This is a genomic window from Campylobacter concisus (assembly GCF_002913715.1).
GTDB lineage: Bacteria > Campylobacterota > Campylobacteria > Campylobacterales > Campylobacteraceae > Campylobacter_A > Campylobacter_A concisus_AG.
In genome coordinates this window covers 228,758-315,326 of sequence record NZ_PPCE01000004.1, presented here as the reverse complement: position 1 = coordinate 315,326, position 86,569 = coordinate 228,758, and the positions used below count along the sequence as shown (strand labels likewise).

At 37.8% G+C, this 86,569-nt stretch carries 89 protein-coding genes, 4 tRNA genes, 1 other RNA gene and 1 pseudogene (1 of these 95 only partly in view); 63 read left to right on the top strand and 32 right to left on the bottom strand.

Annotated features, from left to right (window positions below; genetic code table 11):
• Positions 1–421: 421 nt before the first annotated feature.
• The 9 genes from CYO92_RS02665 to CYO92_RS02625 all read left to right on the top strand — a co-directional run bounded on the left by CYO92_RS02665 (position 422) and on the right by CYO92_RS02625 (position 11,480).
• Positions 422–1,822, top strand: a complete 1,401-nt coding sequence (locus tag CYO92_RS02665; protein WP_021091738.1) for an aspartate ammonia-lyase — start codon at positions 422–424, stop codon at positions 1,820–1,822.
• A gap of 91 nt (positions 1,823–1,913) precedes the next feature.
• Positions 1,914–3,401 carry an anaerobic C4-dicarboxylate transporter gene (locus CYO92_RS02660; protein ID WP_103589359.1) on the top strand — a complete coding sequence of 496 codons (1,488 nt, stop codon included), beginning with the start codon at positions 1,914–1,916 and terminating at the stop codon, positions 3,399–3,401.
• A gap of 292 nt (positions 3,402–3,693) precedes the next feature.
• Entirely contained in the window at positions 3,694–5,967 is a 2,274-nt protein-coding gene (gene phsA / locus CYO92_RS02655; protein ID WP_103589358.1) for a thiosulfate reductase PhsA, read from the top strand.
• 9 nt (positions 5,968–5,976) lie between these two features.
• The gene (locus CYO92_RS02650) at positions 5,977–6,540 is read left to right on the top strand and encodes a 4Fe-4S dicluster domain-containing protein (protein WP_072595164.1); all 564 of its coding nucleotides are present in this window, start codon (positions 5,977–5,979) and stop codon (positions 6,538–6,540) included.
• Positions 6,533–7,468: an NrfD/PsrC family molybdoenzyme membrane anchor subunit gene (gene nrfD, locus CYO92_RS02645; RefSeq protein ID WP_103589357.1), complete on the top strand. Its 936-nt coding sequence runs from the start codon at positions 6,533–6,535 to the stop codon at positions 7,466–7,468. The genes CYO92_RS02650 and nrfD overlap by 8 nt, the downstream gene beginning before the upstream one ends.
• 90 nt (positions 7,469–7,558) lie before the next feature.
• Positions 7,559–8,227 (top strand): response regulator transcription factor, encoded by a 669-nt coding sequence (locus CYO92_RS02640; RefSeq protein WP_009294240.1) that lies wholly within the window; start codon positions 7,559–7,561, stop codon positions 8,225–8,227.
• Entirely contained in the window at positions 8,211–9,317 is a 1,107-nt protein-coding gene (locus CYO92_RS02635; RefSeq protein WP_103589356.1) for a sensor histidine kinase, read from the top strand. Before CYO92_RS02640 ends, CYO92_RS02635 begins: the two co-directional genes overlap by 17 nt.
• A 49-nt stretch (positions 9,318–9,366) precedes the next feature.
• Positions 9,367–10,377: a Holliday junction branch migration DNA helicase RuvB gene (gene ruvB / locus CYO92_RS02630; protein ID WP_103589355.1), complete on the top strand. Its 1,011-nt coding sequence runs from the start codon at positions 9,367–9,369 to the stop codon at positions 10,375–10,377.
• A gap of 23 nt (positions 10,378–10,400) precedes the next feature.
• Positions 10,401–11,480, top strand: coding sequence for a cytochrome C (locus tag CYO92_RS02625; protein WP_103589354.1), 1,080 nt, complete (start codon positions 10,401–10,403; stop codon positions 11,478–11,480).
• Here CYO92_RS02625 and CYO92_RS09310 read toward each other — a convergent pair.
• Entirely contained in the window at positions 11,468–11,632 is a 165-nt protein-coding gene (locus CYO92_RS09310) for a hypothetical protein (protein ID WP_180997984.1), read from the bottom strand. The two genes, CYO92_RS02625 and CYO92_RS09310, sit on opposite strands and share 13 nt — an antisense overlap.
• A 64-nt stretch (positions 11,633–11,696) precedes the next feature.
• Here CYO92_RS09310 and CYO92_RS02620 point away from each other — a divergent pair, with 64 nt between their 5' ends.
• Genes CYO92_RS02620 through CYO92_RS02610 form a run of 3 tightly spaced genes read left to right on the top strand, consistent with a single transcriptional unit; the run spans position 11,697 to position 14,003 of the window.
• Entirely contained in the window at positions 11,697–12,737 is a 1,041-nt protein-coding gene (locus CYO92_RS02620; RefSeq protein WP_103589353.1) for an AI-2E family transporter, read from the top strand.
• Positions 12,738–12,751: 14 nt separating this feature from the next.
• Positions 12,752–13,123, top strand: coding sequence for an HIT family protein (locus tag CYO92_RS02615; RefSeq protein ID WP_103589352.1), 372 nt, complete (start codon positions 12,752–12,754; stop codon positions 13,121–13,123).
• Positions 13,116–14,003, top strand: a complete 888-nt coding sequence (locus tag CYO92_RS02610; RefSeq protein WP_103589351.1) for a cache domain-containing protein — start codon at positions 13,116–13,118, stop codon at positions 14,001–14,003. Before CYO92_RS02615 ends, CYO92_RS02610 begins: the two co-directional genes overlap by 8 nt.
• Before the next feature lie 43 nt (positions 14,004–14,046).
• On the opposite strand, the gene ssrA is transcribed toward CYO92_RS02610, so the two are convergent.
• Positions 14,047–14,405: a transfer-messenger RNA gene (ssrA, locus tag CYO92_RS02605) on the bottom strand.
• 27 nt (positions 14,406–14,432) lie between these two features.
• Positions 14,433–14,837 (bottom strand): histidine phosphotransferase, encoded by a 405-nt coding sequence (locus CYO92_RS02600; protein WP_035167557.1) that lies wholly within the window; start codon positions 14,835–14,837, stop codon positions 14,433–14,435.
• Between the two features lie 86 nt (positions 14,838–14,923).
• Here CYO92_RS02600 and panB point away from each other — a divergent pair, with 86 nt between their 5' ends.
• Entirely contained in the window at positions 14,924–15,733 is an 810-nt protein-coding gene (gene panB / locus CYO92_RS02595; protein ID WP_103589350.1) for a 3-methyl-2-oxobutanoate hydroxymethyltransferase, read from the top strand.
• 47 nt (positions 15,734–15,780) lie between these two features.
• Here the strand turns inward: panB and CYO92_RS02590 are convergent, their stop codons facing one another.
• From CYO92_RS02590 to CYO92_RS02540, 11 genes are all read right to left on the bottom strand, one after another.
• The gene (locus CYO92_RS02590) at positions 15,781–16,800 is read right to left on the bottom strand and encodes a bifunctional 3,4-dihydroxy-2-butanone 4-phosphate synthase/GTP cyclohydrolase II (RefSeq protein WP_103589349.1); all 1,020 of its coding nucleotides are present in this window, start codon (positions 16,798–16,800) and stop codon (positions 15,781–15,783) included.
• A gap of 265 nt (positions 16,801–17,065) precedes the next feature.
• Positions 17,066–17,142 (bottom strand) — tRNA-Asp (locus CYO92_RS02585).
• Positions 17,143–17,150: 8 nt separating this feature from the next.
• Positions 17,151–17,226 (bottom strand) — tRNA-Val (locus tag CYO92_RS02580).
• Between the two features lie 18 nt (positions 17,227–17,244).
• A tRNA-Glu gene (locus tag CYO92_RS02575) sits at positions 17,245–17,320 on the bottom strand.
• A gap of 13 nt (positions 17,321–17,333) precedes the next feature.
• Positions 17,334–17,409: transfer RNA gene (locus CYO92_RS02570), tRNA-Lys, on the bottom strand.
• A gap of 494 nt (positions 17,410–17,903) precedes the next feature.
• Positions 17,904–18,164, bottom strand: coding sequence for a 30S ribosomal protein S18 (rpsR, locus tag CYO92_RS02565; RefSeq protein WP_021091467.1), 261 nt, complete (start codon positions 18,162–18,164; stop codon positions 17,904–17,906).
• Between the two features lie 15 nt (positions 18,165–18,179).
• A complete protein-coding gene (locus tag CYO92_RS02560; protein ID WP_103589590.1) occupies positions 18,180–18,737 on the bottom strand; it encodes a single-stranded DNA-binding protein in 558 nt (185 codons plus the stop codon).
• Between the two features lie 13 nt (positions 18,738–18,750).
• Positions 18,751–19,170, bottom strand: a complete 420-nt coding sequence (rpsF, locus tag CYO92_RS02555; protein ID WP_103589589.1) for a 30S ribosomal protein S6 — start codon at positions 19,168–19,170, stop codon at positions 18,751–18,753.
• Positions 19,171–19,247: 77 nt separating this feature from the next.
• The gene (holA, locus tag CYO92_RS02550; protein ID WP_103589588.1) at positions 19,248–20,246 is read right to left on the bottom strand and encodes a DNA polymerase III subunit delta; all 999 of its coding nucleotides are present in this window, start codon (positions 20,244–20,246) and stop codon (positions 19,248–19,250) included.
• The gene (locus CYO92_RS02545; RefSeq protein WP_103589634.1) at positions 20,239–22,158 is read right to left on the bottom strand and encodes an RNB domain-containing ribonuclease; all 1,920 of its coding nucleotides are present in this window, start codon (positions 22,156–22,158) and stop codon (positions 20,239–20,241) included. Before CYO92_RS02545 ends, holA begins: the two co-directional genes overlap by 8 nt.
• On the bottom strand, positions 22,155–22,973 hold the full coding sequence (locus CYO92_RS02540) for an HDOD domain-containing protein (protein WP_021091523.1): 819 nt from the start codon (positions 22,971–22,973) through the stop codon (positions 22,155–22,157). The genes CYO92_RS02545 and CYO92_RS02540 overlap by 4 nt, the downstream gene beginning before the upstream one ends.
• 142 nt (positions 22,974–23,115) lie before the next feature.
• On the opposite strand from CYO92_RS02540, the gene ilvC reads away from it, so the two are divergent.
• The 4 genes from ilvC to ruvX are packed head-to-tail and all read left to right on the top strand — an operon-like array spanning position 23,116 to position 26,680.
• Positions 23,116–24,138 carry a ketol-acid reductoisomerase gene (gene ilvC, locus CYO92_RS02535; protein WP_103589586.1) on the top strand — a complete coding sequence of 341 codons (1,023 nt, stop codon included), beginning with the start codon at positions 23,116–23,118 and terminating at the stop codon, positions 24,136–24,138.
• Between the two features lie 3 nt (positions 24,139–24,141).
• On the top strand, positions 24,142–25,533 hold the full coding sequence (locus tag CYO92_RS02530; RefSeq protein WP_103589585.1) for a divergent polysaccharide deacetylase family protein: 1,392 nt from the start codon (positions 24,142–24,144) through the stop codon (positions 25,531–25,533).
• Entirely contained in the window at positions 25,530–26,300 is a 771-nt protein-coding gene (locus CYO92_RS02525; protein ID WP_103589584.1) for a DNA-processing protein DprA, read from the top strand. The genes CYO92_RS02530 and CYO92_RS02525 overlap by 4 nt, the downstream gene beginning before the upstream one ends.
• On the top strand, positions 26,297–26,680 hold the full coding sequence (gene ruvX, locus CYO92_RS02520) for a Holliday junction resolvase RuvX (RefSeq protein ID WP_103579911.1): 384 nt from the start codon (positions 26,297–26,299) through the stop codon (positions 26,678–26,680). Before CYO92_RS02525 ends, ruvX begins: the two co-directional genes overlap by 4 nt.
• Positions 26,681–26,695: 15 nt before the next feature.
• On the opposite strand, the gene CYO92_RS02515 is transcribed toward ruvX, so the two are convergent.
• The 6 genes from CYO92_RS02515 to CYO92_RS02485 form a co-directional block, all read right to left on the bottom strand.
• Positions 26,696–27,496 (bottom strand): hypothetical protein, encoded by an 801-nt coding sequence (locus CYO92_RS02515; RefSeq protein WP_103589583.1) that lies wholly within the window; start codon positions 27,494–27,496, stop codon positions 26,696–26,698.
• Positions 27,493–28,515 (bottom strand): tRNA preQ1(34) S-adenosylmethionine ribosyltransferase-isomerase QueA, encoded by a 1,023-nt coding sequence (gene queA / locus CYO92_RS02510; protein ID WP_103589582.1) that lies wholly within the window; start codon positions 28,513–28,515, stop codon positions 27,493–27,495. Before queA ends, CYO92_RS02515 begins: the two co-directional genes overlap by 4 nt.
• Positions 28,508–29,266, bottom strand: a complete 759-nt coding sequence (gene tatC, locus CYO92_RS02505; RefSeq protein ID WP_103589581.1) for a twin-arginine translocase subunit TatC — start codon at positions 29,264–29,266, stop codon at positions 28,508–28,510. Before tatC ends, queA begins: the two co-directional genes overlap by 8 nt.
• Entirely contained in the window at positions 29,266–29,664 is a 399-nt protein-coding gene (gene tatB / locus CYO92_RS02500; RefSeq protein ID WP_087577664.1) for a Sec-independent protein translocase protein TatB, read from the bottom strand. Before tatB ends, tatC begins: the two co-directional genes overlap by 1 nt.
• Positions 29,665–29,731: 67 nt before the next feature.
• Positions 29,732–30,778, bottom strand: a complete 1,047-nt coding sequence (gene hemW, locus CYO92_RS02490) for a radical SAM family heme chaperone HemW (RefSeq protein ID WP_103589580.1) — start codon at positions 30,776–30,778, stop codon at positions 29,732–29,734.
• Between the two features lie 54 nt (positions 30,779–30,832).
• Complete coding sequence (locus CYO92_RS02485) at positions 30,833–31,717, bottom strand: AraC family transcriptional regulator (protein WP_103589579.1); 885 nt, start codon at positions 31,715–31,717, stop codon at positions 30,833–30,835.
• Positions 31,718–31,823: 106 nt separating this feature from the next.
• On the opposite strand from CYO92_RS02485, the gene CYO92_RS02480 reads away from it, so the two are divergent.
• The 12 genes from CYO92_RS02480 to cmoA all read left to right on the top strand — a co-directional run bounded on the left by CYO92_RS02480 (position 31,824) and on the right by cmoA (position 43,571).
• Positions 31,824–33,770: a TonB-dependent receptor domain-containing protein gene (locus tag CYO92_RS02480; RefSeq protein ID WP_103589578.1), complete on the top strand. Its 1,947-nt coding sequence runs from the start codon at positions 31,824–31,826 to the stop codon at positions 33,768–33,770.
• Between the two features lies 1 nt (position 33,771).
• Positions 33,772–34,869, top strand: a complete 1,098-nt coding sequence (locus tag CYO92_RS02475) for a PepSY-associated TM helix domain-containing protein (RefSeq protein WP_103589577.1) — start codon at positions 33,772–33,774, stop codon at positions 34,867–34,869.
• Between the two features lie 63 nt (positions 34,870–34,932).
• Entirely contained in the window at positions 34,933–35,397 is a 465-nt protein-coding gene (locus CYO92_RS02470; protein WP_021091471.1) for an RNA pyrophosphohydrolase, read from the top strand.
• Positions 35,397–36,599 (top strand): aspartate kinase, encoded by a 1,203-nt coding sequence (locus tag CYO92_RS02465; RefSeq protein WP_103589576.1) that lies wholly within the window; start codon positions 35,397–35,399, stop codon positions 36,597–36,599. Before CYO92_RS02470 ends, CYO92_RS02465 begins: the two co-directional genes overlap by 1 nt.
• Entirely contained in the window at positions 36,599–37,141 is a 543-nt protein-coding gene (locus CYO92_RS02460; protein WP_021091525.1) for a HobA family DNA replication regulator, read from the top strand. The genes CYO92_RS02465 and CYO92_RS02460 overlap by 1 nt, the downstream gene beginning before the upstream one ends.
• Positions 37,142–37,762 carry a DNA polymerase III subunit delta' gene (locus tag CYO92_RS02455; protein ID WP_103589575.1) on the top strand — a complete coding sequence of 207 codons (621 nt, stop codon included), beginning with the start codon at positions 37,142–37,144 and terminating at the stop codon, positions 37,760–37,762.
• Positions 37,759–38,898, top strand: a complete 1,140-nt coding sequence (folP, locus tag CYO92_RS02450; RefSeq protein ID WP_103589574.1) for a dihydropteroate synthase — start codon at positions 37,759–37,761, stop codon at positions 38,896–38,898. The genes CYO92_RS02455 and folP overlap by 4 nt, the downstream gene beginning before the upstream one ends.
• Entirely contained in the window at positions 38,892–39,323 is a 432-nt protein-coding gene (locus tag CYO92_RS02445; protein ID WP_223315364.1) for an NADAR family protein, read from the top strand. Before folP ends, CYO92_RS02445 begins: the two co-directional genes overlap by 7 nt.
• 41 nt (positions 39,324–39,364) lie before the next feature.
• On the top strand, positions 39,365–41,308 hold the full coding sequence (gene ligA / locus CYO92_RS02440) for an NAD-dependent DNA ligase LigA (protein ID WP_103589573.1): 1,944 nt from the start codon (positions 39,365–39,367) through the stop codon (positions 41,306–41,308).
• On the top strand, positions 41,298–42,011 hold the full coding sequence (tlyA, locus tag CYO92_RS02435) for a 23S rRNA (cytidine-2'-O)-methyltransferase TlyA (protein WP_103589572.1): 714 nt from the start codon (positions 41,298–41,300) through the stop codon (positions 42,009–42,011). Before ligA ends, tlyA begins: the two co-directional genes overlap by 11 nt.
• Complete coding sequence (locus CYO92_RS02430; protein ID WP_103589571.1) at positions 41,977–42,870, top strand: bifunctional riboflavin kinase/FAD synthetase; 894 nt, start codon at positions 41,977–41,979, stop codon at positions 42,868–42,870. Before tlyA ends, CYO92_RS02430 begins: the two co-directional genes overlap by 35 nt.
• Positions 42,867–43,571 carry a carboxy-S-adenosyl-L-methionine synthase CmoA gene (gene cmoA, locus CYO92_RS02425; RefSeq protein WP_103589570.1) on the top strand — a complete coding sequence of 235 codons (705 nt, stop codon included), beginning with the start codon at positions 42,867–42,869 and terminating at the stop codon, positions 43,569–43,571. Before CYO92_RS02430 ends, cmoA begins: the two co-directional genes overlap by 4 nt.
• A 104-nt stretch (positions 43,572–43,675) precedes the next feature.
• Here the strand turns inward: cmoA and CYO92_RS09600 are convergent, their stop codons facing one another.
• Entirely contained in the window at positions 43,676–45,955 is a 2,280-nt protein-coding gene (locus CYO92_RS09600) for a molybdopterin oxidoreductase family protein (RefSeq protein ID WP_343218559.1), read from the bottom strand.
• Between the two features lie 392 nt (positions 45,956–46,347).
• A complete protein-coding gene (rpsO, locus tag CYO92_RS02410; protein WP_004317763.1) occupies positions 46,348–46,620 on the bottom strand; it encodes a 30S ribosomal protein S15 in 273 nt (90 codons plus the stop codon).
• Positions 46,621–46,766: 146 nt separating this feature from the next.
• Between rpsO and CYO92_RS02405 the strand changes: the two genes are divergently transcribed.
• The 7 genes from CYO92_RS02405 to CYO92_RS02375 are packed head-to-tail and all read left to right on the top strand — an operon-like array spanning position 46,767 to position 53,271.
• Positions 46,767–47,171: an RrF2 family transcriptional regulator gene (locus CYO92_RS02405; protein ID WP_054196916.1), complete on the top strand. Its 405-nt coding sequence runs from the start codon at positions 46,767–46,769 to the stop codon at positions 47,169–47,171.
• A gap of 2 nt (positions 47,172–47,173) precedes the next feature.
• Positions 47,174–49,366 (top strand): flagellar biosynthesis protein FlhA, encoded by a 2,193-nt coding sequence (gene flhA, locus CYO92_RS02400; protein ID WP_103589568.1) that lies wholly within the window; start codon positions 47,174–47,176, stop codon positions 49,364–49,366.
• 9 nt (positions 49,367–49,375) lie between these two features.
• Entirely contained in the window at positions 49,376–50,401 is a 1,026-nt protein-coding gene (locus CYO92_RS02395) for a DHH family phosphoesterase (RefSeq protein ID WP_103589567.1), read from the top strand.
• Positions 50,398–50,625 carry a hypothetical protein gene (locus CYO92_RS02390; protein WP_021089755.1) on the top strand — a complete coding sequence of 76 codons (228 nt, stop codon included), beginning with the start codon at positions 50,398–50,400 and terminating at the stop codon, positions 50,623–50,625. Before CYO92_RS02395 ends, CYO92_RS02390 begins: the two co-directional genes overlap by 4 nt.
• 9 nt (positions 50,626–50,634) lie before the next feature.
• Positions 50,635–51,045, top strand: coding sequence for a tetratricopeptide repeat protein (locus CYO92_RS02385; protein ID WP_085658258.1), 411 nt, complete (start codon positions 50,635–50,637; stop codon positions 51,043–51,045).
• A 16-nt stretch (positions 51,046–51,061) separates the two neighbouring features.
• Positions 51,062–51,991 carry an aspartate carbamoyltransferase catalytic subunit gene (locus CYO92_RS02380; protein WP_002942659.1) on the top strand — a complete coding sequence of 310 codons (930 nt, stop codon included), beginning with the start codon at positions 51,062–51,064 and terminating at the stop codon, positions 51,989–51,991.
• Between the two features lie 2 nt (positions 51,992–51,993).
• The gene (locus tag CYO92_RS02375; RefSeq protein ID WP_103589566.1) at positions 51,994–53,271 is read left to right on the top strand and encodes a dihydroorotase; all 1,278 of its coding nucleotides are present in this window, start codon (positions 51,994–51,996) and stop codon (positions 53,269–53,271) included.
• An 89-nt stretch (positions 53,272–53,360) separates the two neighbouring features.
• Here CYO92_RS02375 and CYO92_RS02370 read toward each other — a convergent pair whose 3' ends face one another.
• From CYO92_RS02370 to CYO92_RS02355, 4 genes are read right to left on the bottom strand one after another with little or no spacing between them, the layout of a single operon-like run.
• Positions 53,361–54,650: a M28 family peptidase gene (locus CYO92_RS02370; RefSeq protein ID WP_103589565.1), complete on the bottom strand. Its 1,290-nt coding sequence runs from the start codon at positions 54,648–54,650 to the stop codon at positions 53,361–53,363.
• A 16-nt stretch (positions 54,651–54,666) separates the two neighbouring features.
• Complete coding sequence (locus CYO92_RS02365) at positions 54,667–54,924, bottom strand: heavy-metal-associated domain-containing protein (protein WP_103589564.1); 258 nt, start codon at positions 54,922–54,924, stop codon at positions 54,667–54,669.
• A complete protein-coding gene (locus tag CYO92_RS02360; RefSeq protein WP_103589563.1) occupies positions 54,917–55,240 on the bottom strand; it encodes an aryl sulfotransferase in 324 nt (107 codons plus the stop codon). The genes CYO92_RS02365 and CYO92_RS02360 overlap by 8 nt, the downstream gene beginning before the upstream one ends.
• Complete coding sequence (locus tag CYO92_RS02355; protein WP_103589562.1) at positions 55,237–56,316, bottom strand: transglutaminase-like domain-containing protein; 1,080 nt, start codon at positions 56,314–56,316, stop codon at positions 55,237–55,239. The genes CYO92_RS02360 and CYO92_RS02355 overlap by 4 nt, the downstream gene beginning before the upstream one ends.
• 93 nt (positions 56,317–56,409) lie before the next feature.
• On the opposite strand from CYO92_RS02355, the gene CYO92_RS09305 reads away from it, so the two are divergent.
• From CYO92_RS09305 to CYO92_RS02340, 4 genes and pseudogenes are all read left to right on the top strand, one after another.
• Positions 56,410–56,577 carry a hypothetical protein gene (locus tag CYO92_RS09305; protein ID WP_002942642.1) on the top strand — a complete coding sequence of 56 codons (168 nt, stop codon included), beginning with the start codon at positions 56,410–56,412 and terminating at the stop codon, positions 56,575–56,577.
• A gap of 1 nt (position 56,578) precedes the next feature.
• On the top strand, positions 56,579–57,448 hold the full coding sequence (gene cmoB / locus CYO92_RS02350; protein ID WP_258030554.1) for a tRNA 5-methoxyuridine(34)/uridine 5-oxyacetic acid(34) synthase CmoB: 870 nt from the start codon (positions 56,579–56,581) through the stop codon (positions 57,446–57,448).
• A gap of 8 nt (positions 57,449–57,456) precedes the next feature.
• The gene (locus CYO92_RS02345) at positions 57,457–57,990 is read left to right on the top strand and encodes a thioesterase (RefSeq protein ID WP_103589560.1); all 534 of its coding nucleotides are present in this window, start codon (positions 57,457–57,459) and stop codon (positions 57,988–57,990) included.
• 189 nt (positions 57,991–58,179) lie between these two features.
• A pseudogene (locus CYO92_RS02340) lies at positions 58,180–59,451 on the top strand (major outer membrane protein); the annotation flags it as partial.
• Between the two features lie 175 nt (positions 59,452–59,626).
• Here CYO92_RS02340 and CYO92_RS02335 read toward each other — a convergent pair.
• Positions 59,627–60,229: an MBL fold metallo-hydrolase gene (locus CYO92_RS02335; protein WP_103589558.1), complete on the bottom strand. Its 603-nt coding sequence runs from the start codon at positions 60,227–60,229 to the stop codon at positions 59,627–59,629.
• A gap of 120 nt (positions 60,230–60,349) precedes the next feature.
• Here CYO92_RS02335 and CYO92_RS02330 point away from each other — a divergent pair, with 120 nt between their 5' ends.
• From CYO92_RS02330 to kdsB, 6 genes are read left to right on the top strand one after another with little or no spacing between them, the layout of a single operon-like run.
• A complete protein-coding gene (locus CYO92_RS02330) occupies positions 60,350–61,087 on the top strand; it encodes an NAD+ synthase (protein ID WP_103589557.1) in 738 nt (245 codons plus the stop codon).
• 10 nt (positions 61,088–61,097) lie between these two features.
• Positions 61,098–62,228 carry a DegT/DnrJ/EryC1/StrS family aminotransferase gene (locus CYO92_RS02325; RefSeq protein WP_103589556.1) on the top strand — a complete coding sequence of 377 codons (1,131 nt, stop codon included), beginning with the start codon at positions 61,098–61,100 and terminating at the stop codon, positions 62,226–62,228.
• Positions 62,221–63,141: a tetraacyldisaccharide 4'-kinase gene (locus CYO92_RS02320; protein WP_103589555.1), complete on the top strand. Its 921-nt coding sequence runs from the start codon at positions 62,221–62,223 to the stop codon at positions 63,139–63,141. The genes CYO92_RS02325 and CYO92_RS02320 overlap by 8 nt, the downstream gene beginning before the upstream one ends.
• A gap of 50 nt (positions 63,142–63,191) precedes the next feature.
• Positions 63,192–63,506 carry a divalent cation tolerance protein CutA gene (cutA, locus tag CYO92_RS09635; protein ID WP_103589554.1) on the top strand — a complete coding sequence of 105 codons (315 nt, stop codon included), beginning with the start codon at positions 63,192–63,194 and terminating at the stop codon, positions 63,504–63,506.
• Complete coding sequence (gene thrC / locus CYO92_RS02310; RefSeq protein ID WP_103589553.1) at positions 63,503–64,966, top strand: threonine synthase; 1,464 nt, start codon at positions 63,503–63,505, stop codon at positions 64,964–64,966. Before cutA ends, thrC begins: the two co-directional genes overlap by 4 nt.
• Positions 64,963–65,676, top strand: coding sequence for a 3-deoxy-manno-octulosonate cytidylyltransferase (kdsB, locus tag CYO92_RS02305; RefSeq protein WP_103589552.1), 714 nt, complete (start codon positions 64,963–64,965; stop codon positions 65,674–65,676). The genes thrC and kdsB overlap by 4 nt, the downstream gene beginning before the upstream one ends.
• Before the next feature lie 103 nt (positions 65,677–65,779).
• On the opposite strand, the gene CYO92_RS09300 is transcribed toward kdsB, so the two are convergent.
• Complete coding sequence (locus CYO92_RS09300) at positions 65,780–65,953, bottom strand: hypothetical protein (RefSeq protein WP_021091517.1); 174 nt, start codon at positions 65,951–65,953, stop codon at positions 65,780–65,782.
• A complete protein-coding gene (locus tag CYO92_RS02300) occupies positions 65,954–66,199 on the bottom strand; it encodes a DNA-binding protein (protein ID WP_103589551.1) in 246 nt (81 codons plus the stop codon).
• A 346-nt stretch (positions 66,200–66,545) separates the two neighbouring features.
• Here CYO92_RS02300 and CYO92_RS02295 point away from each other — a divergent pair, with 346 nt between their 5' ends.
• From CYO92_RS02295 to CYO92_RS02280, 4 genes are all read left to right on the top strand, one after another.
• Entirely contained in the window at positions 66,546–67,340 is a 795-nt protein-coding gene (locus tag CYO92_RS02295) for an HrcA family transcriptional regulator (RefSeq protein ID WP_103589593.1), read from the top strand.
• On the top strand, positions 67,337–67,879 hold the full coding sequence (gene grpE / locus CYO92_RS02290; protein WP_084042087.1) for a nucleotide exchange factor GrpE: 543 nt from the start codon (positions 67,337–67,339) through the stop codon (positions 67,877–67,879). The genes CYO92_RS02295 and grpE overlap by 4 nt, the downstream gene beginning before the upstream one ends.
• Before the next feature lie 35 nt (positions 67,880–67,914).
• Positions 67,915–69,789 carry a molecular chaperone DnaK gene (gene dnaK / locus CYO92_RS02285; protein ID WP_072594611.1) on the top strand — a complete coding sequence of 625 codons (1,875 nt, stop codon included), beginning with the start codon at positions 67,915–67,917 and terminating at the stop codon, positions 69,787–69,789.
• A gap of 125 nt (positions 69,790–69,914) precedes the next feature.
• The gene (locus tag CYO92_RS02280; protein ID WP_103589550.1) at positions 69,915–70,346 is read left to right on the top strand and encodes a trehalose-6-phosphate synthase; all 432 of its coding nucleotides are present in this window, start codon (positions 69,915–69,917) and stop codon (positions 70,344–70,346) included.
• Between the two features lie 51 nt (positions 70,347–70,397).
• On the opposite strand, the gene ppk2 is transcribed toward CYO92_RS02280, so the two are convergent.
• Positions 70,398–71,207 (bottom strand): polyphosphate kinase 2, encoded by an 810-nt coding sequence (gene ppk2 / locus CYO92_RS02275; RefSeq protein WP_021091543.1) that lies wholly within the window; start codon positions 71,205–71,207, stop codon positions 70,398–70,400.
• Positions 71,208–71,312: 105 nt separating this feature from the next.
• On the opposite strand from ppk2, the gene dsbD reads away from it, so the two are divergent.
• Positions 71,313–73,043 carry a protein-disulfide reductase DsbD gene (gene dsbD / locus CYO92_RS02270; protein WP_103589549.1) on the top strand — a complete coding sequence of 577 codons (1,731 nt, stop codon included), beginning with the start codon at positions 71,313–71,315 and terminating at the stop codon, positions 73,041–73,043.
• Here dsbD and nth read toward each other — a convergent pair.
• Positions 73,036–73,668, bottom strand: a complete 633-nt coding sequence (nth, locus tag CYO92_RS02265) for an endonuclease III (RefSeq protein ID WP_103589548.1) — start codon at positions 73,666–73,668, stop codon at positions 73,036–73,038. The two genes, dsbD and nth, sit on opposite strands and share 8 nt — an antisense overlap.
• Positions 73,669–73,763: 95 nt before the next feature.
• Between nth and CYO92_RS02260 the strand changes: the two genes are divergently transcribed.
• The 7 genes from CYO92_RS02260 (at position 73,764) to CYO92_RS02230 (ending at position 81,041) form a co-directional block, all read left to right on the top strand.
• Positions 73,764–74,582 carry a peptidylprolyl isomerase gene (locus CYO92_RS02260; protein ID WP_103589547.1) on the top strand — a complete coding sequence of 273 codons (819 nt, stop codon included), beginning with the start codon at positions 73,764–73,766 and terminating at the stop codon, positions 74,580–74,582.
• A gap of 15 nt (positions 74,583–74,597) precedes the next feature.
• A complete protein-coding gene (gene fbaA, locus CYO92_RS02255; RefSeq protein ID WP_103589546.1) occupies positions 74,598–75,662 on the top strand; it encodes a class II fructose-bisphosphate aldolase in 1,065 nt (354 codons plus the stop codon).
• A gap of 4 nt (positions 75,663–75,666) precedes the next feature.
• Positions 75,667–76,980, top strand: coding sequence for a MotA/TolQ/ExbB proton channel family protein (locus CYO92_RS02250; protein ID WP_103589545.1), 1,314 nt, complete (start codon positions 75,667–75,669; stop codon positions 76,978–76,980).
• Complete coding sequence (locus CYO92_RS02245; protein WP_103589544.1) at positions 76,977–78,068, top strand: OmpA family protein; 1,092 nt, start codon at positions 76,977–76,979, stop codon at positions 78,066–78,068. The genes CYO92_RS02250 and CYO92_RS02245 overlap by 4 nt, the downstream gene beginning before the upstream one ends.
• Positions 78,061–78,912: a pyridoxal-phosphate dependent enzyme gene (locus CYO92_RS02240; protein WP_103589543.1), complete on the top strand. Its 852-nt coding sequence runs from the start codon at positions 78,061–78,063 to the stop codon at positions 78,910–78,912. The genes CYO92_RS02245 and CYO92_RS02240 overlap by 8 nt, the downstream gene beginning before the upstream one ends.
• On the top strand, positions 78,909–80,201 hold the full coding sequence (hisD, locus tag CYO92_RS02235; protein ID WP_103589542.1) for a histidinol dehydrogenase: 1,293 nt from the start codon (positions 78,909–78,911) through the stop codon (positions 80,199–80,201). Before CYO92_RS02240 ends, hisD begins: the two co-directional genes overlap by 4 nt.
• Positions 80,202–80,285: 84 nt before the next feature.
• The gene (locus CYO92_RS02230; protein ID WP_180997838.1) at positions 80,286–81,041 is read left to right on the top strand and encodes a flagellin; all 756 of its coding nucleotides are present in this window, start codon (positions 80,286–80,288) and stop codon (positions 81,039–81,041) included.
• Between the two features lie 282 nt (positions 81,042–81,323).
• On the opposite strand, the gene CYO92_RS02225 is transcribed toward CYO92_RS02230, so the two are convergent.
• Entirely contained in the window at positions 81,324–82,058 is a 735-nt protein-coding gene (locus tag CYO92_RS02225) for a HugZ family heme oxygenase (RefSeq protein ID WP_180997837.1), read from the bottom strand.
• 235 nt (positions 82,059–82,293) lie between these two features.
• Between CYO92_RS02225 and CYO92_RS02220 the strand changes: the two genes are divergently transcribed.
• The 5 genes in view from CYO92_RS02220 to CYO92_RS02200 are tightly spaced (at most 19 nt apart) and all read left to right on the top strand, a layout consistent with a single transcriptional unit that may run on beyond the window.
• A complete protein-coding gene (locus CYO92_RS02220) occupies positions 82,294–83,277 on the top strand; it encodes a FecCD family ABC transporter permease (RefSeq protein ID WP_103589540.1) in 984 nt (327 codons plus the stop codon).
• A complete protein-coding gene (locus tag CYO92_RS02215) occupies positions 83,274–84,041 on the top strand; it encodes an ABC transporter ATP-binding protein (RefSeq protein WP_103589539.1) in 768 nt (255 codons plus the stop codon). The genes CYO92_RS02220 and CYO92_RS02215 overlap by 4 nt, the downstream gene beginning before the upstream one ends.
• Positions 84,042–84,060: 19 nt before the next feature.
• Positions 84,061–84,870, top strand: a complete 810-nt coding sequence (locus CYO92_RS02210; protein WP_103589538.1) for an ABC transporter substrate-binding protein — start codon at positions 84,061–84,063, stop codon at positions 84,868–84,870.
• 2 nt (positions 84,871–84,872) lie between these two features.
• Positions 84,873–86,096 carry a radical SAM protein gene (locus CYO92_RS02205; RefSeq protein WP_258033817.1) on the top strand — a complete coding sequence of 408 codons (1,224 nt, stop codon included), beginning with the start codon at positions 84,873–84,875 and terminating at the stop codon, positions 86,094–86,096.
• Positions 86,093–86,569 carry the 5' portion of a flavodoxin family protein gene (locus CYO92_RS02200; protein ID WP_103589537.1) on the top strand. The gene runs 42 nt beyond the window's last position, so the window shows 477 of its 519 coding nt (coding positions 1–477); it begins with the start codon at positions 86,093–86,095; the stop codon falls past the right edge of the window. The genes CYO92_RS02205 and CYO92_RS02200 overlap by 4 nt, the downstream gene beginning before the upstream one ends.

Genomic DNA, 86,569 nt, shown 5'->3' with positions numbered 1-86,569 from the left:
ATTTAAAAATTTAATAAATTTACTTTGCAATATGGTGATATTTACTTAGTTTTTACTTTCCAAAGTAATATTAGAAATAAAATTTAACTTTATTTTTTATATTTTTGGATATAAAAAGTGTGATTTAATATTTATTTTATGTTATTTTTCTATATATTTACCTTTTAAGCTTAAAAATTTAAATAAATTTGAGCTAATTATGAGCTTTTTATATAATAAAAAAGTGATATTATTATTAATATAACAATTTATCTAAGCTATATTATTAAATATAGCTTAAAAGCTACTGTAAATTTTTCTCCAAAAGTCGTTTTATCTAGGCTAAAAGCCAAAGCTTAAAAAAATAAAGTAGTAATTAATATTTAAAATATTAAATATCTATATAATTTCATTAATACATTTTTTTATAAGGAGAATGGTTATGGCAACCAGAAAAGAACACGATTTTATAGGTGAGTTGGAAATCTCTAACGATTTTTATTATGGTATCCAAACATTTAGAGCTACCGAAAATTTTCACATGAGCGGTAGAACACTAAAAGAGTATCCATACTTTGTAAAAGCATTTGCACAAATCAAAAAAGCAGCTGCACTTGCAAATAAAGAGGTTGGCGTTTTAGATCCTAAGATCGCTGATACGCTAGCAAAAGCCGCTGATAGAGTAATAGCTGGTGAGTTTTTAGATCAATTTGTGGTTGATATGGTTCAAGGTGGTGCTGGAACAAGTACAAACATGAATGCAAACGAGGTTATTACAAATATCGCACTTGAGAGCATGGGTCATAAAAAAGGTGAGTATCAATACATCCATCCAAACGATCATACAAACCTTGGACAAAGCACAAATGACACTTACCCAAGCTCAATAAAAGTAGCAACTTACGCAAAACTTACTGATTTGCTTGCTGCGATGAATCTACTAAAAGATGAACTTGATAAAAAAGCAAAAGATTTTAAAGATATCATTAAAATGGGTAGAACTGAGCTTGAGGACGCAGTTCCTACAACACTTGGCAATACATTTAACGCATTTGCAAGCTACATTAAAAGCGATATTGAAAAGATCACAGCTGCACGCGAGTCAATGACATATCTAAATATGGGTGCAACTGCGATTGGTACAGGTATTAACTGCCACCCTGATTATAAAAATGTAGTTGTTAAAAAGTTAAAAGATATTACTGGTGTTGATTTCAAAAAAGCTGATGATTTCATCGCAGCTACACAAGACACTGCAGACTTTGTACACGTAAGTGGTGCGTTAAAAACTGCAGCTGTTAGACTTTCAAAAATCGCAAATGACCTTCGTTTGATGAACTCAGGTCCAAGATGTGGCCTTGGTGAGATAAATTTACCACAAATGCAACCAGGCAGCTCAATCATGCCAGGTAAAGTAAACCCAGTTATCGCTGAGGTTGTAGGCGAAGCGTGCTATGAAGTAATCGGTAACGACGTAACTATCATGCTTTGCTCAGAAAGAGGCGAATTTGAGCTAAATGCATTTGAGCCAGGCATTGCTTATGCGTTATTTAACTCAATCTTTATCCTTGAAAACGCGATGAAAACACTAGCTGAAAAAGCTGTAAGAAAACTAACAGCAAATCCTGAAGCTTGCTTAAAATCAGTTCTAGGCTCAGTTGGTATCGTAACAGCATTTAACCCATACATTGGCTATGAAAAATCTGCAAGCATCGCTAAAGAAGCTTTGCAAACTGGTAAAGCAGTTGGCGATATCTGCCTAGAGAGAGGTTATCTAAGCAAAGAAGAGATCGACAAAATTTTAGAGCCAAAAAATATGCTAAATCCAAGCATGGTTAGGTAGAAATTTAAGCAAAGTATTATTAAAAGCGTGTCAAAATTCTGACACGCTTAAGTAAAAATTTTAGTTATAAAATTTAATAGAGGAGTTTTCAATGGATATTTCATTGATATTACAGTTGATCGTGCTCTTTGGTGCGATATTCTTGGGTGTTAGACTAGGCGGTATGGCTATTGGTTATGCTGGTGGCATCGGCGTCGTAGTTTTAACTTTAGGACTTGGATTAAAAGCAGGTAGTATACCTTGGGATGTTATTTTAATCATTATGTCCGTTATAGCTGCTATTACAGCGATGCAAGTAGCTGGTGGCCTTGATTATTTGGTGCAAATAGCTGAGGGGATACTAAGAAAACATCCAAAATACATAAATTTCTTAGCCCCGGTCGTCACTTACTTGCTAACTGTATTTGCTGGTACTGGACACACAGCATTTTCTATGATTCCAGTTATTACCGAAGTTGCAAAGACTCAAAATATTAAGCCTAGCGCGCCTCTTAGTATAGCTGTTGTTGCTAGTCAGATAGCTATTACTGCAAGTCCAGTTTCAGCAGCGGTTGTATTTATGGCTGGTGAGCATGCCTTGGGCGGACTTGGCATTAGCTATCCATTACTATTAGCTATCTGGATACCTACAACTTTTATCGGTTGTATGCTAACGGCTCTTGTTATAAATATATTTTATAATCTTGATCTAAGTAGTGACAAAGAGTATCAAAGAAGACTTAAAGAAGGGTTAATCAAAGATGTTAAAATCGAAGAGAAAAAAGAGCTTCCAAAAGGAGCTAAACTTTCTGTTTTAATATTCTTAGTTGGCGTTATCTCTGTCGTTTTATATGCTACTGCTATTAGTAAAAACGTAGGCTGGATAAAACCAAGCTATGTAACAGGCTATGAAAAAATTTATGAGACCAAAAGTCCAGATAAATTTAATGAACTTGTCGCAAAAGATATAAAAGTCAAAACTGACTCAACTACTAATGTAAAATATGTAGAAGATCCAGATAAGCCTACAAAGGTGTTGGTATTAACTAGAGATAACGCTATCATGAGCTTTATGCTAGTTATCGCTACTTTAATCACACTAACTTGTGGCGTTAAAGTCGATAAGCTATTTAATACAGCTACATTTAAAAGCGGTATGACCGCGTGCGTCTGCGTGCTAGGTGTAGCGTGGCTTGGAGATACTTTCGTGGTAAATCACACCGATGCGATCAAAAATTTTGCCGGCGATTTTGTTAAAGATTATCCGTTTATGCTAGCTGTTGCGCTATTTTTTGCTAGTATGCTTCTTTATTCTCAAGCTGCTACCGCAAAGGCACTTATTCCTACAGTTATAACCGCGCTTGGTTTAACTGCTGCAAATAACGGTGACGCATATATTTTAGTTGCATCATTTGCTGCAGTTTCAGCATTGTTTGTATTGCCAACATATCCGACACTTCTTGGAGCCGTTCAAATGGATGATACTGGAACAACTAGGATAGGTAAATATATATTCAACCACTCCTTTTTTATTCCAGGTGTTTTAGCTATTGTTTTTTCTGTCGCACTTGGATTTTTGATAGCTCCGATACTTTTATAAGTATTTTAAATCAAACTTAAGCCGAGATCTCTCTCGGCTTTTTAAATCCCTTTAAAATTTTTAATTTCTATTCAAAATCCTTAATCAAAATTTTATATTTAAAATTTTTATAAGATCGCGTTAAAAATTATATTAATTAAAATTATAATTTTTATAATTTTACTCATTTTGATATTAGAATACTCATTTTTTAAAACTAAAAATCTAAATATAAATATTAAGTATAATTTAATTTTATTTTCAACTTTAAATACTAGAATAACTAAAGGCAAATATCTTTAAAGGGAGAAAGATGAGCTTAAATAGACGAGAATTTTTAAAATTCGGTGCTGGAGTCAGTATGGTTGCATCATCCTTACCGGGTGGTGCTTTGGAAAATGCTGCAAAGCAAGATGAGAAGTACGTCCGTAGCTTTTGCGAGATGTGCTCTTCAAGATGCCCCATCGAAGCAAAGGTCGTTGATAATAAAATTTGCTTCTTAAGCGGCAATCCAAAAGCTGGCGGTACGGCGACTTCGCTTTGTGCAAGAGGTGGCTCTGGTTTTAGCCAGCTTTATGACGAAAATAGAGTCAAAAAGCCTTTGATTAGGGTTGGAGAGAGAGGAGAAAATAAGTGGCGCGAGGCCAGCTGGGATGAGGCACTTGATCTAGTTGCTTCAAAAATGCTTGAGATCAAGCAAAAGTATGGCCCAGAAAGCTTTGTCTTTACCTGTAAAAGCTCACAAACGCATAAGCTAATGGTAAATTTTGCCTCATCTTACGGCTCGCCAAACTGCTTTTCACACTTTTCGTGCTGCCCGATCACATATCAAATGGTCTGCGAGCAGATGTATGGAATAGCTAAACTAAAAAGAGACTTTGCAAATGCAAAATACGTTGTAAATTTTGGCCACAATCTCTTTGAAGGCATAGTTATAGCCGATGCTAAAAAGCTTGCTAAATTTGCGGCTAAAAAAGATACAAAGCTACTTGTGCTTGAGCCAAGATTTAGCGTGGTGGCTTCAAAGGCTGATGAGTGGCTGCCAGTTAGACCTGGCACTGATCTAGCTTTTGTGCTAGCTATCATAAATACATGGATACAAAATGGCACTTACGATAAAGAATTTATTGAGAAATTTACAATTGGCTTTGATGAGATCGTTAAAAGCGTAGAGGGCAAAACGCCTGAATGGCAAGAGGCAATCACTGGCATAAAAGCAAGTGATGTTAGGCGAATCGCTGATGAAATTTATAAGGCTGCCCCAAGAGTTATTTTTGATTTTGGTCATAAGACAACCACTACAAGAGCTGAATATATGCGAACAAAAGCCATCATGGTGGCAAATGCGATGATGGGCAACTGGGAGGTTAAAGGCGGTCTTTTTGGTGGCAAAAATGCTAAAACCTTTAACAAGCTAGTTGGCGAGGATAAATTCCCAGTTCTTAAAAATCCAGATGAGAAATTTAAAGTGCCAAAAGTCACTAGACTAGACTTTGCTGGCGAGACTGGTAGGCATAAATTTGTAAGTAGAAAACATGGCGTTTTGATGGATATAAATGACGCTATCTTAAACGGAAAGCCTTACGCCATAAAAGGCTGGTTTAACATCCGCTTTAACCACCTAATAAACGTTGCTGAGACGATGAAGAGCATAGAGGCGATAAAGAAGCTTGATTTTATCGTGGTAAGCGATGTTTATCTAAACGATATGGCGACATTTGCTGATGTTATCTTGCCTGAGAGTAGCTACCTTGAGCGTGACGAGGGCATAGAGGATAAGTCAGGTCTAAAACCAGCTTATATGATAAGAAATAAAGTTATTGATCCAGTTGGCGACACTAAGGACGGGGCATTTATCTTTAGGGAGCTAGCACGTCGCATGAAGATAGATGAGCTTTATACTTGGAACGACATACGTGAGTTTAGGATGCAACAAGCTGGCGGAGATGTAAATTTACTTGCTACGCTGGAAAAAGATGGCTTTATCACGTGGGACGAGCCGGGAATTTTGTTTAGAGAAAAAGGCATGATCGATAAATTTATCGCTAAATATCCAGTCGCTGCTAAATTTGTAGGTGAAAATGGTCTAATGGATGATATGGCTAAGCTTAAAACAAAAAGTGGCAAGATAGAGCTATTTTTACCTGATGTCGAGGCACAGTTTGCAGGATATGGCGCGCTAAATGACAAAGATATGGACACATTTGACGGACATGATCTTTGCTTAACTTGCGGCAAAACACCTATTCATACCAATGGACATACTCAGGCGGTGCCGTCGCTTCATGATCTTATGAGTGATAGCCCTATCTGGATAAATCCAAAAACAGCTAAACGTAAAAATTTACGAGATGGCGATATGGTCGTGGTGAAAAATAAATTTGGCGAGCAAAAGGGCAAGCTCATGGTGACCGAGGGCATTAGAGAAGATACGCTCTTTATATATCACGGTTTTGGACACATCACGCCAGGTCTTAAGAGTATAGATCACGTGGGGCTAAATACAAGCGTGCTTCTTAATCCAGCCGAAGGGCCAGTGGCTGCAACCATGGTTACAAATGTTGGCGTTAGCATAAGTAAAGCGTAAGGATAGAAAATGAAAAAATATATGATGATACATGATGAAAATTTATGCATCGGCTGTCAAGGCTGCTCGGTAGCTTGCAGAAGTGCAAACAACGTACCAAGGGGACTTTACCGCTTGCAGGTGCATGCGAAGATGAGTGGGACATTTCCAAATTTAAAGACTGATTTTTTACGTCAAAGCTGTGTTATGTGCGAAGATGCACCTTGTGTTGAGGTTTGCCCAACTGGCGCTAGCTTTAAAACAGCTGATGGCGTGACGTTGCTTGATCATAGAATTTGCGTTAGTTGCAAGTACTGCATCCTGGCTTGTCCATACGACGCTCGTTATGTCTTGCCAAATGGCGAGATAGGCAAATGCACATTTTGCTATGAGAGTAGGCTAGAAGAGGGCAAAGAGCCAGCTTGCGTTAGTGTCTGCCCTACAAATGCACTAACTTTTGGCGATGTAAATGATGAAAACTCTAAAATTTCAAAGAAATTAAAAGAGAGTAAATACTACTTGCCAAAAGCGGAGCTAAATACAAAACCTTCACTTGCAATGATCGCAAATACAAAAGGAGCACACCATGAATAACATGTCAGGAAGCCTAGCTCAATACTCTGAAATTTACTGGGGTTGGCCGATAGCCGTTTATCTATTTTTAGCAGGACTTAGTGCGGGTGCTAGCATCGTTGCTGTGCTCATTTCAAAAAAATATGGCAAAGAGAACTACTACTTTAAAGCAGCCGCTCTTATCGCTCCATTAGCGATCATTCTTGGACTTGCTCTTTTGGTGCTTGATCTTGGCAAGCCGCTTAGCTTTTACTGGATACTCTTGCTTTACAACTTTGACTCAGTCATGTCAATAGGCGTTGCACTGCTTCTAGTTTATACGCCTCTTAGCGTTATATACGCAGTTGGCGCATTTAAAAACGAGATCGCATTGCTTAAAATTTCTCTTTTTGACGTAGTTGCAAATTTTGCTAGCAAGCTTTCAAGCCTACTTGAAATTTTACTTTTTATCCTAGGCATTGGCGTTGGTGCATATACAGGCTTTTTGCTAAGTGCAGCTCATAAGATCGCACTTTGGAATACATCAGTCTTGCCGGTATTATTTTTAGTATCAGGCTTGAGCTGTGCTGGTGCTTTTACGCTGCTTCTTGGCGTGCTAAAAGATGAAAAGAGAGCACAAAACCAAACTGCACACTTTTTATTAAAATTTGACTTTATAGCGATAATAGTCGAGTTTTTGCTGATAGTCGCTCTTTTTATGGTCGTAAAAGGTGCAAGTGCAAGTGGTGCGCAGAGCGTAGCAAACGCACTTAGCGCAAATTCTCTTGGGCTGATGTTTTATATCGGCGTCATAGGTCTTGGTATGGCTGTGCCTATCATTTTAGACTTAAGCGTTTTAAAGGTGCATGATTTCAAACGCGAATTTGCCGTGCTAAACGCTATTTTAGTCATTTGTGGTGTCTTTTTGCTAAGATATTACATAGTCTATGCAGGACAAATTTTTATTTAATACTTAAAAAAGAATTTTAATTTGAAATTTACCTACTAAGTATTACAATAGATGAAAATCTTATTAAAGTTTGTTTTTTAGGAGAGCATTTTGAAGATTTTGCTTTTAGAAGATGATCTAGGGTTTCAAGAGAGCGTCTGTGAGTTTTTGCAGACGCTTGGTTATGAAGTTACAGCGGTGAGCGACGGTCAAGAGGCTTGCGATCTGATAGAGAAAAATTTCTATCACCTTTTTATACTCGACATAAAAGTGCCTGGAGTAAATGGTCACGAAGTCATCAAATATATAAGAAGTCTAAACCCAAACGCTCCTATCATGATAACGACATCTTTAGTTGATATTGATGATATGGCGATTGGCTATGAGCTTGGCTGTAATGAGTATCTAAAAAAGCCATTTGAGCTAGCTGAGCTTAAATTTAGAGTTGCTGAGCTTATGAGAAAATACTATGGCACTGACGATAAAAACATAGTAAAGATAAATGACGAGTTTAGCTTTAACCTAAATAAACGTGTGCTACTTAAAGATGGCAAGATGGTTGATCTTAGCGCAAAAGAGGTCGCTTTGGTCGAGTGTTTGGTCTCACATCTAAATTCTTACGTCAGCATGGAGGAGCTTAGAGATCTTGTCTGGAACGACAAAGAGATCGAGGGCGCTGATATAAGGATGCACGTTTTAAAGATAAGAAACAAGACAAACAATAACTTTATCATCTCAAAGAGGCGCATAGGCTACAAGATAGATGCACAAGAGCTTTAAGATCCAGATCATAGCGACATTTGTCATAATGTCGCTCTTTTGCTTTCAAAGCTTTGTGATCTTAAATTTAAGTCAGAAAAATAGTAGTTCAAAGGCTCTCTTTGGCGCTATGAAGCATGAAACCATCATCAAAAATGCATTTCTCAAAAACGAAAATATAGCTAGCTCATTAAAGTATAAATTTGCTATCTACGACGTCAATTTTAAACCAGTCATCTCAACGCTTAGCAAAGAGCCAAGCAGCTTTAAATTTGTAACTCTAGAAGAGGGTGGCTATCTCTTTTACAAGAGCTTTTTTATAAAAGATAAGACCCCTTACTACATCGTCGTAGAAAAGGAGCTTGATAACAAAAAGAACATCTTTTTAACAGCCATCATGCTGCTTGTCATCCTTGTGGCGGTGCTTTTTATCGTCTATTTTTTATATCTAAGCAGTGTTAAGCCTTATAAAGAGTTTCAAAAATATATGAACAACTTCTTTAACGACGCTATGCACGAGCTAAAGACCCCACTTGGCGTAGCTGGCATGAACCTTGAGATGCTTGGACTTGAAAACAAGTATGTAACACGCATCAAAAACGCTCTAAAACAGATGCAAATAACCTACGAAGATGTCGAGTACTTCATAAAGCGAGGCTACATCAAATTTCCACTTGAGAGGCTAAATTTAGGCGAATACGTTAAAGAGAGAGTGAAATTTCTCTCAAGCGTGGCTGATGTCAAGCACATCGTGGTAAAGACAAATTTAGTAAGCGAGGCATTTACTATGCTAAGTAAGGTCGAAGCTCAGCGCATCATCGATAACACCATCACAAATGCCATAAAATACAGCCCAAAAGAGAGCGAGATAGTAGTAAATTTAGAGCTTGAAGCAGAGCGCATAAATCTTATCGTGCAGGACTTTGGTAAGGGGATAAAGGACGTAAAAAGAGTCTGGAAAAGATACGTCAGAGAGGATGAAATTCAAGGCGGCTTTGGCCTTGGGCTAAATATCGTCAGCGAAATTTGCCAAAAACATGACATTTTATACGGTGTTGATAGCGTTTATAATGAGGGCAGCACCTTTTACTATAAATTTAAACGAGCTTAGATTAAGCATAAAAGCGTAAAATGAAGCCTTAAATTTAGAAGGAAAAACTTTGGATAGAATCGTTGAAATCGAAAAAGTAAGCTTTGAAAATGACTTTGAAATCTCGCTTAGACCGACAAAATTTGAAGACTACATCGGCCAAGAAAAGATAAAACAAAATTTAGACGTCTTTATAAAAGCAGCCAAAAAGCGAAATGAGTGCCTAGATCACGTGCTATTTTACGGCCCTCCAGGACTTGGTAAGACGACCCTCGCTCACATCATCGCAAACGAAATGGGCGTAAGTATCAAAATGACCGCGGCGCCGATGATAGAAAAGAGTGGCGATCTTGCAGCGATCCTTACAAATTTACAAGAGGGCGACGTGCTTTTTATCGACGAGATACACCGCCTAAGCCCAGCTATCGAGGAGGTGCTCTACCCTGCGATGGAGGACTTTAGGCTAGACATCATCATAGGCTCAGGACCAGCTGCCCAGACTATCAAGATAGACCTGCCAAAATTTACGCTAATAGGTGCAACGACGCGTGCTGGCATGATCTCAGCGCCTTTAAGAGACCGCTTTGGGATGGACTTTAGGCTGCAGTTTTACACAAGCAGCGAGCTAAGCCGTATCGTGCAGATAGCCTCTGCCAAGCTTGGCAAAGAGTGCGATAAAAACGCCTCGCTTGAGATCGCCAAACGCTCACGTGCCACGCCAAGGATCGCTCTTAGACTACTAAAGCGAATTCGCGACTTTGCCGAGGTAAATGACGAGCTAATCATTAGCCATGAGCGTGCAAAAGAGGGGCTTAACGCGCTTGGAGTAAATTCGCTTGGATTTGACGAGATGGATATTAGGTATTTAGAAATTTTGATGCAAGCAAGGCGCCGTCCTATGGGGCTTAGCACGATCGCAGCGGCTCTTAGCGAGGATGAGGGCACGGTTGAGGACGTCATCGAGCCATATCTGCTTGCAAATGGCTTTATCGAGCGCACAGCAAAGGGCAGGATCGCAAGTGCGAAGTGTTTTGAGACCTTTAACGTCAAGATCGACATCGAAAAAGGGCTTTTTGAGTAGCGAAATTTAAATTTGGAGCAAAAATGGGCGAGCCACATCTTTGTCCTAAGTGCAAGCAAAGGACGATTTACTTTGACGGGATTTGTTATGAGTGTAGGCAAAAAGAGAAGCTGGAGTTTTATGAAAATTTAAGCAAAGACGAGATCAAACAAAAGCTAAAAAATGTCCTAGCTCACGTAGATGAGATAGGCAAATACGGTGAAATTTATAGCGATCTTGTCTACATTTTCTACCTACACGGCATTTGCGACGAGCAGATCATAAGAGAAGTAACCAAGCAGGGCGAGTACTACCCGTTTGAAATTTACAAAAACGCCACAAGTGACGTCAGGGATGAGCTCATAAATAGCCTAAATGGCGCTGAAAATATCGTAAAAATAAATCACATCCTTTGCGCGCTTGCGTGGCAGGGCGATGAGGTGGTAAGAGAGCTATTTTTTAAGCTCTATAAAGCGCCAAAGCCTTGGAAGGCAAAGCTTCACGTAGATACCGATGGATACGCGCAGGTTGCAGGCTGGAGCTTTGATAGCAGCGGCAAGAGAAGAAGCCTAGTTTTTGATAGGTGTTTTACCTGCCAGCCAAGCCAAAGCGTAGAGGCAAGCATTAAATTTAAAGCACTAAACGATGAAAAATGTAAATTTTGTAGCGGTGAGATGCTGGAATTTACAATCAAAAAAGAGAGCTTAAAACGACTTGGGCTAGAGCTTAAAAACGATGCTGTGCTTAAATTTTGCCCAACATGTGTGGGCCTTGTGCGGTACTTTTGCCAAAATGATGGCAATAGCGTGCAAACTGAGGTAGTAGGTGAGGGTGAGAGCGAAGACTATGTAAGAGACGCTGTAGCGACGCTTGATGGGCAAAAATTTGAGCTAGCCAGTGAGGTTTGCGCTCACTACTCATATATGATAGATAGTGAAATTTTGCTTGGCGGATATCCGCAGTGGCTGCAAGACACCGAGCATCTAGCATGCCCAAAATGCGCTAAAACGATGAAATATCTAGCGCAAATTCCTTTTGGTGCTTTGATAGACGGCGACGGCACGATCTATATGCAAATTTGTGATAAGTGCGAGGTCGTCGGGGTAAATTTTCAGTGCACATAAAAGGCTAAATTTATATGAGCTTTTGAGCTAGAAAATTTACGTAAAACTATAAATTCATCTAAATTTACTAAGCGCCAGTAGCATGCTAAAAATACCAAAAGCCTAGCCACACTTGCTAGCTTTGCAAGCTTGATGGCAAAGAGCTTGAGCAAATATTAGAAGCAAATGAGCAACTTTGATAAATTTGCTATAATTACCCCATTTTAAGGGAGCGAGATGAACAATAGACTATTTTTTGGAATTTTTGTATTTTGTGCTTTGGCTTTGGTGGTCTATCTTTTTAAACCATATCTGCTTGATATTTTTATCGCTGCACTGCTTGCTGTTGCGGTTTCAAATGTCCAAATCGCATTTTTATCGCTCACTAAAAACCGCAAGACGCTTTCATCGGCTCTTACCACATCTGTACTTCTTTGCTTATTTATCGCCCCACTTCTTTATGCGGTGGTTGAGATCGCAAAATACGCAGCTGGCTTTGATATAAACAATGTCACAAAGACTATCGAATTTATTAAAAATTATGATTTTAGGATGCCTGAGTCGATAAATTTTTTAGAGCCAAAGATAAAAGAATTTATTGGCGGACTTGATATTAAGATGCTTTTTTCTCAACTTGCGACAAACCTTGCAAGTCTAGGTAAGTTAAGCCTTAAATTTGGCGTTGATATGATTATTATTTTGGTCTTTTTCTTCTTTTGCAATCTTTATGGCAATGAACTAATCAGCTATCTAAAATATGCACTTCCGCTAAAGCAAGATGACACAGAGTCTATTTTAAGTGAGGTTGGCAACGTGATGAGCGTGGTTTTTTACTCAACCATTGCAAATATGATAATCCAAGGCTTTTTATTTGCTATTGTCACAAGCTTTTACGGCTATGACGGTGTGCTAACTGGCATCTTTTTTAGCTTTGCTTCACTCATCCCAGTTGTTGGCGGTATTTTGGCGTGGGCGCCTATTAGCATTTATGAGTTTGCAAATGGCAACATAGCAGCAGCGATAACTATCGCAATTTATACGATCGTAGTGATCTCATTTGCAGCTGATACGCTTTTAAAACCACTTGTTATTAAATTTATAAACTCGAAGCTGGTTAAAATACCAACAAAAATAAATGAACTTCTTATATTCTTTGCAATGCTTGCAGGAATTACGACATTTGGTTTTTGGGGCGTGATCCTTGGACCAGCGATCGTGACATTTTTTATCTCGACTATCAAGCTTTATACGCTTTTAAGAGAGAGAAATTTTGTATAAAAATAGGAACAAATATGATCTATGAAGATAAATTTATAAAAATCGAGCGTGAAGACAATGAACTTCCTTGGATAAAAATTTTTACCATTAAGCCATTTCGTGAGCTAAGCGATTGCGATGAAGCGAGTAGGGCAAGGCTATTTGAAGCGATGCTTGTAAGTGAAAAGGCGATGCTTGAGTTTTATAAACCAACCAAAATAAACATTGCAAGCTTTGGAAACTACGTGCCACACGTGCATATTCATGTTATTGCTAGATTTAGTGATGACGCATTTTTTCCAGATAGTGTTTGGACTAACCCAAAAAGAAAAAGCGAGCTTGCGTTACCAGAATTTAATAAATTTGCAAAATTTTTAGAAGAAAAGTTAAGGGCTAGTTTTGAATAAATATAAAAAATATTTTAATTTCTATATCGTTTTTATCTTTATTATAGTGCTTGGAGGGCTTTTTTACTTTCTTTACAGCTCTTATATGGCTGAAAAGATGCAAAATAATATGCGAGTCTTTTTTGATTACCAGGTAAAACAGCTTAATAAAAGTATAGATGATGAGAAATTTTCATCAATGGCGATCTCTATCTTGCTTGCTCAAAATGAGTCTATACAAATGTGCTTGCTAGGTCAAAGCCGCGATGAATGCATAAAAAATATCGAAAATTTAACCAAAACCCTTGGCGCAGCATCGATTTATAATAACATTAAGCTTCATATTTATGATAAAGATCTAAAAAGCTATGTAAGGAGCTGGGATCTAAACAGATATGGCGATATGATCGCTAGTAGTAGGTTTTTAGTGCAAGAGTCAAGGAAACAAAATAAGCCAATGGTTGGTATCGAGGCGTGGTATTCTGGAGCGCATATAAGGGCTGTCTCAAACGTAATACGTGATGGTAAAATTATTGGCAACATCGAGGTTTTATTAAATTTTGACTCACTTGGAAATTATTTTAAAAAGCAAGGAATTGATCTATTTGTTCTTTTAGCTAAAGACAAGATGCCATCACGTAAAAGCATTCCAAGTGATCAAATTTTAAATGATTATTACATCGAAAATTTAAGCAGTGCAAATTTAAATATTGTAGGTTTTTTGCGTGATATTAATTTTAAAGAATATGAATTTTACGTTTATAAAACACACTACTTTTGCGTGGTACCATTAATAGACGCTAGCAACACACAGATAGGCTATTATGTGCTTCATGTAAATACCAATGAAAAAGAGCGAAATATTTCACAAAATTATTTTGAGTCAGAAGAGCTTTTTTAATTTAAGCTATTTAATAAAAAATTATTTGTATTTTAGATAAAAATGGTGGAAGCGAGGGGGATCGAACCCCTGTCCAAAAACAAAATGCATACAGCCTCTACACGCTTAGCAAAAGTGAAAATTTCATCTAAAAAGGCTCACTTTCCAAAACCAAAATTTAGACTAAGACTAAAATTTCAGCTAGCAAGCAGTCACTTTGCGAGCCTACTCTAGCTAAATTACTTGCTTTTGTCTTAGCTAGAATTAGACTAAGCAAGGCTCAACTGAACTTACGCAGCTTTAGCGTAAGCAGGAGCGAAATTAACGTTGTTTGCGTTTAAATTTAATTTGAGCTTTTTACGCTTTGCTCAAAGCGACGTGCCACCGTACACACTCTGCTCCTGTCGAAGCCAAGTCGCTCCCAAAAAAATAAAATGGTTAGTGAATTATTTAGTTAAGTTTTGCAGGCACATCAATGATTTTTGGCTCAAGAACACTAAAATATTCAAAATCGTTCTCGACGTCATCTTTATACTTATTAAACTGATCGCTAATAAGTAGCAACCAATCTATAAATTTATCATTTGCTGGCCCTTTTAGACTTCTTGCCTCTTGAGTTATCTCTTCAGCTAAAGTTGTAAGCTTTAATATCGGATCAAGATGCATGAATCCTGCTGCCGATTTAATATTATGAAAAATCCTAGTAAGCTCTAAGATACTATCTTTATATTTATCAGCTCTTCCTAAATTTATTATCAAAGGCTCGAGTAAATCGCACATTAAAGCATAGTGAGATAAAAATTCTTCAACTATATCATAAGAGTAATCTATTTCAAGCCTTTTTAATATACCCATTTTTATGTCCTTAAGAAATTGGCGTAATTGTAGCAAAAATTTGATAAAATTGTTAGCCTTTTAGCTAAAAATCCTTGGAGCTTGCAATGAAAAATGAAAAAACTCAGAAGAAAAAACTAAGCATAAATGATATAAAAAACAAAAAAGGCATTGAGCCTATTGTAATGATAACTGCCTATGATGCGTTATTTGCTAAGCTTTTTGATGATTATGCTGATATTATTTTGGTTGGCGATAGCTTAAATATGAGTTTTAATATGCAAGAAAGCACAATAGGTGCGGACATGAATACCATGCTTTATCATACAAAGGCCGTTTGTAACGGAGCTAAAAATACTTTTATCATGGCTGATATGCCATTTGGCAGCTACACAAATGAAAAGCAAGCGATAAAAAATGCGATGAAATTTTTCAAACAGACAAATGCCGATGCGGTAAAGCTCGAAGTTGACATGCACCAAGTAAATTTAGTAAAACGTCTTTGCGAAGAGGGCATAAATGTTATGGCTCACATTGGCTTAAAGCCTCAGTTTTATAAATTTGAAGGCGGTTATAAGATAAAGGGTAGAAGCGAGATCGAGGCAAAAAAACTAATTGACGAGGCTTTGGCGTTTGAGCAAGCTGGAACATTTGGCATCTTGCTTGAGGGTACGATGAGTAGCGTGGCTAGCGAGATAACAAAGCAAGTTCATGTGCCAGTTATTGGTATCGGATCTGGGGTAAACGTCGATGGACAGGTGCTTGTATGGTCTGATATGCTTGGATTTTTTGAAGGCTTTAAACCAAAATTTGTAAAAAGATATCTTGATGGAGCGGATATTGTAAGAAAGAGTGTGCAATCCTACGCAAATGATGTAAAAGGTAAAATTTTTCCAAGTGAAGAATTTTGCTATTAGGATGATTAATATCCGCGTTAAATAAAAAGCGTCAAAAGGCTATCTATTTAAATTTCTTTATAGCCTTTTATATCAAGACCAAAGCCTGCTAAGCTTACAAATTCTTTATTTTTATTTGAGCTTAAAAGCTCAATTTCGCTTATACCAAAATACTTTAAAATTTGTGCCCCAATGCCATAATCTTTTTGTGAGCTTGCATCGCTTTTATTGCTGTCTAAAAATAGCAACACTCCGCCATTTTTACTTAAAAAATCCAACGACTTTAATAAATTATCAAATTTATCTCCGCTTAAAAGCTCATGATCTTTACTTATTTTTTGAAATTTTACATTAGTTTGCGCTTTTATCTCCCCGAAAATATAGGCAGCGTGGTTTTTATTTTCGTGATCTTTTATGTCATATCTTTTTGCTTCAAAATCACAGATTTTTACACTCTTTGCGGGCGAAACTTCTATTAAGCTTTCGTGGCTAAGTCTGTATTCTACTAATTCAGAAACGCTTATCATATTCAGGTTAAATTTTTTACAGAATTCCTCCAAATAATCACGTCTTGCCATTGTGCCATCTTCTTTTACGATCTCACAAATCGCTGCCATTGGACTAACGCCAGCAAGTTTGCAAAGATCAACTGATCCTTCAGTGTGACCTGTTCGAACGAGTACGCCGCCTTTCTTTGCAATAAGCGGAAATATATGCCCAGGCCTTACAAAATTTTCAGGCACCGAATCAGTACTAGCAGCAAGTCTAATCGTCATATCACGCTCATAAGCACTTACGCCTGTCGTCGCTTCCTTTGCGTCAATTGTGACAGTAAATGCGGTTTCGTGGCTAGATGTATTTTTAGAAACCATTAGCGGCAAATCAAGTCTTTTTGCATTTGCTTCATCCATTGCAAGGCAAAGCACACCTTTTGCATGAGTGATCGCAAAATTTACCTTTTGCATATCGCTGCTTGCCGCCGAAAAGACCAAGTCTCCTTCATTCTCACGGTCCTCATCATCGACCATAATTACCATTTTGCCATTTTTTATATCTTCAATCGCTTTTAATACATTTTCAAATGCCATAAATTTCCCTTATTAAATTTTTACAATTATATTGATTTTTTGATAACTTAGAGATAAAAATATTAATTTTGATTTGTCTTGTATCAATTATTTAGAAATTTTAGAAAAGATTTATTTTTAAATATATACGATTTAGTAGCGATAAATTAGATTTTATTTTTCAATTTATTTTATATGTAAAATTTTAAAACATAAATTTTTAATAAAATACACTATTTTTAAGAATTTCAGTAATTAGGAAAAATAAAAGTCAAAGAATAAATGATGGCGCAGCGGACGGGGCTCGAACCCGCGACCTCCGCCGTGACAGGGCGGCATTCTAACCAACTGAACTACCGCTGCACCTAAAATGGTGGTCGCTATAAGACTCGAACTTATGACATCCACCTTGTAAGGGTGGCGCTCTACCAACTGAGCTAAGCGACCTAAAATTTAAAAAACATCTGGCGACCCTTAGAGGATTTGAACCTCTGTTTCTACACAGAGAAAGTAGAGTCCTGAGCCACTAGACGAAAGGGTCATAAACCCAAAAATGGTGTCCTGCGTTGGATTCGAACCAACGGCCCCCTCATTAAAAGTGAGATGCTCTACCGACTGAGCTAGCAAGACATTTGCTTAAAAAAGAATTGAGATTATACAAAAAAACATTATCACATGTCAAGAAAAGGATGCTTAAAATTTGTTTTTGGCTAATATTAATTGTACGGTTAAGCTGATTTGACATCGGTAAATTTTTAAAATAAAAAATACATAATAAAGGCCATTTGTAAGATATGCGGACACCAAATGGATGAATATTGGATTTACTAAGATATGTTTTTATTGTAAAGTTCTTCTATATTAAGTATCTTACTTTTTAGCCTCATGTGAACAGCTATTGCTATACGATAGATGATGTGTGATTCATAATAGTAAGAATTGTAGTGAATCGACGACATTGATTGCACATATGGCTAAATAAGTTATTTTTGAACTAAAGAGTTGTTTAAAGACGACATATATTTTAAACTGCAGTCAATAAATAAAAATCTATAAGAACATAAATCTAGAATATTTAAGATTAGGATTAAACCCCATTAATAGGGGTTTAATAAATTAAATAATTATAGTCCATCAAAAGGATTTGAAACTACATCTTTGCGATCTACTATGTAAGGTATAATAGCTGCATGACGAGCTCTTTTGATCGCTTTTTCTACCATTTCTTGATGTCTTTTTGATGTGCCAGTTAAACGCCTTGGCATTATTTTAAATCTCTCTGATAAGCAATACTTCAAAAGAGAAGTATCCTTATAATCTATAAAATCAATTTTAGCTTCTGTAAATTTACAATATTTGCGTGAATATTTTCTTTTTTCTGCCATTTTCTATCCTTTAAATTAAAACGGTATTTCGTTGTCGCCATCAAAATTATCGGCGTCAATGTTTATATCAGGGATTTTCTCCTCATAGTACTCTTCTTGTACTTTTTTATTTTGTGGTTGCATTTGCTGTCTTTGTGGCGCTGAATTTTGATATCCACCATTACCATAGCTATTATTTGAACCATTATTTCGTTGTTGCGAGTATGAACTATTTTGATTAAATCCACCTTGACTTTGTCCATTAGCTCCGCTATTTCCGCCAAGCATCTCCATATTTTCAACTACGATTGAGTGCTTTGAGCGGTTTTGTCCATTATTGTCGGTCCATTGATCAAATTTCAATCTTCCTTCAACTAGAAGTTTGGAGCCTTTGCTTAAATATTGATTTGCTATTTCAGCTGATTTGCCAAAGAATGATATGTCAATAAAGCACGTTTCTTCACGTTTCTCGCCGTTAGTATTAAATTTTCTAGTAACAGCGATACCAGAATTTCCTATAGCAGATCCACTAGTAGTATATCTAAGCTCTATATCTCTAGTTAAATTTCCAACCAAGACTACTTTATTGAACATTTTTTATCCTTGATTATTCTTCTGTAAAAGTTTGCTCGTCTACTTTTTCAACTCTTGGCTCGCGTGGTGCTCTTGGCTCGCGAGTCTCTTTTTTGATAGTTTGTTTGATGCCTTTGCAAAGTCTTTCCCAAGCTGCGATTTCGCGTTTATTTTCATATTTAACGCTTAAAAATCTTATGATATCTTCAGTGATCCTTACATTTCTTGTAAGCTCTGTAAGAAGTGCTGGTGGAGCTTTGTAATAGATAACAAAATATGTTCCACGCTCATATTTTTTGATGGTATAAGCTAGTTTTCTAGTGCCCATCTCAACGACAGTAGCGATCTCGCCACCATTTTTTGTTATGACTTCTTTTACAAAGTCAACCCTAGCTTTAACTTCCTCTTCCGTTAGTGTCGGCTTAAGAATAAATAAAAGCTCGTAATGTTTCATTTCTTCTCCTTATGGATATTTAGCTCACTTTGTGAGCAAGGATTTTGCTTTAAGCAAGGGTGGATTTTAGCTTAAAGTTACTTAATATTTGCTGTTGATATGAGATGTTGTAAATTTAAAATGGTTGATAATACAAAAATTTCTTTATCCATTTTTGTGTTTGTTTTTAGCTCTAACTCGGCTAAATTTAGCGTTTTAAATATCTCCAAATAGATATTTAAATTTAGTTTTAAGCTATTTGCTTTTAATAAATTTGCGACATTTACAGGCGGTTGATAACCGATTGCCTCATCTAAATTCAATCGACCATTTATCTTAATGTAAGAGTAAATTTTAAATAGCCTAAAAAATGCTTTGTAAAGCGAGTTTAGAAATAAAATTTCATTAAAATTTGGATCTTCTAGATAGGTAAAAAAGTCATTTTTTATATCTTTTAGTGCCATAAATTTATTGAAAAAGTCATCAAAATTTATCCCACCAAGTCCAAAAACCAGCCTTTTTACATCATCTTGTTCGATGTGGGTGTTTAGGCTCTTTAACTTTGTTAGCTCGCTTGCTGCAAGGTATAAATTTTCATTATGTGTAAAGTAAAGCTCATAAAGTGCGTTTTTGGTTATGTTTAGGCCTATTTTGGCTGAGCTTTTAGCTAGTAAATTTATTGCTTCATCTGGAGTTGAGGGCTTGAAAAATCTAGCAAAATTTGTCCCAAAAGCCTTTTGCGTATCAAAAACTAGTTTCATATCGGACTCATAAAGCTCAAATAAAAAGTAGTTATTCTGGCTTTTTGAGCAAAGCGAGATAAGCTCTTTTAGCTCTTTTGCTGGGATCTTTTTGTCGCTTTTTACATAGAGGATATTTTTACCGCCAAAAAGCGACTGCTCGCTTAGGTGAGAGCTTGCCTGCGCGTAGTTGTACTCATCAAAATAAAGGCTTAATAAATTTGCGTCTTCACTTGAATAAAAGCTCAAAATTTCCTTACCAAAAAGTTCTATCTGAAACTCGTCCGCCCCAAAAAGCAAGAAGTAGTTGCTTAAATTTGCATTTGCTAAATTTAGCTCCAAATCTTTTCTATACATTGATCTTTCTTACCACTTTTGCAAAAATTTTAGCACTCGCGATGTCGGCCTCTGTGATCTTTACGATGAGCTTTTGAAGTAAATTTGCGCTGTATCCAGTTATGAAAATCCTAGCTCCGACAAAATGATCATCAAGCTTAGCAACCAAGACATTTTGGTTTTCGCTCACATAGCAGCGCACCTCTTTGCCGATGTTTGCGGCTGCCCAGCGTGCAAATTTCCTATCCATAAAGTCGTAGGCTACCTTGTCAGCTTCTCTTTCAAGCTCGCTTAAATTTGCGCAGGTGCTTTGGATGTTTAAAAGCAAAAAGTTGTAAAGCTTGTCATCTTTTGAAATTTTAGCCTTTAAGAGCCTATGTAAAATGAGATCAGAATAGCGTCTAATAGGGCTTGTAAAGTGCGTGTATCTATCAAATCCAAGCCCAAAGTGGCCTAAATTTTCACTTGAGTATTCAGCCTTTTTTTGTGACTTGATGATGAGCTTATCTATCTCTTCGCGGTTACCAAGCTCATCGGCTTTTAGCTGTATTTTTCTTATTAAATTTGCAAGATCGTTTTCATAAGTAAAGTCAAGCCCTAAAAGCTGCAAGTCTTCAAGCAAGGTATCTATCTTTTTAAAATCAGGCGAAGCGTGGTTTCTAAAAACGCCCTTTGTGATGAGCTTTGCGGCAGCTTTATTTGCTAAAAGCATGCAGTCCTCGACTAGTCTATGTGAGTCGGAGTCACTTTCAAATCTAGTTTGTAAAATTTGACCCTCTTCATCAAGGCTCATTCTCAGCTCTTTTGTCCTAAAGTCAAATGCGTGCAAAAGCCTTTTTTTGCGAAGCTTTGTGGTGAGTTTAAAAAGTGGCTTGATCCATGAAATTTCACACTCTCTTTTGTCTTCTAAAATTTCATCGATCTCGTCGTAGTTAAAGCGCCTTTTTGAAAGGATGATCGACTCAAAAAGCTCCTCTTTTTTTACCTCATTATTCGCATCAAGTGAAATTTTAAAACAAAATGCAAGACGAGGCACATCTGGCTTTAGTGAGCAGATATTTTCACTAAGCGCACGTGGCAACATCGGTACTGAAATGTGCGGAAAGTAGATTGAAAAGCCTCTTTTTTTAGCCTCGCTATCAATGGCGCTATATGCGGTCACATACTCGCTTACATCAGCGATAGCAACGTAAATTTCGCGCTTTTTTTCATCAAAATATATGGCATCGTCAAAGTCTTTGGCGTCGACTGGATCGATCGTACAAAACTCTAAATTTCTTAGATCAACTCTGTTTGGATACATACTAGCATCGACTTCATCGCCAAAAGCCTTTGCCTCAAGCTCGCAAGCCTCGCTAAATTTATCGTTTTTATTATAAATAGCAAGCGAAATTTTCTCATCACTTAGCGGATCTTCTAAATTTCCTAAAACCTCGACTATCTCGTTGTTTAGGTTGTTTATCTTAAGCAGCGTCCCAAGAGGAAGCATCTTTAGGCTTTTTTGCGTCGCTTTTAAGGTAGTGCTTAGTCCAGTTTTTAAGTTTACCCCTAAAATAGCTACTCCAAAGCGTTTTGTATAGACCACGCTTGTCTCATTTGCAAGCTTTAGGCTCATCACTATCTTAGCACTTTGGCGTTTTTTCTTAAGTGGCAAAAGCTTTGCTAACACAATGTCACCAAGGTGTGAGTTGTTTAAATTTTTATTTTCTACGATGATGTCTTGCTTGAAGCGTTTATCAAATGGCATGATAAAGCCAGTTGCGTTTTGGCTGATGTCTAGCTTGCCACAGACGTAGCCATTGTTTAGGTAAAATTTATCTTTATGAGAGCTTACGGCACCAAGATTTAAGAGATTTCGTAAAATCTCTTTATCTTCGTTTGAAACTTCTTTTTCCTTGATGCCAACTAGTAGTGAGGTTAGAAATTCTTTCACAAATTATCTTTGACTTTAGCGACAGCCATTAAAAACGTATCATGCCCAAAGCCGTATTCGTCAAGAAGAGGTAGAGTATTTTGTATGCTTATATCATCAAGTTGATTAAAGATATTTACAGCCGTTTTTATCACTTTTAGGGCTTTTGCGTAATCTTTTATATGATCTGGTGCCTCTTCTGGATTATTTGAATAGAGTATCGAGCTGCTAAGCTCTGTCTCAAGGTTCCATTGTTCAAAAATTTTAGCCGTAACTTCTTCATTTGACATATCTAAAATTTCTGTTTCAAATAGGGCAAGATCAATTGGGCTAGATATATTTTTAAGTTTTTCTCTAAATTCGACGTCTTGTTTATTTTCGGCTAATTCGTGAGCAAGAACTATCTTGCCAATCTCAAGCATAAATGAAGCTGGAGAGAGAATTTCTAGGCTTTTAGGATTAACTTTAGAATGCCAATTGTACATCAGTGCATTTTGTATTATCGAGATATTTAAAAAATCTTGTGTAGTAATGCCATAAGGCTCTAAATTTATAGAAAAACTCTTTTTAATCGTACTTGAAAGCGCAAAACCTCGAATAGTAGCCATACCAAAAAGAGAAATAGCTCTTGCGATGGTTGTGATCTCTTGAGAAAACCCATAAAGTGGAGAGTTTGCTGAACGCAAGATATTTGCTGTTAGCATCGGATCCTTTTCGACCACTTTTGTAAGATCACTTATTGAGCTATTTTCATCCGCATGTAAGCGTTGAATTTGTATAACTGTGTCATCTAATGGTGGAAGTGCTTTGATTTTTTTAAAAACTGATTCATTCATTGAGTTATCTCTTTTTTTGAAATTTCAGCGTATTTTATCAAAATAAATTATCATAAAACTTAAAAAGAGTTTCTATATATTTCAGCCGAATTTTTGCTGGCTAAAGTTATAATTTTGCCAAATTTTAATAATAGGAGTAACAATGGCTATAAATGTTTATTATGATAAAGACTGCGATTTAAGCCTTATTCAAAGTAAAAAAGTAGCAATCATTGGCTTTGGTTCACAAGGTCATGCACATGCTGAAAATTTAAGAGATAACGGTGTAAACGTTGTAATTGGTCTTTCAAAAGGTGGCAAAAGCTGGGCAAAGGCTGAAGCAAAAGGCTTTGAGGTAAAAACTGTAAGCGAAGCTACAAAGGGCGCTGATGTGGTTATGATTTTAACTCCAGATGAGCTTCAAGCAGAAATTTATAAAAATGAGATCGAGCCAAATTTAAAAGATCACGCTGCTATCGCATTTGGGCATGGATTTAATGTGCATTTTGGTCAAATCAAAGCCCCAGCAAATATAGACGTCATCATGATCGCTCCAAAGGCTCCAGGACACACAGTTAGAAGCGAATTCGTAAGAGGCGGAGGTATACCTGATCTTATCGCTGTTGAGCAAAATGCAAGCGGAAAGGCTAAAGAGATCGCTCTAAGCTATGCTTGCGGTATAGGTGGCGGTAGAACCGGCATTATCGAGACAACATTTAAAGATGAAACTGAAACAGATTTGTTTGGCGAGCAAGCTGTTCTTTGTGGCGGTCTTTGCGCACTAGTAAATGCTGGCTTTGATACGCTTGTAGAGGCTGGTTATGAGCCTGAGATGGCGTATTTTGAGTGCTTGCATGAGTTAAAACTAATCGTTGATCTAATGTATCAAGGTGGCATGGCTGATATGCGCTACTCTATATCAAACACAGCTGAATACGGCGATTACGTAAGCGGCGTAAGAGTAGTTGGCGAAGAGAGCAGAAAAGCTATGAAAGAAGTTTTAAAAGAGATTCAAAATGGCAAATTTGCAAAAGACTTTATCCTAGAGAGAAAAGCAGGATATGTTAGAATGAACGCTGAACGCGGTATAGCTGAGAGAAGTTTGTTAAATCAAACTGGCAAAAAACTTCGCGCGATGATGCCTTGGATAACTAACGGCAAACTTATAGATCAAAATAAAAACTAAGCCTTGAGCGAAAAAAAGACTACAAAAAAGCGACCTACAAAAAAAAGCGTAGGTCGCTCTAATAACAAAACCTATCTTGGTATCGGCATTATCGCGGCTATTTTGATAATAGCACTTAGCGTAGCTCTTAGTATAAAAAATAATGGTGCAGAACAGATAAGCAAAGCAAATGAGCCAAAGATAGAGAAACAAATTTCTAAAAAAGCTGAGCTAAAGGTTGCTAGTAAAGAGAAAAAACAAGAATACGAGAAGAGAAAATACCCTCTAAAATTTGATGAAGATGAAAATTTAAGTAAAATTTTTACCGATCCTAAGCATAAAAGTGAGCTTGCTTTAAATTCAAAAGTTGAGCCAAAAGAGCAAAAGAAGATAGCTGAAGTAAAGAGTGAAGCCAAAAAAGAAGAGATAAAAAAAGAGCAAAACGATACTAAAAATTTACTTGCAAGTTATAAAAATACAGAGCCTAGTGTAATAGAAAATGAACAAAAGATAGAGCCATTTTATAGCTCAAAAATCGAACAAAAAACTGAGTTAAAACCTCAAAATTTTGAAGTAAAAGTCGATCAAAATAAAAGTACTGAAATAGAAAAAAAAGAGAAATTTAAAAACGAGAACATAAAAGTCGAGCCAGCTAAAAAAGCTGAAAATTTAACTACCAAAAAGATAGAAAAAACAAAATATGAAGAAAAAAATATAAAAAAAGATAGCTTTGAAGCGGTACCTTTTACGCCAAATGCCAGCATAAAAGGGCGCGCAAAGCTCGTTATCATAATAGACGATGTGGCGACATTTGAACATGCAAGTATGATAAAGTCGCTTGGCTTAAAAATCACACCGTCTATTTTTCCAGCGACAAAGACTCATCCAGACACGCCAAATATCGCAAGAACATTTGAGTTTTATATGATACATCTTCCGATGCAAGCAAAACACTTTGATAGCCCAGAAATAGGCACTCTCACGATCAATGAGAGCTTTGAGAGCATGCATGAAAAGATAAAAAAGATACGCAAAGACTTCCCGCGTGCAAAATATACAAACAACCACACAGGATCACGCTTTACAAGCGATTTTGACGCTATGGATAAGGCTTATAGGGCGCTGATAGAGCAGGGCTTTGTCTTTGTTGATAGCAAAACTATCGCCCAAACCGCAGTAGCAAGAGCTGCAAAAAAACATAATCAGCCATACATCTCAAGGGATATATTTTTAGACGACGATCCATCGGCTAGTGCTGTTAGACGTGAGCTTGTGGCTGCTGTAAATTTGGCTAAAAAAAGAGGCTACGCGATCGCCATTGGACATCCAAAGAAAAATACGATCTCGGTTATAAAAGAGAGCAAAAATAATCTTTTAAAAGATGTTGATGTGGTTTATTTAAAAGATATTTTATGAGACTTGACTTTATCCCAGAGCCACTAAATAGACTAAAAAATCCACCAAAACAGCTAAATTTTATCGGAGATACTTCGCTTTTATCCTTACCAAAGATCGCGGTTGTTGGCTCAAGAAAGGCAAATGTTTATACAAAAGAGTGCGTTACGGCACTTTGTACAGCACTAAAAAGTGCAAATATCTGTGTGGTAAGTGGTGGAGCAATCGGCGTTGATATCGCGGCTCATAAAGCTGCTATGCCACGAACGATTGGCATTTTTGCGAGCGGACTTGACACCATCTATCCAAGCCAAAATAAAGTGGCAATAAATGAAATTTATACCAAAGCCTTGGCACTTAGTGAGTATGATGAAGGCGAGCCGCCACTTGCTTATAGATTTTTGGAGCGAAACCGCATAGTTGTGGGGCTTTGCGAAGCTTTAGTCGTCGCGCAAGCTGATCTTAAAAGTGGTTCTATGCAAAGTGCAAGGCTTGCAAATGAGCTTAAAATTCCAGTTTATGTACTGCCACAGCGTATGGGCGAAAGCGATGGGACAAATTTTTTGCTTGCAAATAAAAAAGCCGAGCTTATCGATGACTATCATAAATTTGCTTCGCTTTTTGGCGAGATTAAAGAGCAAGAAAAAACTAGTGACGAGATCTTAAAATTTTGTAAAAATGGCGTAAGTCTTGATGAAGTTTTGGCAAAATTTGGCGATATCATCTATGAGTACGAGCTTGAAGGGTTAGTTGAAATTTCAAATCTAAGAGTAAAGAGTTTGCTATGAGAGAGAAATTTATGGCTATTGATGTTGGGTTAAAGCGAATAGGACTTGCTTTTGGTTTTGGCGAGATCGTGACTCCGCTTGAGCCAGTGCTTAGAAAAAATAGAAATCAAGCCGCAAGAGATGTGAGCCAAAAGGTAAATGAATATGCCCCAGATACGCTAGTGGTGGGCGTGCCAATCGGCGGTAGTAGTGAAGATGAGATGAGAAGACGCATCGAGCATTTTGTCTCACTTCTTGATGTAAAGGCAAATATTGTCTATCAAGATGAGGCCTTTAGCAGCAGCGAAGCTAGTGAAATTTACACCAATACAAGACGAGATGGTAGGCTAGATAGCATTTCAGCCACTATTATTTTAAAAAGATATCTTGGGATAAATTAAAAAGTAAAAATCGGTCTATTTCTCGAGAGAATTTTTAAAAGCTAGCTGAAAGCTATCTGTGCTAAAGGGCTGCTTTAATACTGTGACATGATTTGGCAGATCGTTAGCCGACTCATCGCTTTTACAAATAGCTACAATACGAAAATTTTTAATATTTTTAAATTCAAGTATATCCTCTAACATCGCTTCATTTTTTAAAATTTTACTATCAATAAAAATAACAAATGGAGTAAAAATAGAATCTTTTATGTGTCTCATTAGATTGCTAAGGTCGTTTTTGCCGATAACTTTTAGACCTAAAAAATTTATCTGAGCACTAATGGTATCAAACAAAGCATCGTCATCGCAAGCAACTAAGATATTTGTATTTGTTTGATTTTTGATATTTATTTGTCTTTGGATGGCTCTATCGCCTGTTAGTGCCGCGCTAAAAGATATTAAAAATTCTCCATCATTATGAGAGATCATAGATTCATTTGCTTTTTTTAGATAGTCATTTATCTTGCTGAGATAGTAATGACTTGGTCTCATTACGCTATGGCTAGATTTTATTTTAATGTCAAAATGTACAGATTTGGGACTATAATTTTTAAGCTGAAAGAGAATGTAAATGTCTGCATATTCGGTAGAGTAAAGGAAAAATTTGCAAATATTTTCAAGTGTTTTTATGAGATTTGTGGCATCAAATTTTAAAAGCCTTGGATAACTTGGATCGTAACTAAAAATGATGGAATTTTTAGTATCTTGCGCATCTTGGTATATGGCGCTAAGAAAAATTTCCATTCTATTTATGATATCGATAGGTTTATCTTTCATATTATCAACATCCCGTCGCCGTATGAGTAAAATCTATACTTTTCATCAACTGCCGTTTTATAAATCCTCATCGTCTCTTCAAGTCCTATGAAGCTAGTAACCAGCATTATTAGAGTTGATTTTGGTAGATGAAAATTTGTAAGAAGGTAGTTTTGCCTGATAGGCTTATTATTTAGGTTTAAAAATAGCTTGCAAAAGCCGCTTGCTTGCTTGCTCCTTGCAAATTCTTCAACACATCTAGTAACCGTCGTGCCAACGCCAAGGATTGGTTTATTAGAATTTATAATCTCTTGAGCTTGCTCGCTTAGCTCGTAAAATTCTGAGTGCATTTTGTGGTCATTTATATTTTGGCACTCCACACCTTTAAATGTCCCAGCGCCAACGTGAAGCGTAATGTAGGCGACTTCATGCTTTGCTTTTATCTGCTCTAGCATTTGTTCACTTATGTGAAGGCTAGCCGTTGGAGCTGCCACTGCACCGCTATTTTTAGCAAATATGCTTTGATACCAGCTCTCATCATCCTTGGTATCAGCCCTTTTAATGTATGGCGGAAGTGGTACGTGACCGATCTTTTCAAGCTCACTAAAAAGGTGAACATTATCAAGCAAAACGCCATTTTGCGTAAAATTTACCACTCTTGTGCCATCGTCATTTAGCTCAAGCACATTGACTTTTAGATTATCAGGAAAATTTAAAACGCTACCAGCGCTTACTTTACCTCTTATATAGACGCTAAATTTATTCTCGCCTATGGGCTGGTTTAGCATTACTTCGCAAGCCCCACCGCTTTCTTTTTGTCCTAAAATGCGAGCTTTGATAACTTTTGTATTATTAAAAATAACTGCAGCATCATCTGGAATAAGACTAGAGAGATCTTTAAATTTATAGTGTTTTATCTCTTTTGTATTTTTAAAATAGACGAGCAATCTTGCCTCTTCTTTTGGCAAAACTGGCTCTTTTGCGATGAGCTCTTCTGGCAAAAAATAATCATAACTTGAGACGTCGTTTATATTACTCATCGCTTGCTACGTCGCTGTCTTGTTCTTCTTTTTCGTCTTCATCGTCGCTCTTGTTAGCTCTTTTAGCGACGATTATTGAAATTCCATAAAGTCCGATGAGTGGCAGTGCCATTAAGACTTGACTTATCACATCAGGTGGTGTAACGATAGCTGCAAAGATAAAGATAATAACAACAGCGTATCTGAAGTAATCTTTTAGCATCTTGTCATCGACAAGTCCGATCTTTGCTAAGAAAAATGTAATGACTGGTAGCTCAAATGAAATTCCAAAGCCAATCAGCAGTTTTGCAAAAAAGCCAACATATTCGCCAATGCTTGGTAGCGCCTTAAAGAGCTGGCCACCAAAATTTACTAAAAACGCAAAGCCAAGTGGAATCACCACGTAATAACAAAATGCCGCTCCACACGCAAACATAAATGAAGCTGAGATGACAAATGGGATCACATATTTTTTTTCATTGTCATAAAGCCCAGGGGCGACAAATAGCCAAAACTGCCAAAAAATGATAGGTAGCGCGATCACGACACCAGCAAAAAATGCAACCTTCATTGCTGTAAAAAATGGCTCTTGAATTTGAGTGAATATGATATTTGAGCCAGCTGGTAAGACCTGTTTTAGCGGTTCGCTCATCCATGCAAGCAGTGGGTTCCAAAACGTAAAGCAGATGCCAAAACAGACAAAAACGCTTACTATGCTTATAAAAAGTCTCTTTCTAAGTTCGATTAAATGGGGTCTTAGCTCTTCAAACATTACGCCTCTTTTTTATCGTTTAAGATCGCATCTTTAACTAAATTTGTTGGATTTTGTATATTTTCTACCGTTTTTTTTGTATCGCTTACGACATTTTGTATATCGTTTGTGATATCATTTGCGCTTTTTTTGATCTCGTCAAGCTCTTCAAAAGTAAGCTTTTTGCGCACACTTTGTGTACTTTTAGTTATGCTTTCTTTATATTTTTGGGCATCTTCTTTTAGTTCAGCTATCTTCATTTCTTGATCAAATGTTGATTTTGCGTCATTTATGCCTTTTTTAAACATTTTTAGAAATTTTGCAATCTGAACCATCGCGCTTGGCAGCTTGTCAGGACCTAAAACTAACACTGCAATAATGGCGATAACTAAGATTTCAGAAAAACTCATTCCAAACATTTTTGCCTCTATTAAATTTTATTTAAGCTTTGTATTTTATCTTGACTTTGCTCAAAATTTTATAAATTTAGCCCTCGATAAAGAGTGCGATTTCGTCGCTTAGTAAGAAATTTGGATTGTAAAATTTACCATTTTTAAAGAGCAGTTTTTCATTTTCTACAAGTAGATTCGCCCTTTTTTTCTGAGCCTCACTTAATTGTCCAGCCTCCACACCAACTATGCTTCTAAGCCCTAAAAATATATGCTCTCTTACTAGCTCGCTTTGACTTAAAATTTCTTTTTTTCTGTAAGTTGGTTGTGAGATGTAGGCATCTATGCTATTTTTGGCGTAGTATCTCGTGCCATCCACGAAGCCCACGCTAAAAGCGCCCACGCCAAGATAGTTTTTGCCTTGCCAGTAGCCAAGATTGTGCTTGCAAATTTGGCCGAAATTTGAAATTTCATACTGCCCAAAGCCAGCTCGCTTGATCTGCTCTATCATAAATTTAGCCAAAGTGTCGCTATCTTTTTTATAACTTTTTTTACCAGCAAATGGGGTGTTTTCTTCAAGAGTGAGCGAGTAGGCGCTTAGATGCGTGATAGCAAGACTTTTTAAATTTTCAGTTTCAGCCAAAAGGCGCTTTTTAGTGTCAAATTTGGTGTCGTAGATGAGGTCTAAATTTATATTGCTAAAGCCAGCTGCCCCGGCATTTTCAACTGCTTTAAAAATTTGCTCCCTGCTGTGAATGCGCCCAAGAAATTTAAGCTTATCTTCAAAAAAACTTTGAGCACCAAAGCTTATGCGATTTGCCCCTAAATTTTTTACATGCTTTAGCCAAGCAAGGCTTGCTGAGTTTGGATTTGCTTCAAGTGTGATCTCGGTTTTAGTCGTGCAAAGAGGCGCTAAAATGCTAAAAATTTCATCATAAAATTTAGCATTTACCGCACTTGGTGTGCCGCCACCAAAAAAGATAGTAGAAATTTCTTTTACATTTTGGCTTTTTAGCTGAAAATTTAGATCAAGGCAAAGTGCCTTAAAATAGGCGCTAACCTTGTTAAATTCGTCATCACTTGAGCCAAAAGCACAGTAGGGACATTTGCTTTCACAAAATGGCACGTGGATATAAACTTGCAAATTTCTCTCTTTTTAAATTTTGGCGATTATAAGAAATTTGGCATTTATAGCAGTTTAAAAGTAGCTTTTTGTCTTTAAGAGTTTGCTTGGCAAAAAGCCAAAATTTATCTTAAAAATTTTTGCAAAATGTGCAGTATTTGCGTAGCCTACGATATTTGCGGCTTCTTTTATGCTTATATCATTTTGCTCTAAAAGAGTAAAAGCCAGCTTTAGACGCTCTTTTGCTAAGAGTTGGTAGATCGTATCTTTGAAAAATAGCTTAAAATTTTTCTTTAGCCAAAAGTCATTTGTGCCACAAAGATGGGCTAGCTCTTTGATGCTTGGAGGATTTTGCATACGACTTAACAAGATCGTTTTAGCCCTTAAAAGAGTCTTTTCTTCGTCACTGCTAAGTGAAATTTCGCTCTCTTTTCGTATTTTACTTTTATAAATAAGCTCTAAAATTTTTGATTCGGTAAAAATTTCTCTCATCGCGCCTTCATATAAATTTGTCGTTTCAAGTTCATTCAAAACGCAAATTTGAGCTAAATCTTTTTTGTATTTTAATAGCTCAAATTTATCATCAAATCTAAGTCCAGCAAATATCTCAAGCTTATTTGCATAGCTTTCGTCAAAAAGTAGTGTTTTAGTCTTATAAAATTTATTTTGATACTCAAAGACACCTTTAAAATCGTCATTAACAAGCCCAATGCAAAATTCATCTTTGTTTAAAATATACTCTTTTCTATCAAGCTTAAAGCAAAGATCGTTTTTATCCTCATTAAACATTAAAAATAGATATTTTTTAGACTTGTGGCGATCTCTTTTTATCTTGCCATTACATAAAATTTCACTTTTTAGATAGCTGATGCCACTGCTTTGCTTGAAAAACTCCACGCTTACTTGTTTTTCCTTTTGAGATATCTTGCTCGTTCCATATTTTTTGTCTAAATTTATCATTTTATCCCTCAAGCGTTAAATTTAATCCCTTTAGCGTTACATATGATATTGATAACGATTATTTAATTTTAGTAAAATGTGCATTAAATTTTTATAAGGAGTTTTTGTGAAAAGTGCATTAAAAATTTCTATTTGTGCGGCAATTTTTATAAATTTACCGCTTTTTGCAAATGAAGATAAGGTTCTGCCAGAGGTTAAAGTAGTGAGTGCAACAGGATTTGAGCAAAATATCAAAGACGCACCAGCAACGCTTAGCGTTATAACCAAAGAGGCATTAGAAAAGAAAAATCATAAAGATATCGAGAGCATGACAAAGGATATCCCAAGTCTTTTTGGAACGACTCCCGAAGCGGCAAATAGACGAGGAATTTCTATACGTGGATTCTCTCCAAGATTTACTAAAATTTTAGTAAATGGTATGCCAGTACCAGGTGACAACGCCTATAAAGGGCTTAGAAGCGTTGGAGGCTCATATAGTTTCATCCCGCCAGCAAGTGCGATAAGCCGTATCGAAGTGATACGTGGACCTATGAGCTCGCTTTATGGAAGTGACGCGTTAGGCGGAGTTATAAATATCATAACAGATGAGTTTAGTAATGAATTTGGCGCAAATCTTGGCTCAAGCTATAAATTTGCTAGAAATAAAAATATAAGCGGTGAGTTTTACAACAGCCTTTATTTGCACTCTGGACTAATTGACGATGTTTTAAGTGTTTCTGTTTATGGTAAAAATTTAAATAAATCAGAAGATAAAATTTCTTATGCAAATAGAGAGCAAAAGGATAGAAATTTTGGTGCGAAGCTCTTTTTAAAGCCAAATGAAAATAATGATCTTACGCTTGAGCTTGCAAGAAGCGATGTGAAATATAAAAGAACTAAAGGCAAAACACTATCAACTGGCACTAACTCAGTTGCTAGCGAGAGAATAAAAGGCGATGTGATAAATTTAAGCCACGAAGCAAGGCTTGATAATATCTTGCTTCAAAGCTATTTATCTTATGGCAAGATAAAAGAGATAGCACAACAAAATTTGACGCTAAAGACTCTAAATTTTGATACAAAAGGCTCATATTTTACTGATAATAACGCCTTTACCTTAGGACTAAATACTAAAAAAGAAAAGCTAGATGAAAAGGCAACTACAGCGGACGCTGCGAATGTAAAAAGGTATGATTATTCGGTCTATGCTGAAGATGATTATCGCCTTATAAAAGACTTCATTTTAAGTACAGGTATTCGCTATAACTACGATGAGAACTATGGTTCGCACGTTTCACCAAGAATTTATGGTATCTATAGCTTAAATGACTTTTTTGCCTTAAAAGGCGGAGTTAGCACAGGTTATGCGACACCTGATATCAAGCAACGCACGCAAGATCTTGCTTTGCCATTTGCTGGAGGACGTGGAGCACAGCTTGGTAGAAGCAGCCTTAAGCCAGAGACAAGCGTAAGTTATGAATTTGGCGGCGTTTATAATAACAATGAAGGTTTTGAAGCTTCACTAACTGGCTTTTACACAAGTTTTAAAGATATGTTAAGTTACAGGCCTATATGCTCAAGAGGCAGTGTTTGCAGGCATAAAGGCAAAATTTATCCAAATGGTATTTGGGAGAGTATAAATATCGGTAAAGCTGAAATTTATGGAGTTGAGCTAACAAATGAGTGGCAGGTGACAAATGCTCTTAGACTAAATCAAAGCTATGTTTATACAAAATCAAAACAAAAAGATGGATCAGAAGTTGGCAAAAGCTTAAACAACTATCCGCTTCATACATTTAAATTTGGAGCGAACTACGAGCTAAATAGATGGCTAAATTTCTGGTCACAGATAAATTATTATGGTAGAACTAAAAACTCATTTAGTTATGCTGATGATATGAGAGCTTACGTTATCGCAGACCTTGGCATAAACTACAATGTAACTAAAAATTTCAGCCTAAACTTAAGCGTTTATAATCTCTTTAACGAGTTTTTTACGACAAGATCAGGCAGATATGATGTTTTGATAGTCGATGGACAAAAGATCGAGCTTGGCTTTAATTTGAAGTTTTAAAATGTTTAAAATTTGGCGGAAATTTCACTTAATTTTAGCTCTTATCTTTGCTTTGTCACTTTTGATAATTTCAATTAGCGGAGCGATTATTTCGTATCATGATGAGATAATTGAAGCTTTTAGCAAAGATGAGATAGACATAGCAACTAATAAAAGTGCTTTAAAAATAGATGAAATTTTAAAGGTCTTTAGTAAGACTTGGCCAAATTTTAACCTTAGTTATATAAAGATAAAAGGCGAGGCAAATAGAGCTTATGTAGTAAGCGGTACAAGCGAGAGCGGTGAGTTTAAATCATTCTTTGTAGATCCTTATACGGGCGAGGTAGTCTCTGAAAACAGTGTGGAAAAATTTATAGGGCTAGCTTTAAATTTACATAAAAATCTAGGACTAGCTCTATTTAAAAATGAAAATTTATCTAAATTCGCAAGTGAGCTAGTGGCGATTTCAACGCTTGCACTACTTGTGATTTTATTGACTGGAGCGTTTATACAATTTTGGAGATTTAGAAGCAAATTTATTAGTGCCTTTAAGCTAAACCTAAAGGCAAAGAAATTTGCGTTTTTATATTCACTGCATGGATTTTTAGGGCTTTATTTAGGAGCCATTTTGCTTATTATCTGTTTTAGCGGTCTATACTTTTCTTATGAGAAATTTGCTCTTTTTATAAATCAAATTTGTGGCGAAGAGAAGGTCTTTAAAAAGCCAAATTTTACTAGTAAAAATGGTTTTAGCCTAAATGATGAGCAAAAGGTAGAAAATCTTCAAAAAGCTTATGAAATTTTTACTTTAAAATTTGGAAATGAGTTTGATGCTTTAAATTTTATTCTCAATAAAGACGGCGTAAAATTTATGATCTTTTACTTGCCAAAAGGCGCTAGTGAGAGTAATGGCGTTAGGTTTGTAGTCGATACGGCAAGTGGAGAAATTTTAAAAAACACCATGCCAAAATCTTTTGAAATTTATAAATTTATGCTTGATTTGCACGCTGGATATACATTCGGAGAGGCTGGAAAATTTATCTTTTTTATGGCTTCTTGTGGAGTTGGCGTGCTACTTTTTAGTGGCTGTGTGATTTACTACAAACGTCGTAAAAAGTAGTCTTATTTATCTATCTCTTAACTCTTTTTAGTTATTATCCCAAATAAAATTTTTGGAAAAATCATGCAAAAAAAATACAGACCAAATGTGGCAGCTGTTATTTTGTCTAGCTTGTATCCATTTAAATGTGAAATTTTAGTCGCAAAAAGGGTGGATATGGATGATATTTGGCAGTTTCCTCAAGGCGGAATAGACGAAGGTGAGAGTCCAAAGCAGGCTTTAAAAAGGGAGCTTAAAGAAGAGATCGGAACTGATAAAATCGATATCTTAGATGAGTATCCGCAGTGGCTAAGCTACGACTTTCCAGCTAATGCGGCAAAGAAATTTTATCCATTTGATGGACAGACGCAAAAATATTTTTTGGTTAGACTTAAAAATGGTGCCAGCATAAATTTAAAGACAGAGCATCCTGAGTTTAGCGAGTATAAATTTGTAGATTTTGGTAGAAGTTTAGAGGGTATAAATCACTTTAAAAAGCCTATTTATGAAAAGGTTTTGAGTTATTTTAAAGAGAAAGGATATTTTTGATGTTGATCGTTCAAAAATTTGGCGGAACTAGCGTAGGAACACTTGAACGCATCGAAGCTGTGGCAAATAGAGTCATTGAGACAAAAAATAGCGGTGCAGACGTAGTTGTGGTAGTTTCTGCGATGAGCGGAGTTACAAATCAATTGGTTGAATATAGTGAGTATTTTTCAAAACATCCAGATGGCGTCGCCACTGATATGCTTTTAAGCTCTGGAGAGCAAGTAACGACCGCGCTTTTAACGATCGCACTTAATGCAAAAGGCTATGCGTGTGTAGGTATGACAGGTGCGATGGCAGGCATAATTACCGATGATATTCATACAAAAGCAAGGATCGAAAGGATAGAGACTGCTAGGCTAAAGGCCGAGCTAAAAGCTGGCAAAATCGTAGTAGTAGCTGGCTTTCAAGGTATAGATGAAAAAGGTAATATCACAACCCTTGGTAGAGGTGGTAGCGACCTTAGTGCAGTTGCATTAGCAGGAGCGCTAAATGCTGATCTATGCGAAATTTTTACCGATGTTGATGGCGTTTATACGACTGATCCAAGGATAGAAAAAAAGGCAAAAAAACTTGAGAAAATAAGCTACGATGAAATGCTTGAGCTAGCTTCTGCTGGCGCAAAGGTGCTACAAAATCGCTCAGTCGAGCTAGCAAAAAAACTAAATGTAAAACTCATTACAAGAAGTAGCTTTAATCACAACGAAGGCACATTAATAGTAAAGGAAGATGACAATATGGAAGCAGTTTTAGTAAGCGGAATAGCACTAGATAAAAATCAAGCAAGAGTAACACTAAGAGGCGTAGTTGATAAGCCTGGCATCGCAGCAGAAATTTTTACAGCTTTAGCTCATGAAAATATAAACGTAGATATGATCATCCAAAACGTAGGACATGACGGCACTACAAATTTAGGCTTTACAGTGCCACAAAATGAGCTTGAACTAGCAAAAGAGACTATGCAAAAGCTCTCGGCCGCAAAACATATAGAATTTGATGATGCGATCGTGAAAGTTTCAGTTATTGGCGTCGGCATGAAGAGCCATAGCGGCGTAGCATGTTTGGCATTTGAAACGCTTGCAAAAGAGGGTATAAATATCCAAATGATCTCAACAAGCGAGATAAAAATTTCAATGATCGTTGATCAAAAATATGGTGAGCTAGCGGTTCGCGTACTTCATGATGCTTATAAGCTAGATAAATAATGCAAGATTTTATTCAGTGGACGTTAAAGGCTATTAGGGATGAAGGTCCGTTGATGAGCTGGATGGAGGAAAGGCGTGTTGAATGGACGCCTTTGCTCGCATCTAGGCTTAAATTTTTACTTGAAGGAAGGGCTTTTATAACTATAAGCGACGAAGAGCGAAGATGGTTTGAAATTTATCTTTTAAAAAAGATGAACCATTCAAAAAGCATTAGGCCATTTTTGCCATTTTTTAGCCTAAGATCGCTTTATCCATCGCTTGATGAGATAGAGACAAATGAACAAAAGCAGCTTCTAAAAGATATGCTAAGTCTTGCTTTTCCAAACGGTTACTTGTTTTTTTATATCGGAAAGAGCCTTGATAGATATGCGAATTTAGCCAAAAGTGATGAGGATAGTTATATGTGGCTATTTGACGAGCAGGCACAAAATAGCTTTACTCTTAGCTCAAGCGATGAAAATTTAGACATTAAACTAATAAGTCTTTGCAAAATTTTTGATAAAAGCATTGATGCAGCGCTTTTTGCCAAGGTGATACTCTAAATGCTTAATAAAATCGTCGTTACAAGCGATTTTGAAAGTTTAAAAGCCAAGCTTGAAAGCGAGTTTGGCACAAATAATTTAAGATTTTTTATAAGCGATGATTTTTTGCTAGAAAACGCAAAAGAGGTCATCGCAGAAGCTTACATTGCTGAAAAAGATGAAAAAATTTTAGTAATACATGCTAATTCTTTTAGGACAGAGGCTCAAAACGCACTTTTAAAGATCATCGAAGAGCCTCCAAGAAATATCAAATTTATAATAGCAACGCAGAGTAAAAATTTACTTCTACCAACGATTAGATCAAGAATGCTCATAGAAAATAATCTAACCAAAAAACCAAAAATAACTCTTGATCTAAACTTAAAATCGCTTAGCTTAAAAGAGATAACAAGCTTTACCGATCAAAAGATCACAGATGAGCAAGCTCAAAAATTTGGCAAAAACGAGCTAAAAGAGCTTGTTGGCGTTATCGTGACAAAGGCGGTCGATAGCGGGTATAAATTTAGCGGTGAGGAGATGGATTATTTTTTCTCGCTTATCAAGCTTGCCGATCTAAACGCCAAGTCTCACGCCGTGCTAACGCCGCTACTACTTACTATATTTCAAAAAGGACGACGTTGAAATTTTATAAGATAAATAACAAAAGTGACTTTGATGAAATTTGCAAAGCTATCTCGCCAAGTCCTGCTGGTGCGAAGCTCATGCATGAAAAGAGCGAGATAAATTTTATTTACATAGATGAGATAAAAACCCCAGCGGCAAATATCCTAAAGCAAGATGCACTTAGCGTTGGAGCTGAGCTTGTGACGCATAAAGATACGATTTTGGGTCGTGAGAGTCTAAATAAAGCCTTACTAATAGCGACAGATGCGCAGCTTAGGCAGCTAACTAAAAAAGAGAAGTTGCAAGACTTTGGGCTTAAAAATTTAGCAGCCTTTTTGGATACAAAATTTATAAAGCCAACAAAGCCTCTTATAATGGGCGTTGCAAATATAAACACAGATAGCTTTAACGAACAAAGCCGCATAAATACGCAAAATGGTATCTCAAAAATAGAATACATGATCGAAGCAGGTGCGGACTATATCGATCTTGGTGGCGTTAGCTCAAGGCCAGGGAGCGAGTATTGCGGCCGTGAAGAGGAATTTGGACGCATAAAGGATATCGTAGAGGAAATTTGCAAGCTAAATTTACATGAAAGGGCAAAATTTAGTCTTGATAGCTTTGATCCTTATTGCCTTGAATTTGCTCTAAATCACGGCTTTAAAATGATAAATGACATCACGGCAAACGCCTCACTTGCCACGCTTGCGGCGCGATATGACGCTGAGTTTTGCATGATGCATATGCAAGGCGATCCTGCGACTATGCAGGTCGCACCAAAATATAACGACTTAATCGGCGAGATAGCAGACTTTTTTGAGCAAAAGATAGCCCTAGCAAAGGAGCTTGGTGCCAAAAAACTAGTGCTTGATGTGGGTATTGGCTTTGGCAAGACGGCTGAACAAAATTTATTGCTTATTAAGCATTTGGAGCATTTTTTAAAATTTGACTGTCCGTTGCTAGTTGGTGCCAGCCGCAAATCAGTCATAAATCACTACTGCAAAAGCGAGGTCAAAGAACGCTTACCAGGCTCACTTTACCTACACTTAAAGGCTTTTGAAAATGGCGCACATATCATCCGCACGCACGATGTAGCCGAGCACAAGCAGCTTTTTAATATGCATGAGGCGATGAAGCAAGCCACGCTTTGGTAGAGTGTAAGGCTAAAAAGGCTGAGTGTTTTGTTGATAAAGAGGCTTTGGAGAAAATTTTATCCGCCAAAGATCCAGCGCAGATGAAGGCACTTGGCAGGCAGGTGCGAGGCTTTGACGCTAAGGTCTGGGATGAGATCAAATTTGGCGTCGTGCTAAATGCTAGCTATCTAAAATTTAGCCAAAATGCCCCTTTGCGAGACTTTCTGCTCCAAACTGGGAGTAAAGTTTTGGTTGAGGCAAGCCCAGTTGATAAAATTTGGGGCATAGGTTTGGCCACAAGCGATGAAAATGCGCAAAATCCTATGAAGTGTCGAGGGCAAAATTTACTTGGCTTTGCGCTTATGAGGGTGAGGGACGAGATAGCAAAGGTCTATAAAAATGTCCATTTATGTGACGCAAGAGAGCTAAATTTAGATCATTTATAAAGTATGTTTAAGATAAAATGCGGTGTAAATTTGGAGCAAAAATGACAAAACAAGAGTATGAAAAAGCGGTAGAGACGCTAAATGCGTGGGCAAAGGCCTACTACGACGAGGATGAGCCACTTGCAAGTGACGAGGAGTATGACGCGCTATATCACGCTGTGCTTGATTATGAGCAGACAAATCCAAGCGAAATTTCTATCTTTTCACCTACAAAACGCGTGGGCGGCACCGTAAAAGAGGGCTTTAGCAAGGCTAATCACATCAAACGCATGTGGAGTATGGAAGATATTTTTGATCTAGGTGAGCTTGATGCGTGGCTAAAGCGTGGTGATAAAGAGAATTTGACCTTTGTGGCTGAGCCAAAATTTGACGGAGCGAGCTTAAATTTGCTTTACGAAAACGGCGTTTTGGTTAGGGCGATAACTAGAGGTGATGGCGTTACAGGCGAAGACGTGACGCAAAATGCAAAGACGATAAATTCTGTTTTAAAGAGCATTGATTACAAAGGGCTGATTGAAATCAGGGGCGAGGTCGTTATAAAAAAAGAAGATTTTGAGCTTCTAAATGCAGAGCGCGCAAAAAATGGCGAGGCGCCGCTTTCAAATCCTAGAAATGCAGCTGCCGGAAGCCTAAGACAGCTTGATAGCGCAGTCACTGCTAAAAGAAAGCTGCTTTTCATACCGTGGGGTGTAGGCGAGCAGAGCCTTGGGCTAAAAGATCACAGCGAGATTATGAAATTTGTGCGTGATCTTGGTTTTGAAAGAGATGATTTTTTCAAAATTTTAAAAAAAGATGAGCTCGAGGCTGCGTATAATGAGCTTTTGGCAAATCGTGACTCAAAGAGTGTGATGATGGATGGTATGGTGATACGCGTAAATGACCTTGCACGCTGCGAAGAGCTGGGCTATACGGTCAAATTTCCAAAATTTATGGTGGCGTTTAAATTTCCAGCTATTGAAAAGGTGACTAGGCTAAAAGATGTCGCGCTTCAGGTTGGCAGAAGCGGCGTAGTAACACCTGTTGGCGTGCTTGATGAGGTAAATATTGATGGTGCAAATGTAAAATCCGCCACGCTTCATAACTTTGATGAAATAGAGCGCCTTGGCGTTATGAAAAACGACTACATCGGCATCATCCGCTCAGGAGATGTGATACCAAAGATCACAAAAGTTTTTAAAGATAGGCGAGATGGCAGTGAGCAAGCGATTGATAGGCCTAAATTTTGCCCAGTTTGCGGCTCGCACCTGCTTGATGAAGGGGTCTTTGTAAAGTGTCAAAATTTAAGCTGCAGGGCAAGAGTGGTTGGCTCTATCATTCACTACGCATCGAAAAAATGCCTAAACATAGACGGCCTTGGCGATGCGATCGTAAATTTGCTATTTGATAAGGGACTGATCTCTTGCATAAAAGACATTTATGGCCTTAAATTTGATGATCTCATTGTGCTTGATGGTTTTAAAGAGAAAAAGGTAAATAACCTTTTAAATGCCATTGAAGCTAGCAAAGGTGCGGAGCTAGCGCGCTTTATCACGGGGCTTGGTTGCGAGCACATCGGCGAGGTAGCAGCTAAAAAGCTTGCAAGTAGTTTTGGGCTAGGCTGGCTTGATGCTAGTTTTGATGAGCTAACCTCGCTTGAGGGCTTTGGCACGGAGATGGCAAATAGCTTGATAGATTTTGCCGAGGTAAATAGAGCAGAAATTTTAGACCTTAGCCAGATCGTGCAGCCAAGCGTGATGCAGGTGCAGAGCATCTCAAATGCGCTAAGTGGCAAAACGGTCGTCATAACTGGCACGCTAAGTCGCCCAAGGGATGAGATAAAGGCGGAGCTTGAGAGTTTTGGCGCAAAGGTTTCTGGCTCAGTTTCTAAAAAAACGGACTTCGTGCTAGCTGGCGAGGAGGCTGGCAGTAAGCTAGAAAAAGCAAATGAGCTAGGCGTGCCGGTGATCGATGAGAGCGAATATGAGAGGCTAAAACTTGAGGTTTGATAACTACGTCGCAAGCGTTTTAAACATAAGTAGAAACAAGGCGAGCGAGCTTATAAAATCTGGCAAGGTGCTAACAAACGGCGAAATTTGCACCAAGGTTTCAAGCGAGGTTAGCGAGGCTAAAATTTCACTGCTTGATGAAATTTACGTTGGGCGAGGAGCTTTGAAGCTAAATAGCTTTTTGGAGACGGTGAAATTTGATCTAACTGGCAAAAATGCGCTTGATATCGGCAGCTCAACTGGTGGCTTTATGCAAATTTTACTTGAGCGTGGTGTAAAAAGCGTAACTGGTGTGGATGTTGGAACTGATCAACTTGACGCTAGCTTAAGAAGCGATGAGCGAGTGAAAATTTATGAAAAAACTGACGTCAGAGAGTTTGCCAAGCAAGAGCAAGATAAATTTGATCTAATAACTTGCGATGTAAGCTTTATCTCTTTGGCTGAAATTTTGCCAGCCATAGGCGAGCTTGCAAGCGAAAATTCGCTCATCATCACGCTTTTTAAACCGCAGTTTGAAGTGGGTGTTGGCGTAAAACGAAATAAAAAAGGCGTCGTCACTGATATGAAAGCTATAAATTTAGCGATGAAGAGATTTGAAGTGATGGCTAATGGCCTAGGATTTAAAATGATAGCTTGCAAAGAGTGCGAAGTAAAAGGGAAAGAGGGAAATGCCGAATTTTTCTACACTTTTAACAAAAGATAATATCACTGCCGTTGCGATCGGGCATTTTGACGGCGTGCATAGAGGACACAAACAGCTTTTAAAGCAGCTAGGCGAGTTTGGCGGACTTGTCGTGATCGATAAAAATAAAGCCAACATCACGCCAAAGCTAAAGCGAGCGGAGTACTCAAACTACCCTTGCTTTTTGTATGATTTTGACACCATTAAAGGGCTTAGCGGTGAGGAATTTATCGCGCTACTAAAACATGATTTTAAAAATTTAAAAAAGATCGTTGTTGGCTTTGATTTTAGATTTGGTAGAAACAGAGCGTGGGACAAGCACGATCTGAAAAGAATTTTTGATGGTGAGGTTGTTGTCGTTGATGAGGTTTGTTATGACGGCATGGGCGTGCATAGCTCGGCCATTAGGGAGCTGATACGTCAGGGCAACATCGAAGAGGCAAACAGGCTAATAGGCAGGGAGTACTCAATCGAGGGCAACGTGATAAAAGGGCAGGGCATCGGTGCAAAGGAGCTGGTTGCTACGCTAAATTTAGAGATCAAAAGCTATCTTTTGCCGCGCGAGGGCGTCTATGCGACAAGAACGAGGATGGGCTCATACACCTATGGCTCGGTCACTTTTATAGGCAACAGGCTTAGCACAGATGGAAATTTTAGCGTCGAGACACACATCTTAGACGAGGTCGCGCCAAAAGTAGCGAAGCATGTCGCGGTTTGTTTTATAAAACGCTTGCGAGATAATAAAAAATTTAACACACTTGAAGAGCTAAAAGAACAGATCAAATGCGATATAAACGGAGCTAGAGCTTGTGTTGGCGTGTGCGATCTCTTTTTTGGAGAGACGATGAGATACTTTGATGGATACGGAGCTGGCATATGAGAGATGAAATTTTTAAGGAGCCTATAAGCAAGCAGTTTGAGTTTGACGACTTTGTGGCAAGCGTTTTTGACGATATGATCTCACGCTCGGTGCCATTTTATGATGTGAGCTCAAATCTAAATGCAAAGCTGCTAGCTAAAATTTTGCCAAAAGATGCAAGAGTATGCGACCTTGGCTGCTCGACGGCAAATAGCTTGCTTTTGCTAAATAACCTTAGAAACGACCTCGTGCTAAGCGGCGTGGATAACTCTGAAGCTATGCTTGCAAATGCCAAAAATAAGGCAAAAGCTTATGGAGCAAATATAAAATTTTTGCTTGATGATATTTTAAAGTGTGAGTTAGTGGGCTTTGACGCAGTTTTGGCAAACTATACTTTGCAGTTTATAAGACCACCAAAAAGGGCTGATCTAGTGCAAAAAATTTATAACGGACTAAATGAAAATGGAGTTTTTTTGTTTAGTGAAAAGATCATCTTTGAAGATAAAAAGCTTACTAAAAGCGTCATAGAAATTTATGAAGACTACAAGCAGGCGCAAGGCTACTCACGCTATGAGATCGCCCAAAAAAGAGAGGCGCTTGAAAATGTGCTGGTGCCATACACCGAAGAAGAAAATAGAAGCTTAGCCCTAAATGCTGGCTTTAAGCGAGTCGAGAGCACATTTAAATGGGGAAATTTTATGAGCTTTTTGGCATTTAAATAAATTTAAAAATATCTGCTTTTGTATTTTTTTGGCTTCGCAATGTCAAAATTTTTGGATTATGAAATTTGGTAGTAAAGAAATTTAGCGGGAGTTACCCGCTAAATTTACTCATTTATAGCTGCGTTTCCGTGGTGGTGGAAGTCATCGTAGATGATCTTTGAAGTTTGGAATTTTATGCGTTTTAGTTCGCGAACTCGTAAAAATTCTTCTTCATCGATCTTTTTGATCTGAATAGCTGCTTTAAATGTCGGAGTCTTACTGATGTAGTCCCAGCCACTGCTTGTTAGCTCATTGCAAGAGCTCTCCCAGTAGTGGAAAGTCATCTGAATGATGCCATCAGGCACGATGTCTGTTACTTCAGCTTTTACGACGATATAGCCGTATCTACTCCATGCTTTGATGAAGTCGCCTTGTTTTAAGCCATATCTTGCTGCAAGTGCTGGATTCATCTCGGCGATAGGTCCGATACTATCTCCACCCTCTTCGATCGCTCGTGAGCGTCTTGTCATAGTGCCAACGGTGTATTGATAGACTTTTCTAGTGGTTAGAAGCTGTATCGGATACTCATCGTCAGTCTTTTCATCGACTGAGCCAGCCATGATAGGATACTCAGGCGACATATTCATCTTCTTAGCAAACTCAAGTTTTGCGCTCTCGATCTTATCGGCCTTATCCACAAAGAGGCATGGCACAAAACGACCCTTGCCATCAGGTGTGAAAAATTTCTTATCAAGATAGAGGCTCTGACCGCCCATATCATCTTCGTTTGGACATGGCCAGTGAAGTCCGTGATACTTTTTGATACGGTAATAACTCATACCGCCATATCGTCTTGGGTCGCATTTTCTAACTTCTTCCCAAATTTCTTCTGGTGAGTTGAAGTTAAAGCCCTCTGTTGCACCTAAACGGCGTGCGATCTCGCAAACGATCCACCAGTCTTGTCTAGCATCTCCTGGAGGTGTGATGACTGCTTCATTGTGTTGTACGCGGCGCTCTGCGTTTGTATAAAGTCCTTCTTTCTCGCTACTTGCAACACCAGGAAGTATGACGTCAGCTTTTAGTGAAGTCTCGGTTAAGAATAGATCTTGTACGACGTAGAAATCAACATGAGCGATACCTTTTAAGAAGTGGTTTGTATTTGGCTCAGAGATGACCGGATTTTCGCCGATAGTCCAGAAGAAATGCACTTTGCCATCAAGTATCGCATCAGGCACTTCGGTTTTGTGAACGCCTATTTTTGAGCTCAAAAATCCAGGTTCTAGGTGCCACATTTTTTCAAACCAAGCTCTTTGCTCTGGATCAGTTACTGAGCCAAGATTTGGGAAAATATTTGGTAAAACGCCCATATCACAGCAACCTTGAACGTTCTCTTGACCTCTTAGTGGTAAGTCGCCTGTACCAAGCTCACAGATGTTGCCGGTGATCAAGAATAAATTTGACACATCGCAAACTCCGCCAACGCCGTGGTTAAAGTGAGTTACGCCCATACCGTGAGTGATGACAGCTGGCTTTGTGGTAGCGTACATTCTAGCAGCCGCTCTGATATCCTCTGGATTTAGCCTTGTATATTTAGCCACGACCTCTGGAGCATAGTCTTTTACAGCCTCTTTGACGTACTCAATGCCGATTGTGTGATCTCTTACAAATTCTTCATTTACAAGGCCTTCTTCGATGATAGTGTAAAGAAGCGCGTTTATAACTGGGATGTTGTGCTCAGGCTCTAGTTGTAAGTGGATGTCGGCTCTGCTTGCAAACTCAGTCTTGATAGGGTCAATGACGATTAGCTTTGCACCGCGGTTTAGTGCTCTTTGGATGTGCATAGCTGCTATTGGGTGACCATTTTCTGGGTTTGAGCCTATCATTAATATACAGTTACTATAAGTGCCAATCTCTGTAAAGCTATTTGTGGCAGCTCCGTTTCCGATTGTTTTAGCAAGTCCTGCTACTGTCGGAGCGTGTCAAATTCTAGCGCAGTGATCGACGTTGTTTGTACCTATGACTGCACGCATTAGCTTTTGAGCGACGTAGTTGTCCTCTAATGTACAGCGTGCTGAGAAGTTACCTGCTAGTGAGTCAGGGCCGTATTTCTCTTTTGCCTCTTTCATCTTTTCTACGACAAGGTCAAGTGCCTCGTCCCAGCTAGCCTCTTCAAATTCACCATCCTTTGAAAAGACACCATTTTTCTTTCTAATAAGCGGTTTTGTAAGTCTGTCCGGACTTGCAACGTAGTCCCAGCCATAAAAGCCTTTTAAACATAAATTTCCTTGATTGACTGGATTGTCTTCGACGCCAGTGGCGGCACGAACGACGTTGTTTTCCACGTGCAAGGTTACTTGACAGCCTGTCCCGCAATAAGGACAGATGACTTTGCCTTCTTTCATCATTTTCTCCTTTGCTATGCAATATATGCATATTTTTATATGGATAATATTACTAGTCGAATTCTTAATCTTTAATAAAAATTCTTTACCTATAAAAATAAATTTTTAATTTAAGTTAAAATTAATTTAATTCTATTAAAGTCAATTATTTAGGGATTTTAAAATTTATTTAAAATTGATAAATTTATTATAAAAGAAATAAAGATATATAGATTTAGCTTTTTATATAAAATGAATAAATTAATTCTAATTTTACTTTATTTAAAAAGGTTAGTCATATTATGAACAGATAAATTAATACTAAAGATGGAAATTTTTAAAATTGAGCTGTAAATTTGTGAATAAAAAATATATAAATGAAATTTAGCAAGGAGAGCAGATCGCTCTCCGATGAATTATTTATCTCTTAAGCCAAGCTCGGAGATTAGTTTTGAATATGTAGTGTAGTCTTTATTTTTAAGATACTTTAAAAGTCTTTTTCTTTGACCAACTAGTTTCAAAAGACCTAAACGTGATGAAAAGTCTTTTTTGAAAATTTTAAGGTGTTCTGTAAGTTCAGTTATTCTAGCTGTTAAAAGAGCTATTTGAACTTCTGGAGAGCCTGTATCTCCCTCTTTTCTAGCGAATTTCGCAACTATTTGAGCTTTTTTAGCCGAATCCAAAGCCATAATGACCTCCTGATTGGTGAATTTTGGAAGAGCGATTATAGCATTTAAAACATAAAGTTAGATAAAACTACGCTTTTTAAAAATTAATGAAAAATGCAGTAAAAATTTAATAAAATTAGGGCTATTTAAAGAGTTAAGGAATATAAATGCTTTTTACAAAGGCAAGCGAATACGCTCTACTTTCACTTATTTTAATATCTCAAAAATCATCTCCAGTTGATGTTGATACGATCTCAAATGAACTTAAAATTTCAAAAAGCTTTTTAGCCAAAATTTTACAAAATCTTGCAAAAGATGGAATTTTAAAGTCGTTTAAAGGGGCAAATGGCGGTTTCGCGCTAAATAACGAACCTGAAAATTTAAGCATAAAAAAGATAATAGAGTGCGCTGAAAAACGTGAACTTAACGTCTTTGAGTGCTCATCTTCTGCAGATGGCTGCCCATCAAATAAAGCCTCAAGCTGTCAAATTTGGTCGATGTTTAGCGGCCTTCAAAGCAAGATCGACGAGATGCTTGATGCGATAAAACTAAGTGATATCGTTAAGAAGTAAAGTTGGCAAAGCAAAAAAATAATATCTTAACTCTTGTTGCGCCGTTTCTTGCGCCAATTGTTAAGTTTAAAAGTCTTAGCATCGTTGGTATCATTGTTGCCATCCTTGCTATCATTATCGTACCGCTTCCAAGCGCGGTGCTTGACTTTTTCCTGGCACTTTCTATTTCTATTTCTGTGCTTATAATCTTAATTTCGATTTATGTGCCAAAACCAACCGATCTTAGTACATTTCCGACACTGATCCTTATTGTTACGCTTTTTCGCCTCTCGCTAAACATCGCAACCACGCGTATGATCTTAAGCGAAGGTCACAATGGCCCAGAAGCGGTCAGCGAGATCATCTCAAGTTTTGGAAATTTCGTAGTTGGCGGCAACTTTGTCATCGGCACCATCGTCTTTTGTATCTTGGTTCTCATAAATTTTATGGTCGTAACAAAGGGCTCAACCCGTGTAAGTGAAGTGCAAGCGCGTTTTACACTTGATGCGATGCCAGGTAAGCAAATGGCGATAGATGCGGACCTAAATGCAGGCCTGATTGACGAAAAAACAGCGCGCGAAAGACGTCAAGCCATCATCGGCGAAGCAAATTTTTATGGCGCGATGGATGGTTCGTCTAAATTTATAAAAGGTGATGCCGTCGCTGGCATCATCATCACTATCATTAATATCATCGGTGGCTTTGCTATCGGCTCGTTTCAGCACGGCCTTGATATGGCGACATCGGCTCAGTATTATACGATTCTAACCATCGGCGATGGACTTGTGAGCCAGATCCCAGGGCTTATCACATCAACAGCGACTGCCATCATCATTACAAGGGCTAGCAAGGACGATGAGGACTTTGCAGAAGGTACGTTAAATCAGCTATTAGGGGATTATAAAACCTTGCTGATAGTGGGCTTCATACTATTTATGTTTGCCCTTGTCCCTGGACTTCCGACTCTTTCTCTTGGCTTTATCGCAGTGTTATTTCTAGGGCTTGGCTACATCATCAAGCAGACCAAAGATGGTGGGCTAAATTTAAGCCTTGCACCAAAAGATAAAACAGCTTCTAAAAAAGCTGGAGCCGCTATGCAAAGCGGAGCAGGAGCAGCTGCTAGTGGCGCCACTACTAAGGTGCCAAAGAAGAGCGACGAAGAGATCGCAAGAGAAGAAGAGACTAAGATAAACGACATCTTAAAGCTTGAAATTTTAGAGCTTGACCTAGGATATGGTCTGCTAAAGCTAGCTGATGTGGATCTCATTGAGAGGATTCGCGCCATGAGGCGAAACATCGCTTCAAGTCTTGGCTTTTTGATGCCAAAGATAAGGATCCGCGACAACCTTCAGCTACCACCAAACGAGTACCGCTTCAAGCTAAAAGGTATCATCATTGGTCAGGGTGAAATTTATGCGGATAAATTTCTAGCGATGGATAGCGGACTAGTGAGCGAAGATATCGAAGGTATTCCGACAAAAGAGCCAGCTTTTGGGCTAGACGCTCTTTGGATCGATGCTAGCGTCAAAGAGGACGCCATACTTAGCGGATATACGATAGTTGATCCTGCAAGCGTCATCTCAACGCACATGAGCGAGCTTATCAAGCAAAATGCAGCCGAGCTTTTAACTCGCCAAGAGACGCAAAATTTACTAGACAAACTAAAGATCGACTACCCAGTCGTGGTCGAGGATACGTTAAGGATCGCACCTATAAATTTGATCCAAAAGGTCTTAAAAACACTGCTTAAAGACAATATCCCGATCAAAGACCTACTTAGCATACTTGAAGCCATCAGCGACATCGCAGAGGTTAGTAAAAATTTAGACATGATCATCGAGCACGTGCGTGCAGCGCTTTCACGCGTCATCACCTCGCTTTATGTAGATGAAAAGGGACAGCTAAATTTCTACATCCTAGACACCGCCGCACAGCAAAAGCTAATGGACGCGGTGCAGTATAAAGACGGCGCCTATCACCTGATGATAAACGTGGCGCAGACATCATCTATCGTGCAGGCGCTAAGGCGTGAAAAAGAGAAGCGACCGATGAGCCAGCACGGAGAAATGGTGCTTTGCGTGGAGCCAAGCTTGCGCAAATTTATAGCAAATATCTGCGTAAATTTCGCCATCGATATAGTGGTACTAAGCTTTGCTGAGATCTCGGCAAATACGCCATTTGAAACAGTTGGCGTCATAGAAATAGAAAATTTATAAAGGAAAAAGATGAAAATTTATCACCTCTCACACACCGATCTTGACGGATACGGCGCGCAATACATAACAAATTTTTACTTCAAAGATGTGAAATTTCTAAACTCAAACTACGGCAGAGAGATAGATGATAAATTTGCTCAAATTCTATCTGAGATAGATGCCTCAAACGATGATAAAAACGTCATTTTAATCACCGATCTAAATTTAAGTTTAGCTCAGTGTGAGAGCTTTGAGGAGATGATAGATGGTAAAAATATAAAGCTATTTTTGCTAGATCATCACCAAAGCGGTGCCGAGTGCGCGAGCGGCTATCCTTGGTATTTTTTAGATAGTTCAAGGTGCGCCACAAAGATCACTTACGACTTTTTTGCGGGCATTTTTGGCAAAAACAAAGAGCTTGAAATTTTTAGTGATGTCGTAAATGCCGTGGATATCTGGCTAAAAGATGATAAAAATTTCGAGATGGGCAAGGTCTGCTTGGGGCTTGTGGCAAATGCTAAAGAGATAAATAAGGTGATGTTTGAAGCTGAAAACAACCTCTATATGGATCATCTTTTAAAAGAAGCGAGCAAATTTTTTAACGAGAAAAACGACTACATAGGCCTTGATATGCAGGTGCATGCTATTAAAAAGTCATTTTTCAAAGAGGATAAAGACGATACGCTAAGCAATCTAATCTCAAACTACGTCGTAAAAAAACTTAGTGAAAATAAAGAGAAATTTAGCATCACTTATAAAGATCATAAAGGAATTTTAACCTACAATGTCGGCAACGTTTCTGTTATCGGCAACGACTTTTTGGTGGCAAATCCTGAATTTGACTTCTTTATCGACGTGACAAATAAAAAAACGCTAAGCTTTCGTGCAAATGGCAAGCTTGACGTTAGCGCCATGGCAAAACACCTAGTTGGCGGCGGCGGACACGTCAATGCAAGCGGCGGACTATTTGCAAATTTCAAAGATGGCTTTAGCTACGAGCCGATTAAAGCCCAGATAATCGATCTAATAACCAAAAAAACACAGGAGGATATATGAAAGAAGAAGAGGTAAGCGTAGAAGAACTTAGCTACGAGCTTAGTATGGTGCTTGAGGCGATGTTTTACTATGCTGGAGTGAAAAAAGACAAGCTTGAAGAGGCGGCAAATCTTTATGTCGAGTGCATCGATGATGCGTTAGAAAATTCTGACGCTAGCGGAAGCGACGAGGTCATAGAGATAGTTGAATATATGAAAAAACATCATTCAAAATTATTTAAATAAGGAAAGAAAATGAAGAAAATTTTAGTTTTAGTGGCAGCAGTTTTTGCGTTAAATGCTATGGCAAATGAAAATTTAGACAAAGCAAACGAGCTTTATGCAAAGAAAAATTTCAATGAAGCTTATCTTTATTTTAATAAGGCTTGTGGAGAGGGCGAGAAAAAAGCTTGCACGATGAATGCGATCATGCTATTTAACGGCGACGGTGTAGCAAAAGATAGAGTTCAAGCTGAGAAAATTTTTACAAAAATGTGTGACGAAAATGAGGGCATGGCGTGCGAAAAACTAGGCGAAATGATCGCTTATGGCCTTGTAAAAGATAAAGACGCAAACGAAGCAAAAAACGAAGAAAAAGCAAAGGCTTTATTTAAAAAAGCTTGTGATAACGGCTACCAACCAGCTTGCGACTTTGTGACAAAATAAATTTAAGAGGCTTAAAATGGGCTACAAACATAAAGATTTGATAGGAACTAGAGAGCTTAGCAAAGAAGAAATTTTATATTTTTTAGAGGCGGCGAAAGAGTTTAAGGAGCTAAATTTAAGCCAAGTGAAAAAAAATGACTATCTTCGTGGAAAGACCACGATCAACGCATTTTATGAAAACTCGACAAGAACAAGGACATCCTTTGAGATCGCAGCAAAGAGACTTGGGGCTGATACGATAAATTTCAGCTCATCAAGCTCTAGTGTGACAAAGGGCGAGAGCCTAAATGACACGATGAATAACATGGCTGCGATGAGAACTGACATCATCGTGCTTCGTCATCCAAGCTCTGGAGCGGCGAAATTTGCAGCGGATAGAACAGAGGCTAGCGTCGTAAATGCAGGGGACGGTACAAATGAGCACCCAAGCCAAGCTCTGCTTGATCTTTTCACGCTAAGAGAGCATGGCAAAATTTTGGATAAAAATTTAAACGTGGCGATCATCGGCGACATCGCTAGAAGCCGCGTGGCAAGGTCAGACATCTGGGCGATGAAGAAATTTGGCATAAATTTAAAGCTCTTTGCACCAAGGATGATGATGCCAAAAGATGCTGAGGTCTTTGAGTCTCAAATTTGCAAAAATATGGAAGAGGCTTGCGAGGGCAGCGACGTTATCATCATGCTTCGCATCCAGCTAGAGCGTGGCGGTGCTGACGTGGCGTTTCCAAGCTCGAGGGAGTACTCAAAATTCTTTGGATTAAATAAAAATAGGATAAAGCTAGCCAAACCTGATGCTATCGTACTGCACCCAGGACCGATAAATAGGGGCGTAGAGCTAAACTCAGACGTGGCTGATGGTACGCACTCAGTCATACTAAATCAAGTAGAAAATGGCGTTGCTATAAGAATGGCGATACTAAATACGCTTGCAAAAAATAGGGGCTAACGATGAAAATAGCAATAATTAACGGCACTATCCTAAATAGCGACGAGAAATTTAAGGCAAATATCCTAATAGAAAACGGCAAAATAGCCAAAATCGGAAGTGAGAAATTTGAGGCTGATAAGGTCATAGACGCTACAAATAAGCTTGTCATGCCAGGACTTATCGATATGCACGTGCACTTTCGCGATCCTGGTCAAGAGTATAAAGACGACATCATCTCAGGCTCGCAGGCAGCGGTGGCTGGAGGAGTGACAACCTGCCTTTGCATGGCTAACACAAATCCAGTAAATGATAACGCGTCGATTACAAGAGCGATGATAGAAAAGGCCAAAAACTGCGGACTAATCGATCTTTTGCCAATCGCAGCCATCAGCAAAGGACTCGGCGGCAACGAGATCGTTGAAATGGGCGATCTTATAGAGGCTGGAGCAGTTGCATTTAGTGATGACGGCCTACCAGTGACTAGCTCAAGCGTGATGAGAGCGGCACTTGAGTACTCAAGCATGTTTGGTAGCTTTTGCATAAGCCACTCAGAGGACTGCTCGCTTTGCAGGCAGGGCGTCATGCACGAGGGTAAGGTCTCAGCCATACTTGGACTTCGCGGCATGGCGAGAGAGAAAGAGGAGATCGCAGTGAGCCGTGATATGCTACTTGCAAAGCTCACTAAAGCGCACATCCACATCGCTCACGTAAGCTCGGAGTATTCGCTAAAGATCATCGAAATGGGCAAAAAAGAGGGCATAAATATCACTTGTGAGGCCACACCACATCACTTTAGCTTTAGCGACGATGAAATTTTGAAAAATGCCTATGATACAAATTTTAAAATGTCACCGCCACTTCGTGAGATAAGCGACGTAAAAGCAGTAAGAGAGGCGCTAAAAAGCGGACTTATAGACGTTATCGCCACCGATCATGCCCCACATCACACAGACGAAAAGATAGTAGAATTTGACAAGGCGCCATTTGGTATCATCGGGCTTCAAACCCTTGTGCCACTTACTCTTAAGCTCGTAAATGAGGGCGTTATAAGCTTAGAGCGCATGGTGGAGCTAACATCGACAAATGCGGCTAAGATGCTAAATTTAAAAGATAAAGGCAGACTTGCCGAGGGTATGCTAGCTGACATCGCGGTGATAGACCCTGAGATCGAGTACATTTATGATGAGAAGATAAACCGCTCAAAATCTATAAATTCCCCACTCTTTGGTAAAAAGCTAAAAGGCGCAGCGACTACCACGATAAAAAGTGGCAAGATTGTTTATGAGTTTGGAAAATAATATAAATTTACTCGTTCTTGAGAGTCAATTCTAAATCTATAAAAACACAGAATCAAAATTTGCTAGAAATTTCTAGCAAATTTTATTTTTTATGAGTTATATTTTTTAATGATACCGCGAACGACTTTTTCTATAAAAAGTGCAGATTCAACTTCGCAGCATTCTCTTGTTGAGTGAGGTGAGTGGATGTTTGGTCCTATTGAGCAAGCGCTAAGACCCACTTTTTTCTCTAAAAGTACGCCGCACTCTAAACCAGCGTGAACGGCTGTTATCCTTGCATTTGGCTTATAAATTTTTAGCTCTTCTAGGATGTCGTTTGCAAATTTATCATTTATAGGCTTCCAAGCAGGATTTCTATCTTTTGCAATGACGCTAAAGCCAAGTGCTTTTGCAAGCTCAGAAATTTCAAATTCCATCCTGTTTAGCCCGTCTTTGCTCATTGATCTAGCAAAAAACTCCACTTCAAGTGTGTCATCATCTTTGATCTTTACAAGTGAGAGGTTTACGCTATCTTGTGGTATGCCTAGCTCGCAGTTATAGGCTCTTACGCCTTGTGAAAATGAGTTAATAAGAGCTAAAATTTTCTCGCCATTTTCTAAAATTTCATCTCCCGTGCCAAGCTTTTTCACGCTTAAATTCTCACACTCGCTCTTTAGCTCTTTATCGCTTAGAACCAGTGCGGTTGCGCCATTTGGGATAGAGTTGCTTCGCTCGCCACCTTCAAATTTGACAAGCTTACAGCCATTTTTAGTCACAAACGCCGCTAAAATCTTGATTGCATTTGGGATATTTTTATGTATCTCATTACCAGAGTGTCCGCCAGGAAGCCCACTTACTTTTACTTCATAAAGCGTGCTCTCTTTTGTTTTTTTGCTATTAAGCGAGATAGTGGCAAATAAATTTACACCGCCAGCACAGCCGATAGTGACGCGGTCGTCTTCTTCGCTGTCTAAATTTAAAAGCTTATCGGCTTTTAACTCGCCACTAAAGCCAGTGGCTCCGATCATGCCGACTTCTTCGTTGTTTGTAAAGAGGCACTCAATGTCGTCAAATTCGCTTATCATCTGCATCATGATAGCCACGCCGATGCCGTTATCGGCACCTAAAGATGATTTTTTAGCCCTCATGTAGCCATCAGCGCCATAAACTATCTCGATCTTTGGAGCATCGCCCATGCAGACCATATCGTAGTGACTTTGCAAGCAAATTTTTGGCTTGCCTTTAAACGCATGAATGTTGCCAAAGCTATCGACCACAACTTTACAGCCCTTATCTTTTGCATAGCTAGCCAGAAAATCACGCATCTTATCGGTCTCATAACTGCAGTGCGGTATCGTAGTAAGTGTCTCAAATTTCTTTAAAATTTCACTATTTGACATATCTGCCTCCATAAATTTATTTTATCTCGCCCTTATAGCCAGTCGCATCTACTGCTTTTAAAAGCTCTTTTTCATCGACCTTATCATCTGCTATAACGACAGATTTTCGCTCTTTTAGCGATACATCTGCCTTTTTTACGCCATCAACACTAAGAGCAGCCTTTCTAACAATCGCCGTGCAAAGCGGGCAGTGCATGCTAGGCACTGAAATTTCTATCTTTTTATCAGCGTAGCTTGCAGCCACTAAAAGGGCTAAAACTAAAATTTTACGCATAAATTTCTCCTAAAAGCTCTGGGTATGTAAGGAGTAAAAGCAAAATCACTCCAAAAAGTATATATATAAGTATCCATTTTTTCTTTTTATAGCTTAAGTTGCAGCTTTTTGGCTTGTAAAAAATAGCAATGCCAGAAATCACAAAGCAAATGACGGCCACGATGCTTAAAGGGACGCGGTACTCGTATAAATTTTGTGTCCAAGATAGAAAAGAAAAAGATGTACCAAAAAGCAGAAAAAGAAGTGCTGGCAAACAGCACAAGGTAGCGCCAATAGCACTACCTATGGATGTTAGTATCAGCCAAAAGGCTCTCATTTTAGCTCTGTTGAGACGTAGTCGTAGCTAAATTCTTTTGGCGAATAGTAGTTTTGTGTGTTGCCATCAACTTCAGCGTATGGGTAACCGAAGTTATTTAGCGGAGTTTGCTCAGGCTCTGGTTTTAAGATAAAGTCGCGGCCGTAGTTAAAGCCTATCCAGCACATCTCCCAGTTACCAAAGCAGTAATCTCTCACAGCTACGATCTTAGCGTCGTCATTTGTTAGCTTCTCGCCTAGTCTTACCTTTGTGACATCCGCTGGATCAACCGGTATCCAACCATAGCCTTTTAGGTAAAACTCAGCCCTGCAGTGCTGTCCGCCTGAAATTTTAGCTACGCCATCTTTTGCGCTGCCCATCTGATCTGAAAATCTAGACTGACCAACCCTGATACCAAAAATTTCTCTTGCTGGGATGCCAACTGATCTGCAAAGTCCAACAAAAACTGAGTTTATGTCGGTGCATTTGCCAACTAATTTGCCACTTTCTAGGATGGCTTTAACGTCGCCTGTACCACATCCTAGGATGCTGTTATCACGCTGCATAGTGTTTGCAACCCACGTGTAGATCGCTTTTGCGCGCTCTAAATCGCCTTTAGTATTGCCGATAATTTCTAGCGCTTTTGCTCTTACGACGCCGTCAGTTGGGATGTGTGAAGTTGGTTTTAAAAACTCCAAAACAGCAGGATCTACCTTCTCGTTTGGATCGTAATTTACCTTGCTAAAGTCAGTGTTGCGCTCTGTTGTTTGGATTTTAAACTGCACATTTAAGATAGGTCTTGGCTCATTTTCTTCAAAATCAGCATACATTGTAGGTATTAGCGTATCTGAAATATAGACGTTTTTAGCGGTTGTGTTTATGACGTAGTCTTGGGTTAGTTGCTGATAAGTGGTGCTTAGTGGAAGGGGCAACCAAATTCTTGAGCTTTTGCCTTTTTCGAGCAGCTGGTGTTTGAAATTTACGTCGAAATTTCTAACCACTGGGTTTGCTGGCTCGTCGCTAGCTAGAGTTACACTTGGAAGCAGACTCGCTGCACCTAAAAAACTACTGAATTTAAAAAAATCTCTTCTTTGCATAAAATGCCTTTTTTGCTTAATATTAGCCAAACTTGGCTCTAAAACTGCCTGCTATTCTAGCATAAAATTTTTATTTATGATAAAATCCGCCACATGAAAAAGATTATATTTTTAGGCTTTATAGCGCTATTTTGCAATGGTTGTCTTTATATGAATGAGCGCGGAGTTTCGACGCAATATTATAATGATTGTAAAGAGTATTATGACGCGACTGGCACCTACCAAAAAGAGTGTCCGCACAACATTGTCGACTGGAAATAGCGTGGATCTTAGCAAATTTAACGAGCAGCAAAAGCAAATTTTAAATAGGATAGAAAATTTAGCAAATTTTGATTGCGAATTTAGCCTCTCTGATAGTGTAAATGTCAAATTTAAAGAGCTGAACGCTGCGAGCAAAGATGAAATTTACAACCTCGCCCTTAGCCTAAAGCCATGGCGAAAAGGGCCATTTGAAATTGATGATATATATATAGATAGCGAGTGGCAAAGTTTTATCAAATTTAATATCCTCGCCCCACATCTAAATTTAGCTGGCAAGTGCGTGGCTGACGTGGGTTGCAACAATGGATATTATATGTTTAAGATGCTTGAGTACGGCCCAAAAAGCATAACCGGCTTTGATCCTAGTGTGCATACATATTTGCAGTTTGCCTTTTTAAATAAATTTATCCGCTCAAATATCAACTATGAGCTTCTTGGGGTAGAGAGCTTGCCTGAATACGCAGCAAAATTTGACACTATTTTTTGCCTTGGTGTCATCTATCATAGAAGCGATCCTATAAAGATGCTAAAAGAGCTAAAAACCGCGTTAACCCCTGATGGCGAGCTATTTTTAGACACGATGTATATAGATATGGATGGCGACTTTGCGCTGAGTCCGAAAGATAGGTATTCAAAAATTCCAAATATCTACTTTGTGCCAACACTCTCGGTACTTCAAAACTGGTGCGAGAGAGCTAAGTTTAGGGATTTTGCCTTACTTGAAACAAAGGTGACTGATCTAAATGAGCAGCGAAAAACGAAGTGGATAGATGGTGAGAGTCTTGGAAATTTCTTAGATCCAGACGATAATACAAAGACCATCGAGGGCTACCCAGCGCCAAAAAGAGCATATGTTAGAGTTAAAATTTAAGGATAAAAATGGCAGAAGAAAATATATATGATATAAAAGATGAATCGCAAATAATCTTACCAGAAGATGAAAATCCACTAAGAAATGAGATCAAAACCGCTCCACTTACAAAGCTAAATTTTAGTGGAACGGCATTTTTACTTGAAAAAAATCACGCAAAGACTAGATTTTTTACTACGGATGATATGGTGTGCGATACTGAGGGGCTTATTCATAGCGGATTTATTTTTATGGGCGCAAATCATGCTGCCCTTTTAGCTATTAATGAAGAATTTTGCGTTAGTATCGGGGCTAGGATAAATTTCTTTGGGCCACTAAAGCTTGGTGATGTAGTGGAATTTGACGCTCAAGCGAGGTTTGAAGAGAGCAGAAAAAGAGAAGTAAAAGTGCTTGGATACGTTAAAGATATAAAAATTTTTGAAGGAGTATTTCAACTTGTCACACTTGAAGAGCATATCTTCTTGGCTCAACAAAAAAATATCCAAAAAGAAGCTGCTATAAGGCAGAAAAAAGAACGAGAAGAAGCTAAGGCTAATAGCTAAAAGTAAGTAAAAATTTTTGATTTTTAATCCCAAATAAAACGAAATTTTAAAAAGACAATCTTTATCTCATTATCCTATTTTGGTAAATAATTGGTAACATTTTTTAAAATTTTAAGGAAAATTAAGCAATAAAATTAATTTTCTGTGATAATGCCATTTCAAAACTTTTATCAAAAGAAGATTTAGACGAAACTTACAAAAGTTAGCTTAGCTGTCTTGGTTGCTTTAGGTGCATTTTCAAGCGTTGCAAGTGCAACTCCACTTGAAGAAGCTATAAAAAATGTAGACCTTTCAGGATTTGCAAGATATCGTTATACAAATGATAACCGTGATACAAAAGTTGCTACAAACGATACAGTTAGTCATGCATTTAGAATGCAAACATCATTTAAAGCTGCAATTGATGATAACTTCTTTGGCGTTTTAACACTAAGATATGCTCCAGAAACAACTGATGGATCTGGTGATAATGTTGGTCGAAAATTCAGCAATAAATACCAAGTAGCATCTACTGGGAATGGTACAGATAAAACAGATACAACTAGTTCATTCACAGTATATGAAATGTATCTAGGCTACAAAGTAGCTAATACTACCATTACAGCTGGTAAACAACTTATAAAAACTTTCTATGATGATGGCGAGTTAGCTGGTACCGGTCTAAAAGTAGTAAGTACTGATGTGCCTGGTCTTACTTTAACTGCTGCTGCTTATGATGCTTTAGCAAGTGATCAAGATAATGATGGTCCTTTGGTTGGCAGAATAGTGGCTGGCAATGATGGAGATAAATTTAATGATGCTCCAGATAACCTTTATTATTTAGGTGCAGCTGGTAGCTATGATCCAGTATCATTTAAAGCTGCAATTGCAAATATTCAAGAGATAGCAACACTTTATGGTACTGAAGCTGGTGTAAGCTTTAATGTAACTGATGATGTTAACCTAAACTTAAAAGGTCAATTTGTCCATAACGACTCAGATCACAAAGATATAGCTGATGCAAATTTCTGGGCAGTTCAAGCTGGCACAAAACTATTTGGTGCTAAACTTAATGCTGGTTATTTAGACTTTGATGCTAAAAATAAAGATAACAATAAATGGTCATTTGTTTCAATTGAATCAAATGGTCAGCTAATCAACCCGACTAAGATCTTAAATGGTGTAATGAGTGGTGGCAAACAATACTACAATAACATCAAGGGTAATAACGACTACTGGTTTGTTAATGCTGGATATGACATAGATAAATTTGGCTTTGGTGCTGGATATACTCAAGGTAAAGGCTATAGCTGGGATCTTGGCAAAGAGAGAGCAAAAAGAAGCGAATGGTCTCTTGATGCTAGCTACAAATATAGCAAAAAACTTAATTTCCTAACTTGGTATGCAGCTGCTAAAGATAAAAAAGATAGCGAAAGTTACAAACAAAATCGTATAAGATTTGAAGCAAAATATAGCTTCTAAAACCTTTATCCGAGCGAGCTTTCGCTCGGATCTTTTCAAAATTTAAAATATACTCCATATAAAATTTCTCTATCTTTTTTGATCGATCCTTAGTTTTATAAAAAATATAAATTTTTTAATAGTGATTAAGTGTACTTTAGAAGCTTGAAACTTGAAATTAATACCACCGAAATTTTTAGCTATTTTTTACTATACCTATCCAATAACCAATATTGTTTTGCTCGGTCTTTAGTGTACTGACTTCTCCGTGCCCTGGATAAAGCGTGAAGTTACCTTTTAAATTTTTACATTTTCCTAGACTTTTTAACATTTCATTTTTATCTGAAAAAGGAAAATCCCAGCGTCCTATGCTTCCTCTAAATAAAAAATCCCCACTAAACATCATGTCATCTATCTCTATCATCGAGCAGCCTGGTGTATGTCCTGGAAAATGATGAAATTTGATGCAAAAATCATCAATGTTAAAATTCTCATCATTATCAATTAAAACATCCGGAGTAAAAGTACTCTTCATATAACCAAAAATATCACTCTCACACATGAAAGCATCAAATTTGTTAATATAAACTGGAATTTCTATCTCATCTTTTAATTTACCAGCATCAAAAATATGATCAAAGTGCCCGTGAGTGCAAAGAATAGCTTTTAAATTTTTAGCATTTTGCAAAACCCATTCTTTTGCCCCGTCTCCTGGATCTATCACTAAAGATGAATTATTTTTTGTAACGATGTAACAATTAGTGTCAAAATCTCCAAAACTTTTGTGTATTACTCTCATTTTTTACCTTAAATTTATTATTTCTTAAAATTTTATATCTTTTTACTTAAACTTAAAGAAAAATTTTAAATTCACTTAGTATAATTTTTGCAAAAGGAAGCAAATTTAGGCAAAGGAAGAATGAAGGAGTATCAAAAGATCGAAGAAACTTTAGTTTTTAGCTTAAAAGATAAAACTAAAGATAAAAATTTGTTGTTGGGTGTTAGTGGAGGTATTGATTCTGCTGTAGTAGCGACTTTGTGTGCAAGAGCAAAACCAAATGAAACTCATGCACTCATCATGCCAACAGCATCATCAAACAGACAAAATATGGACGATGCCTTAAATTTATGCGAAAAATTAAACATAAAATATAAGGTTTTATCCATAGAGGGCATTTTAAATGCCTTTTACGAAACGATAGATGTAAATTTAAGCAATTTAAGAAAAGGGAATTTAGCAGCTAGAGTTAGAATGAGCTTGCTTTATGATTATTCATCTAGTATAAACGCTCTAGTTATCGGAACAAGCAACAAAAGTGAGCTTATGCTTGGATACGGTACGATATTTGGGGATTTAGCATGTGCAATAAATCCTATCGGAGAGCTTTACAAAAGTGAAATTTTTGAATTTGCAAAACATCTTGGGGTTGATAAAAATTTTATTGACAAAGCACCTTCGGCTGATTTGTGGGATGGACAAAGTGACGAAGGCGACATAGGTTACAGTTATGCTGTTATTGATGAGATTTTAGAAAATTTAGAAAATAACAAGGAGCAAGTCATCAAAAAGTTCGGATTAAAAGCAGTATCGGATATAGAAAATAGAGTTGTTTCAAACAGGTTTAAACGACAAATGCCGTTGATAGTGAAAATTTAAAGGATTAAAGATGAGAGAGATTCCGTTTTATAGACCAACTATCACTGAGCGTGAAAGTGAGCTTATTGAGGAGGCTTTGCACTCTGAAAATACTACTAATATCGTTGCTAGATTTGAAGAGAAGTTAAAAGAGTATTTTGGTGCAAAATTTGTAGTTACCACAAATAATATCGCAGCCGCACATCACTTGGCACTAAGTGCGCTTGACACTAAACGCGGAGATAAGGTCATTTGCTCCATAAATGCCTTTCCTAGCATTGCACAAGCTGTTAGACATTTTGATGCTGAACCTATTTTTGTGGATGTTGATGAAGAAGATTTTAATATCTGCCCGGACGCCCTTGAGAAAGTGCTAAAAGAGCAAAATCACAAAAAATTAAAATGTGCTTTTATCTCTCATATCGCAGGTCAAAGTGCTAGGATGGATGAGATAACGGCGGTTTGTGAGAAATACGGTGTAAAAATTTTAGATGATGCAAATCGTGGTATGGGACTAACATACAATGGCAAAAAAGTTGGCTCAGACTCTTTTTTGTCATGCTTTCAGACACATTCGCGTGTACAAAATCCTATATCAACGGTTGGATTTTTTACGACAAATGATGAGGAAATTTATAAAAGAGCAAAACTACTTCGCAACTATGCTCTTGTAAATGGCATTGATAAATTTGGTAGCTTGAGTTATATTTATGATGTCGTTGATATTGGCTTAAAGTATGATATAAACTCGATAAATGCAGCATTTTCTATTGCACAGCTAGAAAGAACAGATAAGCTCATACAAAGAAGACAAGAGATCGCAAAAATTTATGATAAAGAGATTGGCGAGTGCCACAATATAACAATTCCTGTCAAAAAACGTGAACACATTTATACTCAGTATATTATTAAGATAAATAAAAATCGAGATGGCTTTGCTAGAGAGCTTTTGGAGCACGGCATTCACACATCATTGCACTACATACCGATACATTTACTAAGCTATTACAAAAACAAATACTCACTTAAAGTAAATGATTTTCCAAATGCTTTAAAAAATTATCAGCAAGTGTTGTCACTACCTATTTATCATAGTTTGAGTGACGAAGAGGTGCAATACATCTGCAACAAAGTAAAAGAAATTTCTAAAACTCGTGTTTAAGAAATTAAATATTTTCTTGCATGCTTGGGCGAATGGCTACTTCTTTCGCCCAAATTTCTTTCAAATTTTACTAGCATTTTTACTTTTGCCACTAAGCTTTATCTATTTTCTTATTGTTGTTCTTAAGAAATTTACTGCTAAAAAAATAGACTTTGGCATAAAGGTAATAAGCGTGGGAAATTTGACACTTGGAGGAAGTGGTAAGACCCCGCTTTGCGTGGCAATTGCTAAAAATTTCGAAGGTGCTTTTATCATTCTTAGAGGCTATAAAAGAAAAAGCAAAGGCATGCAAGTTGTCGCTCGAAATGGCGAAATTTTACTTGACGTAGCAGCAAGTGGCGATGAGGCGATGATATATGCCAAAAGTCTTAAAAACGCAAATGTGATAGTAAGCGAAGATAGGAAAGTAGCTATAAAATATGCCAAAGAGCAAGGCGCAAAGTATATCTTGCTGGATGACGGATTTTCTAAATTCGATATAGCCAAATTTGACATCTTGGTGCGTCCAAATCCAGAGCCAAAGCTAAAATTTTGCCTACCAAGCGGAGCTTATAGATATCCATTTAGCTTTTATAAATTTGGTGATTTTATCGCAAGCGAGGGGCAAACTCATTTTAGAAAGAGTGAAATTTTAAATAAAAGTGAAAAAATGGTACTAGTTACTGCCATAGCAAACCCAGAGCGCCTCAAGCCATTTTTTGATGAGTGTGTAGCTTGCGTCTTTTTTCCTGATCATTATGATTTTTCAAAAGATGAACTAAGTGAAATTTTGCAAAGTTACGGTGCCACCTCGCTTTTGATGACGCAAAAGGACTATGTAAAGGCAAAAGATTTTGGTTTGCCAGTATCGCTTATCACGCTTGAAGTTACGCTAAGCGAGGATTTTAAAAAGGTTTTAGAGCGACAAATTTAAGCCCATTTTGTTATAATGAGCCACTTTTTAAAAGGAAAATTTGGATCAAAATGAGAATTTTAATCACCTCAGTCGCAAAGAAAAAAGAGGCAAAAAAACTAAGTAAAAAGCTCGTAAAAAAGAGCCTTGCAGCTTGTGTGAGTAGCTTTAGCGCAAAAAGCATTTATCTTTGGCAAGAGAAGCTTTTTGGTGAAAAAGAGCAAATTTTACTCATAAAAACGGACGCGAAATTTAAAAAAGTAGCTAAATTTATAAGAAAGCACCACAGCTACGAAACGCCAGAAATTCTATCTCTAAAGCCAAAAGAGGTTTTTAAAAAATATGAAAAATGGATGAAAAAATCAACCAAAAAAGGTAAAAAATGAGACTAACACCAACTAGAAGCGTAAAAGATGAAAAGGTAAAAAATGTAAATTTAAGCACAGCCATGCTTAGCCCAAGCTCCGCTCACGGCGGACTTTACGCACCAAAAAAGCTTCCAAAAATAACAAAATTAAAGTGGCAAGAGCTCTCAAATCTAAGCTACGAAAAGCTCGCACTTTATATCATATCACTATTTAAATTTGATGTGTCAGAGGCGTTTTTCAAAAAGGCGGTTAAGAGATACGCGAGTTTTGACGATCCAAAGCATCCAGTCATTTTTAAAAAAATAGATAAAAATTTATACGTAAACGAGCTATATCACGGCCCAACTAGGGCATTTAAGGATATGGCGCTTCAGCCCTTTGGCTCGTTGCTTAGCCAGCTAGCAAAAGAGAGGGGCGAAAGATACCTTATCATGTGCGCAACTAGCGGTGACACAGGTCCTGCGACACTTCAGACTTTTGCAAATGACGAAAACATCAAGGTCGTCTGTCTTTATCCAGACGGTGGCACGAGCGAGGTTCAAAAGCTTCAAATGCAGACCATGCAGGGTGAAAATTTAAAGGTTTTTGGCATAAAAGGCGACTTTGACGACGCTCAAAGGGCGCTAAAGATGCTGCTTGCAAATGATAAATTTAAGGCTGAGCTTAAGAAAAAGCGCCTTAAACTAAGCGCGGCAAACTCGGTAAATTTTGGCAGAATCCTCTTTCAGATCATCTACCACGCCTACGCCTACGCAAATTTACTAAAGCAAAAGGTGCTTAAGGCAAACGAGAGCTTTGACATTATCGTGCCAAGTGGAAATTTCGGCAACGCTCTTGGGGCGTATTACGCTAAAAAAATGGGCGCAAAGATCGGCAAGATCAAGATCGCCTCAAACGCAAACAACATCTTGACGCAGTTTTTCACCACCGGCGTTTACGACCTCAGAGATAAAAAGCTGGTTAAGACGATAAGCCCAGCCATGGACATTTTGATAAGCTCAAACGTCGAGCGCTTGCTATTTGATAAATTTGGCAGCGTTAGAACTAATGAGCTTATGCAAAGCCTCGCAAAAAACAAATTTTATAAGCTTAGCAAACAAGAGCTCGAAGTGCTACAAGAGGACTTTGAGGCTAGCTGGTGCGAAGATAAAGAGTGCGAGGCATATATCGCAAAGCTCGCAAAGGACGGCTACGCGATCGATCCGCATACGGCTACTTGCTTTAAGATGGTGGATGCTGGCCGCATAAACGTCATCACATCGACCGCGCACTGGGTGAAATTTACGCCAAGCATGATCAAAGCGTGCCAGATCAAAGATACAAAAGATGAAAAAGATGCGCTCGCAAAGACTGCTAAAATCTTAAATGACAGCGTGCCAAGCTCGATAAACTCGCTATTTAGTGCGAAAATTTTACATAAAAATATCATAAAAGAGGACGAGATCGAAAAGTGCGTCCTAGAATGGATCGAGCGATGATAATCATCCCAGCCCGCCTTGCCTCAACAAGGTTTAGCAACAAAATTTTAAAAGAGATAAACGGCGTGCCGATGTTTGTGGCGACAGCTCTTAGAGTAAGCGGCGTGGATGATGTGGCGGTTGCGGTGGATGAGCCAAGCGTGCTTGATATCGCCAAGGCTCACGGCGTAAAAGCGGTACTAACTAGTAAAGATCATCAAAGTGGCACTGATAGGATAAACGAAGCGGCGCAAATTTTGGGGCTAAATGAGAGTGAGATCATCATAAATGTTCAGGCTGATGAGCCATTTATCGAGCCTGAAAACATCGCTAAATTTAGGGCTTTTTGCGAGCAAAATAAGGGGAAAGCCTTTATGTTTTCTTGCTATAAAAAGATGGACGATGAGTTTGCGGATGATAAAAATTTAGTCAAAGTGGTGACTGATTTTGAGGGCTACGCGCTTTATTTTTCAAGATCAAGGATACCATTTAATAGAAGCGAGTGCAAAAGCTACAAGGCGCACCTTGGCATCTACGGATACAGCGTAAAAAGCCTAAATGAGTTTTGCGGACTCTTGCCTTCAAGCCTTGAAAATACCGAGAAACTCGAGCAGCTGCGCGCCCTAGAAAATGGTAAAAAGATAGCAATGCTAGAGGTTGAGAGCCAAAGTATCGGCATCGATAGTGAAGAGGACTACCAAAGAGCGCTAGCTAAATTTGGTAAAAAATAAGTCGGCAAATTCTCTTTAAATAAAGTCAATATTTAAGGAGAATTTATCTAAATTATCAACCTTTAAAAGTACTAAAAAGTGTTTTTGCTCAAACAATATAAAACTAATTTTTCTTAATTTTTATTTTTTTGATTCTGTCTTTAACAACGTAAAATTTTAAAATCGCACTCGAGTAAAAGTCTTTATAGAAACCTAAAAATTTAGGCTCTTTTTTAGTGCAGATAGCTGCAAACACGCTCTCAAGGTCGATCCTCTCTTTTTGTGTCAAATTTTCCATCTATTTTCCTAATAATTTTCTCATCTTATTGATAACAAATAATATTTCATCGTCATCAAGCTCACAAAGCAATTTACAAACCGCAGCAGCAGCTTGTGGCTTTGAGTTGCCAAGCCTCCAATCTTGATATGTTCTCATTGGTACACCAAGCTCTTCTGCCATTTTTGCTTGTGAAATTTTCTTACCGATATTTTTTGCCTCAATTGCATTGTGAAGCAAATTAAATATATCACTTGTTTCAATCATTAAAGTATTATACGGATTATTTTATTAAATATACATAAAATAATATATAAATAATAGTAATACGTATAAATAAATTAAAATATATTATATATTATACTATAAAACATTTTATTAGTACGTAAAAACGTATATAAATATTAGAATGTAGAGGTAATATAAAAATTTTTAAGTTTGTTTAATTGTTTTTTATAATTTAATTTTTGAGAAAGCTTATATAATTGATATTAGATAAGCTTAGTTATATATACTAAAGATATATAAATAAATTATTTTAACTTAAATACTTGACATTAATAAACTAAAGTTGTATAATCCGCTTAGCAATTAAAAAGAAAGAGTGCTAAAAGTGAGTAAAATAAATAAACGTGATTTGATACTAAATTCTATCATCGAGGCTTATTTGCAGGACAATATGCCTATTGGTTCAAATGAGCTTGGCTCTCGTATGAGCGCGGCTATTCCAGCTTCTACGATACGTGTTTATTTTAAAAAGCTTTCAGACGAAGGCGAGATCACCAAGCTTCACATTAGTGGCGGTCGGATACCAACAATCGCTGCGATGAGAAGATATTGGAGTGAAATTTTTGCTATAAGCGATATAAATTTAGAGATAAATGACGCCGAAGGATTGAAAAAGTTATGTGATGAATTTGAGCTTTATTGTATGATTTTTGGCACAATCGATAATGAATTGCTAGAAATTTTAAATTTAAATGACAGATATATGATCTTAAATTTTGGTGAAGATGAGATCGTTATTAAATTTGATGCTAGGATGTATAAATTTTTAAGTAATCTTGCTGGAGTTAGTTTAAACAAGCTTGAGCTTATCTGCTCTCAAGTTGGTTTAAGCGAACTAAAAAGCAAAATAAGAGAGCTTAAAAGGACTAAAATTTACTTCCAAGAAAATGAAATTTTAGCCTTTGATATGTTTAAGGATAGACGTTTTAAGATGGTTTTTGACCCAAGTTTTAGTCTGCAAATGGATGAAAAACTTACATTTTCTCCTATGTTTGATGAAAATTTTATGGGACTTAAATTTAGTGCGAACTATCTTGGTAACGAAGCACAGATGGTCTGTGCTGGCAGTATTTATACTGACTATGTGAAATTTATAAATCTAATAAAGGAGGCTGCGTGAGCGAAGAGGTAAAAGAGCAAAACCTACCTGAGGTTGAGCCTGTGCAAGAACTAGCTAATGATAGTGTAAATTTGGACGCGCTTGGCGATATTTCAAAGGTTGAAAAACTTGAAAAAGAGCTCGGAGAAATAACTGATAAATATTATAGAGCAAATGCTGAGTTTGAAAATATCAAAAAGCGTTATGAAAAAGAGAAGACGGACGTTGCAAACTATGCAAATGAGAAATTTGCTAGGGACTTGCTACCAGTCATCGATGCTCTTGAAATCGCTGCAAATTTTGATCCAGAAGATGATGAATTTGCCAAAAAGATCAAAGAGGGTATTTTGATAACTATAAATCAGTTTAAAAAATGTTTCGAAAAGCATGGCGTAAGCGAGATACCAACTGATACTGAGTTTGATCCAAGCGTGCATAATGCAGTTTTAAGGGTCGATAGCGAAGAGAAGCAGAGTGGTCAAATCGTACAAGCTTTGCAAAAAGGCTATATGATAAATGGTAGGGTTTTGCGCCCAGCTATGGTCAGTGTAGCAAACTAAATTTATAAAAATAAAATCTAATAAAAAGGAAAAATATGTCAAAAGTTATAGGCATAGACTTAGGTACAACAAACTCTTGTGTGAGCGTTTTTGAGCGCGGCGAGAGTAAGGTTATCCCAAACAAAGAGGGTAAAAACACAACTCCATCTGTTGTTGCTTTTACAGACAAAGGTGAAATTCTAGTAGGTGACGTCGCAAAACGTCAAGCAGTTACAAACCCTGAAAAAACGATATATTCTATCAAACGTATCATGGGTTTGATGAGCAATGAAAAAAATGCTGAAGAGGCAAAGGCTCGCTTGCCATATCACGTCGTAGATAGAAATGGCGCATGCGCAGTTGAGATCGCTGGTAAGGTTTACACTCCACAAGAAATTTCAGCAAAAATTCTTATCAAGCTAAAAGAAGACGCTGAAGCATATCTTGGCGAGAAGGTAACAGATGCGGTTATTACTGTGCCAGCTTACTTTAACGATAGCCAAAGAAAAGCTACAAAAGAGGCTGGAACGATCGCGGGACTAAACGTGCTTCGTATTATCAACGAGCCAACAGCTGCAGCGCTTGCTTATGGTCTTGATAAAAAAGAGGCTGAGAAAATTTTAGTTTATGACCTAGGTGGTGGTACGTTTGACGTTACAGTGCTTGAAACTGGCGATAATATCGTTGAAGTTTTAGCAACTGGCGGTAACGCATTCTTAGGCGGTGATGACTTTGATAACAAGATCATTGACTGGCTAGTAAGCGAGTTTAAAAATGAAACTGGTATCGATTTAAAAGGCGATATCATGGCACTTCAACGCTTAAAAGAAGCTGCTGAAAATGCTAAAAAAGAGCTAAGCTCAGCTCAAGAGACTGAGATAAATTTACCATTTATCACAGCTGATGCGACTGGTCCAAAACACCTTGTCAAAAAGCTAACTCGTGCTAAATTTGAGGGCATGATCGATTCACTTGTGGGCGAGACTATCACTAAGATAAATGAGGTAACAAAAGACGCTGGTTTAAATAAAAGCGACATCAAAGAGGTCGTAATGGTCGGTGGTTCAACTCGTGTGCCACTAGTTCAAGAAGAGGTTAAAAAGGCATTTGGTAAAGAGCTAAATAAGAGTGTTAATCCAGATGAGGTCGTGGCCATCGGTGCTGCTATCCAAGGTGCTGTTATAAAAGGCGATGTAAAAGACGTGCTACTTCTTGACGTAACTCCACTTAGCCTTGGTATCGAAACACTTGGCGGCGTGATGACTAAGATCATCGAAAAAGGTACAACCATACCAACTAAGAAAAGCCAAGTTTTCTCAACTGCTGAAGATAACCAAAGTGCCGTTACTATCATGGTTTTACAAGGTGAGCGTGAGTTTGCAAGGGATAATAAATCACTTGGAAATTTCAACCTCGAAGGCATCCCAGCAGCTCCAAGAGGCGTACCTCAAATCGAAGTTGAGTTTGACATCGACGCAAACGGAATTTTAACCGTTTCAGCAAAAGATAAAGCAACTGGCAAAGCTCAAAACATCACTATCTCTGGATCAAGCGGCTTAAGCGAAGAAGAGATAAACAATATGGTAAAAGATGCTGAGCTTCATAAAGAAGAGGACAAAAAACGCAAAGACGCAGTCGAAGCTAGAAACCAAGCTGACGCACTAGTTCATCAAACTGAAAAAAGCATGAGCGAGCTTGGCGAGAAAGTTCCAGCTGAGGATAGAAGTAACATCGAAGCTGCGTTAAATGATCTAAAAGAGGTCTTAAAAGATGAAAATTCTTCAAAAGAGCAAATCGATGCAAAAGTAGAAGCTCTAAGCAAAGCTAGCCACAAACTAGCAGAAGCTATGTATAAAAAAGATGAAAACGCTGGAGCAAACGGCGGAAATAATAAAAAAGACGATGACGTAATCGACGCTGAAGTCGAATAAGACAAATAGAGCAGGGCGCTTGCCTTGCTCTTTTATAAATTTATCTTCATAAATCCTTAAGATTGATTCAAAATAAGTAGTTTAAATAGTTAAAATTTATATAATGCCAAACAAAAAGGCAAAAAATGTATTTATTTTTTTTGATTACTCATTTAATTTGTGCCATTGTATTTATAGGATACGTATTTTTCGATGTTTGCATATATCCGTTTGCTAAAAAAACTGTTGATGTTAAAACCCTTGAAATAGTTAAAAAGGCCTACACAAAAGGCAGCGCAAAGGTTTTTGGCACAGCATTTTTATTGCTTTTAATAAGTGGCGCTTATATGGCAAAAGACTATTTTGGAGGCGAGCTTGGCTGGTGGCAAAGCAACTTTCAAAAGCTACTGCTTATAAAAATTTTTGTTTTACTTATAATGTGCCTTGTAACTTTTATCTCTGTTTTTAATGTCGTTCTTTTAAAAAAGCCTGATCCATTTGGTAAATTTTCACATTTAATAGCTCTAGTGCTTTGCCTGATAATGGTCATTTTAGCAAAAGTAATGTGGTGGGCTTAAAAATTTAGCTAGCAAATTTAAGCAAATCGCCAGCTAGAAGTTAAAAATTCTTTAATCGATACTCTTTAACTTATCTTTATTTAGCCCTTCTTCTATGCGTTTTATCTCTTCACTTCCGTCTCTTACGACGTTTTTGTCAAATTCCAAGTAGTCATTTATCTTTTTTGGATATTCAACGTGACTTAGGATAAATTTAAAGACATTTAGCCTAGCTTCTTTTTTGTTATCGCTTGAGACAATGACCCATGGCGAAATGCTATTGTGAGAGGCAAGAAGCATTGAGTATTTGGCGATAGAGTATTGATCCCAAAGCTCTTGTGCTTTTTGATCAACGGGTGAAATTTTAAATTGCTTTAACGGATCATTTTGCCTCTCTTTGAAGCGTTTTTTCTGCTCATCTTTTGTGATTGAAAGATAAATTTTAAAGAAAATTATGCCAGAGTTTATGATCATCTCTTCAAATTTTGGCACTTCACGTAAAAATTCCTTATGCTCTTCTTGCGTGCAAAAGCCCATCACTGGCTCAACACCAGCTCTATTGTACCAACTTCTATCAAAGATCACGATCTCTCCAGCACTTGGCAGATGAGTCACATATCTTTGAAAATACCACTGCGTTTTTTCGACATCACTTGGCTTAGCAAGCGCTACTATACGGCAACCTCTTGGATTTAGATGCTCAGTTAGGCGTTTTATCGTTCCTCCTTTACCGGCTGCGTCGCGCCCTTCCATTAACATAAGTACTCTAAGGCCTTTTTCTTTTACGTAATTTTGAAATTTTAAAAGTTCAATTTGAAGTAGTCTAAGCTCTTCCTCATAGCCAAGTTTCTCACTTTTTTGGTGTTTTTTGTCTTTTGACATCTTTGCTCCTTTAAAATTTCACATATTTTCACGATTTTACAATAAAATAGAATAAATTTAAGAATTTAGACTAAAATCATCTTTTTTAATTTAGCAAGGATTAGTATGTTTTTAAAATTTCTTTTTTCACTTATTTTATTTGTAGGCTCGCTTTTTGCCGAGGTTTTAGATGTTAGCAAAGCCTTTGTTTTAACTCCAAGCGTTGATAGTCAAAATGTTGAAGTAAAATTTAACTTTGGTAAAAATATCTATCTTTATAAAGAGAGTTTTGAGATTAAGCTAGCTGGCAAAAAGATAAATGAGCTATTAAATTTGCCAAGTAGTGAAAATACGGGAGAATATGAAATTTATCCAAAAGATTTTTCGATTTTTATCCCATTAAATTTGGTAAAAGAAAATCTTTCAAATGGTAAAGCAATACTTGACATTAACTATCAAGGCTGTGCTAAAAACGGTATTTGCTACCGTCCACAAAGTAGAATTTATGAGATAACTGACCAAGCTGGAAAATTTAGTATCGCCACTTTTAAAAAAGAGCAAAAAAACGATACCGACAGCTTTGCTGAAGAATTTTCTAGCGAGCAAGATATCGCAAATGGTCTTGGAGATAAAAATTTTTTTATCTCACTTCTTACCTTTTTTGGTTATGGTCTCTTGCTTTCACTAACTCCTTGCGTCTTTCCGATGATACCGATACTTTCAAGCATAATCGTCTCAAAAGGTGCTAATTTAAATGCAAAAAAAGGCTTTTTATTATCATTCATTTATGTTGTCGCGATGAGCCTAGCTTATGCACTAGCTGGAGTGGCAGCTAGCCTACTTGGCTTTGGTATCGCAGGCGCTTTGCAAAATATCTATGTACTTGGCGCTTTTGCAGCCATTTTTGTCGTTTTAAGCTTTAGCATGTTTGGATTTTATGATATAAAATTGCCAGCAAAATTTGAAAATTTAATAAGTAAAAAATCGCAAAATAGCTCAGGCTATGTTGGAATTTTTATTATGGGTTTTGCCTCAGCTCTCATTGTGTCGCCTTGCGTTGCAGCACCACTAGCGGGCGCGCTTCTTTATATCGCTCAAAGTGGAAATATCTTTTATGGTGGCATTATGCTTTTTGTCATGGGGCTTGGCATGGGAGTGCCACTACTTATTATCGGACTAAGCTCTGGAAAGCTATTGCCAAAACCTGGTAGTTGGATGGATGAAGTGAAAAAAATCTTTGGTTTTTTAATGCTCATAATGGCGATTTGGATCCTTTCGCGTGTGCTTGGAGAATTTTTTGAGCTATTAGGATATGGCATTATAGGCGTTTTTATGGCGGTTTATTTTGGGGCATTTGAAGTAGCAGAGCAAAGCTGGGCTAAGTTTAAAAAAGCGTTTTTTATCTTGGTTTTTATATATTCAGTTATGCTAATAGTTGGTTCATTTTTGGGCTCAAAGGAGGTTTTTTCTCCACTTTCTGGACTAAATTTGGCAAAAAGTGATAGTGCATTAAAATTTAATTCCGTTAAAAATTTAGATGAACTAAATGAGGTAATAAAAAACTCAACCAAACCCGTTCTAGTAGATTTTTATGCTGATTGGTGTGCAAGCTGTAAAGAGATAGAAAAGATCACTTTTAAAGATAGCGATGTTATGGATGCTTTGGCAAATTTTGCACTTATTCGTATCGATGTAACAAATGGTGGACCACAAAATGATGAAATGCTAAGAAATTTTGGGCTTATTGATCCGCCTGCACTCTTGTTATTTAATGGTGGCAACGAGCTAAATTTTCTTAGAACTATCGGCTTTATAGATGCTAAAAATTTTCTAGCAAAGCTTGAGAAGATTAAATAATCTTGTCCTTGCTGTTACAAAGATCATTTAAGATACACTCATGGCAAAGCGGTTTTTTGGCTTTACAGGTGTAACGTCCAAAGAGTACCATGGCTTGATGAAGCTTACCAAGATCTGTTTTAAAGGCATGGCTAAGATCAGCTTCAGTAGCTTCTGGCGTTTTTGCATGGCTAAGATCAAGTCTGTGTGCCACTCTAAAAACGTGTGTATCAACAGCCATAACATTTGCATTTGTAGCTTCTAAAAGTACGACATGAGCGGTCTTTTGTCCAACTCCAGCAAGCGCTTTTAGCTTCTCTTCATCAAGCGGAATTTCTCCATTATAAAGCTTAACCACGCTGTTTGCCATTTTGATTAAATTTACCGCCTTGTTATTAAAAAAGCTGCACGAGTTTATCATTAGTTTTAGGCTTGCTAAATTTGCGCTAGCTAGCTCAAAAACATCTTTATACGCCTCAAATAGGGCAGGTGTGATCAAATTTACCCTTTTGTCTGTGCACTGGGCTGAGAGCATGACGCAGACAAGAAGTTCATATAAATTTCTAAATTTAAGCTCGCTTTTGGCGTCTTTAAACTCTTCTAAAAGTCTTCTTTTTATCTCTAAAATATCTTTTTTTGTTCTCATTTTCGTATTTTACCTTATTTTCTTAAGTTAAATGAAAAGTTATCGCTTTATTTGATATAATCTTGCCCATAAAATCAATTTTTTAAAGGATTTATATGAAAAAATTTTTGTTTCCAGCAGTTTTAAGTTTAGCAGCAGCTGTTACTCTAAATGCAGCAGTAGTTGCAACAGTTGATGGTGATGCTATAAGCGATAGCGATATTTCAAGCCTTTTGTCAGCAGCTATGCCAGGATTTGACGCTAGCAAGCTTCAACCAAATGAGAAAAAACGTATAATTGACGATCTAATAAATAGAAAACTTCTTTTAAAAGATGCTAAGTCAAGCGGTATCGAAAAAGATGTAGAGTACATCAAAGCTGTAAAAGCAGCACAAGAAGGCATCGCAGTTGAGCTTTATATGAGAAAGCTTTTTGATGGCATAAAAGTAAGTGATAACGAACTAAAAGATTTTTACAATAAAAACAAAGCAAGTATGAACGAGCCAGCTCAAGCAAAAGCAAGGCATATCCTAGTTGAAGATGAAAAAACAGCAAACGACATCATCGCTCAACTTAAAAATTTAAAAGGTGAGGCGCTAACAAAGAAATTTGCAGAGCTAGCAAGCCAAAAATCAATCGACAAAGGCTCAGCTGCACATGGTGGCGCACTTGGCTGGTTTGGTCAAAGCCAAATGGTAAAACCTTTTGCAGACGCAGCATTTTCAATGGCCAATGGCACAGTTTCAACTAAACCAGTTAAAACTCAGTTTGGTTACCATGTTATCTTAAAAGAAGATGGTAAAGCTGCTGGTACTGTAAGCTTTGAGCAAGCAAAACCAGAGATCGAGCAAGCCGTAAAAATGGAGAAATTCCAAGCTGCTGTTAGACAAAAAAGTGAAGCTCTACGCCAAAAAGCAAAGATAGAATATAAGTAAAATTTGGAGGATAAAATGGGCGTTTTAGATATCGTAAAACCTGGTGTTTTAAGCGGAGATGATGTAACAAAACTTTATGCTTATGCCAAAGAGCAAGGTTTTGCAATACCTGCTGTAAATGTCGTAGGCAGCGACTCGGTAAATGCTGTTTTAGAAGCGGCAAAGGTTGCTAACTCGCCTGTTATCGTTCAGTTTAGTAATGGTGGTGCAGGTTTTTACGCTGGTAAAGCCTGCGAAAACGCAGCCGTTCTTGGTGCGATCGCTGGAGCAAAGCATGTTCATCTGCTTGCCAAGGCTTATGGCGTGCCAGTCATCTTACACACAGACCATGCCGCTAGAAAGCTTTTACCTTGGATAGATGAGTTAGTAAAAGCAAGTCATGAATATAAAAAAACTCACGGCGTGCCGCTTTTTAGCTCTCACATGCTTGATCTTAGCGAAGAGAATATCAACGAAAATTTAAGCACATGCGAGAAATACCTAAAAGAGCTTAGTGAGCTTGGCATCAGCCTAGAAATCGAGCTAGGCGTAACCGGCGGCGAAGAGGACGGAGTGGATAATACAAGCGTTGATAACGCGCTTCTTTACACTCAGCCAGAGGACGTTGCGCTTGCTTATGAAAGACTAAGTAAAATAAGCGATAAATTTAGCATCGCAGCTAGTTTTGGCAACGTTCACGGCGTTTATAAACCGGGCAATGTCGTGCTAAGACCAGAAATTCTTAAAAACTCACAAGCCTATGTCGCTAAGAAATTTAATACAAAAAGCGACAAGCCAGTAAATTTTGTATTTCATGGCGGTAGTGGCAGCGAGCTAAAAGATATCAAAGATGCTGTGAGCTACGGCGTTATCAAGATGAACATTGACACCGATACTCAGTGGGCTTTCTGGGACGGTGTGCGTGAGTATGAGGCTAAAAATAGAGCATACTTGCAAGGTCAGATCGGTAACCCAGAGGGCGACGATAAACCAAATAAAAAATACTACGATCCAAGGAAATGGCTAAGAAGTGGCGAGGAGAGCATGGTTAAGCGTCTTCAGACTGCTTTTAGCGACTTAAACTGCCTAAATAGGAACTAATCCTATGCAAAATCAAAACGATTTTAGTGAGCTAAGCGTGCCAAAAGAGCGCCAAGCTCACTCTTTCTTTGTCTTTTTTAAAGTTATCTTTATCCCTTTAGCTATCTACATCTTGGCGATACTAGCCTATTTTGGTGTTATAAATTTTCAGATGAAGCTTCACACCATCGTGATGATGGGCGTTATACTCTTTATTGCTTTTATATTTTCTCGCCACAGCGCCTTGGTCGCTTACTCAAATTTCTTAGCAAATGCCAAAGACTACAAGATAAGACTAAAAGAATTTATCATCGCTCATCTCTTTGAAATTTCAAATGTCAAAAAGGCAAACGCTAAATTTGAAGATTTTTTTGAGAGCTATACAAGAAATTTTAGAAATGACAACCTAGCAAATATCGGTCAAGCAGTCTTTCCTATGCTTGGAATTTTAGGCACATTTATCAGTATCGCTATCTCCATGCCAGAGTTTAGCTCAAGCACGACAAATGGCCTAGAAAAAGAGATCGCCATACTGCTAAACGGCGTGGCTACAGCGTTTTATGTATCGATCTATGGTATTTTTTTAGCGCTTTGGTGGATGTTTTTCGAAAAGATAGGCGTTAGTAAATTTGAGAAATTTTATAGCGAGCAAAAAGAGCTAAGCCGTGAGTTTTTCTGGCAGGAAAATGAGCTAAATGCAAATTTCATGAAAGTAAGTGTAGGCTACTTTAAAGATAGTCACAACGCCTTTAAAATGGTGCTTGACGATAAATTTTTAAGAAATTTAAATGATCAGGTAAATGAAAAATTTGACAGACTAAAAGAGCTTTGCGAGGTTGAGAAAAATATCATCAATCAAAGCAAAGCCGAGCTTAGCACAAACCTTAAAATGCTAAATGAAGCTAGCCTAAAACAAGATGAATTTGTAAAAATCCACTCTGATATGCTAAAGGCAGTAAGCGCGTTTTCTAATGCCTTTAAAGATATGGAGGTTAAAATTTTAACCGAGCATGCAAAGCTTGGCGAAATTTTTAGTAGAAATTTAACCGCTACAAAAGAGAGCCAGCTCAAATTTGAGCAGACTATAAAGAGCTTTGACAAGGTTTTAAGAGAATTTTCTCTCTCTTTGATGAAAGAGCAAAATGACGCATTAAAGGCATTTAGAGCTTCACTTGTGGAGAGTGCGACGATATTTAAGGCGGCATATGAGCAAGAGGGCAGGAGCTTGGAGCGTGAGAAAGAGCGCGAGAGCCTCATTGCTGAGCTTAAAAAGAACATAGACGAGATCGATAAAGAAGCAAATTCTGTAATAGAAAAAATCGAAAATCTGGTGCAATGAAAATAAACAAAAATAACGAAGATCAATCGAGCTTTTGGGTTTCGTACGCGGACTTGATGGCGGGTCTGCTCTTTGTTTTTATGCTGCTAATAGGCGCTGTCGTCGTAAAATACGTCCTAACTCAAAACACCCTTGAAAATAAAGAGCAAGCCATCATCACAGCACTAGCAAATTTAAAAGACGCCCAGGGCAGAAATTTTACACTCGAAGAGCTAAATGACGCCCTAAAAAGCGAGCTTTCAAAGATAAGCGACGAAAATATAAATTTGAAAAAATCAAATGAAATTTTTGTTATCCAAATAGACGCTCTAAAAGAAAAACTAGCCCAGCTCATAGAGGAAAACAAGGACGCAAACGCGAGCATAAAAGAGCTAAATGCTAGCGTTTTTGATCTAAATCAAAAGATGATCGTGCTAAATGATGAAATTTCATCAAAAGATAGAGCACTTAGTGACGCAAACGAGAGCAGTGAGAAAAATTTAGCCAAGATCGCCTTTTTACTCGAGCAAGTGAGCCAAAGAGAGGCTAGATATGACGAGCTTTTAAGGGACTTAAACGTCACTCGTGACAGAGTTAAAAATTTAACCGGTATCAGAGTAAAAGTGATCTCAGCCCTAAAGGATAGGCTGGGATCTAGCATCGAGATCGATCCAAACTCAGGCGCGCTAAAGCTTAGCTCATCAGTGCTTTTTGATAAGGGGAGTGCAGTCTTAAAAGAAGAGGTTAAAGAGGAGCTAAAGGCCACGCTTAGTAAGTATTTTGACGTGCTTTTAAATGATAAAGAGATCGCCTCAAACATCGATCAGATCGTCATAGAGGGCTTTACAGATAGCGATGGAAGCTACATTTATAACCTAGAGCTTTCACAAAAAAGAGCCTACGCGGTGATGGAGTTTATAAACTCATTTAGCGATGATGCACGCCTTAGAAAGCTGCTTGTCGCAAGTGGCAGAAGCTACAACGAGCTAGTTTTTAAAGACGGAGCCGAGGACAAGGACGCTTCAAGACGTATAGAGATCAAATTTTCACTCTCAAACAAAGAGGCTATCAACGAGATAGAGAAATTTTTGGAGTTTAAGGGTGATTGATAAAATTCGCATAAGAGGGCGAGAATTTTGGCTTTTAAGAGATGATCTGCTAGGCGAGTTTAACGGCAACAAAGCAAGAAAGCTAGAGTATTTTCTAAAGGCCGATCTTAGCGGCATCAAAGCCATCGTGTCTCACGGCTCAAGCCAGTCAAATGCTATGTATAGCCTAAGCCTTTTTGCCAAGCTAAAGGGGCTTAAATTTTACTACGTCGTCTCTCATCTAAGCTCAAATTTAGAGCAAGATCCAGTTGGAAATTTCAAATTTGCACTTGAAAATGGCATGGAAATTTTTGTAAAAGAGGAGCGTGAGAAATTTGCTAAAGAGCTAGCAAAGAGTAAAAATGCGCTCTTTATAAACGAGGGCGTGGCGCAAAGCGAGGCTGAGCTTGGCTTTATCACGCAGGCACGCGAGATCAATGAGTGGAGCAAAAAAAGCGGCATAAGGCCTGATATCTTTTTGCCCTCAGGCACAGGCACAAGCGCATGCTACCTAGCAAAGCACACCGATCTTAGCGTTTTTACAACTCCTTGCGTGGGGGACAGCGACTATCTAAAAAAGCAAATTTATGAGCTAGACAAAAATAGCAAGGTGCAAATTCTAAATCCACCAAGGAAGTATCATTTTGGGAATTTATACCAAGAGCTTTATGAAATTTGGCTAGAGGTTTGCAAAAGTGGCGTGGAATTTGACCTAGTGTATGACCCTGTTGGCTTTATCACGCTTTTTGCAAATTTAGACAAATTTGGGAGCGAAATTTTATATATCCACCAGGGCGGAATTTTAGGTAACATTACACAAAGACAAAGATACGAGAGAAAATTAAAATTAAAGGAGCATAAATGAAATTTTTTCATAGTAGTGACGCTGATTTTGAGAGTAAATTTTTACAGCTTGTTAAACGAAGTGATAATGACATGAGTGCTGTAATGCCGGTAGTTGCTGGAATAATAGATGAGATAAGAAAAGATGGCGATAGTGCACTTTTTGCGCAGATAGCTAAATTTGATAAATTTAGCGTTACAAGTAAAAACGACATAATAATCGACGTAAAAGAGATGGAGGCTGCCTATAATTCGCTAGATAACGCCCTAAGAGTGGCTTTAAATTTAGCTCACGATAGGATAAAAAGCTATCATGAACGCACAAGGCCAAGCAACTGGACATATAAAGATGAGCATGACATCTTGCTTGGTGCAAAATACACAGCGGTTGACCGTGCAGGCCTTTATATCCCAGGTGGTAAGGCGGCTTATCCTAGCTCGCTTCTTATGAATGCGATCCCAGCGATCGTAGCTGGCGTAAAAGAGATCGTAGTTTGCACTCCAGCGCCAAATGGCAAGGTAAATACCTTGCTTCTTGCGGCAATGCACCTTTGTGGCATAAAGACAGCCTTTAAAGTAGGCGGTGCAAGTGCGATCGCAGCGATGGCATATGGAACCGAAACGGTGCCAAAAGTTGATGTCATCACAGGACCTGGCAATATCTACGTAGCGACTGCTAAAAAGCTAGTTTATGGCGACGTAAATATCGATATGATCGCTGGTCCAAGTGAGATAGGCGTCATCGCTGATGATAGTGCCGATCCTCGCCACATAGCTATCGATATGCTCTCTCAAGCTGAGCATGACGAGATCGCAAGTGCCTTTTTGATAACGCCAGTAGAAGCTTTTGCAAGGGCAGTACAAAGACACATCGAAGATGAGCTAAAGATACTAAAACGTGAGCCAATCGCAAGTGCAAGCATAAGAAATAAAGCTGCAATAATAGTGGCAAAAGATTTAAAAGAGTGTTTTGCCCTCATGAATGAGCTTGCTGTTGAGCACCTAGAGATCGCTACAAACGATGCTTTAAGTTATATCGATGATGTGACTCATGCGGGTGCTATATTTTTTGGACACTTTACACCTGAAGCGATGGGAGATTATATCGCTGGACCAAATCACACATTGCCAACTGGCGGAAGTGCGAGATTTTACTCGCCGCTTGGAGTTGAAAATTTCATGAAGCGAAGTTCGATCATTTCAGTGAGTAGAAAAGGTATCATGCATCTTGGCAAATCATGCATGCAGCTAGCTGAAGCTGAAGGACTAACTGCTCATAAAAAATCAGTCGCAGTGAGGCTAGAAGAGTAAAGAAAAATGGATTTTATAGAGATTTTGCAACTTTTTATAGAATTTATAGTAGAATCCATAGCGAATTATTAAAAAGGAGTTGTTATGAAGTTAGGAACTTATACTGCAAACCAGGCTTCAGGAAACTATTATTTAGATCAAGCAAAAAATAGCGAGAAGAAAGCGCTAAATGCTATCTCTGCAAATAGCGAGATCAAAGCATCAGGTGCAAATTTGCAAATCGCAGAGAGTTTGCTTTCGCAAACAAATGTCTTGAACGAAGGTTTGGCAAATGCAAACGATATGATCGGTATGCTTCAAATCGCTGATTCAACGCTTTTAAATTTAGGTAAAAGTACGGATAGAATAGGCGAGCTTTCAAGTAAGCTTACAAATCCTACTCTCTCAGCAAATGAACAAAAAGGCATAAAGGGCGAAATCAACGCACTAAGAAATGCTATGAATGATAGCGTAAAAGAGGCTAAATTTAACGGTAAAAACGTATTTGATGCTGAGCTTGGATTTTTTACAGGCGAGAGTACAAAAAATATAAATTTGGGCACAAATGCTCTTTTAAATGTCAAAGATGACGGCTCAAATACAGGCGAAATTTTAAAAAATATAAATTCACTTCGCTCAGAGATCGGATCAACGCAAAATGCTGTATTTAGAGGTATAAATGCTCTAGCTGCAAGAAGTGTGGCGAATGCTAATAGTGTAGAAAATCTTGATAGTAGCGACATCGCAAAGAGCTTGGAAGAAAATTTACGAGCAAATTTAAAGCTACATGCTGCGAGCTTAGTCAAAGCTCATGACACTACGAGCTTAGCTACAAAACTAGATAAACTTCTAGCTGAATAAATTTTTACCGGTTTTGTGCCGGTAAATTCTTTTTTAGTTTCTAATAAATTTTTATAATGATTCTATCTTGTTTGGATGAAATATGTTTATAGTTTAGATTATAGGTATAGGCATATTGAGGAATTTTGATGCTAGATTTTCTCGAGTTCGGGCAAACCCAAACCATTTTTATGATAACAAGCAAAAATATCACGGCTTGTGTCTTTTAAATTTTTATAGCAACGCAAAAAATAAATTTTAAGAGGTATAAATTTGTAAGACCAAACGGTCTTACAAAATTGATTATTTTTTAGTATGAGGGTTGTTTACTCTGCCACTATCGACAACTTGGAGTCCTACTGTGTCATATGCTGCGCCAAAGCCTTTTACATATCTGCCTTTTGTTGGGGTGAGTTTTACTATATAGAAGTCTTTCATCTCTTTAATAAATGCAAGTGCTGATTCATTTGCAAAGGCACTCTCAAATTTAGCCATAAACTCATCTCTTACGCTCTCATTCATAAACTCAGCTTTAGCTTCAAAACTCACTCTGACGCGAGCAAATAAGCTTTTTGCGTCTTTTTCATCCTGAATAAAAAGAAGTGAAATTTTATCTGGGTTTTGCTTTATTGAGTGGTAGTGATTTGCTACTGATGATATGCAGATGTAAAACTCATCGTTTTCTTTTATAAAAGGTGAATACGACGAAACCGCTTGTCCGTCAAGAATGCTTGAGATCACGACAGTTTTAAAGCCATTTATAAATTTCATCATTCCGCCTTGCACACTAGAGCTGTTTGTATCGCCCTTGATACTCATATAAAGCTCAATGATCGACTCCCTAAAACCATCTCCGCCTGCTTTGCTTAAAAATGGTACAAATGTTTTTGCCTGATCGCATGTTATTTCCATGCCATCTTCATTTATATCAGTCATTTTGACATTTGTAGGCTCAGCTACCCCACTAAATTTCTTACAAAACTCGATCACTATATCCAGATGATCCTTATTCATGTGGTCTAATGCTCTTTGTTTCAAAACCATTCTCCTTATAAAAATAAAATTGAAAATCGCAAAATCATACTAAAGAAAATCTTAAAATTGATTAAAATTATCGTTAATATTTTTAAAGCGAGAATTAAGTTTATTTTTTTAAAATTACGAGTCATTAATAACATTTTAGAAAATTTATGGATTTTATTTAAAGATTATATTTTCTGCTTATTTTTGTATCTTTTTGTTGTTTTTAGCCATTTGTATTAAAAGGAAATTTATGCAGAGTAGTACCAAGCTTGCCGTTTTGCTTATTGTGCTCATTGTTTTGCTCTCTTTTGTCTCGCTTAGTATAGGCGGTTCTGACATAAGTATGAGTGAGATTTTAAATTTTATATTTAATAACAAAATAGATGAGATGAAAGAGACCATCTTGTTTGACATTAGACTTCCAAGACTTGTAATGGCTCTGCTTATAGGCATGCTTTTGGCTAGCTCTGGCGTTGTAACACAAAGCGTCTTTTTAAATCCGCTTGCAGACCCATATATCATCGGTATAGCCGCATCTGCGACATTTGGAGCGGTAGTGGCATATCTTCTTGGATTATCAGAAATTTACTATGGTATCTTTGCCTTTTTGTCTTCGAGCCTGCTTACACTTGCCATTTTTGGAGTTTACAACCGTAGTCGCTCTATTGCTACACTTCTTATAATTGGTATCGCTTTTTCATCATTTCTAGGCGCATTTACGAGTTTTGCGACATATCTTATTGGCGAGGATAGTTTTAAGATAGTGGCATGGATGATGGGTTATTTAGGTTCTGCCACATGGCAGAAGGTCGGCATAATCGCTATTCCACTTATCTTTTGCATGATATATTTTTATCTAAAACGCTTTGAATTAACGATACTTTTAAGCGGAGAGGATGAGGCAAAAAGCCTTGGTATAGATGTCGATGCACTTAAAAAGCGTCTGCTTGTTATAGCCTCGCTTACGGTTGCTTTTTCAGTAGCATTTACCGGTATGATAGGCTTTGTTGGGCTCATCATTCCACACTCTTTTAGAATGCTTTTAAACACCTCAAACAACGCTATTTTGCTACCGCTTTCTACTCTTGGAGGAGGAGCTTTTTTGCTAGCTTGTGACGTTGTAGGGAAGAGTGTTTTAAGCCCAGTTGAAGTGCCTGTTGGTGTCATTAGTGCATTTTTTGGAGCGCCATTTTTTCTATTTTTAGCACTTTATCTAAAAAGGAGTGTGCATTGAGTGTTGAGGTTTCAAATTTAAGCTTTTCATACGTCCAAACAAATGTGCTAAGTGATATAAATTTCACTGCTAAAAGCGGCAAATTTATAGGGCTTTTGGGCTCTAATGGATGTGGTAAATCAACACTTTTAAAATGTGTCTTAAATTTGCTTCACCCAAGTGCTGGATCTGTCAAAATTTTTGAAAAAGATGTACAAAGCTACAGCACAAAGGAGCTTGCGAGAACGACTAGTTTTGTGCCTCAAAAAAGTGCACTTACGATGCCATTAAGCGTTTTTGAGCTTGTTTTGATGGGTAGATATGCTCATTTAAAAAGCTCTTTTAGTGGTTATAGCTCTCATGATATTGCCCTAGTTAATGAGGTTTTGCAGACGTTTGGACTGGCTAAATTTAAAGACCGAGTGGCAAACTCACTAAGTGGTGGCGAATTTGCTAGGGCTTTGCTTGCTCGTGCAATAGTTAGTGAACCTAAAGTTTTGCTACTTGATGAGCCTACATCAGCCCTTGATCTAAGCCATGCCATAGAGGTGCTAAAGCTTTGCTCTCGTCTAACACGTGAGTTAAATTTGGTAACTATTGCGGTGCTTCATGATCTAAATTTAGCCTCACTAATATGCGATGAAATTTTAATGCTAAAAGATGGCGTGATCGCTTATAAAGGAGGCACAAAAGAACTTTATAGACCAGAAATTTTAGACGAAATTTACGGCCTTAAGGCAGATATCATATATAAAAATGATATGCCATTTGTTTTACCGAAATGATAAATTTAAAGGAGATTTTATGAAAAAATTGTTTTTAGTTTTTGCATTTTTGTTTGGTTTTAGTGGTGTTAGCTTAAACGCTAAAAATATCGTTGTGCTTGATCCTGCGGTGGTTGAGATGATGTATATGCTGGAGGCTGAAGATCAGATCGCTGCTATCTCTACACTTGAGTTTGGCAAGATTTGGCCTGAGGACAAGACAGAAAAGCTAAAAAGTGTTGGCACTTATACAAAGCCAAATTTGGAGCGAGTGGTTGAGCTTAAGCCAGATCTCGTCGTTACTAGCTTTCACTCTGATGGTGTAAATGCCGACCTTGCTAAATTTGGCATAAAAACGCTCACAATGCAGGCAAATAGCATAGATGATATCTGCAAAAATATAGAAAAAATGGGCGAGATCACAGGTAAGGTAGAGCGTGCTGGCGAGCTTGTGGCTAAGATAAAGCAGGACTTTTTAAAATTTCAAAACTCAAAGCTAAGTGGTAAGAAAATTTTAGGCGTTTATGCAGCTACTCCTCTAGTTGCTTTTAACGATGCTAGCTTGCCTGGGGATATGTTTGCTAAATTTGGTATGAAAAACGTAGCAGGAGGCTTAACTGGAGCAATGCCTATCGTTCAAAATGAGTTTATCCTAGCACAAAATCCAGATTTTATAATAGTTGCAGGCATGAAAGATGGCAGTGACTTTTTATCACAAAATCCAGTACTAAAAGCAACTAATGCAGCCAAAAATTCTAAAATTTTAAACGTTCCATCAAGTCTTATATTACGCGGTACACCTCGCATAAATGAGGCTGCAAGTGAGCTATTTAAGATACTTGATAAGTGAGTATGAAAATGTTTAGTAAGCGTATAAAAGGTCATAGCGTAGCTCCTTCAAAAAGACCTGATATGGTGAGTGAAGATGAGCTATGGGAATTTTTAGAGAGTGCGCCAGACGATAATGAGGGAGTCATCTATATCCATGTGCCATTTTGTGACAATATATGCTCGTTTTGCTCGATGAATAGGACAAAGCTTGAGGATGAGCTTGATGATTATACAAAATTTTTACTAAGCGAGATAGAAAAATACTCCGCCACGAACTACTTAAAAAGCAAGAAAATAGGTAGCGTATATTTTGGTGGCGGTACTCCGACGATACTAAAAGAGAGACACTTAGAGCAGGTGATAAACGCACTTAAGAGAAGTTTTAATATCCTGCCTGAGTGTGAATTTAGCTTAGAAAGTACGCTTCATAATCTAAATATAAGCAAACTACGTCTTTTAAGCGAGCTTGGCGTAAATCGTTATAGCATCGGCGTCCAAACATTTAGTGAAGCTGGTAGAAAGCTACTAAATCGCACGCATAGCTCGGAGGCAGCGATAAAACACTTACATGATCTGCGTGAGAAATTTAACGGAATGCTTTGTGTGGATATCATATATAACTATCCTAATGAAAGTGTAGATGAGGTGGTGAGAGATGCTAGGTTGGTGCGTGAGCTCGGCATTGACAGTGCGAGTTTTTATTCGCTTCAGTTTTTAGATGGCTCGGTGCTTAGCAAGACCATAAGCGAGGATTATTACGACGTAGAGGTCGATAAGCGTTTACACCACGCCTTTTTGGATGAAATTTTAAGTCAAGATGACTATGAAATTTTAGAGTATACAAAGGTGGCCAAAAAGGGCAGGGACCAATATAAATATATAAGGCTCTCTCATGCAGGTGCTGATGTTTTGCCTCTTGGCAAAGGTGCTGGCGGTAGGCTAGGGGAGTTTGGTATCTACAACATGAGCCAAAAGATGAAAGTTATGGGCCGTATGAGTGCGAGACAAATGGAGTTTGATAAATTTGTAAATCTTTTTCAGTATCCGCAAATAAGCCTTGAGCGTGTTTTTAAATTTGTGAGCCAGACGTGTGCTAATGAGCTTATGGAACTTTTTAAAAAATGCGAAGAAAATGGATATTTGAAAATAGAAAACGGCTTTTTAAATTTTACAAAAGATGGCGTATTTTGGGGAAATTCTATCGCAAATACAGTGATGGAAATTTCTAAGAAGGAGTTTTTATGAAAAGTATCGTGATATACACATCAAAAAGTGGAAATACAAAAAAAATAGCAGAGGCTATTGCTGGTGAGCTTAACTGTGAGGCGCTAAATTTTGCCGATGCTGGTGAGCTAAATTTGAGTGAGTTTGACTTTATTGCACTTGGTTACTACATAGATCAGGGCTCTCCGGAGAAGGAATTTAAGAAATTTATCACCCAAAATGTAAAAAATAAAAAAATGGGTTTTTTTATAACACTTGGTGCTGATGTGCCAAGTGCACATGCCACGCAGGCGATAGATCAAGGCAAAGAGCTGTTTGTGCAAAATGGCAATGAAGTTTTGCGCACATTTATCTGTCAAGGTGCGATCGCTCCTGAGGTGATAGAACAGCTAAAAAAACTTGGTAAAGCTATGCCTGATGATCCGAGATTTGCTCTAACGCCTGAGCGACTAGAGCGATGGGAACGAGCTAAAACGCATCCAGATGAGGCTGAT

Coding starts and splice junctions, on each gene's coding strand:
- ppk2 (WP_021091543.1), bottom strand. CDS start 71,207: ATGTCAAAAGACAAAAAACACCAAAAAAGTGAGAAACTTGGCTATGAG.
- nth (WP_103589548.1), bottom strand. CDS start 73,668: ATGAGAACAAAAAAAGATATTTTAGAGATAAAAAGAAGACTTTTAGAA.
- CYO92_RS02455 (WP_103589575.1), top strand. CDS start 37,142: ATGCTTAATAAAATCGTCGTTACAAGCGATTTTGAAAGTTTAAAAGCC.
- CYO92_RS02390 (WP_021089755.1), top strand. CDS start 50,398: ATGAAAGAAGAAGAGGTAAGCGTAGAAGAACTTAGCTACGAGCTTAGT.
- kdsB (WP_103589552.1), top strand. CDS start 64,963: ATGATAATCATCCCAGCCCGCCTTGCCTCAACAAGGTTTAGCAACAAA.
- CYO92_RS02385 (WP_085658258.1), top strand. CDS start 50,635: ATGAAGAAAATTTTAGTTTTAGTGGCAGCAGTTTTTGCGTTAAATGCT.
- CYO92_RS02345 (WP_103589560.1), top strand. CDS start 57,457: ATGGCAGAAGAAAATATATATGATATAAAAGATGAATCGCAAATAATC.
- CYO92_RS02665 (WP_021091738.1), top strand. CDS start 422: ATGGCAACCAGAAAAGAACACGATTTTATAGGTGAGTTGGAAATCTCT.
- CYO92_RS02260 (WP_103589547.1), top strand. CDS start 73,764: ATGAAAAAATTTTTGTTTCCAGCAGTTTTAAGTTTAGCAGCAGCTGTT.
- CYO92_RS02395 (WP_103589567.1), top strand. CDS start 49,376: ATGAAAATTTATCACCTCTCACACACCGATCTTGACGGATACGGCGCG.
- CYO92_RS02650 (WP_072595164.1), top strand. CDS start 5,977: ATGAAAAAATATATGATGATACATGATGAAAATTTATGCATCGGCTGT.
- tatC (WP_103589581.1), bottom strand. CDS start 29,266: ATGTTTGAAGAGCTAAGACCCCATTTAATCGAACTTAGAAAGAGACTT.
- CYO92_RS02625 (WP_103589354.1), top strand. CDS start 10,401: ATGGGCGAGCCACATCTTTGTCCTAAGTGCAAGCAAAGGACGATTTAC.
- dsbD (WP_103589549.1), top strand. CDS start 71,313: ATGTTTTTAAAATTTCTTTTTTCACTTATTTTATTTGTAGGCTCGCTT.
- CYO92_RS02370 (WP_103589565.1), bottom strand. CDS start 54,650: ATGTCAAATAGTGAAATTTTAAAGAAATTTGAGACACTTACTACGATA.
- ilvC (WP_103589586.1), top strand. CDS start 23,116: ATGGCTATAAATGTTTATTATGATAAAGACTGCGATTTAAGCCTTATT.
- CYO92_RS02470 (WP_021091471.1), top strand. CDS start 34,933: ATGCAAAAAAAATACAGACCAAATGTGGCAGCTGTTATTTTGTCTAGC.
- CYO92_RS09300 (WP_021091517.1), bottom strand. CDS start 65,953: ATGGAAAATTTGACACAAAAAGAGAGGATCGACCTTGAGAGCGTGTTT.
- CYO92_RS02465 (WP_103589576.1), top strand. CDS start 35,397: ATGTTGATCGTTCAAAAATTTGGCGGAACTAGCGTAGGAACACTTGAA.
- queA (WP_103589582.1), bottom strand. CDS start 28,515: ATGAGTAATATAAACGACGTCTCAAGTTATGATTATTTTTTGCCAGAA.
- fbaA (WP_103589546.1), top strand. CDS start 74,598: ATGGGCGTTTTAGATATCGTAAAACCTGGTGTTTTAAGCGGAGATGAT.
- CYO92_RS02405 (WP_054196916.1), top strand. CDS start 46,767: ATGCTTTTTACAAAGGCAAGCGAATACGCTCTACTTTCACTTATTTTA.
- CYO92_RS02430 (WP_103589571.1), top strand. CDS start 41,977: ATGCCGAATTTTTCTACACTTTTAACAAAAGATAATATCACTGCCGTT.
- CYO92_RS02560 (WP_103589590.1), bottom strand. CDS start 18,737: ATGTTCAATAAAGTAGTCTTGGTTGGAAATTTAACTAGAGATATAGAG.
- hisD (WP_103589542.1), top strand. CDS start 78,909: ATGAAATTTTTTCATAGTAGTGACGCTGATTTTGAGAGTAAATTTTTA.
- phsA (WP_103589358.1), top strand. CDS start 3,694: ATGAGCTTAAATAGACGAGAATTTTTAAAATTCGGTGCTGGAGTCAGT.
- dnaK (WP_072594611.1), top strand. CDS start 67,915: ATGTCAAAAGTTATAGGCATAGACTTAGGTACAACAAACTCTTGTGTG.
- CYO92_RS02525 (WP_103589584.1), top strand. CDS start 25,530: ATGAGACTTGACTTTATCCCAGAGCCACTAAATAGACTAAAAAATCCA.
- rpsO (WP_004317763.1), bottom strand. CDS start 46,620: ATGGCTTTGGATTCGGCTAAAAAAGCTCAAATAGTTGCGAAATTCGCT.
- holA (WP_103589588.1), bottom strand. CDS start 20,246: ATGTATAGAAAAGATTTGGAGCTAAATTTAGCAAATGCAAATTTAAGC.
- thrC (WP_103589553.1), top strand. CDS start 63,503: ATGAGACTAACACCAACTAGAAGCGTAAAAGATGAAAAGGTAAAAAAT.
- CYO92_RS02220 (WP_103589540.1), top strand. CDS start 82,294: ATGCAGAGTAGTACCAAGCTTGCCGTTTTGCTTATTGTGCTCATTGTT.
- CYO92_RS02360 (WP_103589563.1), bottom strand. CDS start 55,240: ATGAGAGCCTTTTGGCTGATACTAACATCCATAGGTAGTGCTATTGGC.
- nrfD (WP_103589357.1), top strand. CDS start 6,533: ATGAATAACATGTCAGGAAGCCTAGCTCAATACTCTGAAATTTACTGG.
- panB (WP_103589350.1), top strand. CDS start 14,924: ATGAAAAATGAAAAAACTCAGAAGAAAAAACTAAGCATAAATGATATA.
- CYO92_RS02325 (WP_103589556.1), top strand. CDS start 61,098: ATGAGAGAGATTCCGTTTTATAGACCAACTATCACTGAGCGTGAAAGT.
- CYO92_RS02245 (WP_103589544.1), top strand. CDS start 76,977: ATGAAAATAAACAAAAATAACGAAGATCAATCGAGCTTTTGGGTTTCG.
- CYO92_RS09305 (WP_002942642.1), top strand. CDS start 56,410: ATGAAAAAGATTATATTTTTAGGCTTTATAGCGCTATTTTGCAATGGT.
- CYO92_RS02330 (WP_103589557.1), top strand. CDS start 60,350: ATGAAGGAGTATCAAAAGATCGAAGAAACTTTAGTTTTTAGCTTAAAA.
- CYO92_RS02635 (WP_103589356.1), top strand. CDS start 8,211: ATGCACAAGAGCTTTAAGATCCAGATCATAGCGACATTTGTCATAATG.
- ruvX (WP_103579911.1), top strand. CDS start 26,297: ATGAGAGAGAAATTTATGGCTATTGATGTTGGGTTAAAGCGAATAGGA.
- CYO92_RS02300 (WP_103589551.1), bottom strand. CDS start 66,199: ATGATTGAAACAAGTGATATATTTAATTTGCTTCACAATGCAATTGAG.
- CYO92_RS02230 (WP_180997838.1), top strand. CDS start 80,286: ATGAAGTTAGGAACTTATACTGCAAACCAGGCTTCAGGAAACTATTAT.
- cutA (WP_103589554.1), top strand. CDS start 63,192: ATGAGAATTTTAATCACCTCAGTCGCAAAGAAAAAAGAGGCAAAAAAA.
- CYO92_RS02660 (WP_103589359.1), top strand. CDS start 1,914: ATGGATATTTCATTGATATTACAGTTGATCGTGCTCTTTGGTGCGATA.
- CYO92_RS02335 (WP_103589558.1), bottom strand. CDS start 60,229: ATGAGAGTAATACACAAAAGTTTTGGAGATTTTGACACTAATTGTTAC.
- CYO92_RS02280 (WP_103589550.1), top strand. CDS start 69,915: ATGTATTTATTTTTTTTGATTACTCATTTAATTTGTGCCATTGTATTT.
- tatB (WP_087577664.1), bottom strand. CDS start 29,664: ATGTTTGGAATGAGTTTTTCTGAAATCTTAGTTATCGCCATTATTGCA.
- CYO92_RS02540 (WP_021091523.1), bottom strand. CDS start 22,973: ATGAATGAATCAGTTTTTAAAAAAATCAAAGCACTTCCACCATTAGAT.
- CYO92_RS02375 (WP_103589566.1), top strand. CDS start 51,994: ATGAAAATAGCAATAATTAACGGCACTATCCTAAATAGCGACGAGAAA.
- CYO92_RS02615 (WP_103589352.1), top strand. CDS start 12,752: ATGATCTATGAAGATAAATTTATAAAAATCGAGCGTGAAGACAATGAA.
- cmoA (WP_103589570.1), top strand. CDS start 42,867: ATGAGAGATGAAATTTTTAAGGAGCCTATAAGCAAGCAGTTTGAGTTT.
- CYO92_RS02210 (WP_103589538.1), top strand. CDS start 84,061: ATGAAAAAATTGTTTTTAGTTTTTGCATTTTTGTTTGGTTTTAGTGGT.
- CYO92_RS02485 (WP_103589579.1), bottom strand. CDS start 31,717: ATGATAAATTTAGACAAAAAATATGGAACGAGCAAGATATCTCAAAAG.
- CYO92_RS02355 (WP_103589562.1), bottom strand. CDS start 56,316: ATGCAAAGAAGAGATTTTTTTAAATTCAGTAGTTTTTTAGGTGCAGCG.
- CYO92_RS02380 (WP_002942659.1), top strand. CDS start 51,062: ATGGGCTACAAACATAAAGATTTGATAGGAACTAGAGAGCTTAGCAAA.
- rpsF (WP_103589589.1), bottom strand. CDS start 19,170: ATGAAACATTACGAGCTTTTATTTATTCTTAAGCCGACACTAACGGAA.
- CYO92_RS02250 (WP_103589545.1), top strand. CDS start 75,667: ATGCAAAATCAAAACGATTTTAGTGAGCTAAGCGTGCCAAAAGAGCGC.
- ligA (WP_103589573.1), top strand. CDS start 39,365: ATGACAAAACAAGAGTATGAAAAAGCGGTAGAGACGCTAAATGCGTGG.
- CYO92_RS02365 (WP_103589564.1), bottom strand. CDS start 54,924: ATGCGTAAAATTTTAGTTTTAGCCCTTTTAGTGGCTGCAAGCTACGCT.
- CYO92_RS02600 (WP_035167557.1), bottom strand. CDS start 14,837: ATGGGTATATTAAAAAGGCTTGAAATAGATTACTCTTATGATATAGTT.
- CYO92_RS02620 (WP_103589353.1), top strand. CDS start 11,697: ATGAACAATAGACTATTTTTTGGAATTTTTGTATTTTGTGCTTTGGCT.
- CYO92_RS02590 (WP_103589349.1), bottom strand. CDS start 16,800: ATGGCATTTGAAAATGTATTAAAAGCGATTGAAGATATAAAAAATGGC.
- CYO92_RS02475 (WP_103589577.1), top strand. CDS start 33,772: ATGTTTAAAATTTGGCGGAAATTTCACTTAATTTTAGCTCTTATCTTT.
- CYO92_RS02205 (WP_258033817.1), top strand. CDS start 84,873: ATGAAAATGTTTAGTAAGCGTATAAAAGGTCATAGCGTAGCTCCTTCA.
- CYO92_RS02460 (WP_021091525.1), top strand. CDS start 36,599: ATGCAAGATTTTATTCAGTGGACGTTAAAGGCTATTAGGGATGAAGGT.
- CYO92_RS02515 (WP_103589583.1), bottom strand. CDS start 27,496: ATGAAAGATAAACCTATCGATATCATAAATAGAATGGAAATTTTTCTT.
- rpsR (WP_021091467.1), bottom strand. CDS start 18,164: ATGGCAGAAAAAAGAAAATATTCACGCAAATATTGTAAATTTACAGAA.